The sequence below is a fragment of the Chryseobacterium sp. Leaf404 genome (assembly GCF_001424145.1).
GTDB lineage: Bacteria > Bacteroidota > Bacteroidia > Flavobacteriales > Weeksellaceae > Chryseobacterium.
The window spans coordinates 186,611-300,077 of sequence record NZ_LMQM01000010.1; the positions used below are offsets into that span (position 1 = coordinate 186,611).

General features: G+C 36.6%; 124 protein-coding genes, 2 tRNA genes, 1 other RNA gene and 1 pseudogene (1 of these 128 only partly in view). 81 read left to right on the forward strand and 47 right to left on the reverse strand.

The window, feature by feature from the left end; all coding sequences use genetic code 11:
• The 4 genes from ASG31_RS06560 to ASG31_RS06570 form a co-directional block, all read left to right on the forward strand.
• On the forward strand, positions 1-430 hold the 3' portion of the coding sequence (locus tag ASG31_RS06560; RefSeq protein WP_056029542.1) for a GNAT family N-acetyltransferase. The gene continues 101 nt to the left of window position 1, outside the view; 430 of the gene's 531 nt are visible here — the last part of the coding sequence; its start codon lies off the left edge, out of view; its stop codon occupies positions 428-430.
• Positions 431-597: 167 nt separating this feature from the next.
• Positions 598-966: a cupin domain-containing protein gene (locus ASG31_RS06565; protein ID WP_056029545.1), complete on the forward strand. Its 369-nt coding sequence runs from the start codon at positions 598-600 to the stop codon at positions 964-966.
• A gap of 3 nt (positions 967-969) precedes the next feature.
• Positions 970-1,197, forward strand: coding sequence for a hypothetical protein (locus tag ASG31_RS18455; protein ID WP_131725512.1), 228 nt, complete (start codon positions 970-972; stop codon positions 1,195-1,197).
• Positions 1,198-1,338: 141 nt separating this feature from the next.
• Positions 1,339-1,716 (forward strand): PEGA domain-containing protein, encoded by a 378-nt coding sequence (locus ASG31_RS06570; protein ID WP_056029548.1) that lies wholly within the window; start codon positions 1,339-1,341, stop codon positions 1,714-1,716.
• Positions 1,717-1,757: 41 nt separating this feature from the next.
• Here ASG31_RS06570 and ASG31_RS06575 read toward each other — a convergent pair whose 3' ends face one another.
• Both ASG31_RS06575 and ASG31_RS06580 read right to left on the reverse strand, forming a co-directional pair.
• A complete protein-coding gene (locus tag ASG31_RS06575; RefSeq protein ID WP_185113200.1) occupies positions 1,758-2,501 on the reverse strand; it encodes a dienelactone hydrolase family protein in 744 nt (247 codons plus the stop codon).
• A 215-nt stretch (positions 2,502-2,716) separates the two neighbouring features.
• A complete protein-coding gene (locus ASG31_RS06580; protein WP_056029551.1) occupies positions 2,717-3,136 on the reverse strand; it encodes a type I restriction enzyme HsdR N-terminal domain-containing protein in 420 nt (139 codons plus the stop codon).
• Between the two features lie 7 nt (positions 3,137-3,143).
• Here ASG31_RS06580 and holA point away from each other — a divergent pair, with 7 nt between their 5' ends.
• From holA to ASG31_RS06675, 18 genes are all read left to right on the forward strand, one after another.
• Positions 3,144-4,181 (forward strand): DNA polymerase III subunit delta, encoded by a 1,038-nt coding sequence (holA, locus tag ASG31_RS06585; protein WP_056029554.1) that lies wholly within the window; start codon positions 3,144-3,146, stop codon positions 4,179-4,181.
• Positions 4,182-4,436: 255 nt separating this feature from the next.
• Entirely contained in the window at positions 4,437-4,895 is a 459-nt protein-coding gene (locus ASG31_RS06595) for a hypothetical protein (RefSeq protein ID WP_056029560.1), read from the forward strand.
• Positions 4,868-5,527 carry a hypothetical protein gene (locus ASG31_RS06600; RefSeq protein ID WP_056029563.1) on the forward strand — a complete coding sequence of 220 codons (660 nt, stop codon included), beginning with the start codon at positions 4,868-4,870 and terminating at the stop codon, positions 5,525-5,527. Before ASG31_RS06595 ends, ASG31_RS06600 begins: the two co-directional genes overlap by 28 nt.
• Positions 5,528-5,647: 120 nt before the next feature.
• A complete protein-coding gene (gene trxB / locus ASG31_RS06605) occupies positions 5,648-6,589 on the forward strand; it encodes a thioredoxin-disulfide reductase (RefSeq protein ID WP_056029567.1) in 942 nt (313 codons plus the stop codon).
• Between the two features lie 51 nt (positions 6,590-6,640).
• Positions 6,641-7,009 carry a fluoride efflux transporter CrcB gene (gene crcB, locus ASG31_RS06610; protein ID WP_056029570.1) on the forward strand — a complete coding sequence of 123 codons (369 nt, stop codon included), beginning with the start codon at positions 6,641-6,643 and terminating at the stop codon, positions 7,007-7,009.
• A gap of 141 nt (positions 7,010-7,150) precedes the next feature.
• Positions 7,151-7,221, forward strand: a tRNA-Ser gene (locus tag ASG31_RS06615).
• A gap of 306 nt (positions 7,222-7,527) precedes the next feature.
• Entirely contained in the window at positions 7,528-8,385 is an 858-nt protein-coding gene (hisG, locus tag ASG31_RS06620) for an ATP phosphoribosyltransferase (RefSeq protein ID WP_056029572.1), read from the forward strand.
• A 1-nt stretch (position 8,386) separates the two neighbouring features.
• Positions 8,387-9,679, forward strand: coding sequence for a histidinol dehydrogenase (gene hisD, locus ASG31_RS06625; RefSeq protein ID WP_056029576.1), 1,293 nt, complete (start codon positions 8,387-8,389; stop codon positions 9,677-9,679).
• Positions 9,666-10,697 carry a histidinol-phosphate transaminase gene (hisC, locus tag ASG31_RS06630; protein WP_056031322.1) on the forward strand — a complete coding sequence of 344 codons (1,032 nt, stop codon included), beginning with the start codon at positions 9,666-9,668 and terminating at the stop codon, positions 10,695-10,697. Before hisD ends, hisC begins: the two co-directional genes overlap by 14 nt.
• Positions 10,694-11,788 carry a bifunctional histidinol-phosphatase/imidazoleglycerol-phosphate dehydratase HisB gene (gene hisB, locus ASG31_RS06635; RefSeq protein ID WP_056029579.1) on the forward strand — a complete coding sequence of 365 codons (1,095 nt, stop codon included), beginning with the start codon at positions 10,694-10,696 and terminating at the stop codon, positions 11,786-11,788. The genes hisC and hisB overlap by 4 nt, the downstream gene beginning before the upstream one ends.
• A gap of 1 nt (position 11,789) precedes the next feature.
• Complete coding sequence (hisH, locus tag ASG31_RS06640; protein WP_056029583.1) at positions 11,790-12,368, forward strand: imidazole glycerol phosphate synthase subunit HisH; 579 nt, start codon at positions 11,790-11,792, stop codon at positions 12,366-12,368.
• A 2-nt stretch (positions 12,369-12,370) separates the two neighbouring features.
• A complete protein-coding gene (hisA, locus tag ASG31_RS06645; protein ID WP_056029586.1) occupies positions 12,371-13,093 on the forward strand; it encodes a 1-(5-phosphoribosyl)-5-[(5-phosphoribosylamino)methylideneamino]imidazole-4-carboxamide isomerase in 723 nt (240 codons plus the stop codon).
• A complete protein-coding gene (gene hisF, locus ASG31_RS06650) occupies positions 13,086-13,838 on the forward strand; it encodes an imidazole glycerol phosphate synthase subunit HisF (protein ID WP_056029589.1) in 753 nt (250 codons plus the stop codon). The genes hisA and hisF overlap by 8 nt, the downstream gene beginning before the upstream one ends.
• On the forward strand, positions 13,835-14,422 hold the full coding sequence (hisIE, locus tag ASG31_RS06655) for a bifunctional phosphoribosyl-AMP cyclohydrolase/phosphoribosyl-ATP diphosphatase HisIE (RefSeq protein ID WP_056029592.1): 588 nt from the start codon (positions 13,835-13,837) through the stop codon (positions 14,420-14,422). The genes hisF and hisIE overlap by 4 nt, the downstream gene beginning before the upstream one ends.
• Before the next feature lie 128 nt (positions 14,423-14,550).
• Positions 14,551-15,108 carry a C40 family peptidase gene (locus ASG31_RS06660; RefSeq protein ID WP_056029595.1) on the forward strand — a complete coding sequence of 186 codons (558 nt, stop codon included), beginning with the start codon at positions 14,551-14,553 and terminating at the stop codon, positions 15,106-15,108.
• 105 nt (positions 15,109-15,213) lie between these two features.
• Positions 15,214-16,026 (forward strand): 2,3,4,5-tetrahydropyridine-2,6-dicarboxylate N-succinyltransferase, encoded by an 813-nt coding sequence (locus ASG31_RS06665; protein WP_056029598.1) that lies wholly within the window; start codon positions 15,214-15,216, stop codon positions 16,024-16,026.
• 10 nt (positions 16,027-16,036) lie between these two features.
• Positions 16,037-16,711, forward strand: coding sequence for a glycosyltransferase family 32 protein (locus ASG31_RS06670; RefSeq protein ID WP_056029601.1), 675 nt, complete (start codon positions 16,037-16,039; stop codon positions 16,709-16,711).
• Positions 16,695-17,789: a glycosyltransferase family 4 protein gene (locus ASG31_RS06675; protein ID WP_056029604.1), complete on the forward strand. Its 1,095-nt coding sequence runs from the start codon at positions 16,695-16,697 to the stop codon at positions 17,787-17,789. Before ASG31_RS06670 ends, ASG31_RS06675 begins: the two co-directional genes overlap by 17 nt.
• Before the next feature lie 61 nt (positions 17,790-17,850).
• On the opposite strand, the gene ASG31_RS06680 is transcribed toward ASG31_RS06675, so the two are convergent.
• The 6 genes from ASG31_RS06680 to thrS form a co-directional block, all read right to left on the reverse strand.
• Positions 17,851-18,780 carry a M28 family metallopeptidase gene (locus tag ASG31_RS06680; protein ID WP_056029608.1) on the reverse strand — a complete coding sequence of 310 codons (930 nt, stop codon included), beginning with the start codon at positions 18,778-18,780 and terminating at the stop codon, positions 17,851-17,853.
• Between the two features lie 30 nt (positions 18,781-18,810).
• Entirely contained in the window at positions 18,811-19,971 is a 1,161-nt protein-coding gene (locus ASG31_RS06685; RefSeq protein WP_056031325.1) for a M28 family peptidase, read from the reverse strand.
• A gap of 91 nt (positions 19,972-20,062) precedes the next feature.
• Positions 20,063-20,407: a 50S ribosomal protein L20 gene (gene rplT, locus ASG31_RS06690; protein ID WP_056029615.1), complete on the reverse strand. Its 345-nt coding sequence runs from the start codon at positions 20,405-20,407 to the stop codon at positions 20,063-20,065.
• Positions 20,408-20,526: 119 nt separating this feature from the next.
• Positions 20,527-20,724 (reverse strand): 50S ribosomal protein L35, encoded by a 198-nt coding sequence (gene rpmI / locus ASG31_RS06695; protein WP_027385360.1) that lies wholly within the window; start codon positions 20,722-20,724, stop codon positions 20,527-20,529.
• A 370-nt stretch (positions 20,725-21,094) separates the two neighbouring features.
• Positions 21,095-21,595, reverse strand: a complete 501-nt coding sequence (gene infC / locus ASG31_RS06700; RefSeq protein ID WP_185113201.1) for a translation initiation factor IF-3 — start codon at positions 21,593-21,595, stop codon at positions 21,095-21,097.
• A 169-nt stretch (positions 21,596-21,764) separates the two neighbouring features.
• A complete protein-coding gene (thrS, locus tag ASG31_RS06705; protein ID WP_056029618.1) occupies positions 21,765-23,702 on the reverse strand; it encodes a threonine--tRNA ligase in 1,938 nt (645 codons plus the stop codon).
• Positions 23,703-23,841: 139 nt separating this feature from the next.
• Here thrS and ASG31_RS06710 point away from each other — a divergent pair, with 139 nt between their 5' ends.
• Entirely contained in the window at positions 23,842-24,816 is a 975-nt protein-coding gene (locus tag ASG31_RS06710) for a dipeptidase (RefSeq protein ID WP_056029621.1), read from the forward strand.
• A 15-nt stretch (positions 24,817-24,831) separates the two neighbouring features.
• Here ASG31_RS06710 and ASG31_RS06715 read toward each other — a convergent pair whose 3' ends face one another.
• The 5 genes from ASG31_RS06715 to ASG31_RS06735 form a co-directional block, all read right to left on the reverse strand.
• A complete protein-coding gene (locus ASG31_RS06715; RefSeq protein WP_056029624.1) occupies positions 24,832-25,014 on the reverse strand; it encodes a hypothetical protein in 183 nt (60 codons plus the stop codon).
• A gap of 11 nt (positions 25,015-25,025) precedes the next feature.
• Positions 25,026-25,631 (reverse strand): DUF4230 domain-containing protein, encoded by a 606-nt coding sequence (locus tag ASG31_RS06720; RefSeq protein ID WP_056029627.1) that lies wholly within the window; start codon positions 25,629-25,631, stop codon positions 25,026-25,028.
• Positions 25,628-26,200 carry a thioredoxin family protein gene (locus ASG31_RS06725; RefSeq protein ID WP_056029630.1) on the reverse strand — a complete coding sequence of 191 codons (573 nt, stop codon included), beginning with the start codon at positions 26,198-26,200 and terminating at the stop codon, positions 25,628-25,630. Before ASG31_RS06725 ends, ASG31_RS06720 begins: the two co-directional genes overlap by 4 nt.
• A 1-nt stretch (position 26,201) precedes the next feature.
• On the reverse strand, positions 26,202-26,669 hold the full coding sequence (locus ASG31_RS06730; RefSeq protein WP_056029633.1) for a nucleoside triphosphate pyrophosphohydrolase family protein: 468 nt from the start codon (positions 26,667-26,669) through the stop codon (positions 26,202-26,204).
• Between the two features lie 196 nt (positions 26,670-26,865).
• Entirely contained in the window at positions 26,866-28,005 is a 1,140-nt protein-coding gene (locus ASG31_RS06735) for an acyl-CoA dehydrogenase family protein (protein WP_056029636.1), read from the reverse strand.
• A gap of 187 nt (positions 28,006-28,192) precedes the next feature.
• Between ASG31_RS06735 and ASG31_RS06740 the strand changes: the two genes are divergently transcribed.
• Complete coding sequence (locus tag ASG31_RS06740) at positions 28,193-30,055, forward strand: endonuclease (protein ID WP_056029639.1); 1,863 nt, start codon at positions 28,193-28,195, stop codon at positions 30,053-30,055.
• Here the strand turns inward: ASG31_RS06740 and ASG31_RS06745 are convergent, their stop codons facing one another.
• A complete protein-coding gene (locus tag ASG31_RS06745) occupies positions 30,056-30,253 on the reverse strand; it encodes a hypothetical protein (RefSeq protein ID WP_056029642.1) in 198 nt (65 codons plus the stop codon). It abuts the gene before it with no gap.
• 136 nt (positions 30,254-30,389) lie between these two features.
• Here ASG31_RS06745 and ASG31_RS06750 point away from each other — a divergent pair, with 136 nt between their 5' ends.
• The 17 genes from ASG31_RS06750 (at position 30,390) to ASG31_RS06830 (ending at position 47,947) form a co-directional block, all read left to right on the forward strand.
• Positions 30,390-31,940, forward strand: coding sequence for an aldehyde dehydrogenase family protein (locus ASG31_RS06750; protein ID WP_056031332.1), 1,551 nt, complete (start codon positions 30,390-30,392; stop codon positions 31,938-31,940).
• Positions 31,941-32,001: 61 nt separating this feature from the next.
• Positions 32,002-33,327: an L-lysine 6-transaminase gene (lat, locus tag ASG31_RS06755; RefSeq protein WP_056029645.1), complete on the forward strand. Its 1,326-nt coding sequence runs from the start codon at positions 32,002-32,004 to the stop codon at positions 33,325-33,327.
• Between the two features lie 61 nt (positions 33,328-33,388).
• Positions 33,389-33,619, forward strand: coding sequence for a DUF2007 domain-containing protein (locus ASG31_RS06760; protein ID WP_056029648.1), 231 nt, complete (start codon positions 33,389-33,391; stop codon positions 33,617-33,619).
• A 119-nt stretch (positions 33,620-33,738) separates the two neighbouring features.
• Positions 33,739-34,254: a GNAT family N-acetyltransferase gene (locus tag ASG31_RS06765; protein WP_056029651.1), complete on the forward strand. Its 516-nt coding sequence runs from the start codon at positions 33,739-33,741 to the stop codon at positions 34,252-34,254.
• A gap of 59 nt (positions 34,255-34,313) precedes the next feature.
• Positions 34,314-35,498 carry a PDZ domain-containing protein gene (locus tag ASG31_RS06770; RefSeq protein ID WP_056029654.1) on the forward strand — a complete coding sequence of 395 codons (1,185 nt, stop codon included), beginning with the start codon at positions 34,314-34,316 and terminating at the stop codon, positions 35,496-35,498.
• A 229-nt stretch (positions 35,499-35,727) separates the two neighbouring features.
• On the forward strand, positions 35,728-36,192 hold the full coding sequence (locus tag ASG31_RS06775; RefSeq protein WP_056029657.1) for a GbsR/MarR family transcriptional regulator: 465 nt from the start codon (positions 35,728-35,730) through the stop codon (positions 36,190-36,192).
• Between the two features lie 2 nt (positions 36,193-36,194).
• Positions 36,195-37,379, forward strand: a complete 1,185-nt coding sequence (locus ASG31_RS06780) for an efflux RND transporter periplasmic adaptor subunit (RefSeq protein ID WP_056029660.1) — start codon at positions 36,195-36,197, stop codon at positions 37,377-37,379.
• A complete protein-coding gene (locus ASG31_RS06785) occupies positions 37,379-40,525 on the forward strand; it encodes an efflux RND transporter permease subunit (RefSeq protein WP_056029662.1) in 3,147 nt (1,048 codons plus the stop codon). Before ASG31_RS06780 ends, ASG31_RS06785 begins: the two co-directional genes overlap by 1 nt.
• Positions 40,526-40,545: 20 nt before the next feature.
• A complete protein-coding gene (locus tag ASG31_RS06790) occupies positions 40,546-41,958 on the forward strand; it encodes an efflux transporter outer membrane subunit (RefSeq protein WP_056029665.1) in 1,413 nt (470 codons plus the stop codon).
• Positions 41,959-42,153: 195 nt separating this feature from the next.
• Positions 42,154-42,230 (forward strand) — tRNA-Ala (locus ASG31_RS06795).
• 27 nt (positions 42,231-42,257) lie between these two features.
• Positions 42,258-42,638, forward strand: a complete 381-nt coding sequence (locus tag ASG31_RS06800; RefSeq protein WP_056029669.1) for a hypothetical protein — start codon at positions 42,258-42,260, stop codon at positions 42,636-42,638.
• A gap of 137 nt (positions 42,639-42,775) precedes the next feature.
• The gene (gene uvrA, locus ASG31_RS06805) at positions 42,776-45,604 is read left to right on the forward strand and encodes an excinuclease ABC subunit UvrA (RefSeq protein ID WP_056029672.1); all 2,829 of its coding nucleotides are present in this window, start codon (positions 42,776-42,778) and stop codon (positions 45,602-45,604) included.
• A gap of 40 nt (positions 45,605-45,644) precedes the next feature.
• Positions 45,645-45,827, forward strand: a complete 183-nt coding sequence (locus tag ASG31_RS06810) for a hypothetical protein (protein ID WP_056029675.1) — start codon at positions 45,645-45,647, stop codon at positions 45,825-45,827.
• Positions 45,828-46,057: 230 nt separating this feature from the next.
• A complete protein-coding gene (locus tag ASG31_RS06815) occupies positions 46,058-46,459 on the forward strand; it encodes a hypothetical protein (protein ID WP_056029678.1) in 402 nt (133 codons plus the stop codon).
• A gap of 89 nt (positions 46,460-46,548) precedes the next feature.
• On the forward strand, positions 46,549-47,061 hold the full coding sequence (locus tag ASG31_RS06820) for a DUF421 domain-containing protein (RefSeq protein WP_117585825.1): 513 nt from the start codon (positions 46,549-46,551) through the stop codon (positions 47,059-47,061).
• Positions 47,062-47,556 carry a GNAT family N-acetyltransferase gene (locus ASG31_RS06825; protein WP_056029684.1) on the forward strand — a complete coding sequence of 165 codons (495 nt, stop codon included), beginning with the start codon at positions 47,062-47,064 and terminating at the stop codon, positions 47,554-47,556. It abuts the gene before it with no gap.
• A gap of 106 nt (positions 47,557-47,662) precedes the next feature.
• Positions 47,663-47,947 (forward strand): hypothetical protein, encoded by a 285-nt coding sequence (locus tag ASG31_RS06830; RefSeq protein WP_056029687.1) that lies wholly within the window; start codon positions 47,663-47,665, stop codon positions 47,945-47,947.
• A gap of 75 nt (positions 47,948-48,022) precedes the next feature.
• Here ASG31_RS06830 and ASG31_RS06835 read toward each other — a convergent pair whose 3' ends face one another.
• On the reverse strand, positions 48,023-48,337 hold the full coding sequence (locus ASG31_RS06835) for a DUF4286 family protein (RefSeq protein WP_056029690.1): 315 nt from the start codon (positions 48,335-48,337) through the stop codon (positions 48,023-48,025).
• Positions 48,338-48,484: 147 nt separating this feature from the next.
• Here ASG31_RS06835 and gyrA point away from each other — a divergent pair, with 147 nt between their 5' ends.
• The 6 genes from gyrA (at position 48,485) to ASG31_RS06865 (ending at position 56,079) form a co-directional block, all read left to right on the forward strand.
• A complete protein-coding gene (gene gyrA, locus ASG31_RS06840; protein WP_056029694.1) occupies positions 48,485-51,067 on the forward strand; it encodes a DNA gyrase subunit A in 2,583 nt (860 codons plus the stop codon).
• A gap of 15 nt (positions 51,068-51,082) precedes the next feature.
• On the forward strand, positions 51,083-52,111 hold the full coding sequence (locus ASG31_RS06845) for a tetratricopeptide repeat protein (protein WP_056029697.1): 1,029 nt from the start codon (positions 51,083-51,085) through the stop codon (positions 52,109-52,111).
• Between the two features lie 356 nt (positions 52,112-52,467).
• Positions 52,468-53,304 carry a 1,4-dihydroxy-2-naphthoyl-CoA synthase gene (locus ASG31_RS06850; protein WP_056029701.1) on the forward strand — a complete coding sequence of 279 codons (837 nt, stop codon included), beginning with the start codon at positions 52,468-52,470 and terminating at the stop codon, positions 53,302-53,304.
• A gap of 72 nt (positions 53,305-53,376) precedes the next feature.
• Positions 53,377-54,306: a 1,4-dihydroxy-2-naphthoate octaprenyltransferase gene (gene menA / locus ASG31_RS06855; RefSeq protein ID WP_056029704.1), complete on the forward strand. Its 930-nt coding sequence runs from the start codon at positions 53,377-53,379 to the stop codon at positions 54,304-54,306.
• Positions 54,307-54,318: 12 nt separating this feature from the next.
• Positions 54,319-55,374, forward strand: coding sequence for a bestrophin family protein (locus tag ASG31_RS06860; RefSeq protein WP_056029707.1), 1,056 nt, complete (start codon positions 54,319-54,321; stop codon positions 55,372-55,374).
• 18 nt (positions 55,375-55,392) lie between these two features.
• A complete protein-coding gene (locus ASG31_RS06865; protein WP_056029710.1) occupies positions 55,393-56,079 on the forward strand; it encodes a metal-dependent hydrolase in 687 nt (228 codons plus the stop codon).
• A gap of 69 nt (positions 56,080-56,148) precedes the next feature.
• Here ASG31_RS06865 and ffs read toward each other — a convergent pair.
• An RNA gene (gene ffs, locus ASG31_RS18200) (signal recognition particle sRNA small type) lies at positions 56,149-56,245 on the reverse strand.
• Between the two features lie 131 nt (positions 56,246-56,376).
• On the opposite strand from ffs, the gene ASG31_RS06870 reads away from it, so the two are divergent.
• From ASG31_RS06870 to ASG31_RS06925, 12 genes are all read left to right on the forward strand, one after another.
• Positions 56,377-56,973 (forward strand): DUF4199 domain-containing protein, encoded by a 597-nt coding sequence (locus tag ASG31_RS06870; RefSeq protein WP_056029713.1) that lies wholly within the window; start codon positions 56,377-56,379, stop codon positions 56,971-56,973.
• Between the two features lie 52 nt (positions 56,974-57,025).
• The gene (locus ASG31_RS06875) at positions 57,026-57,283 is read left to right on the forward strand and encodes a DUF6364 family protein (protein WP_082504499.1); all 258 of its coding nucleotides are present in this window, start codon (positions 57,026-57,028) and stop codon (positions 57,281-57,283) included.
• Positions 57,283-57,702, forward strand: a complete 420-nt coding sequence (locus ASG31_RS06880) for a type II toxin-antitoxin system VapC family toxin (protein ID WP_056029716.1) — start codon at positions 57,283-57,285, stop codon at positions 57,700-57,702. Before ASG31_RS06875 ends, ASG31_RS06880 begins: the two co-directional genes overlap by 1 nt.
• A gap of 32 nt (positions 57,703-57,734) precedes the next feature.
• Entirely contained in the window at positions 57,735-58,685 is a 951-nt protein-coding gene (locus ASG31_RS06885; protein ID WP_056031335.1) for a glycosyltransferase family 2 protein, read from the forward strand.
• Position 58,686: 1 nt separating this feature from the next.
• Positions 58,687-59,388, forward strand: coding sequence for a GIN domain-containing protein (locus ASG31_RS06890; protein WP_056029719.1), 702 nt, complete (start codon positions 58,687-58,689; stop codon positions 59,386-59,388).
• 32 nt (positions 59,389-59,420) lie between these two features.
• Positions 59,421-59,762, forward strand: a complete 342-nt coding sequence (locus tag ASG31_RS06895; protein WP_131725513.1) for a hypothetical protein — start codon at positions 59,421-59,423, stop codon at positions 59,760-59,762.
• Between the two features lie 19 nt (positions 59,763-59,781).
• Positions 59,782-61,506: a phospho-sugar mutase gene (locus ASG31_RS06900; RefSeq protein WP_056029725.1), complete on the forward strand. Its 1,725-nt coding sequence runs from the start codon at positions 59,782-59,784 to the stop codon at positions 61,504-61,506.
• Positions 61,507-61,568: 62 nt separating this feature from the next.
• Entirely contained in the window at positions 61,569-62,822 is a 1,254-nt protein-coding gene (locus tag ASG31_RS06905; protein WP_056029728.1) for a pyridoxal phosphate-dependent aminotransferase, read from the forward strand.
• An 88-nt stretch (positions 62,823-62,910) separates the two neighbouring features.
• Positions 62,911-64,251: a serine protease gene (locus ASG31_RS06910; RefSeq protein ID WP_056029731.1), complete on the forward strand. Its 1,341-nt coding sequence runs from the start codon at positions 62,911-62,913 to the stop codon at positions 64,249-64,251.
• Between the two features lie 74 nt (positions 64,252-64,325).
• A complete protein-coding gene (locus ASG31_RS06915; protein ID WP_131725514.1) occupies positions 64,326-65,252 on the forward strand; it encodes a DUF6438 domain-containing protein in 927 nt (308 codons plus the stop codon).
• A 32-nt stretch (positions 65,253-65,284) separates the two neighbouring features.
• A complete protein-coding gene (locus ASG31_RS06920; protein ID WP_056029737.1) occupies positions 65,285-65,806 on the forward strand; it encodes a hypothetical protein in 522 nt (173 codons plus the stop codon).
• Positions 65,807-65,884: 78 nt separating this feature from the next.
• Positions 65,885-68,737: a VIT domain-containing protein gene (locus tag ASG31_RS06925; protein WP_056029740.1), complete on the forward strand. Its 2,853-nt coding sequence runs from the start codon at positions 65,885-65,887 to the stop codon at positions 68,735-68,737.
• 55 nt (positions 68,738-68,792) lie between these two features.
• Here the strand turns inward: ASG31_RS06925 and ASG31_RS06930 are convergent, their stop codons facing one another.
• Positions 68,793-69,443 (reverse strand): NAD(P)H-binding protein, encoded by a 651-nt coding sequence (locus tag ASG31_RS06930; protein ID WP_056029743.1) that lies wholly within the window; start codon positions 69,441-69,443, stop codon positions 68,793-68,795.
• Positions 69,444-69,704: 261 nt separating this feature from the next.
• Here ASG31_RS06930 and ASG31_RS06935 point away from each other — a divergent pair, with 261 nt between their 5' ends.
• A complete protein-coding gene (locus ASG31_RS06935) occupies positions 69,705-70,730 on the forward strand; it encodes a rod shape-determining protein (RefSeq protein WP_056029746.1) in 1,026 nt (341 codons plus the stop codon).
• Between the two features lie 843 nt (positions 70,731-71,573).
• Positions 71,574-72,074 carry a hypothetical protein gene (locus ASG31_RS06940; RefSeq protein ID WP_056029749.1) on the forward strand — a complete coding sequence of 167 codons (501 nt, stop codon included), beginning with the start codon at positions 71,574-71,576 and terminating at the stop codon, positions 72,072-72,074.
• A gap of 39 nt (positions 72,075-72,113) precedes the next feature.
• Here the strand turns inward: ASG31_RS06940 and ASG31_RS06945 are convergent, their stop codons facing one another.
• Positions 72,114-73,145 carry a threonine aldolase family protein gene (locus tag ASG31_RS06945; protein ID WP_056029753.1) on the reverse strand — a complete coding sequence of 344 codons (1,032 nt, stop codon included), beginning with the start codon at positions 73,143-73,145 and terminating at the stop codon, positions 72,114-72,116.
• 80 nt (positions 73,146-73,225) lie between these two features.
• Between ASG31_RS06945 and ASG31_RS06950 the strand changes: the two genes are divergently transcribed.
• Positions 73,226-73,879: a metal-dependent transcriptional regulator gene (locus ASG31_RS06950; protein ID WP_056029756.1), complete on the forward strand. Its 654-nt coding sequence runs from the start codon at positions 73,226-73,228 to the stop codon at positions 73,877-73,879.
• Positions 73,880-73,912: 33 nt separating this feature from the next.
• Here ASG31_RS06950 and ASG31_RS06955 read toward each other — a convergent pair whose 3' ends face one another.
• Genes ASG31_RS06955 through ASG31_RS06965 form a run of 3 tightly spaced genes read right to left on the reverse strand, consistent with a single transcriptional unit; the run spans position 73,913 to position 76,975 of the window.
• Entirely contained in the window at positions 73,913-75,058 is a 1,146-nt protein-coding gene (locus tag ASG31_RS06955) for a hypothetical protein (RefSeq protein ID WP_056029759.1), read from the reverse strand.
• A gap of 5 nt (positions 75,059-75,063) precedes the next feature.
• Positions 75,064-75,975 carry a TssN family type VI secretion system protein gene (locus ASG31_RS06960; RefSeq protein ID WP_056029762.1) on the reverse strand — a complete coding sequence of 304 codons (912 nt, stop codon included), beginning with the start codon at positions 75,973-75,975 and terminating at the stop codon, positions 75,064-75,066.
• Positions 75,976-76,033: 58 nt separating this feature from the next.
• Positions 76,034-76,975, reverse strand: a complete 942-nt coding sequence (locus ASG31_RS06965; protein WP_056029765.1) for a type VI secretion system baseplate subunit TssG — start codon at positions 76,973-76,975, stop codon at positions 76,034-76,036.
• Between the two features lie 172 nt (positions 76,976-77,147).
• Here ASG31_RS06965 and ASG31_RS06970 point away from each other — a divergent pair, with 172 nt between their 5' ends.
• From ASG31_RS06970 to ASG31_RS06985, 4 genes are all read left to right on the forward strand, one after another.
• Positions 77,148-77,939, forward strand: coding sequence for a S1/P1 nuclease (locus tag ASG31_RS06970; RefSeq protein WP_056029768.1), 792 nt, complete (start codon positions 77,148-77,150; stop codon positions 77,937-77,939).
• A gap of 692 nt (positions 77,940-78,631) precedes the next feature.
• On the forward strand, positions 78,632-79,498 hold the full coding sequence (locus ASG31_RS06975; RefSeq protein ID WP_034757900.1) for an RNA polymerase sigma factor RpoD/SigA: 867 nt from the start codon (positions 78,632-78,634) through the stop codon (positions 79,496-79,498).
• 203 nt (positions 79,499-79,701) lie between these two features.
• Positions 79,702-80,295 carry a hypothetical protein gene (locus ASG31_RS06980; protein ID WP_056029771.1) on the forward strand — a complete coding sequence of 198 codons (594 nt, stop codon included), beginning with the start codon at positions 79,702-79,704 and terminating at the stop codon, positions 80,293-80,295.
• A 78-nt stretch (positions 80,296-80,373) separates the two neighbouring features.
• On the forward strand, positions 80,374-81,492 hold the full coding sequence (locus ASG31_RS06985; RefSeq protein ID WP_056029775.1) for an FAD-dependent monooxygenase: 1,119 nt from the start codon (positions 80,374-80,376) through the stop codon (positions 81,490-81,492).
• A 146-nt stretch (positions 81,493-81,638) separates the two neighbouring features.
• Here the strand turns inward: ASG31_RS06985 and ASG31_RS06990 are convergent, their stop codons facing one another.
• Complete coding sequence (locus ASG31_RS06990; protein WP_056029778.1) at positions 81,639-82,697, reverse strand: M28 family metallopeptidase; 1,059 nt, start codon at positions 82,695-82,697, stop codon at positions 81,639-81,641.
• A gap of 79 nt (positions 82,698-82,776) precedes the next feature.
• Between ASG31_RS06990 and ASG31_RS06995 the strand changes: the two genes are divergently transcribed.
• Positions 82,777-83,916 carry an aminotransferase class I/II-fold pyridoxal phosphate-dependent enzyme gene (locus ASG31_RS06995; protein ID WP_056029781.1) on the forward strand — a complete coding sequence of 380 codons (1,140 nt, stop codon included), beginning with the start codon at positions 82,777-82,779 and terminating at the stop codon, positions 83,914-83,916.
• A 7-nt stretch (positions 83,917-83,923) separates the two neighbouring features.
• Here ASG31_RS06995 and ASG31_RS07000 read toward each other — a convergent pair whose 3' ends face one another.
• From ASG31_RS07000 to ASG31_RS07025, 6 genes are all read right to left on the reverse strand, one after another.
• Positions 83,924-84,202: a Txe/YoeB family addiction module toxin gene (locus ASG31_RS07000; RefSeq protein WP_056029783.1), complete on the reverse strand. Its 279-nt coding sequence runs from the start codon at positions 84,200-84,202 to the stop codon at positions 83,924-83,926.
• Positions 84,199-84,417 carry a DUF2683 family protein gene (locus tag ASG31_RS18635; protein ID WP_056029786.1) on the reverse strand — a complete coding sequence of 73 codons (219 nt, stop codon included), beginning with the start codon at positions 84,415-84,417 and terminating at the stop codon, positions 84,199-84,201. Before ASG31_RS18635 ends, ASG31_RS07000 begins: the two co-directional genes overlap by 4 nt.
• 127 nt (positions 84,418-84,544) lie before the next feature.
• Positions 84,545-85,156, reverse strand: coding sequence for an inorganic pyrophosphatase (locus tag ASG31_RS07010; RefSeq protein WP_056029789.1), 612 nt, complete (start codon positions 85,154-85,156; stop codon positions 84,545-84,547).
• Positions 85,157-85,181: 25 nt separating this feature from the next.
• Positions 85,182-85,694, reverse strand: coding sequence for a hypothetical protein (locus tag ASG31_RS07015; RefSeq protein ID WP_056029792.1), 513 nt, complete (start codon positions 85,692-85,694; stop codon positions 85,182-85,184).
• An 84-nt stretch (positions 85,695-85,778) separates the two neighbouring features.
• Entirely contained in the window at positions 85,779-86,372 is a 594-nt protein-coding gene (locus ASG31_RS07020) for a nucleosidase (RefSeq protein WP_056029794.1), read from the reverse strand.
• A 57-nt stretch (positions 86,373-86,429) separates the two neighbouring features.
• Positions 86,430-87,122, reverse strand: a complete 693-nt coding sequence (locus tag ASG31_RS07025) for a DsbA family protein (protein WP_056029797.1) — start codon at positions 87,120-87,122, stop codon at positions 86,430-86,432.
• A 213-nt stretch (positions 87,123-87,335) separates the two neighbouring features.
• Here ASG31_RS07025 and ASG31_RS07030 point away from each other — a divergent pair, with 213 nt between their 5' ends.
• The gene (locus tag ASG31_RS07030) at positions 87,336-88,199 is read left to right on the forward strand and encodes a GLPGLI family protein (RefSeq protein ID WP_082504500.1); all 864 of its coding nucleotides are present in this window, start codon (positions 87,336-87,338) and stop codon (positions 88,197-88,199) included.
• Between the two features lie 430 nt (positions 88,200-88,629).
• Here ASG31_RS07030 and ASG31_RS07035 read toward each other — a convergent pair whose 3' ends face one another.
• From ASG31_RS07035 to ASG31_RS07045, 3 genes are read right to left on the reverse strand one after another with little or no spacing between them, the layout of a single operon-like run.
• On the reverse strand, positions 88,630-89,316 hold the full coding sequence (locus ASG31_RS07035) for a Bax inhibitor-1 family protein (protein ID WP_056029803.1): 687 nt from the start codon (positions 89,314-89,316) through the stop codon (positions 88,630-88,632).
• A 24-nt stretch (positions 89,317-89,340) separates the two neighbouring features.
• On the reverse strand, positions 89,341-89,790 hold the full coding sequence (locus tag ASG31_RS07040; RefSeq protein WP_056029806.1) for a hypothetical protein: 450 nt from the start codon (positions 89,788-89,790) through the stop codon (positions 89,341-89,343).
• 37 nt (positions 89,791-89,827) lie between these two features.
• Positions 89,828-90,862 (reverse strand): acyl-CoA reductase, encoded by a 1,035-nt coding sequence (locus tag ASG31_RS07045; RefSeq protein WP_056029810.1) that lies wholly within the window; start codon positions 90,860-90,862, stop codon positions 89,828-89,830.
• A gap of 57 nt (positions 90,863-90,919) precedes the next feature.
• Between ASG31_RS07045 and ASG31_RS07050 the strand changes: the two genes are divergently transcribed.
• From ASG31_RS07050 to ASG31_RS07070, 5 genes are all read left to right on the forward strand, one after another.
• Entirely contained in the window at positions 90,920-91,270 is a 351-nt protein-coding gene (locus ASG31_RS07050; RefSeq protein ID WP_056029813.1) for a 4Fe-4S dicluster domain-containing protein, read from the forward strand.
• Positions 91,271-91,381: 111 nt separating this feature from the next.
• Positions 91,382-92,446 carry a 3-phosphoserine/phosphohydroxythreonine transaminase gene (gene serC / locus ASG31_RS07055; protein WP_056029816.1) on the forward strand — a complete coding sequence of 355 codons (1,065 nt, stop codon included), beginning with the start codon at positions 91,382-91,384 and terminating at the stop codon, positions 92,444-92,446.
• 109 nt (positions 92,447-92,555) lie between these two features.
• Positions 92,556-93,521: a D-2-hydroxyacid dehydrogenase gene (locus tag ASG31_RS07060; RefSeq protein ID WP_056031338.1), complete on the forward strand. Its 966-nt coding sequence runs from the start codon at positions 92,556-92,558 to the stop codon at positions 93,519-93,521.
• A 3-nt stretch (positions 93,522-93,524) separates the two neighbouring features.
• The gene (locus ASG31_RS07065) at positions 93,525-94,769 is read left to right on the forward strand and encodes a DUF1015 domain-containing protein (protein WP_056029819.1); all 1,245 of its coding nucleotides are present in this window, start codon (positions 93,525-93,527) and stop codon (positions 94,767-94,769) included.
• A 54-nt stretch (positions 94,770-94,823) separates the two neighbouring features.
• On the forward strand, positions 94,824-96,221 hold the full coding sequence (locus ASG31_RS07070; protein ID WP_056029822.1) for a M28 family peptidase: 1,398 nt from the start codon (positions 94,824-94,826) through the stop codon (positions 96,219-96,221).
• Between the two features lie 47 nt (positions 96,222-96,268).
• On the opposite strand, the gene ASG31_RS07075 is transcribed toward ASG31_RS07070, so the two are convergent.
• The 5 genes and pseudogenes from ASG31_RS07075 to ASG31_RS07090 all read right to left on the reverse strand — a co-directional run bounded on the left by ASG31_RS07075 (position 96,269) and on the right by ASG31_RS07090 (position 99,362).
• Positions 96,269-96,526 (reverse strand): hypothetical protein, encoded by a 258-nt coding sequence (locus tag ASG31_RS07075; protein WP_056029825.1) that lies wholly within the window; start codon positions 96,524-96,526, stop codon positions 96,269-96,271.
• 380 nt (positions 96,527-96,906) lie between these two features.
• Positions 96,907-97,611: pseudogene (locus ASG31_RS18870) on the reverse strand (aldose epimerase family protein).
• Between the two features lie 47 nt (positions 97,612-97,658).
• Entirely contained in the window at positions 97,659-97,754 is a 96-nt protein-coding gene (locus tag ASG31_RS19175; protein WP_117585828.1) for a hypothetical protein, read from the reverse strand.
• A 182-nt stretch (positions 97,755-97,936) separates the two neighbouring features.
• The gene (locus tag ASG31_RS07085; RefSeq protein ID WP_056029831.1) at positions 97,937-98,134 is read right to left on the reverse strand and encodes a hypothetical protein; all 198 of its coding nucleotides are present in this window, start codon (positions 98,132-98,134) and stop codon (positions 97,937-97,939) included.
• 67 nt (positions 98,135-98,201) lie between these two features.
• Entirely contained in the window at positions 98,202-99,362 is a 1,161-nt protein-coding gene (locus ASG31_RS07090) for a MalY/PatB family protein (protein WP_056031341.1), read from the reverse strand.
• A 391-nt stretch (positions 99,363-99,753) separates the two neighbouring features.
• Between ASG31_RS07090 and ASG31_RS18725 the strand changes: the two genes are divergently transcribed.
• From ASG31_RS18725 to ASG31_RS07120, 5 genes are all read left to right on the forward strand, one after another.
• Positions 99,754-99,993, forward strand: a complete 240-nt coding sequence (locus ASG31_RS18725; RefSeq protein WP_056029837.1) for a GAF domain-containing protein — start codon at positions 99,754-99,756, stop codon at positions 99,991-99,993.
• Positions 99,994-100,011: 18 nt separating this feature from the next.
• The gene (locus ASG31_RS07105; protein ID WP_056029839.1) at positions 100,012-100,236 is read left to right on the forward strand and encodes a hypothetical protein; all 225 of its coding nucleotides are present in this window, start codon (positions 100,012-100,014) and stop codon (positions 100,234-100,236) included.
• Positions 100,211-100,924, forward strand: a complete 714-nt coding sequence (locus ASG31_RS07110; RefSeq protein WP_056029842.1) for a sensor histidine kinase — start codon at positions 100,211-100,213, stop codon at positions 100,922-100,924. Before ASG31_RS07105 ends, ASG31_RS07110 begins: the two co-directional genes overlap by 26 nt.
• Positions 100,925-101,047: 123 nt before the next feature.
• On the forward strand, positions 101,048-101,410 hold the full coding sequence (locus tag ASG31_RS07115) for a response regulator transcription factor (protein ID WP_056029845.1): 363 nt from the start codon (positions 101,048-101,050) through the stop codon (positions 101,408-101,410).
• Between the two features lie 191 nt (positions 101,411-101,601).
• Entirely contained in the window at positions 101,602-102,198 is a 597-nt protein-coding gene (locus ASG31_RS07120; RefSeq protein ID WP_056029848.1) for a Crp/Fnr family transcriptional regulator, read from the forward strand.
• An 83-nt stretch (positions 102,199-102,281) separates the two neighbouring features.
• Here ASG31_RS07120 and ASG31_RS07125 read toward each other — a convergent pair whose 3' ends face one another.
• The 4 genes from ASG31_RS07125 to ASG31_RS07140 all read right to left on the reverse strand — a co-directional run bounded on the left by ASG31_RS07125 (position 102,282) and on the right by ASG31_RS07140 (position 106,732).
• Positions 102,282-103,448 (reverse strand): zinc-dependent alcohol dehydrogenase, encoded by a 1,167-nt coding sequence (locus ASG31_RS07125; RefSeq protein WP_056031344.1) that lies wholly within the window; start codon positions 103,446-103,448, stop codon positions 102,282-102,284.
• Between the two features lies 1 nt (position 103,449).
• Positions 103,450-105,618 (reverse strand): catalase, encoded by a 2,169-nt coding sequence (locus tag ASG31_RS07130; protein WP_056029851.1) that lies wholly within the window; start codon positions 105,616-105,618, stop codon positions 103,450-103,452.
• A gap of 160 nt (positions 105,619-105,778) precedes the next feature.
• Entirely contained in the window at positions 105,779-106,000 is a 222-nt protein-coding gene (locus ASG31_RS07135) for a hypothetical protein (RefSeq protein WP_056029854.1), read from the reverse strand.
• Between the two features lie 135 nt (positions 106,001-106,135).
• Entirely contained in the window at positions 106,136-106,732 is a 597-nt protein-coding gene (locus ASG31_RS07140) for a Crp/Fnr family transcriptional regulator (RefSeq protein WP_056029857.1), read from the reverse strand.
• 471 nt (positions 106,733-107,203) lie between these two features.
• On the opposite strand from ASG31_RS07140, the gene ASG31_RS07145 reads away from it, so the two are divergent.
• Positions 107,204-107,830, forward strand: a complete 627-nt coding sequence (locus tag ASG31_RS07145) for a ferritin-like domain-containing protein (protein WP_056029860.1) — start codon at positions 107,204-107,206, stop codon at positions 107,828-107,830.
• Between the two features lie 199 nt (positions 107,831-108,029).
• Entirely contained in the window at positions 108,030-109,484 is a 1,455-nt protein-coding gene (gene ccoG, locus ASG31_RS07150; protein WP_056029863.1) for a cytochrome c oxidase accessory protein CcoG, read from the forward strand.
• 75 nt (positions 109,485-109,559) lie between these two features.
• Here the strand turns inward: ccoG and ASG31_RS07155 are convergent, their stop codons facing one another.
• Positions 109,560-110,177 (reverse strand): hypothetical protein, encoded by a 618-nt coding sequence (locus tag ASG31_RS07155; RefSeq protein WP_056029866.1) that lies wholly within the window; start codon positions 110,175-110,177, stop codon positions 109,560-109,562.
• Positions 110,178-110,289: 112 nt separating this feature from the next.
• The gene (locus ASG31_RS07160; protein ID WP_056029868.1) at positions 110,290-110,790 is read right to left on the reverse strand and encodes a CinA family protein; all 501 of its coding nucleotides are present in this window, start codon (positions 110,788-110,790) and stop codon (positions 110,290-110,292) included.
• A gap of 585 nt (positions 110,791-111,375) precedes the next feature.
• Between ASG31_RS07160 and ASG31_RS07165 the strand changes: the two genes are divergently transcribed.
• Positions 111,376-111,789 carry a hypothetical protein gene (locus ASG31_RS07165; protein ID WP_131725515.1) on the forward strand — a complete coding sequence of 138 codons (414 nt, stop codon included), beginning with the start codon at positions 111,376-111,378 and terminating at the stop codon, positions 111,787-111,789.
• Positions 111,790-111,850: 61 nt separating this feature from the next.
• Here ASG31_RS07165 and ASG31_RS07170 read toward each other — a convergent pair whose 3' ends face one another.
• The 5 genes from ASG31_RS07170 to ASG31_RS07190 are packed head-to-tail and all read right to left on the reverse strand — an operon-like array spanning position 111,851 to position 113,461.
• Positions 111,851-112,036, reverse strand: coding sequence for a hypothetical protein (locus ASG31_RS07170; protein WP_056029874.1), 186 nt, complete (start codon positions 112,034-112,036; stop codon positions 111,851-111,853).
• A gap of 42 nt (positions 112,037-112,078) precedes the next feature.
• A complete protein-coding gene (locus tag ASG31_RS07175) occupies positions 112,079-112,507 on the reverse strand; it encodes a hypothetical protein (RefSeq protein ID WP_056029877.1) in 429 nt (142 codons plus the stop codon).
• A gap of 59 nt (positions 112,508-112,566) precedes the next feature.
• The gene (locus ASG31_RS07180) at positions 112,567-112,908 is read right to left on the reverse strand and encodes an RNA polymerase sigma factor (RefSeq protein ID WP_056029880.1); all 342 of its coding nucleotides are present in this window, start codon (positions 112,906-112,908) and stop codon (positions 112,567-112,569) included.
• A gap of 32 nt (positions 112,909-112,940) precedes the next feature.
• The gene (locus tag ASG31_RS07185) at positions 112,941-113,210 is read right to left on the reverse strand and encodes a hypothetical protein (RefSeq protein WP_056029883.1); all 270 of its coding nucleotides are present in this window, start codon (positions 113,208-113,210) and stop codon (positions 112,941-112,943) included.
• A 17-nt stretch (positions 113,211-113,227) separates the two neighbouring features.
• Positions 113,228-113,461 carry a hypothetical protein gene (locus tag ASG31_RS07190; RefSeq protein WP_056029886.1) on the reverse strand — a complete coding sequence of 78 codons (234 nt, stop codon included), beginning with the start codon at positions 113,459-113,461 and terminating at the stop codon, positions 113,228-113,230.
• Between the last annotated feature and the right edge of the window lie 6 nt (positions 113,462-113,467).

The following is a 113,467-nucleotide window of genomic DNA, read 5'->3' on the forward strand; positions in this document are numbered from 1 at the left end:
GAAAGTCTGGGAGCAGCATCCGAATAAAGACCGCTATAAAAGAGAAGTTTTTGAATTTTTTTTTAAAGGTGCAATCGAAAGTAAAGGTGCTTTTAAAATTGTGGAAAAATCAACTGGAGCCGTTTTGGGAAGTACTAGATTTTACGATTATGATGAATCTAAAAACAGTATTTTCATCGGCTACACTTTTTACGGAACCGATTCGTGGGGAAAAGGCATTAACCCGCAGATAAAAAAACTGATGATGGATTACATTTTTCAGTTTGTTGATATAGTATATTTTCATATCGGAAAAGAAAATCTCCGTTCGCAAATTGCTTTGGAAAGATTAGGCGGGAATAAAATTGCTGAAGAAGAAATTGCCTATTTTGGTGAACCGACCCGCACTAATTTTGTTTACGAAATCAAAAAGGAAAATCATTTTAGGTGAAATCACCTCACGCAGATTTTGCTGATGGAGCAGATTCTTTCAGGTTTAAATATTTGTTAATTATAAATTTTTTAAATATTTTCAGATCTAAAACAAAAACCGATCAGTAAAATTTAAAGCAGAATTATTTAAAAATCTTTCGTCAATTTTGTCTTCAAAAATAAACTATGAAAAAATATAAAATCCAGAAATCCCCTTTCGTCGTTCCTACCAATGACGGCAAACTGATAGAAGAACACTGGGGAAATTCCACCCAAACGCCCAACATTTCTATTGCCCACATGGTTGCTCCGCCAAACTGGAGCGAGCCGCATCAAACTCCGGAATTTGATGAATTTACCGTAATTATTTCCGGCAGAAAGAAATTCGAAATCGATGGAGAAGAAGTTATTTTAGAGAAAGGTCAGAGTATTATGATCGAAAAAGGAGCCAGAGTGCGGTACAGCAATCCGTTTGAAGAAATCTGCGAGTACATTGCGGTTTGTCTGCCAGCTTTTTCGATGGAATTGGTCAACAGAGAACAGGAAAATAATTAAAATATGGCGTTACAAATATGTCCGAAATGTAAGGAACAGTCGTTCACAAGGTTTTTAGGCGGGAAATTCCCTCTGCCAACATGGAGCTGTTTTGATTGTGATTACGAAGCAAAAGAAGTGGAGAGCGATAAGCAAACCTGCGAAAACTGCGGAGAGATTGCGAAAATCAGATTAAAAGATAAGGAAAAAGAATACTGCTGGTGTTCCAGTTGTAACACCGTCACTGAATAATTTAAAATATAAAAAACAAGATCAGGTTATTAACCACTGCTTTAAAATGACATTTTGAAAGTATATTTATTAATTTTTGCTTCGATTTAAATCTTAATTTCTTGAATTATTTCATTAAGTTTGCCGCACTAAAATATATACATGAAACAATTTTTATCTTATGGATTACTGTTGGCATTGGCAGTTTCCACAACGTCATGCGCGACTATTCTTACGGGTACAAAAGACAAAATTTCTTTTACTTCTCAACCGGAAGGTGCAAAAGTTTTTCATAAAGGTGTTGAAAAATGTACAACGCCATGTGAAGTGGAAATTCCTAGATCTCTGAGCAAGCAGACTGTCACTTTTGCAAAAGAAGGCTATGTTTCTCAGGAAGTAAAACTGACAAAAAAATTCAATGCCGTATCGTTGGTCAACATTCTTTTAGGCGGAGCAATCGGCGTGGGAATTGATGCAGCAACGGGCTCTTTAACCAAATATTCACCAAAAGCTGTTACCGCAGAGTTGGCGACAAAATAGAAAAAAAGCAGTGTAGATCATTTATACACTGCTTTTTTAAATTATTTCAAAATTTCCCTGAGAAACATCAGCGTATGATTCCAGGCTCTTTTTGCCATCACAGGATTGTAATCTGCCGATTTCGGGTCAGTAAAAGTATGTTTTGAATTGGCGTACGTAATAATCTGCCAGTCTGCCTTGCCTTCTTTCATTTCCTTAACCAAATTGTTATAATCCTCAGGCGTTACACTTTGATCTTCCGCAGGATTTTCCACTAAAATTTTAGTTAAAATCAAATCATTCGGTCTGGACTGATCTTTACCAATACTCCCGTGAATAGAAACTACACCTACAACAGGCATTTTCCCTCTTGCCACTTCCAAAGCTCCGGTTCCTCCAAAACAGTAACCAATGACCGCAATTTTTTCAGGAATGGCACCGTTCTTCTTTAATTCTTCCAAAGCCAAAGAAATTCTCTTCTGATAAGCCTGAAAATCTTTCTTATAAAAACCCGCCGTTTTAGCAGCAGAAGCATTGTCTGTCGGAATATTTCCTTCACCATAAATATCAGCGATAAATGCAATATAGCCCTGTTTTTCCAAATCAGCCGCAGCCGTTTTCGCTTCATCGTCAATGCCTTTCCAGGCGGGAAGAATGAGAACTCCGGGAAGTTTTTTCCCTGCATTTGAAGTAACTAAACCATTGAGTTTTTGTGCACCGTCCTGATAAGAAACTTTCTTAAGATTCTGACTGAAAACTGTTGCTGAAGCAAGCAAAGTTGCTGTAATGAAGATTGATTTAATCATATTTTATAGTATTTGATGTGAAATAAATGTCAAACAATGATACTTATAATTTTTTAACCTAAACACAATCTGCACAAATTATTCCACAAAGATTACAATCTTTAATTAATGTTATTCGTGAAAAATATTTATTGTACCAATGCTAAAAAAAATCGCTTAAAAAAAATTACAGATGTTCTTAAAACTTAGCCTTAAAATTAACCTTAACCTCCTCTTTAAAAATGATATTCCCCATTCTCATAAAAAGCATTAATATGCTGTAAACCATTCGTTAAAATGATTTCTTTTGCGCCGATAATGGAGTTGTATCTTGCGGTCTGTTCGAAGGTTTTCTCGGTCAGTTTGATTTGCGGAGCTTTGCATTCAATCAAAATTTTAGGCTGTGCTTTTTCCGTAATTAAGAGGTCAATTCTCTTGGTCAGACCATTCAGAACAATCTTTTTTTCCGTGATTAAAGCTGAAGTCGAATACGATTTCACCGTAAGATAATAATGAATCCAATGCTGTCGAACCCACTCTTCAGGCGTGAGCAAAAGGTAAGTTTTGCGCACCAAGTCATAGATAAAAAACTTATCTTTGTCTTTCTTGAATTTAAAATCAAAAGTTTCCTGAAAATTCAGTTTTGGAAGTTCCATTTATACGATGAAAGAATTAGATTTAATCCTCAAAAATATTAAAAATAAAGAAGTTTTACCGATTTATTTTTTCCACGGAGAAGAACCTTACTTTATTGATATTGCTGTAAAAGCCCTCGAACACGACTTTCTAAGCGAAGACGAAAAGGCATTCAACCAAACTGTAGTCTACGGAAAAGACACCACATACCCCGAAATTCTTTCTCTTGCCAGACAGTTTCCAATGATGGGCGACAAACAGGTGATCATTGTAAAAGAAGCTCAGGATCTGAGAATGGCAGAGGTGGACACCAATGCTCTGGAAACCTATTTCGAAAATCCCGTGCCATCAACGGTTCTCGTTTTTGCCCACAAACACAAAAAATTAGACAGCCGGAAAAAAGTAACTAAACTTTTGGACAAAGGGAAATTTTTATTCCTCAGTGAGTCGGTCAAAGATTTTAATCTTGCTAAATGGATTGCCGATGAATGCATCAGGCTTAATATAAAAACCGCCCCCAATATTTCTCATCTCCTTGCAGAATATCTCGGAAACGACCTTTCCAGAATCGCCAACGAACTGGGAAAACTCAAAATTATTTTGAAGGAAGGCGAAGTTTTAGACGGTACCATGGTAGAAAACCACATCGGAATTTCAAAGGAATACAATGTTTTCGAACTACAGAAAGCTTTAGGTTCAAAAAATGTTGATGCAGCGATGAAAATCGCTTATTATATGGGCAAGAATCCAAAAAACAACCCGTTTGTAATGATGTTGGCGAGCCTGTACAATTATTTTTCTAATATCATTATTTACAACACGATGATTGGGCAGTCTCCCAATTCTATTGCCTCGCAAATGGGCATTAATCCTTACTTCGTAAAAGATTTTGCCGAAGCTGCAAGATTTTATCCGCTGAAGCACGCGACAAGAGTTATTTCTACCCTAAGGGAATTTGACATGAAAGGAAAAGGTCTGGGAGCCGTAAACATGGATGATGCAGAGCTGATCAAGGAACTGGTGTACAAGATTATTAATATTGACAAAATAAAAACGAAAGTGTAGAGGGCAATTGTGAAATGTGAATTGTCAATTTTCCTATGTAAGTGAATTTTTTTTGGGCGACAAATTGACTGCGTCGAAAGTCAGTTTTGATATTTTTTATTATGGCGACAATTTCCGCCCTCCATTCCCGCTTTTTTGTGCCACCGCATTTTCCCTGGCTTACAAAAAGAGCTCCACTCAGGTCGGGTCGCAAGGTGTTTTTAACAATAACTTTTTAGTTAATATTCACAGTTGTTTCAATACAAAGATTTTAGAATGAAATTTTTTTTTGCAATCATATTCGTTTTACTTTTTCAGTTTTCTTATTCTCAATCCAAAATAAAATCAATATCGCCTTCTGTCAACCGGAAGGATTCTTTTAATATTCAAATTATTGAAACACTAGGGAAGTTTTTAGAAACACAAAGATCAAAATTTTGGCTGGAATCTGATATTAAAATGTTCAAATTTCCCTACCATGAGCTTATTGGTATAGAAAGTGGAAAAATGGGAAGTAATTTTTGTCAACCTTCATTAATGGAAATTATTTCTACTGGCGAAGAAGATAAAAAAATTGTGAAAGTAGCATATATCGGTTACAACGAAGAAACAGAATCAAATCTGATCAAAGCAATTTACAATATGATTGCAGTAAAAATTGAAGGCAAAATTTTCTTCAGTAAATACATTAATTATGTAACAAAAGATTGGCGAATCAAAAAGAGGATAATTTAACGTACTACATTTCGCCTTCGAAAAATTTCAATATAGAGGAAGTTGAAAGACAAAAAGCAGACATCAATCTTCTTTCAGAGTTTTTTGGAGTTGAGAAGTTTCAGATATTTTATTACTCCGCAGTTTCAGCGGAAGAAGTTTTTAAATTAAAAGGATTTGATTATCATCCGATGATGTATACAAGCAACTCTGGCGGATTTGCAGAAGATTACAATATCATCATATCTGGAAATAATTCCGAATATTACACGCATGAAGTGGTTCATCTATATACGTCTAAACTTTTCCCAGTAATAAATTCCTATTTCGATGAAGGAATTGCTACTTACTTTGGCGGAAGCGGAAAATTTGATTACCAATGGCAAAAAGAAAAACTGAAGAAATTCCTCACAGAAAATCCTGATTTTGATGTTTTGAAACATTTAAACGTTTACGAAAGATTATACTTTGAAAAAGAAACTCCGGTTCCTTACGTGGTTTCAGCCGTCTTATGTGAAATGATTATTGCGAAATTTGGTAAAGAAAAACTTTTTTCGGTTTTCAAAAACGGAACTTCGCTGGAGGAAAGTTTTAAAATTTTTAATCTAAACAGGAACAATATCAATTCAGAACTGCGTCAGTTTTTAAAATAAGTCTGTTACAGTTGGTTCATCGACTTTTAACATATTAAATATTGACAACTATCATTAATTTTACTTTAATAAAACATTAAAAATTCCGACCTTAGCACCCTTGAAAATGACAAATAAATTATGGAGCAAAATATTTTAGATTGTGTGATTGTTGGTTCCGGACCTTCTGGTTTTACCGCAGCCATTTATGCAGCAAGAGCAGACCTTAAACCCGAATTGTACACAGGTTTAGAGCCAGGTGGACAGTTAACAACGACTACAGAAGTTGATAACTTCCCAGGTTATCCGGCAGGAATTACTGGCCCTGAAATGATGATGGATTTGCAGAAACAAGCCGAAAGATTCGACACCAAAGTGCATTACGAAATGATTACCAAAGCTGAATTCTCAAATGAAGTTGGTGGTATCCACAAATTATATGCAGGGAATAGGGAAATTTTGGCAAAATCTGTGATTATTTCTACTGGAGCCACAGCAAAATATTTAGGTTTAGACGACGAAAAAAAATACAACGGTGGAGGAGTATCCGCATGTGCAACCTGCGACGGATTTTTCTACAGAGGAAAAGATGTTGTGGTTGTTGGTGCAGGAGATACTGCGGCTGAAGAAGCAACTTACCTTGCTAAACTGGTGAATAAAGTAACCATGTTGGTAAGAAAAGGCGAGTTCAGAGCTTCAAAAGCGATGATTCACAGAGTGGAAAACACACCGAATATCGAAGTGAAATTCCACCACGAATTAATCGGAATTGAAGGTGAAAATAATTTAGTGGAAAGAGCAGTGGTTATCAACAACCAGACTCAGGAAAAATCTACCGTAGATGTTCACGGAATTTTCATCGCCATCGGACACAAACCGAATACAGATATTTTCGTAGGTCAAATCGATTTAGACGAAAACGGATATATCGCAACTGAAAAAGGTTCTACGAGAACAAATCTTCCAGGCGTATTTGCTGCCGGAGACGTTCAGGATCACATCTACAGACAGGCAATTACAGCGGCAGGAAGTGGCTGTATGGCTGCCATGGATGCTGAAAAGTATTTGGCTGAATTGAATTAATTTTAATTACAAAATGCGAAGCGCACCTCATATGTGCGTTTCTTTTTTAATATGAGAAATCTGTTTTTCATCTTTCTTGGTGGCGGAGTTGGGAGCATTGCACGTTATCTGATGTCGTTTTACACCCAAAAACTTTGGACGATTAATTCATTTCCGACGGGAACTTTTGTGGTCAATATTTTGGGCTGTCTGCTGATAGGGTTTCTCAGTTCGTACTTTTTAAAAGTTGATAATTACCTCAAATATCTTTTGATAACAGGATTTTGTGGTGGCTTTACAACATTCTCCGCATTTTCAGTTGAAAATTACTCATTGTGGCAGAGTCAAGATTATTATACTTTAATGATCTATGTTTCATTAAGTGTAATTTTGGGTTTTGGAGCCGTAATTTTAGGAATCAAAGCAGAAACTTTAATTTGAGGCATATTCTCTATTAAACTAATTAATCTGATTTTTAAGGAATTAATAATTAAACTTAAATTTTATTTTAAGAATATTTTGTCAGAATTTAAAAACATCCTATATTTGCACCACTGAAAACGGGATACCGTAGCAGTATTTGGAGAGATGGCAGAGTGGTCGATTGCGATAGTCTTGAAAACTATTCGGGGGTTCGAATCCCTCTCTCTCCGCAGAAAAGCATCGTTTGTACGATGCTTTTTTTTATTGGTCTAAATTATTTTAAAAAATATATTGTAAGTCTGAATTATTAGATTTACATTTGCAGTACAAATTTCAACAATGAAACCGAATTTTTTAACAGTACATCATTATCATCATCTCTGCTAAGACGGAATTGATTGATTATGCAACACTGTTAAAATATCAAATAATACAAACCGTCTGAGTAAACAGACGGTTTTTTGTTTCTAAATTCTTCCCGGAAAATTTATTTCATTTAATCATTTTATTTGCTCAGACCTAACAAAAAAGTTAATATGAGTACATTAAAAATAGCTGTTCAGAAAAGCGGACGGCTGTACGAAGAATCTCTTCAGCTTCTCAAAGATTGCGGAATTTACGTCAATAATGGTAAAGATCAGCTTAAAGTTTTGGTAGATAATTTTCCTTTGGAAATTATGTATTTAAGAAATTCAGATATTCCACAATATCTGGAAGATGGAGTGGTAGACATCGCAATTGTAGGTGAAAATCTGCTGATAGAAAAGCAAAAAAATATTGAAATTGTTCAAAAACTGGGCTTCTCTAAATGCAGAGTTTCTCTGGCAGTTCCCAAAGAGATTGAAAATGATGGCCCCGAGTATTTCGAGGGGAAAAGAATAGCAACATCCTATCCCAACACATTAAAAAGTTTTCTAAAAGAAAAAAATATTTCTGCAGACATCCACATCATTTCGGGTTCAGTAGAAATCGCTCCAAACATCGGTCTTGCAGACGGCATCTGTGATATTGTAAGTTCCGGAAGCACCCTGTTTAAAAATGGTTTGAGAGAAACTGTAACTCTCATCAGGTCTGAAGCGGTTTTGGCGAAAACGAATGCTTTAGAAATGGAAAAAGAGCGTATTTTAGAAAAGCTTCTGTTCAGAATTCAGGCTGTTTTACGGGCAAAAAATTCAAAATACATTTTGATGAACGTTCCTGATGATAAAATTTCTGAAATTTCAAATGTTTTACCTGTTTTGAAAAGTCCTACCGTTATTCCGCTCGCAGAAAATGGCTGGAGCAGCATTCATTCTGTAATTGATGAAGAGCGATTCTGGGAAGTCATCGATGAGCTTAAAATTAAAGGTGCGCAGGATATTTTAATAATTCCAATCGATAAAATGGTGATTTAGTATGATAATTAATCAGTATCCAAAAAAAGAAAACTGGTCAGAATTGGTTGAAAGACAGATTTTACCGAAACAGAAACTGGCAGAAACCATTGCGGAAATCTTCACAGAAGTTGAGAAAAATGGCGATCAGGCTTTAAAGTATTTCAATAAAAAATTCGATGCTGCAGAGTCGGAAAATCTCAGAGTTTCAAATCGTGAAATTGAACTTGCGGAACAGGCAGTCAGCGAAGAATTGAAAACAGCAATAAAGGTTGCAAAAGAAAACATTACAAAGTTTCACGCAATACAAAGTAGTAATATTGAAAAGATTGAGACTACAGAAGGAGTGATTTGCTGGCGCGAAAACAGAGCCATTGAGAAAGTGGGAATTTACATTCCCGGAGGTACCGCGCCGCTATTTTCCACGGTTTTGATGCTGGCAATTCCCGCACAGTTAGCGGGTTGCAGCAAGATTGTTTTATGCACACCGCCAGACAAAAACGATAACGTAAATCCCGCGATTCTCTATACTGCAAAATTATGTGGAATTTCTGAAATTTTTAAAACCGGAGGCGCGCAAGCCATTGCTGCAATGACTTTTGGGACAGAAACGGTTCCTGATGTTTATAAAATTTTCGGTCCTGGAAATCAGTTTGTGGTTGCTGCAAAAGAATATGCCCAAAGTTTTGGAGTTGCCGTTGATATGCCTGCCGGACCAAGTGAAGTTTTAGTCATTGCCGACGAAACTGCTGTTCCTGCCTTTTGTGCCGCAGATTTACTTTCACAGGCTGAGCACGGAAGCGACAGTCAGGCTGTTTTTATTTCAACAAACTTGAAAATTTTCAACGAAACCATGAATGAGGTTCAAAAGCAGATCAAAGAACTTCCACGGAATGAAATGGCTGAAAAAGCACTGGAAAAAAGTCATTTCATTTTGGTTGAAAACATTGACGAGGCATTGGATTTCAGTAATTTATACGCTCCGGAACATTTGATTTTAGCGGTAAAAGATTTTGAAAATTACATTCAGAAAATTCAAAACGCAGGTTCGGTTTTTCTTGGAAATTATTCCTGTGAAAGTGCGGGCGATTATGCGAGCGGAACAAATCATACGCTTCCCACCAATGGTTTTGCCAAAAATTACAGCGGTGTTTCACTAGATAGTTTTGTGAAGAAGATTACATTTCAGAGCCTGTCAGAGAAGGGGCTTCGGAATTTGGGTAAAACAATAGAAATAATGGCGGAGGCAGAAGGTTTATTTGCTCACAAAAACGCAGTTTCCATCAGATTAAAAAATGAAAATGAAGAAATTTAATATCAATCAGTTTGTTCGGAAAAATATTCTCGAATTAAAACCATACGTGAGTTTCAGAGATCAGAATACGTTTGAAAATCCTGTTTTTCTGGATGCTAATGAAAGTCCGTTTGGGGATTATAACCGCTATCCCGATTCTACACAAAGGAAACTCAAACAAAAACTTTCAGAGCTGAAAAATGTTTCTGTAAATCAAGTTGCTGTCGGAAATGGAAGTGATGAACTGATCGATTTAATCACCAGAATATTCTGTGAACCAAAAAAAGATTCTGTTTTAATGATGAATCCGTCTTTTGCAATGTATGGTTTTTACGCATCCATCAATGAAAATAAGGTGGTAAAGCTGAATTTGGATGAAAATTTTGAAATTATAAAAGATGATTTTTTAAGCATCGTAAAAGATAAATCGCTGAAAATTTTCTTTTTATGTTCACCAAACAATCCTACGGGAAATTCCATTGAAGACATTGAATTTTATCTCGAAAATTTTAACGGAATTGTAATAGTAGATGAAGCGTACATCGAATTTTCAGAAAAAAAATCCTGTAGAGAATTATTAGGAAAATATCCCAATCTGATTGTTCTTCAGACCTTTTCAAAAGCCTGGGGAATGGCCGGTGCGAGAGTGGGTATTGCTTATGCTTCAGAGGAAATTATTAAAATCATTAATACGGTGAAATCGCCTTATAATCTCAATTCTTTAAGCTTAAATTTTGTTTTGAAAAATATTGATAAACAGAATGTTTTAGATTTTAACATCAAAAATACTTTAAGCGAAAGAATCAGGTTAGAAAAAAGTTTTGAAGCGGTTAAATGCATTAAAAAAGTTTATAAGAGTGACGCCAATTTCTTCCTGATCGAATTTGATGATGCAGAAAAGGTTTACCGGAAATTATTGGAAAACGAAATTCTGACGAGTAAAAGAGATCCACAAATTCCGAACTGTATCCGCATTAATGTAGGATCGGTGGAAGAAAATTACAGATTAACTGATGTTTTAAAAAATATTGAATCATGAAAAAAGTATTGTTTATAGACCGGGACGGAACATTAATTATGGAGCCACCTTTAGATTTTCAGGTCGATTCTTTAGAAAAACTTGAATTTTATCCGGGAGTATTTCAAAATCTTTCTAAAATCTCAAAAGAACTGGATTTTGAACTGGTAATGGTGACCAATCAGGATGGTTTGGGAACAGACAGTTTCCCGCTGGACACGTTCATAAAACCACAGGAGAAAATGTTGAAAGCATTTGAAAATGAGGGTGTTATTTTCAGCGATATTTTAATTGACAGAAGTTTTGAACACGAAAATTTACCGACCCGAAAACCGGGAACAGGAATGCTCATCAAGTACATTTACGGAAATTACGATCTTGAAAATTCTTTCGTGATTGGTGACAGGCTTACAGATATTCAGCTGGCCAAAAATTTGGGTTCAAAAGCGATTTTCATCAATAAAACCGGGAGTTTCGAGGCAGATTTAAACACTGAAAGCTGGAGTGAAATTTATTCTTACCTAAAACAGATTCCCAGAAAGGCAAAAGTTTCCAGAAAAACCAATGAGACTGAAATTGAAATTGAAATCAATCTGGACGGAAGCGGTAAATCAGAAATTTCCACTGGTCTGCATTTTTTCGATCACATGCTTGAGCAAATTTCAAAACACGGAAATTTAGACCTGAAAATAAAAGTAAACGGAGACCTTCAGGTTGATGAGCATCACACCATTGAAGATACAGGAATTGTCTTTGGTGAAGCGGTTTTGAAAGCATTAGCCAATAAAAAAGGAATAGAAAGATACGGATTTCTTTTACCCATGGACGACTGTCTGGCTCAGGTAGCCATTGATTTGGGAGGAAGATCCTGGCTGGTTTGGGAAGCAGATTTTAAACGTGAAAAGATCGGCGATGTGCCTACAGAAATGTTTTATCACTTTTTTAAATCTTTCACAGATTATTCAAAATCAAATCTGAATATCAAAGTGGAGGGAGAAAACGAACATCACAAGATAGAATCGGTGTTTAAAGCGTTTGCAAAAGTGATTAAAATGGCCGTAAAACAGACAGATCAGAATTTCAGTATTCCATCCACAAAAGGAAGTTTATAAAATGATTGCAATTGTTAAATATAACGGAGGAAATGTAAGTTCAGTGCAGAATGCTTTAGAAAGACTGAATGTGGAATCTGTGGTCACAGACGACTTCAGTGTCATCAGAAAGGCAGAGAAAGTAATATTTCCGGGGGTGGGTGAAGCGTCGTCTGCGATGAAGATTTTGAAGGGAAATGGTTTGGCAGAATTAATTCCGGTTTTAAAACAGCCTGTTTTAGGAATCTGCTTAGGAATGCAACTGATGTGCAAAAATAATGAAGAAGGAGATACCGTAGGGATGGGAATTTTCGATATCGATGTAAAAAAATTTCCGCCGGAAAATCTCGTTCCACACATGGGATGGAATACCGTTTCAGAACTGAAATCGCCTGTTTTTTCTGGTGTTTCCGAAGATAATGATCTGTATTTTGTTCACAGTTTTTATTGTGGAATTTCAGAATACACAACTTCAGTTTGCGATTATATTTTGCCCTTCAGCGCATCTCTGCAGAAAGATAATTTCTACGGAATGCAGTTTCACCCGGAAAAATCAGGTGAACTGGGAAGCAGGCTGTTACATAACTTTTTAAAACTTTAATTATGAAAATTATTCCGGCAATAGACATCATCGACGGGAAGTGCGTGCGGCTTTCTCAGGGAGATTATGCCACAAAGAAAATATACAGCGAAAATCCGGTAGATGTTGCCAAAGAATTTGAAAGTTTTGGGATAAAATATCTTCATTTGGTTGATTTGGACGGAGCCAAATCTAAAAACATAGTCAATCAGAAAGTACTAGAAAGTATAGCAAAAGAAACAGGTTTGAAAATTGATTTCGGTGGCGGTTTGAAAACTTTGGAAGATATTGAAACCGCTTTCAGTGCTGGCGCAAACCAAATTACAATTGGAAGTATCGCTGTAAATGATCCGGGATTTTGCTTTTCCCTGATTGAAAAATACGGTTCAGAAAAAATTATTCTCGGAGCCGACTGTGAAAACAGAAAAATTAAAACCTCAGGTTGGCTCGAAAGCAGTGATAATGACGTCATTGATTTTATTTTGAAATATCAACAGAAAGGAATTAAGAAGGTGATCTGTACAGATATTTCCAAAGACGGAATGTTGCAGGGCGCTTCCACAGAGCTTTACAGCGATATTTTATTAAAAACGGGTATTGAGTTAACAGCAAGTGGCGGCATTTCATGTATGGAAGATGTGGAAAAAATGAAAGAAATTGGCTGTTCCGGAACTATTATCGGAAAAGCCTTTTATGAGGGAAAAATAGAAATGATTCAACTGCAGAAATTTATTGAAAATGCTTAAAAAAAGAATAATTCCCTGTCTTGATATCAAAGACGGAACAACGGTGAAAGGTATCAACTTTCTTGAACTCAGGAATGCTGGAAACCCAGTGCAGCTGGCGAAAAAATATGAGCAGGCAGGCGCTGATGAATTGGTGTTTTTAGACATTACCGCAACGGTAGAAAAAAGAAAAACCTTTGTAAATCTGGTAAAGGATATCGCCAGAGAACTCAGCATTCCATTTACAGTGGGCGGCGGAATTTCAACAGTGGAAGATGTGAGACGGCTTCTGGAAGCTGGAGCAGATAAAATCAGCATCAATTCTTCTGCAGTAAAAAATCCTTTATTAATTTCAGAATTGGCAAAAGAATTTGGAAGTCAATGCATTGTAGTTGCTATCGATACAAAATTTGTCAATCAGGCAGACTGGGTTCATATAAAAGGCGGAAGAGAAATTACCGAACAGAAAACCCTTGGGTGGGCAAAAAAAGCCGAAGAACTGGGAGCCGGCGAAATACTTTTAACCTCGATGGATGGAGATGGAACTAAAAACGGTTTTGATGTAAAAATTACAAAATCAGTTTCAGAAACAGTCAATATTCCGGTGATTGCTTCCGGTGGTGCCGGTAGAACTGAAGATTTTGAAAAGGTTTTCACCGAAACAAAAGCTACGGGTGCTTTGGCTGCAAGCATTTTCCATTTTGGTGAAGTGGAAATTCAGGATTTAAAAAACAGTTTAAAACTTAAAAATATAGAGATAAGATGAAGATCGATTTTAATAAAAATAATGGATTGGTTCCGGTAATCATTCAGGACGACAGAACACTGCAGGTTTTAATGTTAGGTTATATGAATGCCGAAGCTTTGGAAAAAACAGAAAACGAGGGTGTTGTAACTTTTTTCAGCCGGTCAAAAAATAGACTTTGGACGAAAGGTGAAGAATCCGGAAATTTCTTGACAGTAAAAAGTATTGACATAGATTGCGATCAGGACGCAATTCTGATTAAAGTTTTTCCGAAGAATATCGTCTGTCACACAGGAAGTTTCAGTTGTTTTGGTGAAAAAAGCTCTAAAGGTTTTTTATACGAACTGGAATCTGAAATCAACAGGAGAATCAACGAAAAGACAGAAAACTCATACACATACGGATTGTATCAGAAAGGAATAAATAAAATTGCCCAAAAAGTAGGAGAGGAAGCTGTGGAACTCGTGATAGAAGCAAAAGACAGCAATGAAAATCTTTTCAAAAATGAGGCTGCAGATCTGCTCTATCACTTTTTAATATTACTTAAAGCCAAAAATCTAAGTGTAGAAAATATTGAGCAGGTGCTTTCAGCCAGAAAGAAATAAGCTTTTTTTATTTCAGAAAATGAAAATTCTAACGCAGGAAACCGTTTTGCGAAATTGTTTGCAGAAGGTTTTCAGTTTTTTTTCAGCATCTATTTTCACTATATTTGAAACGTATTTATATTCTGAAAATGAACCGATACTTTTCTTTAAAAATTTTATTGCGTTTTTTTGCTGTTTCTGTACTTGTAATTTCCTGTGGAAGTTCTAAATCTGCAGCTGTAAAAGGCAAAAATTCTACAAAATCTACCATAAAAACTGAAAATCTCAGAGCACTGGATTCTGAATTTGACGGCAAGATTTCGTCGTCAGCCAAAAGTATTTTAAAAGACGCAGAACATTATCTCGGATCACCTTACAAATATGGGGGGAACACTTCATCAGGTTTTGACTGTTCAGGTTTAACAGTTAAAGTTTTTGACGAAAACGGGTTAAAACTTCCGAGAAGATCAGCAGATCAGGCAGATTTCGGCAAAAAGATAGATATTAAAAATTCTCAGCCGGGAGATTTACTTTTCTTTGCAACAGCCGGAGGAACCATGGTTTCTCACGTTGGGATTGTGTACAGCATTGAAAAAGACGGTGAAGTGAAATTTATTCACGCTTCTACATCAAAAGGCGTGATTATTTCTTCGCTTAACGAAAAGTACTGGAACAAAGCTTATCTGCATGCGCAGCGTGTTTTGTGATTCTATCATACTTTCAGAAACATTTAGCAAAGATTCAGACTTTAGTTTTAGGCCAAAACTTTCGTATCTTTGGAATTCATTATTTTAACAAAATTCAAATAAAAAATGTCATTACAACAAACTATCGAGAATATCTGGGACAACAGAGAATTATTACAGAATGAAGACAGCCAAAAAGCAATCAGAGAGGTTATTTCTTTGGTAGACAAGGGTGAGCTTCGTACCGCAGAACCTACAAAAAACGGATGGCAGGTAAACGAATGGGTAAAAAAAGCCGTTGTAATGTATTTCCCAATTCAGAAAATGGAAACGATTGAAGTGGGTCCTTTTGAATTTCACGACAAAATGCCTTTGAAAAGAAACTATGCCGAAAAAGGAGTGAGAGTAGTTCCTCATGCCATCGCAAGAGAGGGTGCTTACATTGCGCCAGGTGTGATTTTGATGCCTTCTTACGTAAACATTGGAGCTTATGTTGATTCCGGAACGATGGTGGATACATGGGCGACTGTTGGAAGCTGCGCACAGATTGGTAAAAATGTTCACCTTAGTGGTGGTGTGGGTATCGGTGGTGTGTTGGAACCTCTGCAGGCTGCACCGGTAATTATTGAAGATGACTGTTTTATCGGTTCAAGATGTATTGTGGTAGAAGGCGTTCATGTAGAAAAAGAAGCAGTTTTGGGAGCAAATGTGGTGTTGACAGCTTCCACTAAAATCATCGACGTGACCGGTGAAACTCCAGTTGAAATCAAGGGTAGAGTGCCTGCAAGATCAGTAGTAATCCCTGGAAGTTATACGAAACAGTATCCTGCGGGAGAATATCAGGTTCCATGTGCTTTGATCATTGGGCAGAGAAAAGAATCTACAGACAAAAAAACGTCTCTTAATGATGCTTTGAGAGAAAATAATGTAGCGGTTTAATTATTGTTCAATGGCAATTCCCAAACAGATATTTCAAACTTTTAAGACCAGTAATCTCCCTTGGATTACCAGGTTTTACATCAAAAGGATGCTCAGGAAAAATCCTGAATATGAATATCATTTTTATGATGATGAGAGAATTCAGAAGTTTTTTAAAGATGAGTTTCCACCGGAATATTTAAAAGCCTACAACCGGCTTACCATTGGGGCTGCCAAAGCAGATTTTTTCAGATACGCTGTTTTATACAGAAAAGGCGGAGTTTATCTTGACGTAGACAGTGGAATTAATATTCCTCTGCGAGAGCTGATCCGTGAGGATGATGTTGCTTTGGTTACCGATGAAATTCCGCCCACATATTATGTACAATGGGGTCTGGTGTATGCCGCAGGACACCCGTTTTTACAGCGCACTCTGGAAAATATTTTAGATAATATTAAAAACAATCCGCACCCGCACAACGTTCATAAAACCACAGGGCCTACCGTTTACACGGATTCTGTAAAACAGTGTCTGGCTGAAAATCCGGAAATTCCACACCGTTTTTTAGCACCGCATTATGATAACAAAATGCAGTTTAAATACAGAATGGGAAAATTTTTTCTTTACAGCGACAAATCTGAGCACTGGAAGAAGAAACAGCTGTGCCAGAACATTATAAAACCAGAAGATGAAGATAGCATTTGATGCCAAACGTATTTTTTCCAGCGTTTCCGGATTGGGAAACTATTCCCGCGATTTGGTGAGAATTCTCTCTGATTTTTTTCCTGAAAATCAATATGTTCTGATCAGTAAAAAAACTTCAGAAAAAGGAAAATATTTACTGGAAAGAAAGAATATTTCGCATCTGAAAACTTCTAAAGGAACACTTTCGAGGCAGTTGAAAATGGGAAAAGATGCACAGAATGAGGGTGCACATATTTTTCATGGTCTTTCTGGCGAACTCCCGTTAAGATGGAACAGTAAGCCTATCAAAAAAGTAGTAACAATACACGATCTGATATTTGAACGATATCCAGAGTATTATACCTGGCTTGACCGAAAGATACATTTTTTGAAATTCAAAAAAGCCGCAGAATCTGCAGACAAAATTATTGCGATTTCCGAACAGACCAAACGGGATATTATTCATTATCTGAAAGTTCCGGAGAGCAGGATTGAAGTGATTTATCAGGGTTGCCATCATGCTTTTAAAGAAAGTCATTCTGATGAAATGATTGATCAGGTAAAGACAAAATTTCAGCTTCCTGAAAGATTTTTGTTAAATGTAGGAACAGTAGAACCGCGAAAAAACCTTCTGAATGTTGTAAAAGCGTTGAAAGGGACACAAATTCCACTGGTAGTTGTAGGTACAAAAAAGCCAAAATATTTTAAGCTTCTTGAAAAGGAGATTAAAAAAAGTAAAATTGAAGTTCAGTTTTTAACAGGTGTTTCGATGGACGAACTGGCGGTCATTTACAAAATGGCAGATATTTTTATCTATCCAAGCTACTTTGAAGGATTTGGAATTCCTGTAATTGAAGCTTTATTTTCCAAAACAGTAGTTATTACAAGCAATACAAGCTGTCTTCCTGAAGCTGGCGGCCCGGATTCTGTATATGTAGATCCTAAAAATCATTTGGATATTCAGGCAAAAATAAAATTTCTGTGGGATAATGAATCTGAAAGAAGACGCCGTGCTGAAAAAGGGTTTGAATTCGTTCAGAGATTTAACGATGAACCGATTGCTAAAGAATTAATGAATCTTTATAAATCATTACTTTAATTTTTTCTAAACATAAAAAAACCTCGCTAAACGGCGAGGTTTTCTGTGCTGTCTCACAAAATTACTTTTTGTCTTTATCCACTTTGGAAGCCTCTGCGAAATGCTGCAAAGCTCCCAGAGTAGCCTTTCCGATATTGAAAACATATCTGGTATCCGTATTGGCAAAAGTATCATCAGGAGTATGAGGAAGCTCACTTCTTAAATATTCAAAAAAACCGGTAATCACTTCACCTTTTCTTTCAAAAGAAATATAATCGGTATCTTCGGCAGGGTCTAAAGCGGTTTTGAGAGGGGAATAAAGCGCAACATATTTCTGTAAATTATGGGTAGCTTCAGTTGATGCTTTATTGTTTTTAGACGTTCCACCCTGATCTTCATCACAATATACTGTATCATGGAAAAGTCCTTTTTTTCCGCCTACCTGATCCAGGTTGAAAACGAGTTTGATATCAAACTGTCGCACGTTATCTTTATAAACCACGTGGTCTACATAATGTCTGCTTCCTTTCAATCCCTGTTCTTCACCCGAAAAATGGATGAATTTTATTGAGTAATCCGTTGGTACATCTCTCAAAATTCTTGCAGCTTCCATGATAATGGCAGTTCCGCTTCCGTTATCATTTACGCCCGGACCGTTGATGCTGTCGAAATGCCCGCAGATGATGATATATTTGTCAGGATGCACAGTTCCTATTTTGGTAATAATCAGATTTTTAGACTCAGCTTTTCCTGTTTTAAAAGGATCTTCAGAAATCTGATCTTCTGTAAATCCGTAGGAAATATATTTACTTTTAATCCAGTTGAAAGCGTTTTCATTTTCTTTAGAACCGGTAGTTTTTATTCCCAAACCTTCAAATTCTTTAAGATTGGCAACAATATTTTTTTCTGAAATCATATCAACTCTTGTCTGATACGCAGGAACTGCATTCTGAGCCTGAAATCCCGCTGCTGCAAATGACAGGAGAACGAGGGAATGAATTTTTTTAATCATTTGTTTTGTAAATTCTGAGATTTCAATTTATTATTCAATGATAATTTTCCTGGATGTTGTTCCCCCATTGAAACTGATGGTACAGACGTAATTGCCTGAACTTATTCCTGAAACATTTACTTCATTCTGATTTTCAGATTTTAAAACAGATTTTCCGCTCACATCTGTAATTTCAACTTTAAAGTTTTTTACCGAAGAAGGTGTGTCAATGTATAAAATATCTTTTACCGGATTGGGATATATTTTAATCTGATCTGTATTTTTCTGAGTTTCATTCACAGATAAAGTTGTAGTGGCAACAGCAAAATGCTGCAAAGCTCCTACAGCAGCTTTTCCCACTTTAAAAACATACACGGGATCTACATTCGCAAAAGTGTCATTGGGTGTATGCTGATTTCCGCTTACAGGCGTTTCGTAAAAACCGGTAATGATATCGCCTTTGTTTTCAAAAGGAACATAATCTGATGCAAAAGCATTAGACATATTCACCAGAAGAGGCGAGTAGAGTGTAGTACAGTTGGCCAGTTGCTGGGTCATTGCGAGAGATGCTGCGTTATTGCCGGTCTGTCCGCTCTGGTCGCTCTCACACGTGATTGTTGTATTGGGATTTCCTATTTTACCTCCCACCTGATCGATATTAAAAACCACTTTCAGGGTCAGCTGACGCACGTTGTTATTAAAAACCACATTGTTCACATAATGATTGCTGCCCAAAAGACCTTGCTCTTCCCCGGAGAAGTGAATAAATTTAATCGAATATTCGGTGGGTACATCCTTCAGAATTCTCGCTGCTTCCAGCAGAATAGATGTTCCGCTCCCGTTGTCGCTTACCCCCGGACTGTTGATTGTGTCATAATGTCCGCAGATAATCACGTAAATATTAGGGTAAACTGTACCTGTTTTTGTAACGATTAAATTGTTGGATGTACTGCTTCCTGATGTGAAAGTATCTTCCGTCATATCACTAATTGTGTATCCGTAAGAAAGATACTGGTTTTTCAGCCAGGCCAGTGTATTGTTATTGGCCACAGATCCTGTAGTTTTAACTCCAAAATTAGAGAATGACTGCAGTAGACTGGTGATATTGGTTTGGGTAACCATATTTGCTCTATCCTGGTAGGCCTGTATAAAGGTCTGCCCGGAAGCCAGGCTTACAATTGCTAATGATAATACTGAGAGTGCTTTTTTCACTTTAAATTTTATTACTGTAGACAAATTTAGATAATAAAAAAATCCCAAGCAAAAAACCCGGGATTTTATATTGATAACAAAATAGTTTAAATTATTTTACTTGATCTACAACAGCTTTGAAAGCCTCAGGATGATTCATTGCAAGATCTGCAAGAACTTTTCTGTTTAGCTCGATGTTGTTCTTTTTAAGAGCTCCCATAAACTGAGAGTAAGACATTCCGTGCTCTCTGGCTCCCGCGTTGATACGAGTGATCCAAAGAGATCTGAAGTTTCTTTTCTTCTCTTTTCTACCACGGTAAGCATAAGACATTGCTTTTTCTACCGCGTTTTTAGCTACGGTCCAAACGTTTTTTCTTCTACCGAAAAAACCTTTAGCCAGCTTTAATACTTTTTTTCTGCGAGCTCTTGAAGCTACGGCATTTACTGATCTAGGCATAATGTAATTGTTTTTTTGAATTCAGCGCTGCTTGTTTCATCAGACTTTGGAGCTGCAATTCAGGGTTAAATTGTTGAATTTGTTTGAATTCTTATAAACCGAATTAGGATTTATAAAAACTACTTAATTGCTAATTGACGCTTAACGCTTTTTTCGTCCACTTTCGCTACATAAGAAGTAGTAGTAAGATTTCTCTTCTGCTTCGTTTCTTTCTTAGTCAAAATGTGGCTTTTGTAAGCATTTTTTCTTTTGATCTTACCAGAACCAGTAAGAGCAAAACGCTTCTTAGCACCTGATTTCGTTTTTAATTTTGGCATTGTTCTGCTTTTTTATGTTTTGTCATCAATATCTTTTAATCTACCAATGAATCAGTTTACCAGTTTACCAATATTGTTACATTGATACATTGTTAAATTGTTACATTGATTTTGGACGTGCCCCTCAGTCATTCATTCCGCTTCGCTGCATTCACTCCTTCGGGTCGGGCTATCCATTACAAGTCCTCGCGCCTCTGCATTTCCCGTCGCCTGCTGTGGGCTTTTCATTACTATCCCTCACGCGTTGAAATGGTGTGCAAAATTACGAAAAATAATAATACGAAAAGAGACTTTCAATGAAAATCTCTCCCGTTATGCATAGTTTTAAAATCTGAAAAACAAAAATTCAGACTAAAACTGTAAATTCTGTTTATTTCGCAGGCTTTTTAGGGCTCATCATCATGATCATTCTTTTTCCTTCAAGTTTAGGAAGCTGATCTACTTTTCCCACGTGCTCCAGTTCCTGAGCAAGTTTCAGAAGTAAAATTTCTCCCTGATCTTTAAAGATAATAGAACGGCCTTTAAAAAACACGTAGGTTTTCAGTTTAGAACCTTCCTCTAGAAACTTTTCAGCGTGTTTTTTCTTAAACTCATAATCGTGCTCGTCAGTCTGAGGCCCGAAGCGGATCTCCTTTACAACCACTTTTATCTGCTTAGCTTTCAGTTCCTTTTGTTTTTTCTTTTGCTCATAAAGGAATTTTTTATATTCCAGTATTCTTGCAATAAACGGTTCTGCCTTATCAGAAATTACTACCAAATCCAGATCCTGCTCAGCGGCAATCTGTCTTGCTTTATCGATAGGATAAATTCCCGGCTCTACGTTATCGCCCACCAAACGAAGCTCTCTCACACGAATTTTATCGTTGATCAAGTGTAAGTCCTCCTGTACAGGACGTCTTTGTGGGCCCCTGTTGTTAAATCTTTGTGCTATTGTATTATAATTTTATTGGTTAATTTTCTTTAATGCAATCAGTGATTTCTCTTCCTGACTGCTTTTTCTATTCTGAATTTGCGTTTCGCCGGTAGCCAGCAGCTGAAAGCTATACGCCAAATTCAAATCCTGTCTTTGACTGTTCTTTAAAGTAAGTAACGAAGTTTTCAATGCTCATCGCACCAAGATCACCTTCGCCACGTCTTCTTACAGAAATTGTGCCATCATTCTCCTCATTTTCGCCTACAACAATCATGAATGGGATCTTTTTCAACTCTGCATCACGGATTTTTTTACCCGTTTTTTCGTTTCTGTCGTCAATTAATCCGCTAATATCGTGATTTTCTAAAAGTTGTGAAACTTTTTTCGCATAATCTGTATATTTTTCACTGATCGGAAGGATAATGAACTGATCCGGGGCCAGCCACAACGGGAAATCACCAGCAGTATTCTCAATCAGAATTGCAATAAATCTTTCCAGAGAACCAAACGGCGCCCTGTGAATCATTACCGGTCTGTGCTTTTCGCCATCGCTTCCAGTATACCAAAGATCGAATCTTTCAGGTAAATTGTAATCCACCTGAATGGTTCCCAACTGCCATTTTCTTCCTAATGCATCTTTTACCATAAAATCCAGTTTAGGACCGTAGAAAGCTGCTTCGCCGTATTCAGTTACGGTATTCAGACCTTTTTCTGTAGCAGCAGTTACAATTGCTGTTTCTGCTTTCTCCCAGTTTTCGTCTGTACCGATGTATTTTTCTTTATTTTCAGGATCTCTTAATGAAATCTGAGCCGTAAAATCAGCAAATCCTAATGAACCGAAAACATAAAGAACCAAATCAATCGTTTTCTTAAATTCATCCATCAGCTGATCAGGAGTACAGAACAAATGCGCATCATCCTGAGTAAATCCACGAACTCTCGTTAAGCCGTGAAGTTCTCCACTTTGCTCGTATCTGTAAACAGTACCGAATTCTGCATATCTTTTCGGCAAATCTCTGTAGCTCCATTGTGAGGTTTTGTAAATCTCACAGTGGTGTGGGCAGTTCATTGGTTTCAGCATAAATTCTTCTCCTTCATTCGGAGTTTTGATCGGCTGAAAACTGTCTGCTCCGTATTTGTCCCAGTGACCGGAAGTTACATACAATTCTTTTGATCCGATGTGTGGCGAAATCACAAATTCGTAACCTGCCTTTTTCTGAGCAACAGAAAGGAAATTTTCCAGTTTTTTTCTCAAAGCGGCACCTTTAGGCAACCACAACGGCAAACCCTGACCTACCTTTTCTGAGAAAGCGAAAATCCCTAATTCTTTACCTAATTTTCTGTGATCTCTTCTTTTGGCTTCCTCTAATCTTTCAAGATATTCAGTTAATTCTTTCTGTTTTGGGAAAGAAATACCGTAGACTCTTGTTAACTGAGGATTGTTTTCGTTTCCTCTCCAGTAGGCACCCGCAGCATTTAAAACTTTAAAAGCTTTTACAATTCCTGTATTCGGAATATGACCTCCACGGCAAAGATCTGTGAAGTTGTCATGTGTTACAAAAGTGATTTCTCCATCGTTAAGATTAGAGATCAGTTCAACTTTGTACGGGTTGTCTGCATACGTTTTTAATGCTTCCTCTTTAGAAACTGGGTAAAGAGAGAATGTTGATCCTTTTTTAGCGTTTTCTAAAACTTTCTTTTCAATTTTCTCAAAATCTTTATCCGTCAAAACCTCGTCACCGAAATCTACATCATAATAAAAACCGTTTTCGATGGCAGGACCAATCGTTAACTGAGCATTGGGATAAAAATCAAGGATAGCCTGTGCCAGAAGGTGTGCAGAAGAGTGCCAGAAGGCTTTCTTACCAAGGTCATCGTTCCAGGTCAGAAGCTGTAAAGTAGAATCTGTGGTTATAGGTGTGGTTACTTCTACCTGCGTGCCGTTTACAACTGCGGAAATGGTGTTTCTAGCCAATCCCTCGCTAATAGATTTTGCCACATCCAAAGGAGTCACTTCTCCTTCAAATTCTCTGACGCTCTGGTCTGGAAGTGTAATTTTTATCATTGTTTACTAAGAAATTTTAGGTTGCAAAAATACGTTTTTTTTATTTAAAACCGTACAAAACCCTATATTTGAATTGAGAATTAATGTTGAAACTCAAGAGAAATCAATTTAATTAAATCAAATTTTTAAAACACAAATTATGAATAACTTTAATATCGACCTGCATTGTGACCTTTTATATTATTTATTGAGAGCAGATGCCAGTCCTGACGACAAAGAATTAGGCTGTTCTTTACCATTTCTGAAAGAAGGAAATGTGAGATTGCAGACAATGGCAATTTATGCTCCAACCGCCAAAAACAGCGCAATTTTAGGATTTAATCAAAGTGAAATTTTTAAAAACCTCATCGGAAATTCCAATTTTTTCCATTTTAATCTTAATAATTTTGATGAACTGGAAAATAGAAATAAGGTTGGGATTTTAGCTTCTGTAGAAAATGCATCGTCTTTTTGTGAGGAAGATTGTCATCTGGATGAAGGTTTCGAAAATTTAGAAAAAATCATTCAGAACACAAAAAATCTATTGTATATCGGCTTAACACATCATTCTGATAATCGTTTTGGTGGAGGAAATAATTCTGAAGCTGGAATAAAATCTGACGGAAAAATATTGATTGATTATTTAAGCGAAAAGAAAATTGCAATTGATCTCGCTCATACAAGCGATCAGTTGGCGTATGATATTCTGAATTATATTGACCAGAGAAATTATAAAATTTCATTATTGGCGAGTCATTCAAATTTCAGATCGGTTTACAGAAACAACAGAAATCTACCTGAAGAACTGGTAAGAGAAATTGTTAACAGAAAAGGTTTAATAGGTTTAAATTTTATCAAAGATTATATTGATGTACAGAATCCGGAAAGATTGTACAAACATATTCAATATGGCGTAGATTCAAATGCAACGGATAGTTTAGCTTACGGCGGAGATTTCTTTTACGACAAAAATCATCCGGATAAATCACGTTATCCGTTTTTCTTCAAAGATTTTGAAAATGCGAAGGCTTATAATTCTATCAATAAAAGAATCAGTGAAGAATTTTCGTCTGAAATTATGAGTAAAATAAGTCATGCAAATGCTTTAGATTTCATTAAAAGATTGTGGGCATAAAAAAATACTAAGCTTTCACTTAGTATTATCTGTTTTTCCTGATTTGTTCTTTGAAGACTTCTGTACATCTTCCTTATCTACATCAGGTGGATTTTGCTTATCTGAAGATGCCGGAATATCGCGGAAATCTTCATTCTGTTTTGTGGTTTCTGCAGAATTTGCAGATTCTTTCTTTTTGTGATTTTCGTCTGTACCCATAATATTGAATTTTAAAGTCTGAGATTACCCAGTTTGCCTGTCTTGTCCTCAATCTTATAGTTCAAAGCCTTTGCCAAAACAAAGATATTATTTAGATTTTCCAAAAGCTGAGTTTTGCCTTCATTGCGCAGTTTGGTCTGATCAATTGATTTTATGGCTTCAGCTTTAGCTTTTTGGGTGACACTTTTCACATCTTTTTCAGTGATTCTGTTGACGAAAGAGTCGTCCATCGATTGAATTTCCACGCTTGGTGTAATCCTGATTTCAGGGTCGGGAAGTTCGGTGATAATGACTTTTTTATTGATGGAATCTACCTCCATTTTCATTTTATTGAGATCATAGGAAACTTGAGCATTTGTCCTGGTGTAGGTAATGATGTTGTTACTGGTCATTTCTGCACCTAAAAACGTGTAGCTGTATTTGGTTTTCTGCATTGCCGAAGTGTTCTGTTCCATTACCACCATTTTATTCATTTTGAGAATCTGGTTGGTGATGAGATAATATTCAGAAGTTTCCTTTTTTTCGTTGGGAGCAAAGCAGGATTTAAAACTAAAAAACAGGATTACCATCAAGATAATTCCTGCTAAAAATGCGATGGGTACTTTTAAATTTCTCAAGACTTCGGTTTAAAAATTTCTTTCATGACAGAACTGTCATCTTTCTTTAAAATATCTACCAAATCTCTTTCGATGTATCCTGTGGTAGGCATTTCTACAATTCTACCAATTTCCTTGCCATATTTCTGAACAATAATAGTGGGAACTTTCTGAATATTGAATAAACTTTCGTCTCCCGTAGGTGATTCTTTTTTTCTGTTTACGGCAATAATCGTGAGCTTCCCTTCAGGATACTTCAGTTCGTCCAAAATACTCATGAGTCTGGGAAAATCTCTGTGGCTGTCTTCGCACCAGGTCCCGATAAAAACTACGAGATTATAGCTTGTTAATTTCGCTTTTTTAAGTTCTTTGATGGCGTTTTGGTCTAATGCATATTCGTCCCGCTCTTTCACAAACCAAGTTGAATAAGGCTCTTTTAGAAACTGATCTTTCAGCTGATGTCCCAGAAGCATTTTTCCGTCATCGGTAGTTTCCACTTCTCTGTTCACGACAACTTTTTGCGCGCTCATTTGCTCTACAGCTAAAAGCAGAGCAGAAGCAGCAAGTATTTTTGTAATTAATTTTATCATTTTATTTTTTTAAAATCTGTGATAGGTCAGCAGGAGAGTAGTATTTGTTTTTCAAAACTTTGTGATCTGCTTTTCTGTACACATTGTATTTTTCTCCTGATTTTTCGTAGAACGATTCTACCTCTTTTTCTTTGTAAAAACCAACTGTTTCCTGTGCCTCAGCTTCATTATCGCAAGCTTTAGACATATTTGAACGCTGAACTTCATTGAAAAGTTCCACGAATTTTTCGCCTAAGCCAAATTCCAGAACTGCACCGCTTAAAACGTATTGCAAATCACATAAAGCATCGGCAATTTCTACGATATCATTGTCTGCAATTGCCTGTTTTAGTTCGTTTAATTCTTCCAGTAAAAGTTCAACTCTGAGGTTGCAGCGGTCTGCTGATGGAATTTGTGGTGTATCTAAAATGGGTGCTTTAAATGTTGTATGAAATTCTGCCACTTGATTTAGGCTGTCAATCTTCTCCATGAATATTTTTAAATTTAAAGCAAATATAAAAAAAAGAAAAATGAAAATCCGTAATCATAATTTTTGACACAATGCAGACTCATGAATCTTCATCAAATTAATAATACAGAGAGCGGTTTTGCTTCCGGGGATTTCTTGAAAAAAGAAAACCGCCTTAAAAAAGACGGTCTTCAGCTATATTAATTTAAAACACAAATTATTTTGTAATATCTCTTCCAATCACCAGTCTTTGGATTTCAGAAGTTCCTTCGCCAATAGTACACAATTTAGAATCTCTGTAAAATTTCTCAGCAGGGAAATCTTTAGTATAACCGTAACCACCGAAAATCTGTACGGCGTTGTTTGAAATTCTTACACAAGCCTCAGAAGCATACAGTTTTGCCATTGCACCTTCCTTAGTCATTTTCTGCTTGGCATTTTTCAATGTAGAAGCTCTCTGGATCAAAAGTTCTGCAGCATCAATTTCTGTAGCCATATCTGCCAGCATAAAGTTGATTGCCTGAAAATCTGAAATTGATTTACCAAACTGTTTTCTTTCTTTAGCATATTTCAAAGCGGCTTTGTAAGCACCTCTTGCAGTTCCTAAACTTAAAGCAGCGATTGAAATTCTACCACCATCCAAAATTTTCATGGCCTGTTTGAAACCTTCGCCCACTTCACCTAAACGGTTGGCATCTGAAACACGAACGTTATCGAAAATAAGCTCAGCTGTTTCTGAAGCTCTCATTCCAAGCTTGTTTTCTTTTTTACCTGAAGTAAAACCAGCCATTCCTTTTTCTAAAACGAATGCAGTAGAGTTATTTTTAGCTCCGATTTCTCCTGTTCTTGTCATTACAACAGCAATGTCACCTGAAATTGCGTGTGTGATAAAGTTTTTTGCTCCGTTGATCACCCACTCGTGGCCATCTTTCACAGCAGTTGTAGACATACCTCCGGAATCTGAACCAGTGTTATGCTCAGTCAATCCCCAAGCTCCGATTACTTTACCTGAAGCCAGCTGAGGCAACCATCTTTGTCTTTGTTCTTCATTTCCAAATTCATAGATGTGGTTTGTGCAAAGCGAGTTGTGAGCAGCCACAGAAAGACCGATCGAAGGGTCAACCTGAGAAATTTCGTCAAGGATGGTTACATATTCGTGATATCCAAGACCGGAACCGCCATACTTTTCAGGAATTACAATTCCCATAAAACCCATTTCGCCCAACTGGTGAAATAATTCTTTTGGGAAAGTCTGGCTTTCGTCCCATTCCATAATATTAGGTCTGATGTTTTTCTCAGCAAAGTCTTTCGCCGTTTCGGCTATCATTTTAATGTTATCCATTGTCTCTGTATTCATATCTCAAGAAGTTTGTGCCCAAAGATAATTAATTTGACGTAATAGCAAAATATTTTAATTGCAGATACTGTTTGAATTTTAAATATTTTATAATCAGTGATTTAATGTTTGAATTAATAGTTTTTTAATATTTAACATCATCTACAGAATGTAATAAAATCTTATCTTAGCAACCCAATTTAAAGATATGAAGAAATTTTTATTTTCTGCTGTGTTTTTATCGGCTGTTTTATCTGCTCAGGCTCCGGCAAATTACTATGACGGAACTGCGGGGCTCACGGGCTATGCTTTGAAAACAAAACTTCACGACATTATTGCGGCTAAAAATATCAACTGGAATTACAGTGATTTGCCCAACTATTATAATCAGACGGATTTGGATAAATATTACGACTACGGCCAGGGCAATACAACAATTTTACTGGATATCTATTCGGAAATTCCTTCCGGATCAGATTCTTATGAATATACTTCTGCAAATCTTACCAGTACATCCGGTGCGGAAGGTTTAGGCTATAACAGAGAACATGCAGTTCCACAAAGTACATTCAACAGTAATTATCCGATGTATTCTGATCTGCATTTTGTAATTCCTACGGATGCAAGAATTAATCAGTTAAGAAATAATTATCCTTATGGAATAGGAAATTCTACTAATCATTATAATTTTTCAAATACTTCGAGAATGTCTAACAGTGCAATCCCGAATTATGCTTACACCAACCGTGTTTACGAACCCATCGCTGAATTCAGAGGGGATATCGCAAGAATGCTTTTATATTTTGCTGTAAGATATGAGGATAAGTTGCCCTCATTCAATACTTCAACAAATATAAATCCTGCAATGGACAGATCTGCATTCGACGGAACTGCCGAGCGTGCATTCGAGCCGGGCTATATCGCCATGTTGCTGCAGTGGCATCAGCAGGATCCTGTTTCTCAAAGGGAAATTGACAGAAATAATGCAGTTTTTGCTATTCAGAATAACAGAAATCCTTTTGTTGATAACCCGCAGTGGATTAATGCAATTTGGTTACAGACGCCGGATAATATTGCGCCCCAGACTCCAGTAAATTTGACATCTGCACAAAGCGGTGCTAATTTCACTTCTTTATCGTGGTCGCCAAGTGCGAGTACAGATGTTATTGGCTACAATATTTTTCAAAACGGAACATATCTTACGACAACGAAGTCAAATTCAATTATTATAGATCATCTTACTGCTTCAACAACTTATAATTTTACTGTTAAAGCTTATGATGCAGGATATCTGTTTTCTTCTGACAGCAATTCTGTTTCAGTTTCTACTGTAGCAACAGACTCAAATTCAAAAGATCTTTATATCACAAAATATATTGAAGGAACAGGTGATAATAAAGCAATCGAAATTGTAAATAAAACCGGTCATGAAGTTGATTTGAATAATTACAGCATCCGCGTGCAATATTATAACAGCACAGTACCTGTTTACTATTACGGAAACAGTTACGAACTGGAAGGGAAAATTCCGAATAACGCAAGCTATGTAATTTTAAATCCAAAAGCTTCACTTTCATGCTATACCAATGCCAATGCAGATTTCCTTACCGCGGGAGATGCTATGACTTTTTCCGGAACTCAATATGTGGAATTAAATTATAAATCAACAACTGTAGATGCCGTTGGAAGCAGATTTGTGAGCAATTCTCTTGGCGATGTTTCTTTGTACAGAAAAAATACGGTTACACAACCGAATACAATTTTCACAATTGGTGAATGGGATTCTTATGGTGTGAATTACTGTCAGAATTTAGGTTCTCTGTCGGTTTCTGCTGTGATTGCAGAAAATGAAAGATTTAAAATCTATCCAAATCCGGTTTCAGAGAGCATTTCTGTCACAGGAAATATTGAAAACACAAGAATTGCAAAGATTTTGGATTACTCAGGAAAAGTGATTTACACAGAAAACAATCCGTTTAAAAATAAAAAGAAGATCAATGTGCAGAATCTTCCTTCAGGAAATTACATTCTTGTTTTGGACGGAAGCTCCACTGTGTTTATCAAGAAATAATCAGTTAAATATTCCCGCAAAATAATTGTTAATCACCGTCCAGAAATTTTTACCCAGAAAATAAATCAGGGTAGAGGTGATGATTCCTTTCACGGTGAAGAAAATGATGCCGCCAACGCCGAATTTCTTCACCATTTGTTTCCACCGGGTTTTTTTCTTTTCTTCAGCTCCCTCCGCATTTACCTTATTATTTTCCATCTCTGAATTTCAAATGATTACAGAGCAAATATACGCATGTTTATAATCATTCCAAATAATTTTGATTTTAAATTTTATAAATTTTTCTGATATGGGATATTTTTTTATCTTTAGAAAAACGAAAAGTAAAATTTTTATGTCAAAAAAAGTCAAAGATTTCGGAATTGAAAAGTCATTAAAAAATTTAGGAATCAAAGATGAAAACAAAGGAACTTCTACCGGAGGGAAATTTTTTGCATCAGGAAAAACAATAGAAAGTTATTCTCCGGCAGACGGAAGATTAATAGGAAAAGTAAAATTATCGGGCGAAAAAGATTACGACAAAGTAATGGAATCTGCCCAAAAAGCCTTTCTGGAATTCAGAACAATGCCCGCACCCAAAAGAGGCGAAATCGTACGCCAGCTCGGGCAGAAATTAAGAGATTATAAAGATGACCTCGGCAAACTTGTTTCCTACGAAATGGGAAAATCTCTGCAGGAAGGTCTTGGTGAAGTTCAGGAAATGATTGATATCTGCGACTTTGCAGTAGGTTTATCAAGACAGCTTCACGGCTACACCATGCATTCTGAAAGACCCGGTCACAGAATGTACGAGCAATATCATCCGCTTGGTATCGTAAGCATTATAACAGCATTCAACTTTCCGGTAGCAGTTTGGGCGTGGAACACAGCTTTGGCTTGGATCTGCGGTAACGTTACCATCTGGAAACCATCAGAAAAAACACCACTTTGTGCAATTGCCTGTCAAAATATTATGAATGAAGTTTTAAAGGAAAACAATCTTTCCGAAGGAATTTCAAGCGTAATGGTTGGTGATCATGAGATTGGACAAAAACTAGTGGATGACAAGCGTATTGCTTTGGTTTCATTTACCGGTTCTACAAGAGTCGGAAGAATGGTTTCTTCTAAAGTGGCTGAAAGATTCGGGAAATCAATCCTTGAATTGGGTGGAAATAATGCGATCATCATTTCTAAAGATGCAGATTTGGATATGTCAATCATCGGAGCTGTTTTCGGAGCAGTGGGAACTGCAGGACAGAGATGTACTTCAACAAGAAGACTGATTATTCACGAATCTGTTTATGATGAAGTGAAAAACCGTCTGGCAAAAGCTTACGGACAGTTAAAAATCGGAAATCCTTTAGACGAAAATATGCACGTTGGTCCGCTGATCGACGTTGAAGCAGTAAATCAATATGAAAGAGCAATTGAAAAATGTAAATCTGAAGGCGGAAAATTTGTCATTGAAGGTGGAGTTCTGGAAGGAAAAGATTACGAATCAGGTTGCTATGTGAAACCGTGCATCGCAGAAGTTGAAAATTCTTTCAACATCGTTCAGCACGAGACTTTTGCACCGATTTTATATTTAATTAAATATTCAACTTTGGAAGAAGCGATTGGGATTCAGAATGATGTTCCTCAGGGATTGTCTTCGGCAATTATGACAACAAATTTGAGAGAAGCAGAATTATTCCTTTCCCATGCAGGTTCAGACTGTGGAATTGCCAACGTGAATATCGGAACTTCAGGTGCCGAAATCGGTGGAGCTTTCGGTGGTGAAAAAGAAACCGGCGGAGGTAGAGAATCCGGCTCTGATGTCTGGAAATACTACATGAGAAGACAAACCAACACAATCAATTACACAGCAAGTCTTCCATTGGCTCAGGGAATTAAATTTGATTTATAAATAATTTTAAAGCTGGGTTTTGTAATCATTACTCATTGCTCATTACCAATTAATCATTAATATGGACAATACAATTGAAATTCAAACAAATATAATAAAAGAAACTGTAGGCAAACACGTTTTGGCAGATGGCTTCGACTTTGTAATGGATATTGAAAACTCTCACGGATCATGGATTCATGATTCTGTTTCAGGGAAAAATTTTCTTGATATGTTTTCAATGTTCGGCTCGGCTTCCATCGGTTACAACCATCCTTATTTAGTGGAAAAATCTGAATGGCTGGGAAAAATGGCGGTCAACAAGCCTACCTTGGCAGATGTTTATTCTAAAGAATATGCTCAGTTTCTTGAAACTTTCGAAAGAGTAGTGATGCCTAAAGAACTTCAGTACGCATTCTTTATTGAAGGCGGAGCTATGGGCGTTGAAAATGCTATGAAAGCGTGCTTCGACTGGAAAACGAGAAAAAATTTCGAAAAAGGTTTAGATATTGAAGCAGGAATCTGCATCCATTTCAGACAGGCATTCCACGGAAGAAGTGGCTACACTTTAAGTTTGACCAACACTTCGGATCCTAGAAAATATCAGTATTTCCCAATGTTTGAATGGCCAAGAATTTTAAATCCGAAACTACATTTTCCAATCACCGAAGAAAATTTAGAGGAAACCATTAAAAATGAAAATCTCGCTTTAATTCAGATTACAGAAGCCATTATTTCAAATCCGGATAAAGTGGCGTGTATTATTATTGAACCGATTCAGGCTGAAGGTGGCGACAATCATTTCAGAGATGAGTTCTTTGTAGGTTTAAGAAAAATCTGTGATGAGCATGAAGTTCTTTTAATATTTGACGAAGTTCAGACAGGCATCGGCATCACCGGTAAAATGTGGGCTTTTGAACATTTAAGTGTAAGACCGGACATCATTTCATTCGGTAAAAAAACGCAGGTTTGCGGTGTTTTGGCCAACAAAGAAAAGTTTGATGAAGTTCCAAATAATGTTTTCAGAGAAAGCTCAAGAATCAATTCTACTTTCGGTGGAAATTTAATTGATATGCTCCGTTTCCAGTTGGTTATGGAAGTAATTGAAAAAGAAAATCTTTTGGAAAATGCCAAAAACGTTGGCGAATATCTTTTGGAAGGTTTACAGAAATTAGCGCAGAAATATCCTGAAAAATTATCGAATGCCAGAGGAAAAGGTTTGATGTGTGCGGTAGATTTGCCATCTGGCATGCACAGAGATAAAATCAGAAATGTGCTGTATGATGATGGTTTAATTATACTTTCGTGTGGTGACCAGTCCATCCGTTTCAGACCTCATTTGAATGTAACTAAAGAAGAAATTCAGATTGCATTAGATAAAATCGATCATAATATTAATAAAATTTAAAATGCAAGGATTTGCATTTTTGTAATTTTTTCCCTAATTTTAGATATTCAAAGTCAAAAATATGGAAAGAACAACAAGAGTATCAGTATTTGAAAGCGATAAACCGGCAGAAATTCAGTTAATTAAATCTAAACTTGATGAAGCTGAAATCACCAGTGACACGGAGAATAATTACCTTACTTTTACCACCACGCCCACGGCAACGACGCTGAAAGTAATGGTAGATCTCCAGGATGAGAAAAAAGCTTTTGAAGTGATTGATGCGTACATGCAGCAAAGTCAAAATCAATAAAACAATTTCATAATTTTAAATTTTACTACTTCGGAACCGAAAATTAATTCATATTAGTTTTCGGTTTTTTATGGGTTAACGTCACATTAATCAAAAATTAAAATAACCACATCACGAAAATGGAACCTAAAATCGAAATGAGAGAAGCCCTGATTTCTGAAGCTGGGCAAATCTGGGAAATCATTCAGCAAGCCATTGAAAGGCGGAAACAGGAGGGGAGCAACCAATGGCAAAACGGTTATCCGAACAGAGATACTATAGAATCTGACATCAAAAAACACTTCGGATATGTATTGACCGTGAATGACGAAATTGCCGTCTACACTGCGTTGATTATGAATGATGAACCTGCCTATTCCTCTATAGAAGGTGCCTGGCTGAGCGACGGAGAATTTGTTGTCATCCACCGTGTTGCTGTAGAAGAAAAATTTGCAGGAAAAGGAATGGTGAAAATTCTTTTCGATAAAATTGAAGATTACACACGTTCACAGAATATTCAAAGCATTAAAGTGGATACCAATTTTGATAATCTTGCCATGCTTAAAATACTGGAATCCAAAGGATATTCTTATTGCGGAGAGGTGCTTCTTGCTGGCGGAATGAGAAAAGCTTTTGAGAAATTACTTATCATATAAATTTTTTTCAAAGGTTTGAAAATTTTATATTTTTGTTGGTAAATATTCCAAATATACAAATGATCAAATTATTCATTCTAACATTTTTTTCTTCATTGTTGTTATCTTGTTCAAAGAACATTTATACACAAAAAGAAAAACATATCAAATTTAAAAATACTGGAAGGCATATTAGCATAAGTCTGAAAGTTAATCAATATCAAAAGGGAAATTTTTATTTTGATACAGCTTCTGGTTGGTTTATTATTGACAGTACTTTTTATAAAAAAAAGGGAATGTCATTTAAGCACTTTTCTGAATCTGAAAATGTTGGAACTGGAAATAATCCCGCCAAAATGATCAGAATTTTAGACACTGTTAAGCTTTCGTCTTACAACAATATATTTTTTTCGAAATATAATATGATCCATAATTTGAAAAAATCTGCTGGCAATAATATAGATGGAATAGTAGGTTTTGTGAATTTCGAAAATACACCGTTTGAACTTAATTATGTAACTAAGAAAATTATTTTAAATCCTAAAATAAATGATAGTTATCAAGAGATTACAATTAAATTTGATGGTTATTATATGTATCTTCCAATGGAACTAATTCTGAATAATGGAACAATTATAAAAGGAGATTTTTTAATTGATACAGGTTCTTACAAAACAATTTTAACGAGCGAGTTTTCAGAAAATACAGACTTCATCAATATTAAAAAAGTAAATTATATAAATAATGGTGGAGTTAGTGGAAAACATTTGGGGTATTCACTGTTTACTGCTGCAGTAAAAACCGATAAATTCGAATTAGTAAATCACCAAATAGACGTCAGCAAGGATAGTTTAGGTGCACTTTCAAGAAATAAAAAATACATTGGTGTAATTGGCAACGATTTGTTGAAAAATTTTGATATAATTTTCCATCCATCTCAATCTAAGATTTGGGTTAAGCCTAATAAAAATTTTAACAGATTACCGGCTGATTTATACAAATCTTTTATTTTAATTGAAACAACTAACACAAGAAATGCTTGGCTTGTGGGAAGTATATATGAAGACAGTGATGTTTACAAAAAAGGATTAAGACATAAAGACGAAATAACAGAAATCAATGACACGTCAGTTTCTAGGTTAGAATTAGAAAATTTTAACCAAAAGCTCAAACCTAATCAAAAATTAAAATTAAAAATTAAAAGAGGTAACGAATATTTTGAAATCAACACCTGTTTGGACGTGTTTTTAAAAAGAAATGATTAATAAGATGACTTTAGTTTGACAAATTGAGTTACAGTCTATGGATTTATATCTGCTTTAGGGTAGTTTTTATTGCCGGCGGAATGAGAAAAGCTTTTGAGAAGATTATATTTTAAGGCAAAAGTTAAATTCTGCTCTTATTGATTCTTTCTTAAACAATTGATTAAAAAAGTCTATCATCTTTGTTCGGTTTGTTCCGAACCAATATCTATTTTTGTCGAAAATTAGTAATTTGAATAATCGCACACACTTTGATGAAAAGATTTTTCAGGATGCCGTAAGATTTTACGGTACAGTTTTTAGTATACCACCTTTAGCCTCAAAAATTTACGCATACCTTCTATTTGACTTTCAGAAAAAAGGAGTGACGTTTGATGAGTTTGTAGAGGTTTTCGGTGCAAGCAAAAGTTCGGTTTCTACAAATATCGGTCTTCTTCTCAACGCAGAACTCATTGTAGATATGAATAAAATTGATGAAAGAAAAAGATTTTTCTACATTAATGAAGATTTCAAGAGAATTAGATTCGAAAAAATCGTGCAGAAAATGCAGGATGAACTTAGACTTCTTGATGCACTTGAGCATTTTAACCAAAACAGCAACACCAATTATAAAGAAAATAATCAAAGAATGACAGCCTACAAAGAATTACTGAACTTAAGCATCAATAACATCAAAGAATCTCTTAATAAACTATAAAAATGAACAATAAATTTATACTCCTTTCTTTCGCTGCATTGTCGCTGGCGTCTTGCAAGAAAGAAGAGCCTAAACAGGATACTGCCAAATCCCTTCCGGTGGTGAAAGTTGAAAGCAGAAATATCACGGGTTACCAGACTTTTCCTGCAAGTATTCAAGGAAAAGTGAATAATGATGTAAGAGCCAAAATCCAAGGATACATTACACAGGTTTTGGTAGATGAAGGCCAGTATGTAACTAAAGGTCAGCCTCTTTTCCGATTGGAAGCCAATACTTTAAGCGAAACAGCCGCCGCCGCAAAAGCTGGGGTAGGTGCAGCACAATCCAATATCGCAGCCGCGCAGGCAGCAGTGAGTGCAGCACAGGTTGAGGTGAATAAACTGAAACCACTGGTAGACAAAAAAATCATCAGCAGTGTTCAGCTTCAGACAGCACAGGCAAATCTTGCCCAGGCTCAGGCTCAGGTAAAGCAGGCGATGGCTGCCAGAGAACAGGCGAATGCCAATTACAAAGGCGCAGCTGCTAATGTGGATTACTCAATTATCCGTGCACCAATTTCCGGCGTGGTGGGTAAACTGCCTTTAAGAGTGGGAAGTCTGGTAGGACCTTCTGATCAACAGGCAATCACAACTGTTTCAGATACGTCGCAGATTTATGCTTACTTCTCGATGAATGAAAAAGAATATTTTGATTTCCTTGAAAAATCACCAGGTGCTTCTATGCCAGAGAAGATTAAAAATATCCCGATGGTTGAGCTTGAATTGGCCAACGGAAGTTTATATCCTGAAAAAGGAAGAGTAGAAGCGATTACCGGACAGATTGATCCTACAACGGGAACCATTCAGTTCAGAGTTTCATTTACCAATGCCTCCAAACTTCTGAGCAACGGAAACAGTGGTAAAATAAGACTTCCAAAATATTACAACAACGTTTTGGTGGTGCCTGAAGGTGCTACTTACGAACAGCAGGGCATTGTTTATGTTTACAAAGTAGATAAAGATACTGCAAGAAATGCTGTGGTGAATATCATCGACAGAATCGACAATTTAGCACTGATAAAAGATGGCGTAAAAGTGGGAGATCCCGTAGTGGCAGCCGGTACCGGAACTTTGAAAAACGGAACTCCCGTAAAATCACAGCCTACAACTACCGACGAAATCGTGAAAACTATAAAACCGAAATTCTAATGATAAAGAACTTTATTAACAGACCGGTTTTATCCACTGTAATCTCAATCCTGATCGTTATTCTCGGGGTTTTGGGACTTACAGCACTTCCGGTCACACAGTATCCGGATATTGCACCGGCAACAGTGAGTGTAAGAGCAAACTATACCGGAGCCAACGCTGAAACCGTAATGAAAAGTGTTGTGGTTCCGTTGGAGGAGCAGATCAATGGTGTTGAAGGAATGGATTACATTACTTCCACGGCAGGTAACGATGGTTCGGCACAGATTCAGGTATTTTTTAAGCAGGGAATTGATGCAGATATTGCTGCCGTAAACGTACAAAACCGTGTTGCGAGAGCGTCCCCGCTTCTTCCGAGTGAGGTTACCAGAGCCGGTGTTGTTACCCAGAAACAGCAGACAAGTGCCTTAATGTACCTTTCTTTCTATTCTGAAAACAAAAATATTGATGACGTTTATCTTCAGAATTTCCTGAATATCAACGTGATTCCTGATCTTCAGAGGATTAACGGTGTAGGTGAAGCCAACGTTTTTGGTGGAAAAAACTATTCGATGAGAGTGTGGCTGGATCCTGCAAAATTGGCAGCTTACGGAATCACGCCTGCTGAAGTGACCAATGCCATCAATGACCAAAGTAGGGAAGCTGCTGCAGGATCTTTAGGTCAAAACAGCGGAAGTTCTTTTGAATACATCATTAAATATGTAGGAAAATTCAGCGAAAAAGAGCAGTACGATGATATCATCATCAAATCACTTCCGGACGGACAGAATTTAATGCTGAAAGATGTTGCCAAGGTAGAGCTGGGCGGGCTTTCTTATTCAGGAGTTGGTGAAAACGGGGATTATCCATCAATCAGTATGGGGGTTTTCCAGACACCGGGATCGAACGCTCAGGAAATTATTGAAAATATAAAAAAACAGCTTAAAGAAAACGAAGGTTCATATCCTGAAGGTGTAAAATATACTTTTAACTTTGATACCAACGAATTTTTGGATGCATCGATTGAGAAAGTTATTCATACTTTGATTGAAGCCTTCATTCTTGTATTCATCGTGGTTTATATATTTTTACAGGATTTCAGATCAACTTTGATTCCGGCGATTGCGGTTCCGGTTTCGATTGTGGGAACATTCTTTTTCCTGAATTTATTTGGATATTCATTAAACCTTTTAACGCTTTTTGCCCTTGTATTGGCAATCGGTATTGTGGTCGATGATGCGATTGTCGTCGTCGAAGCCGTTCACGCCAAAATGGAGAACGGTATTTCAGATGCGAAAAAAGCTACCGTTGAGGCGATGGACGAAATTACGGGAGCGATTATCTCTATTACTTTGGTAATGGCTGCGGTATTTATTCCCGTAACATTTATTACAGGTCCTACCGGAGTGTTTTATCAGCAGTTTGGGATTACTTTAATTATTGCGATTATTATTTCTGCTGTAAATGCTTTGACTTTGAGCCCGGTTTTATGTTCATTATTTCTGAAACCTCACGAAGAGCATCACAAAGAATATAAAGATCTGAATTTCATTAAGAAGTTCTTTTATAAATTTAACATTGGTTTTAAAACAGCCACAGACCGTTACGGAAGAGGATTTAATTTCCTGATTAAAAACAAATGGGTGACTTTGGTTATTCTGTTTGTGACAGGAGGAATTATCTACTGGGCCAACGGAAGCATGAAAAAAGGTTTTGTACCTACGGAAGACAGAGGTATTATCTTTACAGACGTTCAGCTGCCACCGGGAGCTTCGATGGAAAGAACTTATACTGTTCTGAAAACTTTACAGAAAGAAGCTTTAAAAATTCCTGGAATTCAGAATGTGACGATTTCCACCGGTAGAGGATTACTTTCAGGAAACGGAAGCAACAATGGTCTTGCCTTCGTTAAACTGAAACCGTTTGATGACAGAAAAGGAGATGGTTTGTCTTCCGAAGAAATTTCAAAAAGATTATTCGGTCTAGCAGGAAAAGTGCCTGATGCGAAAGTAGTATTCTTCCAGCCGCCAAGTGTACCGGGGTTCGGTAACAGTGCAGGTTTTGAGATGGTTCTTTTAGATAAATCAGGAGGCGATTTTGCTCAGTTGGATGCTAAAACAAATGAGTTTATCGGCAACCTGATGCAGAGACCCGAAATTGAATTTGCCCAGACATCATTCAATACAAAATATCCTCAGTATTTAATGGAAATCAATGTTCCGTTAGCCAAACAGAAAGGGGTTTCAGTAAATGATATCTTATCTGCCATGCAGGGTTATATTGGTGGAATCTACGGTGCCGACTTCACGAAATACGGAAAGCAGTTCAGAGTTATGATTCAGGCACTTCCTGAAGACAGAGCCGATGCTGCAAATCTAAATCAGTATTATGTGAAAACAAGTTCAGGGGAAATGTCACCGATCTCACAGTTTGTTACTTTAACTAAAACCTACGGTCCGCAATCTGTCGGTCGATACAACCTCTTTACTTCCGTAAAGATTACAGGAGCCAACAAAGCAGGATTCAGTTCAGGAGATGCGATTACAGCGGTTCAGGCTGTTGCGAAAGAAACTTTAGATCAGAATTATGATGTAGAATTTACGGGTCTTACAAGAGAAGAATTAAGTTCGGGGTCGCAGACTTTATTGATTTTTGCTTTAAGTTTGGTATTCGTTTATTTCATTCTTTCTGCACAGTATGAAAGTTATATTTTACCATTAGTCGTAGTAATTTCACTTCCTCTTGGGGTAATGGGAGCTTATTTCGGACAGAAAATCATGGGTCTTGAAAACAACATTTATTTCCAGATCGCATTGATCATGTTGGTGGGACTTTTGGCGAAAAATGCGATTTTGATTATCGAATTTGCGGTTCAGCGTAGACATCACGGCGAAACGATTGTAGAATCTGCAATTAATGCAGCCAAAGCGAGATTAAGACCAATTTTAATGACCTCATTAGCATTTATCTTCGGTCTTTTACCATTGGTTTTTGCAAGCGGAATTGGTGCTGTTGGTAACAGATCCATCGCAACTGGTGCTTCGATTGGATTATTGATAGGTACTGTTTTAGGAGTATTTGTAATTCCTGTTCTGTACGTGGTTTTCCAGACTTTGCAGGAGAAAATCAAACCGATCAAACCGAAAGATATCAATTTAGCCGAATAAAAATCTTTAAGATTTAAATAATGAAAAATTTATCAATAATAAAAGGAACGGCTTTATCTGTACTTACCGCTGTAGTTCTTACTTCCTGTCACGTCAGAAAAGAGTATGAAAGACCTGAAGCTGCAGTAGATGAAAAACTCTTCCGAACAGATATGCTTCCACAGGACAGCACAAGCACAGCAAATGTTTCATGGAAAGAAATATTTACTGATCCTGTTCTTCAGAAACATATTTCAAAAGCTTTAGAAAATAATTTAGACATAAGAATCGCTCTGCAGAATATTGCTTCTGCAGAAGCGTATCTGAGACAAAGCAAAGCAGCCTATCAACCGACGTTAACTGTGGGTCCGGGTTATACTTTTCAGACTCAGTCACTAAACACCCAGTTTGGGCAGATAATTGGGGAAAGAAGATATGTCAATCAGTTTGATATTACCGGAAGTATCGCCTGGGAAGCTGATTTGTGGGGGAAATTAAAAGCTCAGGAAAAAGCGCAGCTGGAAACTTACCTGGGAAATATTTCAGCGCATCAGGCTGTAAAAAGTGATTTGGTTTCTTCAATTGCTTCTGGTTATTTTCAATTGTTGACGTTAGATAATCAGAAAAAGATTATTAACGAAACTATAAAAATCAGAGAAGATAATCTTGAAACCACCAAAGCTTTGAAAGAAGCAGGAACCTTGACGGAGGTGGCAGTTCAGCAAAGTCAGGCGTTGGTTTACAATGCTCAGTCTCTGTTGATCGATATCGACACGCAGATCCAACAATTGGAAAACACAATAAGTCTTTTGATGGGAGAGCCTTCACAAGCCATCGAAAGATCCACTCTGGAAAGCCAGACACTTCCCGAAAACTTCGCACTGGGTTATCCTGCCAATTTATTGGCAAACCGTCCTGATGTAATGCAGGCAGAATTTAATCTGATGAATGCTTTTGAACTGACAAATTCAGCAAAAGCACAGTTTTATCCGACACTTAAACTTACAGGAAGTGGAGGTTTGCAGTCAGTAGATATTGATCATTTGTTCAGCGTTAATTCACTTTTTGCCAGTTTAATCGGAGGTTTGGCTCAGCCAATTTTGAATAAAAGACAAATTAAAACCAACTACGAAGTAAGTTTGGCCAATAAAGAAACCGCATATTTGAATTTCAGAAAAACCATTCTTACTGCCGGAAAAGAAGTTTCTGATGCGATCAGAGTATTTTCCGTTCAGGATTCTTTTATTGATTTAAAAGAAAAAGAGCTGGAATCATACAGAAAATCTGTTGACTATTCTCAGGAATTGGTCAACTACGGGATGGCAAATTATCTTGAAGTGCTTACAGCCAATGTAAATGCATTAAACGCAGAACTAAATATTTCAAATGCCCAATACAGCAAAATGAAAGCAGCAGTAGACCTTTACAAAGCCTTAGGTGGCGGGTGGAAGTAGTTTTTCTGTTGTCAGATTTTATTTAATCTTGTTTTAAACGCATACTTTTCGGAGTGCGCGTTTTCTTTTTTGATGAATCTTAAGCATTTAGCAATAATTTCAGGTAGATCTTCAATAAAATTTAACAAATTATTTGTATATATGGTTTAATTACTTACTTTTGTACCGCTTCGTGTAAAAAAAACACGGATAACGGGGGAATTAGCTCATCTGGCTAGAGCGTTAGACTGGCAGTCTAAAGGTGACGGGTTCGATCCCCGTATTCTCCACCAAAAAACTTTATCAAACCTTGTAATCTTATGAAGAAATTTTTTTTACTTGTGTTAATGGCTGTAATGTTCATCGGTTGTAATTCTGATGACGAATTAACCCTTATTGATTACGTCGGAACATGGTCTGGTACCTACACCGGAACTAATGATAAAGGAGACTGGAACTTCGTAGTTGCCGATGACGGAAAAGTTACCGGAACGATGCATTCCATCAACAGCAATCAAAACTTTGCCATTATCGGTCGTCTGGACAGATCCGGACAGTTGGTTGCAGAACTGGCTGTACCTGCAAAAGGAAATTTCAACGGCACGCTCACCGTAGAGAAAGCAGGCAGCGGAGCATGGGATATCAGTATTCCGGCACCTGCAAGAAGCGGAAATTGGGAAGGTGTTAAGGATAAAAAATAATTTTTACCGAAATATAAAGGTAAACCACAGTTTTTCAGCTGTGGTTTTTTGTTTTTCAACAGATTTTCTATACATTAAATTGTTTAAAAATCCGTATTTTTGCCACTTGTGATTTTCAGGTAAAGTCACCCCAAATTATGAGCGAATCTAAAGAGTATATAGAAGTTTACGGAGCCAGAGAACACAATCTTAAAAACATTGATGTCAAAATTCCGAGAAACGAATTGGTCGTGATTACCGGGCTTTCCGGCAGCGGAAAATCTTCACTTGCTTTCGATACCATTTTTGCCGAAGGACAGCGCCGCTACATCGAAACATTTTCTGCCTACGCAAGACAGTTTTTAGGTGGATTGGAACGTCCTGACGTCGATAAAATTGAAGGTCTTTCCCCTGTAATTGCAATTGAACAGAAAACAACCAATAAAAATCCGCGTTCAACCGTAGGAACTGTTACAGAACTCTACGATTATCTGCGTCTTCTGTTTGCCAGAGTTTCCGACGCGTATTCACAAACTACAGGTAAAAAATTAGTCAGTTATACCGAAGATCAGATTTTAGAAACCATCAAAGAAAATTACAAAGGCGAAAAAATAATGCTGATGGCGCCGGTGGTTCGTTCCAGAAAAGGGCATTACCACGAGCTTTTCGTGCAGATGGCAAAAAAAGGGTACGGGCAGGCAAGAATTGACGGCGAACTGCAGGATATTGAATATGATTTAAAACTCGACCGTTACAAAACCCACGATATCGACATCGTGGTAGACCGCTGGATTATCGGCGAATCTGCATCCGAAGCAAGGATGGAGAAGTCTTTGAGAACAGCAATGGAAATGGGCGAAGGTCTGATTGGAATTCAAAAACTCGGAACCACAGACATCGAATATTTCTCGAAAAATTTAATGGATGCCGAAACCGGTCATTCACTGGCCTTACCGGAACCGAATACGTTTTCATTCAATTCTCCGAAAGGAAGCTGTCCAAGCTGTAAAGGTTTGGGAACCATTAAGAAAATCAACACAGATTATTTTGTAGAAAACCCGAAATTATCAATCAATCAGGGAGGTTTGTTGCCTCTGGAAGATATTAAATCCAATAAATACATTCTCACACAGATCAAAAATATTCTTGAAATTTTTGGTTTGGGACTTTCGACGCCATTCAAAGATATTCCGGCTGAAGCGCTGGATTATATCTACAACGGTTGTCATAAGGAATTTAATAAAGATTTAAAATACGCTGGAATTACCAAGAAAATCAAAGTCAGTTTTGATGGATTAATTCCTTTTATGGAAGAATTAATTGATGAAAGAGAATCTTACGAAGCGATTTTGCTCGAAAGACATTTCACCACAGAAGAAACCTGTCCTGAATGTAAAGGCGCACGTCTTCAGGCATCAAGTTTAAGCTTCAAAATTGACGGAAAAAACATTGCTGAAATCAACGGTTTAAGTTTATCTGATTTAAAGGATTGGTTGAGAGATGTAAAAGATAAATTTTCAGAGAAAAACGGAATTATCGCTCATGAAATTTTAAAGGAAATAGAAACCAGACTTCAGTTTTTACTGGATGTCGGTTTGGATTATTTAAGCCTCAGCAGAAGTTCAAAAACCCTTTCCGGTGGCGAATCTCAGAGAATCCGACTGGCAACACAGATTGGCTCCCAATTAGTCAACGTTCTTTATATTCTGGATGAACCAAGTATCGGATTACACCAGAGAGACAACGAAAGGCTGATTAATTCATTGAAAAATCTTCGCGACATCGGAAACTCGGTTTTGGTGGTGGAGCACGACAAAGATATGATTATGGAAGCCGATGAAGTTTTGGATATTGGCCCAAGAGCAGGAAAATTCGGAGGCGAAATTCTTTGGCAGGGAAAACCGAAAGACTTACTGAAAGCCGACACCATCACAGCTGATTATATCAACGGTAAGAGAAAAATTGCCATTCCGGAAATCAGAAGGGAAGGAAATGGGAAAAGTATCGTTTTGAAAGGAGCTACAGGAAATAATCTTAAAAATGTAACCCTTGATATTCCGTTAGGAAAACTGGTGGTTGTAACCGGAATTTCGGGAAGCGGAAAGTCGTCGCTGATCAACGGAACTTTGTATCCGATTCTGAACAAACATTTTTACAGAGCCGTTCAGGAGCCTTTGCCATTTAAAAAAATTGAAGGTCTTGACAATATCGATAAAATTGTAGACGTAGACCAGACTCCGATTGGAAGAACGCCGCGTTCAAACCCAGCAACTTACACTGGAATGTTTACCGACATCCGAAATTTATTCTCCGAATTGCCTGAATCTAAAATCCGTGGTTACAAGCCTGGAAGATTTTCTTTCAACGTAAAAGGAGGAAGATGCGAAACCTGTCAGGGAGGCGGTTTAAAAGTGATTGAAATGAATTTCTTACCCGATGTTTACGTTCACTGCGAAACCTGCAACGGAAAACGTTTCAACAGAGAAACACTGGAAGTGCGTTACAAAGGAAAATCAATTTCAGACGTATTGGAAATGACAATCGATGAAGCCGTTGATTTTTTCCAGCCAATTCCAAAGATTTTTGCAAGAGTAAAAACTTTGCAGGATGTAGGTTTGGGTTACATCACGATGGGACAACAGTCGACAACACTTTCCGGTGGGGAAGCACAGCGTATCAAACTCGCAACCGAACTGGCAAAAAGACAAACCGGAAATACTTTATACATTCTCGACGAACCCACAACCGGACTTCATTTTGAAGACGTCAAAATCCTCATGGATGCTATTAATAAACTGGTAGAATTAGGAAATTCATTCATCATCATTGAACATAATATGGATGTGATTAAACTGGCCGATCATATTATCGACGTTGGTCCCGAAGGTGGAAAACATGGTGGAGAAATTATTGCAAAAGGAACTCCGGAAGAGATTATTAAATCTAAAAAATCTTTGACAGGGAAGTATTTGAAGAAGGAGATGTAAGTGGTATCATATTTGTGAGCGTAAGAAAAAACATTGTGTTATGAAATCAATTAAAATTTTTCTTGCAATATTTGTATTTTCATTGGCGTTCGCGTCATGTGAAGTCAGAACAGTAGGAAACGGCCGCGGGCACTTAAAACCAATGCCACCAGGACAGGCCAAAAAGGTTTTTGGGACAAAATCTGCGAAACCCTTTGCACCCGGACAAAATAAACAGAAATAACAGTTAAACTGCAGCGAAAGTTGCAGTTTTTTCCTTTCATAAAGTAAGATTATCAATTTCCAATGTTAATTTTTTAATTATTTTAAAAATTTAAACAACTGAAAATCAATATTTTAATTTCCAATGTTAACCCAATGTTAACTGAATGTAAAATTTGTATGAATTTATTTATATATCTTTGAATTAGAAAATAAGAAACAACAATAATTAACTCTAAAAATCAAAGACATATGAAAAAATTACAGATATTCGCAGCTTCAGTTTTCGTATTTGCATTTGCAGCAATTTTTAATACAGCAAAGGCTCAAATCTCTTCAGATAACACTATTAAAGAAGTTCAGCTGAACAAGGCTGATGCTTTCAATGAAATCAGAAACCAACTGATGGCCAATTTTGATTTTACCAATCAGGATTATCAGCAGGGAATTGTAAATTCTGAAGTGAAATTTGATATTTCCGAAGAAGGTAAAATAGTCAATGTAAAATCTAAAGGAGATTGCAAAGTGGTAAGTAAAGAGATTGAAAAAATCCTTAGCAATCTTCAGTACAGAATAGATTCTTCAAAAATTAACGAAAAAATGCTGGCTTCAAGCTTCGTAATGCCGGTACGAGTAGATATCAACAACAGATAATGACTTATCATATATTTTTTTAAACTGCCTTCCAAAGGCAGTTTTTTTATTGCCGTTAAATGTTTAATTTTGATATCTAAATCTGAATTTTGGAGGAAATTTTGAATGTTGTCTTACGTTCGCTCTGTGTTTACCTTTTTATGGTTATCGCCATTCGTGTGTTTGGTAAAAATCAGTTGTCTCAGCTCAATGCAGGCGATGTGGTTTTGCTTCTTCTCATTTCAAATGCCGTTCAGAATGCAATGGTTGGCCCCGACACTTCTCTGCAGGGTGGTCTTGTGGCGGCACTCGTTCTTTTTGCTGCCAATTTTACCCTGAAAAGAATCATGTTTAAAAATCCTAAATTTAAAAGTTTCCTGGAAGAAGATCCTGTGATTTTGATAAGAGACGGAAAACTGGACGAACCTGCTTTAAACAGAGCAAAAATTACACGGGATGAGCTGGAAGAATCTATCAGAGAGCATGGTGTGGACGGGATAGAAAATGTGAGACTCTCCATTCTCGAAGTGGATGGCAACATCAGTGTTATATCGATGGATAAAACCGGTGAACAGACCCATTACACCAGAATAAAGAGAAAAAATAAAAGAAAATATATTTAAATGTATTACGAATTACGGGAAATGCGTCCTGAAGACAGCAAAAAGGTGTTAGAAATTTTCCAGCAGGGGATTGACGGTGGTATTGCCACATTTGAAACCTCTGTACCTACAGAAGAAGCCTGGGATATGGAGTTCTTCAATACCTGCCGATGGGTTCTGGAGAATGACAGAAGTGAGGTGATTGGATGGTGTGGTTTAAAACCTGTAAGCAAAAGGGATTGCTTTAAAGGAGTAGGTGAGGTAAGTATTTATTTTGACAATCAGTATCAGGGCAAAGGCCTGGGTTCAATGTTGCTGAAAAAACTGATTGTTGACAGTGAAGAACACGGATTTTGGACACTCCAGGCTAATATTTTTCCTGAAAATGAAATCTCCATCAGAGTCCATCAGAAATATGGCTTCCGAATTGTGGGAACCAGAGAGAAATTGGGAAAATTGAATGGTGTCTGGAAGGATGTAGTGATGCTCGAAAGGAGAAGCGAAAGTGTACATTAAATTAAAATATCATAAATACCCTTAAATTTTACTGAATTTTTAATAAAAAGCAATTATTGGCATTCTCATTGTTCGTGTTTCATTAGAATTTTAAAAACAATGGAATATGAAGAGTTGGTTAAAAATTGCCGCGCTGTTTCTGATATTTATTTTGTCAGCCAGCTTTACAACTGTAAATGCGCAGAGGCATCATCACAAAAAAGGAAAACATTATTATAAACCAGCAAAACACCACCACAAAAGAGTTGCTCATTATTATAGAAAACCGGTCAGACACAGGTATTATGCGCCTGTAGGTTATCACAGACCTGTGAGACGCTATTACAGACCACACCACAGGGGAGTGAGACATTATCCTGCAAGACAGACGGTAGTAATTATCAACAGATAAAGTAATTACAACAGATAATAGGTATTGGTTAATATAAAACCCGGTTGTTAACGTAACAACCGGGTTTTCTGTATCTTAAAACTTGCTTTTCAACGGATCGAGGAAAGTATTGAAAATCATAATATCCTGCCCAAAATTCATTTCAATGCGGTCTGCGATATTCTGGAGTTCGCTTTTAATAAAATCTTCACGGAATCCTTCATCATCAAAAATGAGGAGGAGATTAAAATTTTTACCTTCTTCTATGTAATCGCTCTGCACTTCAGAAAGAATATATTTATTAACGTCGAGGAGATTTTCTGTCATTAAAAACAATTCGTCATCAACATATTTTGTCCATTCTTCGAGGTTGTTATTCGGGCAGTGAAAGGTAATACTGAGAACACTCATATTTTATGATTTATTTAATATTTTAGATGCAATTCTCAGGCAAAAATCGGTATTTTTTTCTTAAATTAGCACGTTATAATTTAACCGAAATAAATATTTTTCAGATGTGTGAATAACGCTCTGATTATCATAATAATAAACTTTTATATGCAAAAAGAAGGAGAAAGACTGATTCCTATTAACATCGTTGATGAAATGAAGTCATCTTACATCGACTATTCTATGTCGGTAATTGTTTCCAGAGCACTTCCGGACGTGAGAGATGGCCTTAAACCTGTACACAGAAGGGTATTGTACGGTATGTATGGATTAGGGGTTTTTTCAAACAGAAAATATTTAAAATCTGCCAGAATTGTAGGAGACGTTTTAGGTAAATATCACCCTCACGGTGACTCTTCAGTTTACGATGCCATGGTAAGAATGGCCCAGGACTGGAGCTTGCGTTATCCACAGGTAGACGGGCAGGGTAACTTTGGTTCAATGGATGGAGATCCGCCTGCAGCAATGCGTTACACCGAGGCAAGACTTAAGAAAATTTCAGACGAGATTTTATCTGATCTTGATAAAGAAACAGTAGATTTTCAAAATAACTTTGACGACAGTTTAACTGAGCCAAGTGTAATGCCTTCAAAAATCCCTAACCTACTGGTGAATGGAACTTCAGGTATTGCTGTTGGTATGGCGACAAACATGGCGCCGCATAATTTAACTGAATCGATTAATGCCATCTGCGCTTACATCGATAACAGAGAAATCACTATCGATGAACTGATGCAGCACATCATTGCTCCCGATTTCCCGACAGGTGGTATCATCTACGGTTACGATGGTGTGAGAGACGCTTTCCATACAGGAAGAGGACGTGTAGTTTTGAGAGCTAAAGTAGGTTTTGAAGAAGTTCATAACAGAAATGCGATTATTGTTAGCGAAATTCCTTATCAGGTTAATAAAGCGGAGATGATTGCCAGAACTGCAGAGCTGGTAAAAGACGACAAAATCCCAGGAATCTACGAAATCAGAGATGAATCTGACAGAAGAGGTATGCGTATCGTTTATGAATTAAAGAATGATGCGATTCCGAATGTGGTTTTAAACATGCTTTATAAATATACGTCACTTCAGACGTCTTTCAGTGTCAACAATATTGCATTGGTACACGGAAGACCGGAGCAGCTGAATGTAAAGGATATTATTCACCACTTTGTAGAGCACAGACATGAAATAATCGTAAGAAGAACTCAGTACGAGCTTAGAAAAGCGAAGGAAAGAGCCCATATTCTTGAAGGTTTCATGAAAGTGATCGGAACTCAGGATGCTTTGGATAAAGCCATTTCAATCATTCGTCATTCTGCCAACCCGCAGGCTGCGAAAGAAGGTTTGATGACGGAATTTGAACTTTCAGATATTCAGGCTCAGGCAATTCTAGACTTACGTCTTGCTCGTCTGACAGGAATGGAGCTCGACAAAATCCGTGATGAATATGATGCAATCATGAAAGAAATTGCAAACCTCGAAGATATTCTGGCTAATGAAGGCAGAAGATTCGAGATCATCAAGGAAGAATTGATTGAAGTAAGAGAAAAATACGGTGACGAAAGAAGAACTGAAATCGACTATTCCGGTGGTGAAATGTCTATCGAAGATATCATCCCGAACGAAGAGGTTGTTCTTACCATTTCTCACGCTGGTTATGTGAAGAGAACGCTGCTTTCAGAATATAAAGTTCAGAGCAGAGGAGGCGTTGGTAACAAAGCAGCTACTACAAGAGATTCAGATTTCCTGGAGTACATTGTTTCTGCAACCAACCACCAGTATATGTTATTCTTTACAGAAAAAGGAAGGTGTTACTGGCTGAGAGTTTTTGAAATCCCGGAAGGATCAAAAATATCAAAAGGCAGAGCAGTTCAAAACTTAATTAATATTGAGCCTGATGATAAAATTAAAGCTTACATCAGAACCAATAATTTAAAAGATACAGAATACGTCAACCAAATGAGTGTAGTGATGGTTACTAAAAACGGTACCATCAAGAAAACTTCATTGGAAGCTTATTCAAGACCGAGAGTAAATGGTGTAAATGCTATTGAAATCAGAGATAATGATCAGTTGTTAGGTGCTTATTTAACCAACGGAACATCTCATATAATGATTGCTACCAAGAACGGCAAATGTATCCGTTTCCCTGAAGAAAAAGTAAGAGAAGTTGGAAGAAGTTCGATCGGTGTACGTGGAATTACTTTGGAAGAAAATGACGAAGTAATCGGTATGATCGTTGCCAATGACCTTGAAAACGAAACTGTTTTGGTAGTTTCTGAAAAAGGATACGGAAAAAGAACTGCCGTTTTAGACTACAGAGAAACCAACAGAGGCGGAAAAGGGGTTATTACTTTAAATATCACCGATAAAACAGGAAACCTGATCGCCATCCAGAACGTTACAGACGATGACGGGTTAATGATCATCAACAAATCCGGAGTTGCCATCAGAATGGGAATGGATGAGATGAGAGTGATGGGTAGAAATACACAGGGTGTGAGAATGATTAATCTGAAGAAAAATGACGAAATCGCTGCAATTGCGAAAGTAGCCATGGATAAAGACATTCCTGAAGATGAAGAAGAAGAGGAAGAAGACGGGAATGCAGCTGAAAACCAGGAAAGCACAACAGAAGATTTGCCACAAAACGAAAATGAGGCCAATGAAACTGAGAATTCTGATTCTGAAGAATAAATAAAATAATATAATATGAAAAAGCTGATTTTAGGGATCGCAATCCTGGCATCTTCTCTTTCTTTTGCACAGAAAGAGGATGCAAATGCAAAACTTACAGCAACGCACAAAGCTGCGATGGACGCTTATAATGCGAAAAATTATGCTGTGGCTGCACCAAAATTTGTGGAAGTATACAATCTCTTAAAAACATCCGGTAAGGAAGATAAAAGTTATCTGTACAACGCTGCCATCAGTTATGCTGTGAACAACAATATTCCTGAAGCAACAAAGCTCTACGAAGAATTAATTGCTGGTGGATATACAGGTGTACAGACTTTATATACTGCAAAAGACAAGCAGGGAAATGTACAGCCTTTTGATAAAAGTATGTGGGAAGTTCTAAAGAAAACTTCTAAAGATTATACTGATTACAAAACAGAGCAAACTCCCTCTGTGGAACCGGAACTGTATGAAACTTTAGCTACGTTATATCTGAATTCCAAGGAAAATGATAAAGCAATCGCATTAATCGAAAAAGGATTGCAGAAATTCCCAAATAATGCGAAGCTGAAAGATTTCCAGGGTAGTGCTTACTATGCCTCAGGAAATAACGACAAATTTGCTGATGTAATTAAAGAGCAGCTGTCTAAAGATCCTTCTAATGCAGAAAACTGGTATAATTTGGGTGTCCTTCAGTCTAAAAATCCTGCAACAGCAGATCAGGCTGAAAATTCTTTCAAAAAAGCAATACAGTTGAAGCCAGCCATGTCTAATGCACACATGAATCTGATCTACACCGTAATTGGTGACGAAGATACAGCTGTAAAAAATATCAACGCAGCCAACAAAACCAACAAGGCGGAAGGTACAAAATTAATAGAAGAAAGAAGAGCACGTTTCAACAAAGCTATGCCGTATGCAGAAAACTGGTATCAGCTGGAGCCTGAAAATATAGATGCTGTATCTACGCTGAAAGATATTTACACAGTAACTAAAAACACTGAAAAAGCAGCAGTGATGAAGACGAAGCTTGCAGAATTGGAAGCTAAGCAGAAAAAATAGTTTTAACTGCAATTTGATATTAAATCCCGGTTCAGAAATGTGCCGGGATTTATTATTTTATGAAATTTATTATCCGTCCTTTGAAAATTTGCTCTATTTCTGTAAAAAATTTATAATTTAAAATGTTTTCAATCTGATTCTTTGGAATAAACCCACTTTTCCATACCTTCTTTATAACTCAATTTATTTTTGTATTTACAAAATAATGTACTCTCTTAAGAAAATGGACTGTTCAGTCTGAAAACTTATTTTCATCAAATCGGGCTAAAAAATATCAGCATTTCAAGATGATTATCATCAAAATTCCAGTTAAATTTTCCTCTTAAATCCTTATCTTTGGGCAAAATTATTACAAAATGATCGAGTGGAAAACCGTGAAGGAATACGACGATATTACCTATAAAAAGTGCAACGGCGTAGCCAGAATTGCCTTCAACAGACCGGAAATCAGAAATGCTTTCAGACCTAAAACAACTTCAGAACTGTACGATGCTTTTTATGATGCATCAGAAGATCCTTCGATTGGAGTGGTTTTACTTTCTGGTGAAGGACCAAGTTCTAAAGACGGAGTCTGGGCTTTCTGCAGCGGTGGTGACCAAAAGGCCAGAGGTCAGCAGGGTTACGTTGGCGAAGATGGCAGACACCGTTTGAATATTCTTGAAGTTCAGCGTTTAATCCGTTTTATGCCTAAAGCGGTGATTGCTGTTGTTCCGGGTTGGGCAGTTGGTGGCGGTCATTCACTTCATGTGGTTTGTGATCTCACGTTGGCAAGTAAAGAACATGCTATTTTCAAACAAACCGATGCCGATGTAACGAGTTTTGATGGCGGTTACGGTTCAGCTTACTTAGCGAAAATGGTCGGACAGAAAAAAGCACGTGAAATATTCTTTTTAGGCAGAAATTATTCTGCTCAAGAAGCTTTCGATATGGGTATGGTGAATGCCGTTATCCCTCACGACGAACTTGAAGATACTGCTTACGAGTGGGCTCAGGAAATTCTTGCTAAATCTCCGACATCCATCAGAATGCTGAAATTTGCAATGAACTTAACAGACGACGGAATGGTAGGTCAGCAGATTTTCGCAGGTGAAGCAACGCGTTTGGCATACATGACCGAAGAGGCAAAAGAAGGCCGAAATGCTTTCCTCGAAAAAAGAAAACCGGATTTCGGAAAAGATCAGTGGATCTCTTAATATAAGTAATGAGTGATGGGTAATGTACAATGCAAATATTACTCATTGCTCATTGCTCATTACTCATAAATTATGAAAGATTGGATACAGGCCGCTAGGCTTAGAACTTTACCGCTGTCCCTGAGCGGAATCATTATGGGATCATTCATCGCAAAATGGCGACTTTACAGCGAAGGCGGAACCTGGGACTGGAAAATATTTGCACTGGCAATTTTGGTGACATTGCTGTATCAGATTCTGTCAAACTATGCCAACGATTACGGCGACGGTGTGAAGGGAACTGATGCAACTAGAGCAACAGAAGCCGAAGCAAGAGCAGTGGCATCTGGAAAAATTACGGCAAAACAAATGAAAAATGCCGTGATTTTATTTTCTGTTTTATCACTTGTAGCAACTTTAGCTTTATTATATCTGGCATTTATACCTGAACATATGAATGAATTTTACATATTCATCGGCTTGGGAGTGGCTTGCATTTTAGCTGCTATCGGTTATACAGTTGGCAAAAAACCTTACGGTTACATGGGATTGGGCGATCTTTTTGTGTTCATTTTCTTTGGTTTGGTTTCGGTTTGCGGAAGTTATTTTCTGTTTACCAAAACTTTCAGCTGGGATATTTTACTTCCCGGAGCAGCGATTGGGATGATGAGCATGGCGGTTTTAAATCTCAATAATATGCGAGATATTGAAAGCGACAGATTATCAGGTAAAAACAGTTTTGCTTTGCGAATTGGTTTTAAAAATGCAATGATTTACGAAATTGTACTTCTGCAACTTCCGATAATCTTGATTTTCGTTTTTCTCTGCCTTCAGGGGTTCTTACAGACACAGCAGTACTACGCTTTTATCGTGATGATTTTGCTTTTACCGATGATGAAAGTAAGAAGACAGATAATGGCTGTGAAAACACCGAGAGAACTTGACCCTTTTCTAAAGCAGGTGGGAATTTTAACTTTGATGATGGCAGTTCTAACCGTTTTAGGACTTAATCTATTTAAGTAAAATATTTGAAGAATGTTTACAAAAAAGAGATATACCATAAAGCAAATGGTAACGTGGACAAGGCAGGAAACGTATATTTTCTTACTGATTGCATTTGTAGAAGTAGCTTTATTTGTATTTTTAGATTTGCAATGGCTACAAATTCCTTTTACACCAATTGCCTTAATTGGTACTGCTGTTGCATTTGTGATTGGTTTTCAAAACAACGCTTCTTACGGCAGAATTTGGGAAGCCCGACAAATTTGGGGTGGAATTGTAAACACTTCAAGAACTTTTGGCATTGCCGTGCAGGATATTATTTCAAAAAATGAAACTGACACGAATGATGAGAATTTAAAGGCAATTAAAAAATCTTTAATATACAGACATATTGCCTGGTTGACGGCGTTGCGCTATGCAATGCGGGATGACAGACCTTGGGAATATGTGATGCAGCAGAAAACCAATGTAGAATGGTCTAAAATGATTCACGTGCCTGAAGTGATGACCAAATTAGAAGATGAATTGGATATGTATCTTTCAGAAGAAGATAAAAAATATGTGTTAGCCAAAACAAACAGGCAGAATGCTATTCTTTTTTTACAGTCAAAAGAACTTAAAAAACTTAGGGACGAAAAGCTTCTTACTGAATTTTCTTTCTTAAAAATGGAATCTATTTTGGAAGAATTATTCAATCATCAGGGAAAATCTGAAAGAATTAAAAATTTTCCGTATCCAAGGCAATTTGCTACTCTGATGTACTATTTCACGTGGATTTTTATTTTTCTTTTACCTTTAGGAATTACCTCTCAATTTGGCGATATTGCTTTAAAAATCCAAGATCAGCATGAGTTTTTAAGGACCCACTTCATTTGGTTTGCAGTTCCTTTTTCTGTGGTTGTGATGTGGATTTTCCATACCATGAATAGAATTGGCAGCGTAGGTGAAAATCCGTTTGAAAAATCTGCGAATGATGTTCCTATTTCTACAATTGCCCGTGGAATTGAAATTGATTTAAGAGAAAATTTAGGCGAAAATAAAAATGACATTCCGGGGCAGTTTCCTGTGAATAACAATGTTCAAATGTAATCAATAAAAAATTATAAAATGAAAATACAATTCTTAGGACAAAACTGTTTTTTGTTCACATATAAAGAAAAAAACATCCTGTGCGATCCTTTTTACAATTACGGGAAGGCAGAATCAGGATTTGATATTACCGCTCAGAAAATAGATTATATTTTGCTGACACACGCACACGGAGATCACATTGCCGATGTGGAAGAGGTTTTGGAACATTATCCTGAAGCTGCAATCATTGGAGTTCCGGAAATCTGCGGATATTTCAACAACGCAAAAAATACAATCGACGTCAACCTTGGAGGTTCGGCAAAAATTGATGATTTGAAAATTTCAATGGTTCCGGCTCATCACACAAGTTCGTTTCCTGACGGGAGTTATGGTGGCGTGCCTGTAGGATATATTTTCAGACTTCCTGAAGGTAAAAATGTATATTTGGCCGGAGATACAGGAGTAATGGCAGATATGCAGTTGTTTCCTACACTGTACGGGAACTTAGACCTGTCTATTCTTCCTGTTGGTGGTCATTACACCATGTGTGCAAGAAAAGCAGCTTTTGCAGCAGCAGAACTTTTAAAAACTCCAAAAGTGATTGGCTGTCATTTTGATACTTTCGCTCCGATAGAAATTGATCATCAGGAAGCACAAAAGCATTTTGCAGATAAAAGTGTAGAATTAGTTTTACCGAAATTAGGAGAAACATTCGGGATATAACAAAAAAAAATTAAGAGATTAAGTAATTTAAATAAAATAATCTTAATCTCTTAATTTAAAAAAAATAAAAAATGGCAAGCTACCTAAATCACACCGCTCAACCAATTACCTTTGCTGCGTTCCCACCCTGGAGGATTCTCAGGAGCTGGTTGTTTAGGACTTGCCGTTGCAAATATAGGAATTAATATTAAACCTCAAAACTGTATAACAGAAAAATCGGATGAAAACCTACTAAATTAAGGCTAATCGGCTGAAATTTAAGTTAATAATTTTTCATCTTTTTGTAAATTTTTAAACATGACTAAAAGTCCTACCACCTTCGGAATTATCCTTTTTATTGCTACAATGATTGTCTTTTTTGTAGTTTATCTCTTTTTCTCAGGCATCAGTTATTTTGATATCTCTTTGAAAATGAATGCCTTCGTTTTACCAATTTTGTATGCCGGAACTGCTTTTTGGTCAGTAAAAACTTTTTGGAACAACAACAGATATGTAACTTTTAAAGACGCATTCAAAAGAGCATTTTATCCGATGTTTATCGGTGGGTTTTTATCAGTAATCACTATTTTTCTTTTTTTAAATTTCATTGATAAGGATGCGAAAAAACTTTTAAACTATCAGTACGTTGAAAGACAGAGAACTGAACTGAATACAGAATACACTTCTGCAAAAAAAGTTTTAAAACATCAGAAAGATATTGATGAACTCGAGCAAAAGTATAAAGAAGCTCTTCAGAGAGTAAGTGATGAAGCTGTGAAAGGAAAAGATATGCTTACAGCAAGCCATTTCGCAGGATATTTTGGAGGAATAATGATATTTTACTTAGTTTTGTCTTTGTTTTTCGGAGCGTTTTTCAGAACAAAATCAAAACCTGAAGACGGGGAAGAAGCGTAAAATTTTGCAATTATATTTTACAATACGTATATTTGCTTAAAATACACGTGTAATGACAACTAAATTAACATTAACAATAGAAAAGAGCGTCATCGAAAAGGCAAAGAAGTATGCTAAAGGTACTCAGAGAAGCCTTTCTGAGATGGTTCAGAAATATCTGGAGAGTTTAGGCGAGATCAAAACGGCTAACGAAACAACGCCTAAAATGAAAAAACTTTTAGAAAAAATTCCGGAAAATATACCTCAATATACAGATGAGGAACTGGATGATATCAAACGGGAACATTTAGAAAAGAAACATATTTTATAATGATTTTCTTTTTAGATACTAATGTTCTGGTAGATTTGGTTCAAAAACGCGAACCTCACTTTGCTATCGTTTCTCAAATTTTTAATGTTTCCACAAAGGATGATGTTGAACTTTGTGCCTCATCTCACAGTATTGCAACTTTGCATTATTTATGTAAAAAAAATATGCAGGAAAGTAGTTTGAGGGAACTGATAGATGAAATTTTAAATTTTATCACTATTATTCCTGTTGATGAAGATATTCTAAGAAAATCTTTACGGTCACAACATAAAGATTTCGAAGATGCTATTCAGATTTTCTGTGCGCATCAGGTAAAAAATGTTACGGGAATTGTTACAAGAAATATCAAAGACTTTTCTACATCAGAAATTCCGGTTTTTGCACCTGATGAAGCGTTAGATTATGTCCGAAATAATTAATTTTAAAGCAAATAAGATTCACTTTGAACAATATAAATTTATCTATAGTTATTCCGTTGCTGAACGAAGAAGATTCTTTGGAACAACTTTTTTCAAGAATCGATAAAACGTGCGAAACCAGCAATTTATCCTACGAAGTTTGGTTTGTAGACGACGGAAGTACAGATCTTTCGTGGAGCATTATTGAGAATCTGAAAGTACAGCATCCTCAGATTCACGGAATTAAATTTTCTAAAAACTACGGAAAATCTCAGGCACTTCATGCCGCTTTCGCAAGAACTCACGGTGATGTAATCATTACAATGGATGCCGATTTACAGGATTTCCCAGAAGAAATTCCTGAACTCTACAGAATGGTGACGGAAGAAAATTACGACATCGTTTCCGGCTGGAAGAGAAAGCGTTTCGACAACGTGATGACCAAAAATATCCCTTCAAAACTCTTCAATGCTGCGGCAAGAAAGGTTTCCGGAGTATATCTTCACGATTTCAACTGTGGTTTGAAAGCTTATAAAAAACAGGTGGTGAAATCAATTGATGTGTACGGAGACATGCACCGTTACATTCCGGTTTTGGCTGCCAATGCGGGTTTCAGAAGAATAACAGAGAAAGAAGTTCCGCATCAGGCAAGACCTTACGGAGTTTCAAAATTTGGAACAGAAAGGTTCGTCCGCGGATTCTTAGATCTTGTAACACTTTGGTTTGTAAGCCGTTTCGGCGGAAGGCCAATGCATTTTTTCGGGGCTGTAGGAACAATTATGTTTATCGTAGGTTTCCTCTCTGCATTTTGGCTTGGAGTTTCAAAATTAATAGATGTTGCAAGAGGAATTTACGGTCATTTAATTACCAATAATCCATGGTTTTTCATCGCATTAACGATGATGCTTATGGGAACTTTGCTTTTCATCGCAGGATTTTTAGGCGAAATGATTATCAGGACCAACCGCGAGCATAAGAATTATAATATTGATGAAGTGATTTAATATGAAAAATACTGTTTTCACACTTTGTTTACTGACTTTACTTTCCTGCGGAAAAATCTCCCCAGAAGGCAACATCGAAAATAAGGAAGTAAATGTTGAGGAATTTGTAAATCTTGATATGGAAGGGAAATTCCGTGTTTTTTATGCGAGAGGTAATAAAAATTATGTAGAAATTGAAACCTACCCAAACATTGCAGACAATCTGGATGTGGAAGTAAAAGACAAAACTCTTTTTATTAAAGAAGGCAGAAAAACAAAAGGCGTGGATTTCTACAATGTCATCATTTATTCTAAATACAATCTTGAAAAAGTTTCAATTGCAGATTCTGTCGAGATGAATATTTCAAGTGAAATTAAAACAGACAATTTCAGATTAAACCTTAAAAACCATGCAACTTTCATGGGTTCTGTAAACACAAGAAAGGCAGAGGTGGAGATGCTGAACCGCAGCCGCGCCAATTTTTTAGGCCAAACCAAAGATGCAGTCATCAAAATTTCGGATACAGCAAGCCTTATTGCGCCGTACTGGAGAATTGAAAATTTAAAAATAGATTCCAAAAACGGAAATTACGCCGAGGTCAATGTGAAAGATTCTTTGAAAGGAAATATTCAGAATACTTCAAAATTTGTATATTACAACGATCCAATTCGTGCCTTTAAAGTGGAGAAAACGACAAAGGTGGAGAATAAAAAATTGCAGTAAATCGTAAAAATTCAGATTTTATCAACTTAATTATGAAGAGATTTTTAATTTGTTCGTCACTGACAATGATTATGATAACATCTTGTGTATCAACAAAAGTCAGTTCTGAAACTAACTTTGATTATTCAGTTTTACAGCAGAACACAAATTATATCATAGAAACCAGAGATTATAAAAAGATAAGACAGTTTAAGTTCGTCAGTCAGACAAAGGATTCCATTATTGGAAAACAGAAAGATGATGAAATTAAGCTTAACAAAAATAAAGTATTACAGATAAAAAAACCAAGCACAGGAAAAACTGTAGGGCTGGTTGTAGGAATTTTAGCTGCTGTCGGACTCGCTGGTTTTATTCCTGCAGCAGTAAGTAATTAAATAAACACGAAAATATAATATGTCAGTACTTTCAACCGCAGAAAAAGCCCAACTTTGGCTTAGCGACACATTCGATCAGGAAACAAAAGACGCCGTTCAGGCCTTGATTAACAGCAATTCTCCAGACCTTGAAGACTCTTTCTACCGTGAACTGGAATTCGGTACCGGAGGTATGAGAGGCGTAATGGGTGTTGGAACCAACCGTTTAAATAAATACACCTTAGGTCAAGCTACACAGGGACTTGCGAACTATATGTTAAAGCAGTTTCCAAATGAAGAACTTAGCGTTGCAATCGCTTATGATGTAAGACACAACTCAAAAGAATTCGGAAAACTGGTTGCGGATGTTTTAACGGCAAACGGAATTAAAGTGGTGTTGTTTAAAGATCACAGACCAACGCCGGAATTGTCGTTCACCGTTCGTGACAGAAAATGTACAGGAGGAATTGTTCTTACTGCTTCCCACAATCCACCGGAATACAACGGTTATAAAGTCTATTGGAACGACGGTGCACAAATCGTTCCGCCACACGACGAAGCCATTATCAAGGAAGTGTATTCTGTGAAATTTGAAGAAATTAAATTTAACGGAAATGATGAGCTCATTGAATGGATCGGGGAGGAACAGGACGACGTTTACATCGATGCCTGCATCGAAAATTCAACTTATCAGAATGTTGAAAAAGGAAATCTGAATATCGTCTTCACTTCTATTCATGGTACAACTTACACAACGGTTCCAAAAGCTTTGGAAAAAGCAGGTTTCAAAAAAATAGATTTGGTAAAAGAACAGATGATTCCAAGCGGAAATTTCCCAACGGTAGATTCTCCGAATCCGGAAGAGCCTGCAGCTTTGGAAATGGCCATGGATCTTGCAAAAATTACCAATGCAGATATCGTGATCGGTACAGATCCGGACGGCGACAGATTAGGAATTGCCGTTAGAAATCTTGAAGGTGAAATGCAGCTTCTGAACGGAAATCAATGCAACACCATTCTTACTTATTACATTTTAAATGAGTGGAGAAAACTGGATAAAATCACAGGAAAAGAGTTCATCGGTTCTACAATCGTAACTTCTGATATTTTCTTTGATATCGCTCAGAGATTCGGTGTCGACTGCAAAGTTGGACTTACCGGTTTCAAGTGGATCGGAAAAATGATCCGTGATTTTGAAGGCCAGGAAAAATTCATCTGTGGTGGCGAAGAAAGTTTCGGATTTATGACAGGAGATTTCGTTCGTGATAAAGATTCCTGCGGAAGTATTGTTTTGGCGTGTGAAATTGCAGCATGGTGCAAAGCCAATGGCAGAACGATGTACGAGTATCTGATTGAAATTTATCAGGAATTGGGACTGTATTACGAAGGATTAATTAATATTACCAAAAAAGGAAGAGATGGCGCTGAAGAAATTCAGAATATGATGAAGAATTTCCGTGAAAATCCACCAAAATCTTTAGCCGGATCCTTAGTGAAAGAGGTGAAAGATTTCAAGGAACAGACTAAACTTCTTGTTGCAGCCAATGTGACCAACAAAATGGAAGATATTCCGAAATCAAACGTTTTAATCTATTATACAGAAGACGGAACAAAAGTTTGCGTAAGACCTTCAGGAACTGAACCGAAGATTAAATTCTATGTTTCTGTAAAAGATTCTGTGGCTACTAAAGAAGAGTTTGAAGATAAGATTCAGGCTTTGGAAGCAAAAATTCAGCAGATTAAAACAGATTTGCAGTTGGATTAAACGGAATGTTAATCATTAATATTCTGTCATCAATATTAAAATAAATTTAAATAGAAAGTAAAGTGAAAGTTTCAAAATTAGCGGCGAACCTGATCGGTTCTGAGATTGTAAAAATCGGTAATGAAGTAAATGATTTAAAGGCAAAAGGAGCAGAGATTGCAAATCTTACGATTGGAGATTTGAATTCTGATATCTATCCGATTCCTGCAAAATTAAAGGAAGAAATTCAAAAAGCATATCAGAATAATTTAACCAATTATCCGCCCGCAAACGGACTTTTATCTTTACGAAAACAGGTTTCAAACGACCTTAAAAGCAGATGGAATCTGGATTATGATGCCAACGATATTTTGATCACTGCAGGCTCAAGACCATTGATCTATGCTGTTTACAAAACCATCGTGGACGAAGGCGACAAAGTGGTTTATCCTACACCATCATGGAACAATAATCACTATGCATATCTTACTTCTGCAGATGCTATTGAGGTAAAAACAACGCCTGAAAATAATTTCCTTCCTACAGCTGATGATTTAAGACCTCATTTGTCAGGTGCCGTTATGGTAGCACTTTGTTCACCGTTGAATCCTACGGGAACAATGTTTACAAAAGAACAGCTGACAGAAATCTGCGAACTGATTTTAGAGGAAAATAAAAGCAGAGGCGAAGATGACAAACCATTGTATCTAATGTACGATCAGATCTATTCAAACCTTACTTTTGGTGCAGAACACGTAGATCCGGTTTCACTTTTCCCTGAAATGAGAGAATATACAATTTACATAGAGGGAATTTCAAAATGCCTTGCAGCAACGGGAGTTCGTGTAGGTTGGGGATTTGGTCCGGCTCACATTATCGATAAAATGAAAGCGCTTCTTACCCACGTTGGAGCATGGGCGCCAAAACCAGAGCAGGAAGCCACGGCAAAATATTTTGAGGATACAGCTGATGTCAACGCATTTATCGAAGATTTCAAAGGAAAACTGGAAACGAGTTTAAAAGTTCTTCACGCAGGAATTCAGGATTTGAAAGAAAAAGGTCTTGCGGTAGAGTCTATCGAACCGATGGGAGCTTTGTATCTGACTATTAAATTAGATTACATCGGAAAAACAAAACCTGACGAAACCGTTATTGAAAATTCTTCGGATTTGGTTTTCTATTTAATCAATGAAGCGGGAGTTGCTTTGGTTCCTTTCTCAGCATTTGGTGAGGCAAAATCTGAGCCTTGGTTCAGAGCTTCAGTAGGCGGTTTGGCGACAGAAGAAATTTCTCTGATGATGCCTAAACTTGAAAAAGCGTTAAATAATTTGAAGTAAATTCAAAAAATATTTATAAATTTATCAATGTTGATTCTATTCTTTAGAGTCAACATTTTTTTTATTAAAATTTAAATCAAAATCACAAATGAATAATGATCAGCATGAATCCGGTGAGGATTTTAAGGAAAAAAAACAGCCTGAAAATAATTCTAAAAACGATGAGTTTTCAGAAATATCTGACTTCGAAAACGAAATTCAGGAAGAAAATCAGGAAATTTTAAATGAAGAAACTTCAGAAATTCCTGTTACAGTTGCAACGTCTACAGTTCTTGAAAACAAGAAGAAAAATCCTTACAAAATCGCCTTTTTCAGCCTCGGCGGAATCATCCTTTTGGGTGGAATTTCATTTTTCGGATACAGATTTTATAAAGAAAGTCAGACAGCAGAGCCCATCGTAGAAAATGTCTGTCTGGACAGTGATACAAAAATTTACGATGCCTACAAAGATGCCGTGGTGATGGTAAAACACCGTTATGGCTATTTCGCAAAAATAAAAGGCAGGGAAATTCAGCTCAGTGTGCCTGAAGCAACCGAAGAAACCCTTTACGGAACTGCGTTTTTCGTTGATGAAAATGGGAACATGATTTCCAACAGCCACGTTTTACAACCATGGAACACAGCAGAAAATAAAGAAAGAATTCTTACCAACACCAACAATTTCAAACTGAAAATCGCTTCAATTTTAACTACAGATATTTCTGAAGACGGTTACGAAACTTTCATAGCCTCCAACTGGGGAAATGCTTCGTCAGAATATTATGAAGAGGGCGATGGCGGGGATTTTGATGAAGGTTTTGAGGGTAATTCAGGTGAAGATTTTGTAACATCTACAGACTCTGCACCAGCTGACAGCGTAGAAACTTCAGTGGACATTGCCGCCTCGATTCCTCAGAAAGATTACGTCTCTACCGATGACATTGAAGTGTACATGAAAACTTTGGATATTGCCGTGGCACTGCACGATTCCACAGATGAGTGGTTGCCCTGCACCGTCGAAAAAGTCGCTGATGAAGAAGGTGTGGATCTCGGAATTCTCCAACTTTCAAACAAAACGACGCCGAATACGGTGGTCAATATCGTCAATATTGAAAATTCCATCACCGACGACAGATCTTTGAAACCCGGCGAAAAAGCAGTGATGATCGCTTATCCTTTGGGTGAAGATTTGGCGCAGACCAATTCCGGAGTGAAAGTTCAGCTGTACAATGGTCAAATCAGCAAAGAATCTGATGGCACAAAAATTCAGTACAGCGTCACTTCCACACATGGCGCAAGCGGAGCTCCCGTTTTCAACCATTGCGGACAGTTGATTGCAGTCAATTTCAGTGGAGTAGAACAGGTTCAGGGATATAATTTCGGAATTGTTTCAAAACAGATCCGCTCGGCATTTCCTTTTTTAAGTGTGAAATCTGAAACTGCCCGATAATCATGAGGGTTTACAGAATATTTTTTTTTCCGGCTTTTCTTTTTGTGATAAGTTGTGTTGAAAAAAGTAAGCCATTGCATATAACTGAAATAGACGAATTGCAGTCTGAGAAAGATGTGCAGGTTTTTATCAGAAAGATAGATTCTGCCTACAAAAATTATGAAGTAAAAAAAATTGCTGATTTCACTACAAAGGACATTGTATTTTTTGAAAATAAAAAACTTGCCACAAAATTAAATGTCAGTGAAAGTTTCTATAAAACTGATTTTGACAATAACGGGTACACAGACCTCCTCATTTTGGGGGATAATCATACCTGTTTTGAATCGGCAAATCAATCATGCAGTTACACACCAATTGCACTGATGAATTTTGGAAATAATAATTATGAAATTGTTGGTCTTACGCAAGGATTCAATGATATTATTACTCCTAAAATTAAAAAAATAAACAGCAAAAATCTGCTCCAGATCTACAAACCTGTTGTAAAAGATTGGGAACAAAGGATATTCGAAAAAGAACCTTCTGTACAAATATTGGAATTTAAATTTGATGAATTTATTGAGTATAATTCTAATGATAAAAACTACATCCCAATAAAAAATATTGAGTTTTCTACCTCAGGGTGTTTCGGAACGTGTCCTGTTTTTCAAATGACAATTGATCAAAACCGAAATGCGACATTTATTGCAGAGCATTTTAATTTCACAGATGACATGGAAAACTGGTCTGAAAATATTGAAGGTAAATTTCACACCGTTATTGATAAGAAAAACTATGACAAGCTAATAAGTACTTTGCAGTATATAGATTTCCCTTCGCTAAAAGACAGATATTCTGTCAATTGGACTGACGACCAAACTGTAAATCTTAAAATCACTTATTCAGACAATAAAGTAAAAACGATAGATGATTACGGAGCAATAGGAACTTATGGTTTAAAAAGTGTATACGACCAATTATATAAGTTAAGGAAAAATCAAAAATGGATAAAAGACTAATCACAAATTTTTAATAAAAATAAAAAACAATTATGAAAAAAGTTTTCAGTTTAGCAGCAGCATTTGTATTGACAGTACAATTAAGTGCCCAAACCAATGTTTTCCAAAAAACAACGTGGAAAATTGAATCCATTTCTGCCGATGGTAAAGCCGTTTTAAAAAAAGCAAAGAAGATTAATTTACCTTCTGAGCAAAGTAAATTTCATTTTCTACAATTTGATAATGAAAAATTTGATACTGGCAATCACTGTTTTCACATGGATGGACGGTACAGCATAATTGAACCGGATACCATTGAGTTTTCTGAAGGTGCCGCAGATATGGCTGGTGACTGTAGAGAGCCGAAAAGCCTCACGGGTAACTACACCTTCATTTTTAAAAATGATACTGTAGAACTGACTCCCGCCGAAAAAATCGACTACGATGAACCAATGCCGGAAGTAGCGGACTTCAACGAAAACGAATCTGTGGAAACTGCAGAAAAAGCCGCCAACGACATCCAAAAATCTGCCGACAAATCAAAAAAGAAATCAGCTGGCAAAACCAAAAAGTAAATATTTTTTTTGAGATGAATTTTAATTTTCATTTCATATTTAAAAACATTTGATACATTAAAATTATAAAAACCAAATATGAAAAAAGCGATCAGTTTAATAGCAACACTTGCTTTCACAATGGCATTTGCGCAAATTCCCAGTCTTGAAGTTTCAGGTGAAAAAAAACATCCGGTGATTCTTCAGGATGCAAAATTTGAAACAAAAATCTTAGGAAATCTTGCCACAACGACGGCAACCTACACATTTTACAATCCCAGCAACAGACTTCTGGAGGGAACACTTACTTTTCCGCTTCCGGATGGTGTGAGTGTGAGTGGATATGCCTTGGATATTAATGGAAAACTCAGAAATGCCGTTCCCGTACCGAAAGAAAGAGCAAAAGAAGTTTTCGAAAGCATCGAAAAAAGAAATGTCGATCCAGGAATTATTGAGAAAGTTCAGGGCAATAATTTCAGAACAAGAATTTACCCGTTGCCTCAAAAGGGAAGCAGAACCATTCAGATTACATATCATCAGGAACTGAAAAATACTGCTTCTGAATATCAGTATTTTATGAGTTTTGCAAATGCAGTCAGCATTCCTAAATTTGAAATGAAAGTCTGGATCAATGACGGAGCATCCACCCCAAAAATTATTGAAAATCCCGATGGAAGTTTGTCTTTTCAGAAGCAGGGAAATCAGTGGATTGCAGCAATTACCAAAGAGAAATTCACACCGAATGAAAGTTTGAAAATTAATATTCCGAAAACGAATCAAACTTCGAATGTTCTGTTGCAGAAAGCTTCGGGAGAACAGTCTTATTTTGCAGCAAATGTCAATGTAGATTTTCCCAAAAAAGAAAAGCCAAAATCTCAGAAAATTGCCATTATTTGGGACAATTCTTACAGTGGATCAAAAAGAAACCGTGACAAGGAACTGGATTTTCTGAATGCTTATTTTGCAGATAATAAAAACGTAACTGTTTCTTTAGTAACATTAAATAACACTTTAGATGTAGCACAGGATTTTACCGTTTCTCAGGGAAACTGGGCAGATTTAAAAACAAAAATTTTAAATTTAAAATACGATGGTGGAACTGATTTCGGAGCTTTGAAAGAGGTGAATGGAGTAGAGGAATATCTTTTGTTTTCTGACGGTATTTCTAATTTTGGAGATTTAAATGTTAAATTTAAAAAACCTTTAAACAGTATAACAAGTACGCCAACGTCAGATTTTAATTTACTGAAAATGCTCTCAGCTCAATCAGGCGGGAATTTTATTAATTTAAATGAGACTGATACGCAGTCGGCATTGAAAAAGTTTAAAAAATTGCCTGTCAGGTTTTTAGGGTTTAAAGAAAATCCGAACATTCAGGAAGTTTTTCCGAATGTTGGCTCTGTAGTAAATGAGCCGGTGAATATTTTCGGTATTACATCTGGAAATTTAGGAAAACTGACAGCTATTTTTTCAAACGGAAGTGAAAAATTTGAAGTTCCGGTAGATTTTACCAACGCTTCTCCAACGGAAAACTGGCAAATTGCGCAATTCTGGGCTCAAAGAAAGATTGATGAGTTGGAAATAAATCCATCCAAAAACAGAAACGAAATTAAAAATATCAGCGAGCAGTTTGGTGTTGTAAGCAAAAACACCAGTTTGATTGTTTTAGACGACATCAATGATTATGTCCGTTATAAAATTACGCCACCACAGGAATTAAAAGCAGAATACCAAAAGATTGTTTCTCAAAATAAAGGAAGAATTTTAGAACAGAGAAGAAATCTTTTATCTAAAGCTTTCGACAAAACAAGAGAATTAAAAACATGGTGGAATACGGATTTTGAGCCAACAGAAAAAAAGAAATATCCCAGTATTACAAATCAATCTCAGTCTGAAAGCAGGAGTGTTGCTGAAATAATTCAAGGAAGAGTTGCAGGTGTTGCGGTATCACGATCCTCTGCAAAGATGATGGAAATGTCAGATGAAGCTGTAGAAATAATGAATTCCGGAAGAAAATTAGAAGGCAAAATCACCTTGGTTGACGTAGAAAGCGCCGCAGAATACATGAAAGATTTTCAGAATCTGCAGTCAGCCGAAGTTATTTATCAAAAATATCTTGAGAACAGATCAAAACACGAAAAGCAGGTAACTTATTACTTCGATATTTCAAAACTGCTGTTTAAAAAAGGTGATAAAGTTTTGGCTTTAAAAGTTTTAAGTACACTTGCAGAACTCGATCTTGAAAATGAAGAACTGTACAAAACCATTTCCTACCTTCTGAAACAGCGTGGTCACTACGATAAAGAACTTTGGATCACCCAAAAAATTCTGGAGTGGCGACCTTTTGATGCTCAAAGTCACAGAGATTACGCTTTGGCTTTGGTGGATAACAAAAGACCTCAGGAAGCTTTAAATATTTACAAATCAATTTTATATCAGGAGTTTACCGATGAGATTGCTGATCGTGACAACGGAATTGAGGAAATTTTAATTATGGAAATTAATAACATCCTCAAGCAAAATAAAAATGTGGATGGAAGTAAAGTTGATGACAGATTAAAAGCTGATTTGCCTGTAGACATCCGTGTGGTTATCAACTGGAATAAAGACAATACCGACATTGATCTTTGGGTAACAGATCCGAAAGGAGAAGACTGTTCCTATTCTCACAAATCTACCCAAATTGGTGGCAGGCTGAGCAATGATTTCACGCAAGGTTTTGGTCCTGAACAGTTTTTACTGAAAAAAGCCATCAAAGGAAAATATAAAATCAAAACCAATTTCTTTGGTGAAAGACAGAATGTTTTGTCCGGACCAACCACGATAATGGCTGAAGTATATCTCTATTATTCTGATGGCAGACAGGAAAGAAAAATCGCTGTTTTCCAGAATCAGAAAGAAAATAAACCTGAAAGTGACAGTAAAATCCTGATAGGTGAATTTGAATTTTAGATAAAATTAAAATGCCGGAGAAAATATCTTCGGCATTTTTAAGTATAATATAATTTTATGTTTTATCAGCAAAGGCAAAAATATTTCCCAGTTTGATGCTGGAATATCCGCTGCTTTTTATTTTGGAAGAATTAATCATTGCTTTTGCCAGAATCTGGGTTGGCAGAGGTTTATGACTTTCTAACAGTCCGATTTTATTGGCAAATTTAATTATTCTTCCGCCTAAAACTTCGCCGTTTCGTTCCGAGTCTTTTCTTTCGAGCATTCCAGGTTTAAAAACGGTAATTTTATTGAAATGAAGCTGTTTCACGGCATTTTCAAGCTCGCCCTTCATCCTTGAATAAAATATTTTTGATTTCGGATCTGCGCCGTAAGCTGAAACCAAAACAAAATCTTCCACATTGTTTTCTCTGGCAGATTTGGCAAAATTGTATTGGTAATCGTAATCTACTTTCCATTGGGCTTCTTTGCTGCCAGCAGTTTTAAGAGTAGTTCCGAGGCAGGAAAAAGCGACGTCACCGGTTACCAGATCTTTCCAGCTTTCAGGCTCATCAAAATCCACGGTGTGTACAGTTAATTTATCATTGAAGATTCCCAGAGGTTTTCTCACAAAAATATCAACCGCAGTATAATCCGGATCATTAATAAGTTGCTGTACCAAATCTTTTCCTGTGGCGCCCGTGGCACCTATAACTAATGCTTTCATGTGTTGATAAATTTTGCGATGACCTAATTTAGGAAAAAAGATTCAAAACAGAAGAGAATCTCAGAATTTTTACTGCAATCTGTATTCCGAAATATCAGCTTTGATGTATGATGGAACTGAATTTATTTTATAATTAAAATTTACCCGGAATATCAAAAATTGTGAAAGCTTTTTTAACGTATGTTTAACTACGGGGGGGCTGTCATTAGGTAAGTTAATAAATGTATTAGCCGTACCTTTAACCACTTTAAAAAATGACTGATGGGGATATTTGATATGTTTACGGAAGAGATTGCAATAGATTTGGGAACAGCCAATACGCTGATTATACATAACAATAAAATTGTGGTAGACGAGCCTTCTATTGTGGCAATAGACCGTCTGACGGGAAAAGCAATCGCTGTGGGAACGCAGGCAAAACTGATGCAGGGAAAAACCCATGAAGATATAAAAGTAATACGGCCGCTGAAGGATGGTGTGATTGCAGACTTTCACGCATCTGAGCACATGATAAAAGAATTTATTAAGCTAATTACTCAAATCAAAGGTAAATTAATACAGCCTGCATTAAGAATCGTAATCTGCATACCGTCCGGAATTACGGAAGTGGAAAAAAGAGCAGTGCGGGATTCTGCACAGAAAGTTAATGCAAAAGAGGTCATTTTAATCTACGAACCGATGGCTGCAGCAATAGGAGCGGGGATTGACGTAGAAAGTCCGGAAGGAAATATGATTGTTGACATAGGGGGCGGAACCACCGAAATTGCCGTGATTGCTTTAGGTGGAATTGTAGTTGACAAATCTTTAAAAATAGCCGGTGATGTTTTTACTAATGATATCTCATATTTTATCAGAACCCAGCATAATCTCAATATTGGTGAACGTACAGCGGAAAGAATTAAAATTGAAGTAGGTTCGGCACTGGAAGAACTGGATTTTGATCTGGAAGATATTGCTGTTCAGGGAAGAGATTTGATAACGGGTAAACCAAAAGAAATAATGGTGGGTTATAAAGAAATTTTCAGAGCACTGGATAAATCCATCATGAGAATTGAAGATGCTATTTTAGAAACGCTTTCGATAACGCCTCCGGAACTGGCGACAGATATTTATAAAACCGGAATTTTCCTCGCCGGCGGCGGCGCATTGCTTAACGGACTTGCAGAAAGACTCCACAGGAAGACAGAATTGCCGGTATTTTTAGCAGAAGATCCTTTGAGAGCCGTGGTTAGGGGTACTGGGATTGCACTTAAAAATAATAACAAATTCAGGTTTCTGATGAAATAGTTTATTTTGATTATCAATGTTTTAGCGGTTAATTCTATAATTTATCGCTTATTTTTTTTAAATAAAATTAAAATTGATTTGATTTTTGTTTTGAGTGAAATTAATTTTAAATCTGACGTCTGAGAAATCTTTGTTTTAATGAAACTTTACACGAGATAACCAAATCGACAGCATTTGAATCAAATTAATTGTTCATCTGTGCGCAAAAAAATCTTTAAAGTCAAAACAGTTTGTTGATTACTGAATTCTGAATTATTGATAATTCTTAAATTTTTTTGCTTGTGAAATCTTTGTTTTAATGAAACTTCACCCGAGATAACCAAATCGACAGCATTTGAATCAAATAAGATTTATTTAAAGTGAAATTAATTTTAAATCTGACGCCTGAGAGATTTTTGTTTTAATGAAACTTCACCAGAGATATAGTCAAAACGGTTTGCTGATTACTGAATTCTGAATTATCGGAAATTCTTAAATTGTTTTGCTTGAGAAATACTTGTTTTAATGAAACTTTACACGAGATAACCAAATCGACAGCATTTGAATCAAATTAATTTTTCATTTAAAAAATAATTTAGGTGATTGAATTTTCTGTGACTGAATATTATTTCGCTATTGATAAATCCTTTGGGAAAATTGAATACTTTGAAATATCACGTTAGAGAGCCTGAAAACTCGTTTTTATTTGAGAAAAGAAATTCATTGAAATATAAAAGTTAACATAATATAAATTATAGGATTTTTATTCTTCACAAATTAAGGCTGTAAACATCACTATTTCTGTTGCTGATTTGTAATTTCTTACATAAATTAGCTTTACCAAAATTTAAGAAAATCAAGTCAATGAAAAAATTAATATTTGCAGGAGCTTTAATCACGATTGCTCTGAGCTGCGAAAAAAAAGAAACCCCAAAACAAAGTCCTGTAAAAACAGATTCCGCTGAAACAGTTTCTGAGCCTGTAGATACTTTAGGCACCAAAACTTTCTGCTACATGAAAGTTATTGGCAAAGACACAGTTGTCGCCAGTATAGACGATAATCTGGGAACCCTGATCGGTAAACTGGCTTATAAAAATCACGAAAAAGACAGTTCCAAAGGCGATGTAACCGGTTTCAGATCTGGAGATACGCTGAAGTTAACCTACGAATTTGCCTCTGAAGGAACTACCAGCAAACGCGATATTTACTTTTTACAGAAAGATAATTCACTTTTTGAAGGTTTAGGCGATCAGAAAGATAACGGCGGACAAATGGTTTATTCCAACGAAAAGAAAATTTCGTATCCTGAAGATCAAAAACTTGAATCTGTAGATTGTGAAAAAATAAGTAAACTTCTAAAATAAAAAGCTTCAGCCAATTGATATTTCATTGGCTGAAATTTTTTAAAGCACTTCTTTCAGTTTATCTAAAAATCCGTCGGTGACAGAATCTGTCGTATTCCATGATGTAATGATTCTGATCGCCGATTGAGTTTCGTTTGTTTTCTGCCATACATAAAATTCAAAATTCTCTGAAAGCTTTTCTATCACTGGATTTTCAAGTATTGGAAAAATCTGGTTGGTCGATGTATCGCTTAAAAACTGAATTGCTTTTTCAGTCATCATATTTTTAATTTTCATAGCCTGAGTATTGGCATTTTTGCCTAATTCAAAATATAAATCTTCTTTAAAAAGTTCCAGAAACTGTATTCCCAGAAGCCTTCCTTTAGCCAAAAGTGCTCCTTTCTGTTTAATATTGAATGCGAAATCGGGCTGCAGTTCCGGATTATTAATCACAATACCCTCTCCCAGTAAAGCTCCGTTTTTGGTTCCTCCAATGTAAAAAACATCTGTAAATTGGGCTAAATCCTGAAACTGAATATCATTAAATTCCGAAGTAAGAGCCTGTGCTAGCCTTGCTCCGTCCATAAAAAGATAGAGATTATTTTCTTTACAGAATTTATAGAGCTCCTCCACTTCTTTTCTCTGGTAAATTGTTCCCAGCTCTGTAGAATTTGAAATATAAACGAGTTTGGGCATCACCTGATGAGGAACATTTTGATGGCTTTCCAAAACAGGAATGATGTCTGAAGGGCGAAGTTTCCCATCCTCAGTTTGAATTCCTAAAATTTTATGTCCTGTGGCTTCAATTGCTCCGGTTTCGTTGTTTAAAATATGTCCGCTCATCGCTGAAATTACAGCCTGATATGGTTTTAAAATAGATGATATCACTATTAAATTTGCCTGAGTTCCACCCGAAACAAAGTAAATTTCAGAGTGTGAAGATTTCAGTTTTTCTTTAATGAGTTCTTTTGCTTTTTTAGAATAAATATCTTCGCCATAGCCTGCCTGCTGATCTTCATTGTGAGCAAGCAATGCCTTTAGAATTGCGGGATGAGCGCCCTCAGAGTAATCGTTTTTAAATGAAATTTTCATAGAGTAAATATAAAACTTAATTATAAAATTCACTCACAAAAAATAATTTGTTAGATTTGTATATTAAATCATCTAACATTTTGAAAGCAACTCTTACCGAAGAAAATTATCTGAAAGCTCTTTTCCATACCGTTGATTCTAATAATAAAGTGACCATCAACGAACTGAGCAAGTTTCTGGATGTGAAAATGCCCAGTACCAACAATATGATGAAGAAGTTTGCTGAAAAAAACTGGGTAATTTATGAAACTTATAAACCGCTCACCGTCACCTCTTCGGGAATGCGGGAAGCCGCTTTAGTGGTAAGAAAACACCGTCTAACAGAGATGTTTTTGGTGGAAAAAATGAACTTCGGCTGGGAAAATGTTCATGAGATTGCCGAGCAGCTTGAACATGTACATTCACAGCTGTTTTTTGATAAAATGGATGAAATTTTAAACTTCCCGAAATATGATCCACATGGAGAACCGATTCCTGATAAAAAAGGAAATATCATTGAGCAGGATCTCATACAACTGTCAAACTGTGAAGCAGGCGACAAGGTTGTGTTCACTTCTTTAACACTGTCTGATGATGCTTTTCTGAATTATCTCACCGATAAAAATCTACTCCTAAACACAGAAATTCTAATTCTTAAAATAGAAAATTTCGACAAATCGATGACGATAGAAATCAATGGAGTGAAGGAAATTATCAGTAAAAAAGCAACTGAAAAAATTTTGGTAAAAAAATAAGGACATTTTTCAAATGCCCCTATCCTGTTTTTATTAATCTAAAACACTCCAGCCCCGTTTAGGATTGTTGTTTGAACTGACTTCCTGCTCAGTAACGATAATATTTTCTTTGCGCTGACCGATGTACTCCAGTTCACTCAACTTAGAAAAAATTACATCCAGACTTCTCATCAGCAGTTGAATCTGATGAAGATGTTCTCCTGAATTATGATGGTCATAATTAATTTCTGCCACTGTGGAGAGTTGATTCAAAAGCGTGTGCGGTGCGATTTCGCTCCATTCCAGACTGTAGTTCAGCATTTCTTCCAGTTCTGCAGGAAGAATCATCTGTGTGGAATTGTAGATTTTGAGAGCCAGTTTCGAGAAAACTTCGGTCAGAAAAATCGGAGATTCATAAGGAACCACGTTTCTAAACTGAAAGTATACATCTGCAAATGTATTAACCATTGTTGTACATAGGTTTTTTACGTTAATGGCCAAAGCTGTATTGGCATTTTTATGTGCAGATTTCTGAATGATTTTAAATGAATACTGCTGCAGATTTCCAATATATTTTGCAAAACTGTTGTAATATTCAAGCAATGACGGGTGACTCTGTATTGATGTGCAGGGCGGAATGAAATTACTGTCAACCTGTGCAATATTCCCCATCAGATTAACCTTACCGATGACCAGATAATTTCCCCCTGCGTAACCTTGATTTACAGATTGTAAAGGCAAAAGTTCAATATGATAATTAGGTTGGGAATAAGGATGTCTCGGCGGAATTTCGTCTGCATCAATATCGCCGAAAGGCACTTTATCAAAAGGATTTACCGAAACTAAAATATAAAATTCTCCGTCGGTACTGCTTTCTTCAAAATTAATGAATTTCGCAAGAGATTTTACACTTACTTTTCTGTCTTTCAATTCAATGCGGTAACCTGCGGCAGTTACGGCACTGCAGTTTTTAATGGTCAGCTGTACATCGTTGGTAGCGGTGTTATGCACGTCAAAAACCGTCTTGTCTGTGTATTCATTAGAGATCGGAAGCAATCCATAGTTATAATTGCTGATTTTTATTGAATTTGAATCTCTGATATGATCTAAAAGATGATTATCCTGCTCATGAAGATGTCTCTGCGAAACCTTCATGCCGTCTACCCAATTGATGGCAGGATGTTTAATTGGCTGTATCATTGTGATTAATATTTTGTGTTGTTATTTAGCTTGCCTTCTTCCTGATGCTGTATTACTCTTTTACAGATGATCACATCATTTTCTCTGATGCCGTTTGTGCTGATGTCATTTTCAAAATCAATATATTTTCTGAAACTGAAAAATGATTTTTTAATGTAAAATATCCAGTAGTAAGACTCTTTCGAGGCATTTGTAAGATGTATTACAGATCCGGGATTTTTATGATTGTAATCATCTACAACCCTGTAAAACCAGTCACCAAAATGTATGCCTGTAGGAAGTGTTTTGGCTTTAATTCTGAACCTGTTGCTTTCTTCAAGATTTTTGCTCAATTCTACATTCAGAACCATAAGGCGGTCAAAATCCACGCCGTCAAAATCTGGTAGTTTTTGGTCCGGACTGTAATGCCAGGTTCTGTAAATATCCACCGGAATACTGATCAGCTGTACAAAGCAATAATAAAATACCAGCGGAACAAAAAAAGTAATCAAACTTGTAGCCGCCATTACCGGATATCCCGTGTCTTTACTCACCCATCTGAAAAGCATCACAAAAAGATATCCTCCCGCCAAAGTACACGTTACAGACAGAATACTTTCAAAAAGGATAATAAAGGTATTTGATTTTAAATATTTTCTGAAAAAACGGTGCAGAAGATTCACATGAAGAATCCCCAAAAGGAGATAAAATAATTGTGAAACTAAATATCCGTAAGGATTAAATGTGTTTCCTGCATAGCCTAAAAATCCGGGAAGCGCCAGACAGAGACTGCACAGAAGAATGTAAATAATAACAGTGCGTATTTTTATAGCAGGCTTATTGCGTGTAATAATACCCAGAATAAACATCATGATAACCGCAATGAGCGGCAGAAGAATGTAGCGTAGAAATATACCTTTTACTGAAGAAACATCCATAATTTCCTTTCAAATTAAAGTTTGTGTATTGTTGGTCTTGTAAATATAGTAAATAAATTCAGAGAAATGTAGAATATCCCAGCCTGGTCTGGTTTTCTTCTTCTTCGTCCAGAACAAATGAAAACCGCTCTTTTGCTGTGACAAAATTTTCTTTGATATCTGTATTCAGAGGAAGACAATATTCATAAAAAGCAGTAAGAGTTTTTTTGAAACGGCTGCCTTCCACAAAATCTTTCATTCTGCTGTAAGGAATTGGGCCAATGTTTACTACCCAGTTTCTTTCGCCGTCGAAATGTCTTCCGCTGGGAATATAATCTAAGCCCAAACGGGAATTTCCTAGAAAAACAGAACTGCTCTCCTCCTCTATTTTCTCTAAAATCCTTGCCTTAAAAGTCACTTCAACGGGAATTTCAAGAAAAGCACTCAGACACTGCTCAAAAAGCTTTTTGTCGCCTCTTATTTTATGCAGAAACGGTAGAATGTAGACAAAAATACAGGCAGAATCCCGATCCAGAAGTTTAATAAGCGGCCAAAGCTCGCTGAATGTTTTGATGAGTGAATCTGTCTGGCTTGCAAGATCAAATTCCTGTTCTTTCAGCAATCCTGAAATTTCTGTAAAAAAAACTTCCAGTTCAAATGGGCGGAAAAATTTTCGTGCATCATCTTCAACTTTTTTCTGACGGCGGATTTCTTTCACCACACTGTCTACATTATTTCTTGAGGCGTTGAGGGATGGCGGATGGAAAATTCCTTCAGGTAAATAGTCGTAAATACCTTCTCTGTAGGTTTTTATGTTGTAAATTTCTTCTTCGAAACCAAGAAACTGTTTCGTAATGCTTTTAATATCTTTCAGGTAAGCTCTGTCATTAATGCCCAGACGTTCTACAAAAACCAGGGATAAGGCTTTGTGGTATTTCATCAGATTTACGGCAACGGTTTCAGCCCTGAAGTCGGTCTGCAACTTGTTGTACTGCATGTCTGGAATGCCGTGTTCATACATTTTATAGTTGGGTTTGGTATCGTAAAGATAAGATAAGTTCTAAATTTAAAAAATGTTTAGATTATTTTTTTTCTAAATTTTTTCAAATAATTAATCTTACTGTGAATTTTTATTCATGCGGTGATTATTAATTTGATGAACATTATCTTTGCAGTCTGAAAATAATTAAGAAATGAAAAGTATTTATTCTAAAGTTTTGCTTTTGGCATTCGTTGCAAGTTCGGTCTATTCGTATGCATGGGGATTGACGGGGCACAGAGTGATTGCAGAGATTGCAGAAAACCATCTTTCGGGGAAGGCGAAGAGAGAGCTCAGAAAAATGTTGGGCAAAGAAAGAATGGCGTATTGGGCAAACTGGCCGGATTTTATCAAGTCTGATACCACCGGAGCATGGAAGCAGGCTTCGGCATGGCATTATGTAAACATCGATCCGAAAACAGATTTTACAGCATTTGAAAAAGATCTGAAAGCTCAGGCAGGGGCAAATCTTTATTCTCAGATTAAAGTATTATCAAGCCAGATTAAAGATCAAAAAACGTCTGAAAAAGACAGAAAAATTGCTTTGATCTTTCTGATTCACATGATGGGAGATTTGGCTCAGCCGATGCACACGGGGAGATCTGAAGATTTGGGAGGAAACAAAATCAACGTTACTTATTTTGGAGAAAAATCCAATCTGCATTCTGTTTGGGACGGTAAACTGGTGGATTCTCAAAAATACAGCTACACAGAATACGCCAGACTTCTGGATATTAAAACAAACGATGAAGTAAAAGAGATTCAATCCGGAACATTGGAAAACTGGCTGTACGATTCTCATCAGATTGCCAATAAAATCTATGCTCAAACGCCGAATGATTCTAAACTTTCTTATGATTATCAGTATAAATTTAATGATATTATGGAAAGACAGCTTCTTTACGGAGGGCTGAGACTGGCGAAACTGCTGAATGATCTTTTTTAAAATTGAATTGTCAATTGTCAATGGTAAATTTTGAAAGTCAGTTTTGATTTTCCTTTAAATATGGAGCGGAACTTTGGTTTCGCTTTTTTTTGTTTTTAAACTTTATTACCTATTTTGTCATGTTGAAATTTTTAGGTTCAACTGAGTCAAAGCATTTACATATGTATCTGAAAAATAGTAGAAAGATCCGAGCTTAGGTCCTTTCAGGATGACAAACTGCGTGAATATTTTTTGAATTTTGAATTTTGAAAGGCAATTTAATCTTATCTTAAACATAGAGCGGAACTTTGGTTTCGCTTTTTTTTCCTCAGCTCGAGTGTTTTTCGGAATGAAATGGAGAAAAATGTATCGAGAGCTATGAAGTTTCTTTTTGACATTTATGAAATTTCTTAAAATGTGATCATGTCACTAGCCCCGATGGAAACGGCATCCTTTTGTGATGAGGAACGAAGAGCAAAAGATATAGTGGACAGCGGGAATCAGCTCCTAAAAAAACAAACGAAAAAGCTGAAGCATCTCCTTAATAGCCAACATTCAGGATAATAAGGCTTCGGAATGTGCGAAGTGGAATAATTTACAACTTATTTTGCTACTGAGATTCAATAGTGTAAAATATTTTTGTAACTGGTGTAACCTTTGTAATGTTTTGAGCGTATAATATAATAGCAACTCTATTTTTGAGCATAAAATAAATGAGACAACTAAAAATAACCAAGCAGGTTACCAACAGGGAAACCGCTTCATTAGACAAGTATTTGCAGGAAATTGGTAAAGTGGAACTGATTACAGCAGACGAAGAAGTAGATTTGGCACAAAAAATCCGCGCCGGCGACAGAGTGGCACTGGAAAAACTGATTAAAGCCAACCTTCGTTTCGTAGTTTCTGTATCTAAACAATACCAAAACCAAGGACTCTCTCTTCCCGATCTGATCAACGAAGGGAATTTAGGATTAATGAAAGCTGCAAAAAGATATGACGAGACCAGAGGTTTCAAATTTATCTCTTATGCGGTTTGGTGGATCCGTCAGTCGATTTTACAGGCTTTGGCAGAGCAGTCTAGAATTGTAAGATTGCCATTGAACAAAATCGGTTCGATCAACAAAATCAACAAAGCGTACGCACACCTTGAGCAGGAAAACGAAAGACCACCTTCTCCGGAAGAGCTGGCTGAAGTTTTGGATATGAGCGAGGAAGACATCAAAGAATCAATGAAAAACTCCGGAAGACACCTGTCTATGGATGCACCATTGGTAGAAGGTGAAGATTCTAACTTATACGACGTATTGCGTTCAGGAGAATCACCAAGTCCGGATAAGGATTTGATGCTTGAATCTCTTCAGATCGAAATCGAAAGAGCTTTGAATACTCTGACGCCGAGAGAGGCTGATTTGGTAAGACTGTATTTCGGGTTGAACGGAAAACATCCGATGACTTTGGAAGAAATCGGTGAAACTTTTGATCTTACGAGAGAAAGAGTCCGTCAGATTAAAGAAAAAGCAATCAAAAGACTGAAACACAATACCAGAAGTAAGATTTTGAAGTCTTATTTAGGTAAATAATTTTAGTTTTTATAACTATTAAAGCGGAGTCTGAATTTTTCAGGCTCCGTTTTTTTTGTAACATTTTTTGAAGTTTGTTCAACTAATCTTGATATATTGAAGTCTCGCGCAGATTTGTAGAATTTTGCAGATTTAAATTTTGTAATTTGTTTAATATGAAAGATCTACGAGAAAATTATTAAATGAATCTTAAAATATAAATCATGAAAAAATTACTTGTTTCAACTGCCCTTTTTTTATTAGTAATTTCCTGTTCCGAAAAACCTGAAAATAAACCTTTAGAAAATAATGTTGTAGATAATGTAGAATCATCATCTTCCATTTCTTTGAAACGTTCTCGTGGAAATGGTAATTTGGTTTTGGACATATATTCTGAGTTACTTAAAAATGATAAAAATTTGCAGGAATTAGAGCAGAAAATTGAGAATATTAATAAAGAAACTAACATTGTAATTTCTGAATACGAAAATATAATCAACAAATCTGACAGTTATTATAATGACGCAGAACAGCTTACCAGATCGATTACAGATTCTTTGGTAAAGAAAGAAATTGAGAGAGATATAAAGTTCAGTTCTGAAAGATATGATTTAAAAACAAAGAAAATCAAAGATTTAATTGTACAAATTAATAAGAATACAAGCATTATTCAAGATCAACATACAATTTTTAAAATCAGAAAAACACTTCCGGAAATCGAAAAATATCAAAATGCTCATCCTTTAAAAACGGATAGTTTAGATAATTTTATCAATAAACAAAATCAGTTGCTGAACGAATTGAGAAATTTAAAATAATTTTTTGCCACGAATGCACAAATTTTTATAAATTATTCGTGCATTCGTGGCATCTAAACAAAGAATGAAAATTATTAAATGAATCAGACCTCAATCATCGGAGCCGGAATTGGTGGCCTAACTTTAGGAAATATCTTAAAGCAACACAATCTTGATTTTACCATTTACGAATCAGCTCCTGAAATAAAACCAGTCGGAGCCGGAATTATGATGGCTGTAAATGCGATGCAGATTTTTGAGAAATTAGGTTTAAAAGAAAAAATTGAAAATGCCGGAAACAAAATTCATGGAATTTCGATTACCGATGAAAAGCTAAAAACCATTTCTACCACGAATGTTCTGGCTTTGGAAAAGAAATTTAATTCCTGCAATGTTGCGATTCACAGGGCAGAACTTCAGAATATTTTAGCGGAGAATTTAGGCTTTGAAAATATCAAATTAAATCATTCTTTAAAACAGATCTCAAGCAAAGAAAATTATCACATAGAATTTGAAAACGGAAATAAAATTGAAAGCAAGATCGTTTTCGGAGCAGATGGAATTCATTCAAAAATTCGCAATCAGATTTTCAAAACAGGAAATATCAGAAATGCTGCACAAAAATGTTGGCGCGGATTAACCACTTTTGAACTTCCAGAAAAATACAGTCATCATGCTTTGGAAATCTGGGGAAAAGGAAAACGTTTCGGTTTTGTGAAGCTTTCGGGAAATCTGGTGTATTGGTATACTTTGGTAAATGACAATAAGTTTAAAGTAAACCATAATCTCACTGAAGAATTTAAAGACTTCGATCCGATAGTTTTGCAAATTCTTGAATCAACAAGACCTGAAAATGTAATTCTAAACGACATTATCGACCTCACTCCTATTCCAAAATGGTATGCTGAAAATCTCTGTCTGATTGGCGATGCATCTCACGCCACGACCCCGAATATGGGACAGGGAGCCTGCCAGTCGGTGGAAGATGCTTATGTGATTGGAAAACTTTTAGAAAAAAGTCAAGATTTTAATTTGATTTTTGCTGAATTTCAGAAAATCAGAAGAAAAAAGGTCGATTACATTGTCAAAAACAGCTGGACAATTGGAAAAATTTCGCAGTGGGAGAAAGGTAATTCTCTCCGAAATTTCCTGATGCGTTCTATGCCTGAAAGTTTAAATCAGAAAATGATTGAGAAAATTCTGACATTGGGGCTGTAATTATAAACAAAAAAGTCTGCAAAAATATTTCGCAAACTTTTTTGTTTTGAACTTTCAAGAGATTGTAAATCTCACGCAGATTTGGCAAATTGTGCAGTTTAATTTCAAAAAGAATCTGCGTAGTTTCTCAAATCAACATGAAAATATTATTTTTTATCAACCACAATTCTGTCATTTCTGTTCGCCAGTTCCCAAGCTGTAGCAAAGACAAGCTGAGTTCTTTTTTGCAATAAAGGAAAATCAATCTTTTCAACATCATCGGTTGGTTTGTGATAATCTTCGTGAATTCCATCAAAGAAAAATGCTACCGGAATATTGTTTTTTGCAAAATTATAATGGTCTGATCTGTAATACAATCTTTCTGTATCTGCAGGATCGTCGTATTTGTAATTTAATTCAAGGTTGTTGGTATTTTTATTTGCCGCCTCAGTGATCACTTTCAACTGTGAGCTCAGCATTTCTGAACCTATAACATAAACGTACTGTTTGCCACGATTCTCAGGGTCATCACGACCGATCATGTCAATATTTAAATCTGCAACCGTGTTCGCTAAAGGAAAAACAGGATTGTCTGTATAAAATTCAGATCCGAAAAGTCCGTGCTCCTCTCCTGTCACGTGAAGAAATAAAATAGATCGTTTTGGGCCATGTCCTGCTTTTTTCGCCTCATTAAAGGCTTTTGCAATTTCCATTACGGCAACAGTTCCGCTTCCGTCGTCGTCTGCACCGTTGTACACTACTCCATTTCTGCTTCCAACATGATCATAATGTCCCGAAATCACGATAATTTCTTCAGGTTTTTCACTTCCTTCGATGAAGGCTAAAATATTTTCAGAATCAGGAAGACTTCCGCCACCACGCTTTGCCATGTAGGCTGCAGGAACCTTCTGATAAAATGATCCAAGTGCTTTTGGGAAAGATATTCCGTTTTGCTTATAGAAATTAATCATGTATTCGCCGGCTTTCTTCTGTCCTTTGCTTCCGGTATCACGGCCTTCCATCTCATCCGAAGCAATCACTGTAAGATTTTTTTTAAGGCTTTCTAAACTGATACTCTGATATGCCGTTTTATAAGCTTTGCCTTCTTTTCCACTAGGTGTACTTACAGAAGCAGTTGCGGAATCAGTTTTTACTGCAGTAGAATTTGTACTGCCACAAGAGGAAAGAACAACCGCTGAAAAAAGCGGCAAGAGAATTTTATTCATGTAAAATATTTGTCTAAAATTAAGAAAAATATCTAAAATCTTATACAACTTAAGTTTTTTTATATATTTGATTGAAACTATGGAAACAAATTTACAATTTACTGATTATTCGTTTTTTACGGAGATGTCGCTTCTCGCTAAGCAAAATCAAAGCTACGACCTGTCTTTGGGCTTGCCCGATTTTGAGGTGGATGAAAGACTCAGATTTTATTTAAAAGAATCTGCCGACAGCATTTCACACAGCTATGAATCTCTTGCCGGAAACCCTTTATTGATCGATAAAATTGTTGAATTTAATGCTTCCAGACAAAATCCTGTATTGATTTCGAAAGAGGAAGTGAATATTGTTCCCTGCTCTACTTTTGCCCTGTACACATCCTTAAAGTCAATTTTAAATTTGGGGGACGAAGTTATTATTATTCAGCCTTCTTACTACACTTATGCTCCTTCAATCGTGATTAACGGCGGTGTTCCTGTTTTTTATGAAGTGGAAGATGATTTCAGTATTTCCTGGGAAAAATTAAAGTTTTGCATTAGTGAAAAAACAAAAGCAATTATCGTCAACACACCTCAAAATCCTACCGGAAAAATTTGGGATAAAGAAGATTGGCAAAATCTCTATGACTTAATTAAAGAAAGAAATATTTACGTGATTTCTGAAGAAATTTATGATATTTACTGTTATGATGAGCATTCACACTACAGCGCTTTTTTACATCCGGAATTACGAAAAAGAACTTTCAGCATCTTTTCATTCGGGAAAATGTTTCATTCTACAGGTTGGAAGGTGAGTTATCTTTTGGCTGCGCCAGATTTGTTGCAAGCTTTCAGAAATCATCAGCAATATATTTCTTACAGCACCAATGCGCCCTGTCAGTATGCGATTGCAAAATACCTCGATGTTTTTGATCCTGAAGTTAACCGAAAAATCATGCAGAATAAAAGAGATGTTTTTTGTGAAATGATTGCCGAAACTCCGTTTATTTTAAGTCAGAAATCTCAAGGAGGATTTTTTCAGACTGTTAATTTCAGAAATATTTCCAAAACAATGACTGATGTGGAGTTTTCAAAATGGCTTACGGTGGAGAAAAAAGTTTCATGTTTACCTTTGTCTGCGTTTTACCAGAATAGGCAGGATTCAGATTTTATACGGTTTAGTTTTGTGAAAAAAGATGAGATTATTATTGATGCGATGAAGCATTTAAAATTAAATCTTTAAAAATAATTTATTTATCATCGTAGTGTCCCCAAAGTAAAAGAATGAGAACAACTACCTTCTCATTTTCAATTCTATAAATCAATCTGTGTTTTCCTGAAATTCTTCTGGACCATGTTGCCTTTGAATAATATTTTAGCTTTTCAGGTTTGCCGGTTCCCGACTCGGGGTGTTCTCTTAATTCGTCAAAAATCTTATTAATTTTTAGTAATATTTTTTTATCTCCCGATTTTTTATGTTTTTCAATATCGGAAAATGCCAATTCTGTCAGTTCCAATTCAAAACTCATAGACCTAAAATTTCTTTCTGTTTGTCTTTTGAGAGAATATTGGTTTTTCCTTCGTTTGACTGCTGTATCGACTTATCAATCTTGGTATAGAATTCTTCTTCGGTCATAGTGGTATCGTCCTCTCCTATCTCAAATCTGACTTTTAATTCTTCCAATAAAGATTTTAACAGAGATTTCTGCTTTTCATCCTTTGGGTATACAATTATACTTTCCATTTCATAATTAATTGATTAATACAAATATAAAGGTTTAGAATTAAATATAATTAAGGAATTTTACAGATAATAACTTTCACAAAAAAAGCAGACAAAAATTGCCTGCTTTAATATTTAATATCAGAGATTAACCTGCGTATTTATCATTGTAATCTTCCATTGAAGCGTTTATAACTTCTTTTGCAGCTACAGCTCCGTACACCTTATCAATTCTGCATTTCGCAGGTTCGTTTGGTAAGTTTTTGTAGGTTAAAAAATAGTGCATCAATCTGTTCACTTCAGCTTCCGGAAGTTCAGAAATATCTGTGAAATGACCAAAAGCATGATCTCCCAATAAAACTGCTACAATTTTATCATCAGCTTCGCCGCCGTCGATCATTTTAAAACCACCGATTGGTCTTGCCTCCATCAGAATCCCTCCTGAACTGAAATTGTGAGAACTTAAAACACAAATATCCAAAGGATCGTGATCGCCCATTGTAACGTCTGTAGAACCGCTTTCAACAGCAAGTTTCATTACTCTTTGGTCACAGTACGTCTGTGGAACAAAACCGTAAAGCGCAGGGATGATATTTGAAAATTTCTGAGGTCTGTCTACTTTCATGAAACCTGTTTCTTTGTCGATTTCGTATTTAATAGTATCTGAAGGAACGATTTCTACAAAAACATTTACGGTTTCAGGTGCATTTTCCCCTGCAGAAATTCCATGCCAAGGGTGTGCAGTAAATTTTTGAGTCATTATTATAAATTTATTATTTTTTAGTTTATGCAATAAGTATGATTTCTTTTCTGAGATCTTCGATGGTATCGGCGATGTAGTCGTTATCGCCCATGAAATTCATCAGAAAAACAGTTTTATAGTCGCTTAATGAGGCATTGTTGTTTATGCCGTCGTATGTTTTGTGGAGAAGCTCTATCACAGCATTTTTAGAATCAACAATATTCTTCCATGAATTTTTTGTGATGTAAAGCTGCTGAGAAGCATTATATTCAAATTCTTCTGTGATAGATTTTTCTGTAAGGAAGATAAATTCGTGTATCGCCAAATCTTTATCAAATTTCTGGATGAGATTGGAAGGTTTTATTCTTTCCAGAAAAAGAGTCATTCTTTCGTAAGAATGTGCTTTGTTTTCTGAATTTGATTTTATGCTCAACATCTGTAATTCCTTATTCTTAAGGTTGATGTAAGTGTACACAAACTGCCTCAGCAAAACCAAAAACGGAATGGCTATTATGAGTGCAAAAGCGTATGGTAAATATTCTAAAAGTTCATTCATAATTTGAGGGTACAAAATTACGATATTTTCTCTTAAAAATGAGTAATTGATTTATTTGCCCCGAAAGATCAGTTGAATTAAGATTTAAAGCAGTTCTTCCCTGAATAAAATATTCTTAAAAGCTTCCGCAGCAAGATGTACCTGCACAGCCCAATCGTCGGCGGCATCGCTGTTGGCATCATCAGAAATGTATTTTAGAGATATAAAAGGAATTTTTTCCTGCCACGCAATCAAAGCGAGTGAATAGGCTTCCATATCAATGACGTTGTATTCTGTGTTGATGTGATTGGTCTCAAAACTGTCGCCGGTTCCGCAGATTCCGATTGGAAGATTCTCGATTTCGATACCATTTTCAAGAATTATTGGAATATTGGAAAGCGGTGTTTCAAATTTTTTAAAACCAAGTCCCTGCACATCCATATCGCGCTGGATAAACTTTGTACAGCAAACCACATCTCCTTTTTTAAAACCAAAACCGCCCGCAGAACCGAGATTTACAATCAGTTTCGGTCGTTTTTCGTAGATGGCTTTCGTGAGATTGATGGCAGCTGTCACTTTCCCAATTCCTGTGATGAGTTTTCGGGTATGATTAAACATTTCTTTGGCTTCGAATTCCAGTGCGAAAACAAAAAGTATATCTTCTAAAGGATAATGATGGTTTTTATTAAATTGAATCATGTTAGGTTGAGGCAGAGGCTAAGGTTAAGTAGATGTGAATTTTTTTTAAAAATTTATTCAAATTTCACAGCCGTCTTCTCCACAGGAAGCATCATTATTGTTGCTCAGAGTGACTGTGTTTTCGTTGTAGGCCTGCGTAATTGCTTCCTTAAAAGTTTCGACAGGCTGTGCTCCCGAAACGCCATATTTTTGGTCTATTACAAAAAAGGGAACACCGGAAATCCCGAGTTGGGAAGCTTCGATGATTTCATGTTTTACTTCAAGATCGATTTCTTTGCTGGAAAGCGCCTTAGTAATTTCTTCAGGATTTAAACCTAATTTTTCTCCCAAACCCATCAGTATTTTCTCATTGCCAATATTTTTTGCTTCAAGAAAATGAGCTTTAAATAACTCTTCTTCCATTTCAGCACCTAAATTATTTTTTTTAGCTAAATGAATAAGCTTATGCGCTGGAAAGGTATTGGTAATAATGGCATTTTTAAAATCGAAGTCAATTCCAACAGATTTTCCCATTTCGGTAACCTGAGCGGTCATCTGTTTTGCCTGAGCTTCAGGAAAGCCCTTCTTCTCTCTGAAATATTCTGCAGTTGTATTAGCTACGCCTGTTTCAAGACTTGGATCAAGCTGAAAACTTTTCCATTCTACATCAATTTGATCTTTAAACGGAAGTTCAGCCAAAGCATTTTCAAAATTCTTTTTTCCGATATAGCAAAACGGACACATCACATCTGACCAGATTTCAATCTTCATTTATTTAAATTTTTTAAACGGTAAAGATAAAAATAATGTCGTTGAAAATACTGGCTTTGTAAATGACTTTAATGCTGTTTTGTTAATTTTATACATGTTTTTCTAAATATTTTAACGTAAAGGTTAAAATATGTTATTTTTTCATTATCCCGTGATTTTAATAGAGATTAATTTTTACTTTTATTCCCAGTTAAAGTGATTTAAAAAATATTTATGAAAATAATTTCTACTGCAGTTTTTTGTCTCATGACGGGAATGCTCTCGGCACAGTCTACACAATTTATCTACGAATATAAATTTAAACCAGATTCCCTCAACAGAGAAAAAGTTACCGTTGAAAACATGGTTCTTGAAACGAGAAGTGCCGGTTCCAGATTTTTGAGCCAGAAAAAGATTGCAGAAGATTCTATTTTATATGAAAGTGTAAAGCAGATGAATGGCGGCGGCGGAAAACCTATTGATCTTACACAAATACGGCAGCCTTCTGTAAGAACTGAAATCACAAAAAAATATCCTTCTTATGAGACCGTTTATAAAATTTCGCCAGGTTCTCTACCCCTTGCTGTAACTATTTCTAAAAAACCGGAGTGGCAGATTTCTCATGAGAAATCTGAAGTTTTAGGCTATAAAGTACAGAGAGCGACCACAAAGTTTGCCGGCAGAGAGTGGGTTGCCTGGTTTGCTCCGGAATTGCCTATTCAGGACGGTCCGCAACAGTTTTATGGGCTTCCGGGACTTATTGTAAAAATTAATGATTCTAAAAATGATCACAGCTTTGTTTTAATTGGAACCAAAAAATTTTCTTCGGATGAACCTGAAAAAAAATCAAGAATGGCGGGAAGAGAAATAGAATTAGACGAAGAGAAATTTGAAAAATACTGGCAGGATTACAAAAAAGATCCTGTAAAAGATATGCGGCAAACCATCTTGTCTACCTCTGGTGCTGTGGTTACATCAATGACTTTTAACGGAAAAAGCTATTCGCAGGAAGAGATGATAAGAGATACTGAAAAAGCCAGAAAAGAAAGTCTTAAAAATGAAAACAATTACTTAAACCTTGAATTATATAAACCTTAAAAATCCTTAATTATGATGAATGAAAAACTATTTTTGGGAGGTGTAATGATTACTGTTTCAACTTTAATTTTTGCATAGGAAACAGACAAAAATAAATTTCAGTTTAAAGGCGATTCTGTACATGTCAACACACAGAAAAATCTTATAACTTACAAAGGAAATGTTTCTTTTAAGTCTGAATATTTCATTTGCGAAGCTGAAAAGACCATTTGTGATACTGAAAAAAATGAAATTACCATTTACAAGCCGAAAAATTTAATGTTGATTAAAGTCGAAAAAATAGAAAAGTAGCGGGAGAAAGAGACCTTATTGTCTTTAATACCAAAACCAAAAAACTTACATTTTAAGATAATTTTCTTTATAAATTCCTATTCAAAAAGAAACAGCCACTGAAAATCAGCGGCTGTTTTATTGTTTTTAAAGTTGTTTACTAACTTCTTCTGCTCATCAAAATACTTAAAATATACCAGAACAAAAGCATAATCGAAGCGAAAAGCTGTAAAGCTGCTCCAACGTATTGATCTGTTGCATAAGCATCTTTCAGTTTGCTGGTTTGGTAAAGAATCGTTGCAGAAGCCAGAACCACCATACCCACAGAGAACCATAGACCAAGATTAAAACCGAAAAGCATCCCTCCAACAATCAACCCCAAAGCGATGAATCCTCCGATGGTGATAATATTTCTAAGGAATGAGAAATCTCTTTTTGATGTGAAAGCGATTGCCGAAATTCCTGCAAACATTGCTACTGTAAGTGTTGCAGCCTGAAAAATTACCTCTCCTCCCGTATATAGCATTGCGAGGTAAATCATTGGTAAGAAAATCACTGCTTCAAGAATAACATAAAATGCCAAACCAAAATACTGAGTAGATCTGTTCAGTGAAAGCGACCATTTGGTAGCTAAAAATGAAGCCAGCCAAAATACTCCGATGATTAAAAGCCAGAGATAACGCTGGGCAAACATTGCCAAAATCATCTGTTCCGGAACAACATTCAGCAATACCGTTTCGACACCAATAAATGCTAAAATTGCCAAAGCAACGTGCGTGTAAGTTTTTCGGTAAAAATCGCCTCTCTCGATGTCTGTAGAATGCGATACTAAAACATTCGTGTTCATAATTATATAATATCTGTTTAAATTTTATTGTCTGAATTCAGGTTTTATACCTAAAATTTTTCCGTTCTCTTCGAAGATTGCCGTCACGAGATCTGCCGGCGGTACAGATTTGTCATCTACAAATTTATACTGAATCGCAGGATATGTCTCATTGTTGATAATCGTCTGATAACCGCTTTTGTAAACTTCCATTCTTCTGTCGAAACTAATGCCTCCGGACAGTTTTTTAATATGGTCGTCGGTAACTATTTCCTTCACTTTATCTGAAAGTAAAGACGAAATTTTTGTTTTATCTGAATTTTTCATCGCTGACACAAAGCTTTGAAAATTAGAATCATACAGTTTTATCTTATCTTTTGAAAGTTCAGATTTCAGATCTGTTTTTTTGCTTTCAACCACCCTGATTCCTCCTGTCATCTGGGACAAAAAGAGTTGTGATAAAATCAATGCCGAAAAGAGAATCAGCTTTTTCATATTCTGGATTTTGGTAGGATGAAGATACAAAAAATTATCAGATTACTGAGAGAAATTCCATTGTGTCTACATTATCTGCATACGTGTCTAAACTCGGATTCTGAGCTTCACCAAAAGCAACTGCATTTTCAAAACCTTCAGCTTTAGAAACTACGCATTGAATGCTTTCTTCGTTTTCAGCAATAAAATTTTTCACTTCGTCCGGATTTTCATATCTGCTGAAATGAATCACAGAAAGCGGACTGAATAGCTTTTCATCTTCTTTCAGCATTACAAAATTATTGTCCCAGAATTTATCCTGATTCAGAAGGTAAACCGCCCTGTTGTAATCATAATTGTTGGCGTATTTGTTGTGATTGATGATTTCTTTAAAATCAATAAAACTCTCAAAAATTCTGTCGATTAAAAAATCTTTCGGTACAAAAAGTCGGGTAACATTTCTGCATCCCAAACCAAAATACTGGAAAATATCTTTTGCTAATAGCTTCAATTCTTCCTCGGTTTCATTCCCTGAAATTACGGCAACAGAAGTTCTGTTTTTACGGATAATGGAATGGTGTTTTTTGAAATAATACTCAAGATAACGTGCTGTATTATTGCTTCCTGTAGCAATCACTGCATCAAAATCTTCAAGTCTCTCCACAATTTCATACTGAAGATTCCCATTGGAAATTTCTTTCCATTTTCTAAGCAAAAAAGGAAGCATTGATTTGTCTTTGGAAGATAATTTAATAACAGGAATATGATTGCTCAGAATCACCGAAATTACATCATGAAATCCCACCATCGGAATATTTCCGGCGAGAATAAGCCCTACTCTTTTCTGAATTTTATTTTCAGGATATTTACTCAGCCACTGCTCAATTAGGGAATGATTTAAAACAGAAACCCACTGTTCCAAAGCTAATTTTTGATTTTCCTGAGTAAACCACGGATTTTCAATTTCAGATTTTCGAAGTATTTGCTCGAATTCTAAATCATTTTCATTAAATTTACCAGAATCTTTTGATAAATATGCTTTTATCCAGTCACTTAACTGGATAAGTTCTAAAACTCTCTGCTCAACATTCATAATTCGTTTCGTTTGGGAATATTTCGTAATTTTGTGCAAATTTAAAAAAAATTAGCGATGGCTATTAAAATAACTGATGAATGCATTAATTGCGGAGCCTGCGAACCGGAATGTCCGAACAATGCGATATATGAAGGAGCTGTAGACTGGAAAGCTTCCGAAGGAACAGAGCTTAGCGGAAGAATCACAATGTCTTCTGGTCTTACCATTGATGCAGATGCGCCGCAGGAACCTGTGAGTGACGATGTGTATTTTATTGTAACAGATAAATGTACAGAATGTAAGGGTTTCCACGAAGAACCGCAGTGTGCTGCTGTCTGTCCTGTAGACTGTTGTGTACCGGATGAAGATCACGTAGAAACAGAAGAAGCACTTCTTGACAAAAAAGCTTTCCTTCACGGTGAATAAAATATGCCGTCTCATCTGAAATGAGGCGGTTTTTTTTTATCTTTAAACTTTTAAAAATATAACTCTAATAAATAAACCGCAGCGTAGAAACTGCAAAAAACATTTGAAATTATGGGCAAAAAGCACAACTTCAGCGCAGGACCTTGTATCTTACCTCAGGAAGTCTTTCAGAAATCAGCGGAAGCAATTTTAGATTTTAACGGAATTGGTCTGTCTCTTCTTGAGATTTCCCACAGAAGTAAAGATTTTGTAGCTGTAATGGATGAAGCGCGTGCCATTGTAAAAAGATTAATGAATCTTGGTGATGATTATGAAGTGCTTTATTTGGGTGGCGGTGCGAGCTTACAGTTTGCAATGGTACCTTACAATATTCTGAAGGTTGGTGGTAAAGCTGCTTATCTCGATACGGGAGTTTGGGCTGCCGGAGCCATAAAAGAAGCTAAGAAAGTGGGAGAAGTTGATGTGGTGGGTTCTTCAAAAGAAGACAATTACTCTTACATTCCTAAAGATTACAAAGTAGGTTCAGAATACGATTATTTCCACTGTACATCAAACAATACGATCTATGGAACTCAGATTAAAGAATTTCCTGAAGTGGATACTTTAATGGTTTGCGACATGAGTTCTGATATTTTTTCAAGACAATTGGATTTTTCAAAATTTGATTTAATTTTTGCAGGAGCTCAGAAAAATATGGGCCCGGCCGGTGTTACTTTAGTAGTTATTAAAAAAGAAATCTTAGGCAAAACAGGAAGAGAAAATATGTTCTCAATTCTTGATTATTCTCAGCATATTTCTAAAGAATCGATGTACAATACACCTCCTGTATTTCCAGTTTACGCTACTTTGTTAACGTTACAGCATTTAGAAAACAATGGCGGAATCGCTGCTGCTGAAGAAAGAAATATTGCCAAAGCAAAACTATTGTACGATACTATTGACAATCATCCTTTATTTGAAACGTATTGTCGTGACGAAGACCGTTCTCTGATGAATGTTTCGTTTAAATTAATTGATGATTCTAAGAAAGACGAATTTGATGCAGCATGGAAATCTGCAGGCATCAGCGGGCTAAACGGTCACCGCAGTTTAGGGGGATATCGTGCAAGTATCTACAATGCCTTACCTCTTGAAAGCGTGCAGGTTTTGGTAGATGTGATGAATTCAATAAAATAACTTATATTAGACCACCCAAAATTGATCATAATTTAAGGTAAAATATCAGATATTAGCGGAGGGATTTTCTTCTATAATATCTGATGTTGAATAAAAATAAGAAATGAGCATGAAAATTTTAGCCAACGACGGGATTTCAAAAAGCGGAGAAACTGCTCTCAGGAACGCAGGTTTCGAATTTTTGGAGCATAAAGTTGCCCAGGATCACCTTGCTGATTTTATCAATGAAAACCAGGTAAACGTTCTTCTTGTAAGAAGTGCAACCAAGGTAAGAAAGGATATTATAGATGCATGCCCAAGTCTTAAAATTGTTGGCCGTGGCGGTATTGGGATGGATAATATTGATGTAGAACACGCCATCGAAAAAGGACTTTACGTAATCAATACTCCCACAGCTTCATCAAAATCTGTAGCGGAGCTGGTTTTTGGTCATTTCTTTTCACTTGCAAGGTTTCTTCATGAATCCAACAGGCTGATGCCGTTAGAAGGAGAAACGCATTTTGATGCGATGAAAAAATCTTTCAGTAAAGCTTACGAACTTTCGGGTAAAACTTTGGGAGTTATAGGCTTTGGAAGCATCGGGCAGGAAGTTTTGAAAATGGGAATTTCTTTGGGAATGAAAGTGAAAGTTTTAAGCCGAAAACCTAAAACCGAAGTTTTAAAACTCGATTTTTTCGACGGACAGAGTTTACATTTCGAAATTACATCAACTAACGATACTGATGAGTTTTTGAAAGATGCAGATTTTATAAGTATCAACACTCCAAAAACCACAGAATATATTATTGATGCTCCTCAGTTTGAAAAAATGAAAGACGGTGTATTTATTGTAAATACTGCCAGAGGCGGAGTTCTGAACGAAGCTGCCCTACTCGATTTTATCGAAAGCGGGAAAGTAGCAGGTGCAGCTCTGGACGTATTTGAAAATGAACCAAAACCGGAACTCATTCTGTTAATGAACCCAAATTTATCTTTATCTCCCCACATTGGCGGAAATACGATCGATGCCCAGGAGAAAATAGGAACTGAACTTGCTGAGCAGATCATAAAAATCAACAAAGAAATTATAAAATAAAATATGCCTGTTTTTAGACCATTCCGCGGAATAAGACCTCATAAAGATCATGAGTCTACCTTCCCTACGCATCCTTTAGACAATTTTACCCAGGCTCAGATTACAGAAAAGGCTCAAAAAGAGAATACATATATCAATATGATCAAGCCTTATGTAGTGAGCAAATCTAAAGACGTAGATCGGAATCTGAGGAAAATACGTACAACTTTTGAAGAGCTGCTGGAGGAAAATGTATTGATCCAAGACAGCTCTGCTTTCTATCTTTATGAGCAGATTTATCCAAACAAACAGATCTACAGAGGTTTGATGGGTCTGGCAAGCATCGAAGATTTCTGGAACGGAAAAATCAAAAGACACGAAAGTACCATCCCTCAGAAAAAAGAGAAACTCGCTCACTATTTGGATAAAGTGAATCTTCAGGCAGAACCCGTTTTATTAACCTATCAGTCGAGTCCCAAAATCGAGCTTCTGATGAATCATGAAGAAAAAAATGTCCCTATTTTTAATCATGTAGACACCATAGGAATCAGACATAAAATCTGGAGAATAGACAACCGTCTGAAACTTCAGCAGTTCAAAGAAGTGATTGATCAGATCGATTCTTTCTACATTGCTGACGGTCACCACAGAATTGGATCTACGGCATTGCACGCTCAGCGTTTAAAAGAAAAAAACAAAAGGCACACGGGAACAGAAGCTTATAATTTTGTTTACAGCTTTATCGTTTCTAACCAGTCTATCAAAATTCATGATTACAACCGTATTGTTTCGGATTTGAATGGTTTGTCAACAGAAGAGTTTTTAAGTAAACTTGATAAGTATTTTTTAATTCACGAAAAAGGCGAGACACCGTATTATCCGTCACAGAAATTCCATATTTCTATGTATTTGGACGGGAAATATTATTCTCTCCACGTAAAACATGACCTTCGTTCACAGGAAATGTCTCTTGATAATCTGGATCATCATCTTCTGGATAAATATATTTTCAATGATATTTTAGATATCAAAGATTCAGACAGTTCGGATAAGATTTCTTATGTGAAAGGAACGTCAAATATTCAGGGAATTAATGATTTAAAAGAAAAAGTAGATAAAGGCGAAGGTAAAGTAGGTTTCGGAGTATTTCCGGTAAGTTTTAATGATATGATTAAAATCTCTGATCTGAAACTGAGAATGCCGCCAAAATGCACTTTTATTGAACCAAAATTGGTTACAGCACTGTTAATGTACGATATGAAGCACTAATTTATTTATTTTTTAATTAAATTTATGCACTGAAAGAATTCGTGCAGTTTTAAAATGAAAAAAATTCTCATTATACTTCCACTCTTTTTGAGTGGATTTTTATTTTCGCAGAAGAAACCTGTAAAAAAAACCAAACCGGCTGCTGAAAAGTTTAATTATCATTCTGAATTTAAAAAAATATCAGATGAAATCATGTTGAACGGAACTGCCTACAGCAATCTTGGTGAACTTACCAAAGGCGTTGGCGCAAGGTTCAGCGGAACTGCAGGCTACACGAAAGCCGCAGACTGGGCAGAAAAAAATTTAAAAGAGGCAGGTGCAGAAAAAGTCTGGAGACAGGATGTAAAAGTTCCCGTATGGATTCGTGGCCGTGAATCTCTGCACATTAAAACATCAAACGGTGACTGGAAATCAATCAGAATGCTATCCTTCGGGAATTCTGAAGGAACGGGCGGTAAAGATCTTATTGCCGATCTGCTGATGATCAATGATGTAAAAGAATTAAACAAACTCACTTCTGCAGATGTAAAAGACAAAATTATATTTGTGAACTATCCAATGGATCAAACGTATGTAAATACTGTTGATGCCTACTTGAGTGCAGCTAAAAACAAACTGCTCGCAGCTTCTGTAATTGGTCAGAAAGGTGCAAAAGGTTTAATCATCAGATCTTTAACAACTGCGTTTGACGATGTTCCGCACGCTAAAATGATTGTCTATGAGCCGGATGACAAGGCAAGAATTCCCGCTGTAACCATTGGAGCAAGATCAGCAGATGAGCTTCAGACGCTACTTCTGAAGCAAAATGTAAAAGCCAGACTTAATATGTCTGCACAGTCTAAAGGTGAAACGGTGAATCAGAATATCATTGCAGAAATTCCCGGTAAAAAAGACGGCAAAATAATCTTAATCGGGGCTCAGCTGGATTCCTGGGACTTTGCGGAGGGTGCGCATGATGACGGTTCTGGTGTAGTGCAGTGCATTGAAGTTCTTCGCACTTTTAAGGCTTTAGGGTTGGAAAATAATCACACCATCCGCGTTGTGCTTTATGCAAACAGTGAAAACGGCGGTCAGGGCCGCGATATGTATGCGGCATATGTGAAGAAAAAAGAAGAAAGACATATCTTAGCTTTGGGCTCAGATTCAGGAGGATATTCGCCGCGAGGTTTCAGGCTTGATATGTCGCCCCAGCGAAGAAGACTCATTTTCGAATGGAAAAACTATTTTTTGCCATACGGGGTTTATGATTTTGATCAGACTGAAGCCATCCAGGATGTATTGCCTTTAAAAAAATTAGATATTCCGCTTGCGGAAATGGTGGTTGATACCCAAAGATATTTTGATTATCACCATTCTACAGAAGATACTTTTGATAAAGTCAACAGGCGGGAACTGCTTTTGGGCGCAGTGGTAATGAGTCAGTTGGTCTTTATGATTGATAAAAACTGGTAAAAAAAACGGTACTTTTCGGGTACCGTTTTTTGTTTTATGTGCTTCATTTAAACAAAATCGAAGCATTGGCTGTATTTGCTTTCCGAAATCTGAGTGATGAAGTGACCATATTGGGGAAATTTCACACCTCTCTCTTCTTCTATGCATAATATATTGTTTTCTTCATCGTAGTAAAGAGCAAAGTAGTCAAAACTCCCATTATCAATGGTTTCTAAAAAATTTTGGATTTCTTTAACATTAATACCGTTTACGGAAATGTCACCCAGCAGGTCGCCGGTCTCGGTCAGGAACTCGATCTTTTTCATATTTGTATTTTTTCGCTAAAATTAACAAAAATTTTACAATCAGCAAGAAAAAAATGACATTGTTCGTAACATTAAGTTTTAATGTAAAATCTTAAGATTTAGCCGACTAATGGCGCTGAAAACTGAACATTAGTAATGCTTTAAAAAATAATTTCAACCAAAATAAGAAATAATTAAATATAATATTCGTTATTATAAATCAAAAACAATATATTTTAAATAAAAATTAATATTTAAAGTGAAAATTTTAATTTCACATTATTCAGTTTAAGTTGCAGAAAATTTAAACACTGTTCTGCTGTAAAATTCATCATCTGGTTCTAAAATGTGGAAGGAAATGAATCCCGAATAGGTGAATCTGGAAAATGCTGTGTTTCCAGTCAACGCCCGGTGCGGTAAGAATTGCTGCCGCCGGTTTTGGTTTCAAATTTTCCGTCAAGGTAGTTTCCAGAATAAAACTGAATGCCAGGTTCGGAGGTGAAAATCTCAAGATTTCTGCCGCTTTCACGATGGCTTAGTTTTCCTGCACTCCGAAATCCGGAACCATTTAAAATCCAGCAGTGATCGTATCCTCTACCAAGTTTCAGCTGTTCATCGTCGTTTTCTATATCCCGCCCAATCTTTTTAGCACTGTTAAAATCAAATGGACCTCCTTTTACAGCAGATACTTTTCTGGTAGTAGTAGCAAATTTATCTACCGGCAAAAAATGATCAGCATGAAGGTGTAATTGATAATCTGTGATCTGTGATGAATGTTTTCCGGAAAGATTAAAATAAGAATGCTGAGTGAGGTTGATAATTGTAGGCCTGTCTGTTCTGGCAAAATATTCTACTTCTAAAGCGTTATTGTCTGTAAGGGTGTAAACTACTTTAACGGATAAATTTCCCGGGTATCCTTCCTCCCCGTCTTTGCTCACAAGATGTTAAACCAAAGATTTTTCTTTAATTTCGGCAGTCCAGACTTTATGGGCAAATCCTTCTTCTCCGCCGTGGATATGATTGTTGCCTTCATTTTTTGTCAATTGATATTCATGTCCGTTTATGCTGAAATTTCCATGTGAAATCCGGTTGGCATATCTTCCCACTACCGCGCCGTAGAATAGGTGTTTGAATTAAAATAGTCTTCCGGTACTTAAAAACCCAGAACCACATCATCAAAATTTCCGTGTCTGTCTGGAACGCGAATAGATGTGATAACCGCCCCAAAAGTGATGATCTCTACCTGCATCCCGCCTGCATTCTGAAGGATGAATTTTTCTACGGTCTCATTTTTTAAGTTCTGCCGAATGGCTCTCTGGTTATATTATTCATTCGGTCTACAGTGCTTGATCACTGCAATTTCTGCAAATCTTATGAATAAAACAAATAAGAAATTGTAAGAATAAAAAAAGCTCCGAAATGGAGCCTTTTTTATATATCTTTTGACAGTTTTGAGGTGTCAAAAACTGCGATTTTTTCTGTTGTCTTTTTTTCAATCATTCCATGAGGAGGTCTTGGTCTTTCCGGCCTCTTTGGTGGTTGAGGTCTTGGGGGTCTTGGAGGTGGATGGCATGCGGCCAACAGAAATGCCAGTGTAAAAACTGAATAGATTTTTGTGGAATTTTTCATGTCAAATGATTTTGATGTATTTATCTGTAATCAATCAAAATGCCAAATGCGTCTGAAACCTTCTCTCCTATAAAGAATTTACAAAATTTTCCAGTCTTCCCAGGCCATCCGTAAGAATTTTACGCGGGCAGGCGATATTGATTCTCATAAAACCATCCCCAGCCAGACCGTATCTGCTTCCTGCATTGAGTTTTAATTTCGCTTGATTTATGAGTTTCTCTTCCAGAACTGTCGATTGGAAAATCAGATTTTTGCAGTCCAGCCACATCAGGTAGGTGGATTGTGATTCTGTAACCTTTATCGCCGGGATTTTTACCTGAATATAGTTTTTTGCGAATTGATAATTATCATAAATATACTTTCTGACCTCAGACATCCACTCTTCACCGAAGTGATATGCTGCAACATAAGCTGCTGCGGAAAAAGGATTGATCCACTCTGTTTCCTGCTGTTGAAGGGTTTTTCTTACTTTTTCCAGATACTCTTCGCGATTTGAAATCATATAAGCTGCGGAAAGACCGGAGAGATTAAATGTCTTACAGGGCGAGCCCAAAGTAAACGAAATGAGATTGTAATCTTCAGCAATTGAGGCAAACGGAATATGTTTAAAACCTTCAAAAACCAAATCAGCATGGATTTCATCCGATATCACGATCACATTATTTCTGGAACAGATTTCAGCAATTTTCCTGAGATCCTCTACTTTCCAGACTTTTCCCACAGGATTGTGAGGATTACAAAACAGTAGGAATCTGGTGGAAGAATCTGAAGCTTTTGCCTCAAGGTCATCGAAATCAATGAAGTATGAGCTGTCTCTGTATATTAAATTATTACAGACAAGCCCGGCTCCGCTGTTTTGAACTGTTTCAAAAAAATGATCGTAAACGGGTGGCTGAAGAATTATTTTTTCATCTTCTCTCAGGTATATTCTGATAATCGCCGAAATTCCTAAAAGTACACCTGGGACTGGAAGTATTTTCTCTTCAGAAACGGCAATATCATACTGTTTCTGTAGCCAGCTGGAGGTAATTAATTTAAAATCATCAGAAATAAACTGATAACCCATCATCCCGGAAGCAGCCTTTTCGGAGATGGCATGCTGGATTTCCGGGGCAATTTTAAAATCCATATCTGCCACCCACATTGGAAGGATGTCATCATCAAAAGAATCCCATTTTACCGAGTCTGTATTTCGTCTTTCGATGATTTCGTCAAAATTATAATTCATATTTTTCTGATTTGGATTTAAAGATAAAAAAATCATCACAACAATGATGAATAAAAACTTTAATGATTTTCAGGTGACAGAATAAATATTTCTGCTTCAGGGTATTCTGTACATCAGCACCTGTAGATGTTTTTTCGTCTTTATTTTCTTTTTTTAACCTGCATTTCGCAATTGACGGGGCTTTCATTATTATTTGATAAGCAAAAACCTAACTTTAACCGCAATGATTTCCTGTAATGATTGAAAATACTTTTGGTATCAATATTATTCCCGATAAAGAGGAAGAAAGCTTTGAAGGAATTGCAGAGCTGGCAGCTCAGATTTTTAAGGTACCATAGCTCTTATTTCTCTGGTAGGTGCATAATCTGTATTTTTCAAAGCAAATTTTGGAATGGGAAACGTACAAAAGACCAATCGGGGAAAAAGCTTATGTGCTCTGGCTGTTCTTGATAAAAATGTAACCGTTTTTGAAGATGCTCTCAAAGAATCGTGTTTGCTTTCCAATCCCGATGTTACAGGAGATTTTGGGCTGAGATTTTATGCAGGTGCGCCTTTGATTTCCGATGACGGACATTTGATTGATACGCTCTGTATCATTGATGAAAAATCAAGAACATTTGATGATCATTAAACAAAAATTCTCGAACGATTGTCTACAACCGTGATGGATCAGATCGAACTGAGACTTTCGGCGCTTGAAACCATTGAAAAACTGGCTAAAATTAATGAAGAATCAAAAGATTATTACGAAAATGTAAATCTTGCCAATAAAAAACTGGAACAGAGCGAACTCCGGATGAAATCTTTTATCACCAAAGCACCCATCGCTTTCGGAATTTTAAGCGGTAATGAGCTTGACGGGCGTAACTTCTGACATCACCAAAAGAAAAAACTACGAGACACAGAAAGACGATTTTCTCAGTATCGCAAGTCACGAATTAAAAACTCCTATTAACAGCCTTAAGGCAAGCATTCAGCTGCTTGAAAGTCTCAAGAACAAACCTACTCACGAAAAAATTCCGAAACTGATTAAGCAGTCATCAAAAAGTATTGAGAAACTTACGTTTTTGGTAGATGATCTTCTGAATCTTAACCCTTTAAGCGGTGGAAAGATGGAACTGGTGAAGACAGAATTTACAGTTGCTGCAATGCTCAATTCCTGCTGTGAAGCTATCAGACTTTCCGGCAGTCATCATGTGACCATTAAAGGAGATATTGATGTTTCTGTGGTTGCAGATGAAGACAGCATTAATCAGGTGGTTGTCAACATTCTGAATAATGCGGTGAAATACGCTTCCCAGTCAAAAGAAATCTGCCTGAATATTGAAAAGTATGATCAGTATATTAAAATAGCGCAGGATTTCGTTGATGGGATTGATGAGGAGGTTCAGCCCTATCTTTTTGAAATATATTTCCGTGCAAATCAGGAAGAAAAGCATTACTCTGGCCTTGGTCTCGGGCTTTATATTTCTGCGGAAATTATTTCCCGGCACGGTGGCGAAATTGGCGTGACCATCAAAAAAGGAAACGGCAGCACATTTTGGTTTACCTTACCTCTGTAAATCTTAAAATTTTTTGAGAGTCTTTTTTAAAAAAAATTGAATGAGTGGAAGAAATAATTTGGGCAAAATTTAAAAATTTAATTTTAAAAAATTCCTTGGCTTCGGTTTTGCTTATCCACGGGTATGAAAACTATTTACATTGTTGAAGACGAGACGGGCATCAGAGATGCTTTGCAACTGCTCTTGTCATTTGAAAATTACGAAGTACGCTCTTTTTCTACAATCGAAGCGTTTAACAGCAGAAATCAAGCAGAAATTCCTGATATTTTTATCCTTGACGTGATGATGCCGGATGGTTTGGGAACAGATGTGTGTAATGAGCTGAAAAAAAATCCGTCTACCGCAAACGTGCCAGTGATGATCATGAGTGCTCACGCTAAAAACACCGAAGTAACAAAAAGCTGCAATGCAGACGTTTTTGTGAGTAAACCCTTCGATATTGATGACGTAATTGAGAAAATAGAAAGCTTAATAAGCAAATCTTAGAATTTTTAAACCTATATTTATTTATAGCCGGCAGCTTTCAGTTTGTCGGCATTTCTGTTTTATGTTAAGTTGAAGAAAATCATTACTGAAAAAATATTTTTATGATTTGGGTCATAAAGGTATGTATATTGATGTTTTATCTTTAAATTACTGAGGAAGCAAAGAAGGCTGTTTGTTTAAATTAAAATATTATGTTAATAGAAAAAGAACTATTATTAAAATACGGTGCGGTGGAAGAAGTTTTCAACCGGTCTGATGTAATCTTTGACGAGGGAGACACTCCCAAATATTATTACCAGATTCTCGAAGGAAGAATCAAGCTAAACCACTATAACGATGAAGGAAAAGAGCTTATTTTAGCCATTTTAGACAAGGGTTTAAGCGTCTGCGAGCTTCTTTTATTTATAGATAAAAAATATCCTGTAAATGCAGTCACATTTGAAAGATGTACTGTGCTGAAACTTCCAAAGAAAGATTTTGATCTTTTACTGGACGAAAATCCCAAAGCGGCCAGCGATATCCGGAAATTTTTGGCAGAACGTCTCTATTACAAATACATTATGCTGGAAAATAATTCTGCGCTAAGCCCTGATACAAGAATTACAGGAATGCTGGAGTACCACAAAAGTTTCAGTGATAAAAAAGAAAAATACTCGTACGAAATACCGCTTACAAGACAGCAGATTGGTGCACTCACAGCCCTCAGGGTAGAAACAGTGATCCGGACCGTAAAAAGACTGGAGAAAGAAAACTACCTGAAAATTATCAACAGAAAAATATTTGTTTAGTTCTAAAACTTCATAAAAAAACAACAGCTTCAAAAATGAAGCTGTTGTCTGTAAAAACGAATTTATAAAAAATTGAGTATACTTTAACTCCAGGGATCTAAAATCACCTTTACGCAACCATCTTCTTTTTTATCAAAAATATCATAGCCTTTTGCCACATCATTTAACGACAGACGGTGTGTAATAATATCGTCGAGCCTCACCTGCCCGCTTTCTACATATTTCAGCAATTTATCAATGATAGCGTGTACGGGAGCCTGTCCTGCTCTCAGTAGAATTCCTTTATCAAAAATCTGCCCGAGTCTGAAGTTATCATAATTGACAGCATAAACCCCTAAAACGGAAACGGTTCCGCCTCTTCTTACGCCACTCATGCAGGCTTCCAAAACTTTCATTGAACCTTTTTCAAAATTGATGACAGCCTTTGCTCTGTCCAGTAACGAACGTTCAGGTTCAAAACCTACGGCATCAATACATAAATCTGCACCTCTGCCATTGGTCATTTCTCTTATTTTTTCAACAGTAGATTCTGCATCTTCCCACAAAATGATTTCACAACCGGTGAGTTTTTTAATCTGGTCTAATCTGTACTGTAAGGTATCAATTACGATTACTTTTCCGGCGTTATGCAGAACAGCACTTTTTACAGACATTGATCCTACGGGACCTGCCCCGAAAATCGCTACCGATTCGCCACCCTTCAGATCTCCCCACATCACACCTGTGTAACCAGTAGGGAAAATATCGGTGAGGAACAGTGCCTGCTCATCAGTAAGAATATCAGGTACTTTTCTGGGCCCGAAATTGGCATAGGGAACACGTACATACTGGGCCTGTCCGCCGTTATAACCTCCATAAAGGTCTGTATAACCGAACATTCCACCGCCCTTCTCTGTCAAAATCCCGCCTTCCGGACCGTAGTTTTCTACATTAGAATTTTCGCATCCTGAGGGAAGATCATTTTCACAGAAATAGCAGCATCCGCAGGCAATAGGAAATGGTACCACTACCCTGTCTCCCTGATGCAGATGGGTAATATTTTTACCTTTTTCTACAATTTCTCCCATAAATTCGTGCCCCATCACCATGGGCCTCGGCTGAGGAATTCCTCCCGAATACATGTGTAAATCACTGCCACAGATTGCTGTGGATGTTACTTTGAGAATAATATCATTTTCGTCCTGTATAGTGGGATCTTCTACTGTATCGCAGGTAATTACACCTGGTGAATGAAAAACGGCTGCTTTCATATTAATTATTTTTAGATTGGTTTTCGTTACCGGTAAATCCGTTTCTGTATTTTTCAAATTCCCAAACTCTGTGAGATGCAACAGCTTTAATAAAACTGCTGTCTGAATTGCTGCTGTTTTCCAGAATTACCGCAGGATCTTCAGAATGGAAATCTGCTGCGTCTGTTTTATCAAAAAACAGAGCAGTTTCTTTATCAAAGAAAATTGCCTTACAGTGTCTATATGCTTCGTTCACAAATTCTGTCACACTGTTTTTATAATCCGGATGAAGCCACTTTTGGGTAGATTTTTCACCGGCTGCTACGTAAACAGCATCAAAACATACGCTCATGATGCTTGAGATTGAATGTTTGGGAGTTATTTCTGTACCGTCATTTGCGATGACGCCAGCCATCTCTGGTGCCACAAACTGTACTACAGCTCCCTGATCTTCCAGTTTTGATTTTAATTCTTCAACGCGGTCTGCATTACACCCATCTGCTACCAGAAACGCAATTATTCTGGATTCAACAGAATCTTTAACTGTATTTTTCATGCTCAGTGCGTCAGAAGAATCAAGTGAAGTTTCGCGCTCTTCGCTCTGTAAAGATTCAATATCTGCGTCTGCCGGAATACTGCCGTTGGGCTGTTCCAGAGTTTTCACTTCCACTCCCAGTTTTTCTGCAACCTTCTGAGCCAGTTCTTTGTTGATGAAATTAAGCTGCGAAACCATTCTTTCCCGGATTGCCGGTATGGTTACTTTGGATAATTCAAAAACCAACGCTTTCTGAAGGTGAGTTTTTTCCGGTGTACTCTGGCTGTTGTAAAATAATTTTGCCTGAGAATAATGTTCAACGAAAGATTCACTTCTTGCCCTGATTTTTGTACCGCTAATTCTTTCGCCGTAGGTATCAAAACCGCCTTCAGACAACATAGCCTGGTAAGGGCACCCGCCACCCATAGAATTAGGCTCATAGCTTACTTTTCCTTTGGCAATCTGCTGTCTCATGTGACCGTCCCGCTGATTATTGTGAACGGTAGGAACAGATTTATTGATAGGTATCTCATGAAAATTAGGTGATCCTAATCTTGATAATTGGGTATCTGTGTAAGAAAATAATCTGCCCTGAAGCAAAGGATCATTGGTGAAATCTATACCCGGAATCAAATGCCCGGGATGAAAAGCAATCTGCTCGGTTTCTGCGAAGAAATTGTCTGGATTTCTGTTGAGGGTAAGCGTTCCCATGATTTCTACAGGAACGGTTTCTTCAGGTATTAATTTGGTAGGGTCTAAAAGATCGAAATCAAAATCAAATTCATTCTCTTCCGGAACAATCTGTACTCCCAGATCCCACTCCGGATAAGCACCGTTTTCTATAGCTTCCCAAAGATCTCTTCTGTGAAAATCAGGATCTGCACCAGAAATTTTCTGCGCTTCAGGCCACGCAACGGAATGTACACCCAGTTTTGGTTTTAAATGAAATTTCACAAAAAAGGCAGCACCTTCACTGTTGATAAATCTGAAGGAATGAACGCCAAAACCTTCCATCATTCTGTAACTTCTCGGTAATGCGCGGTCGCTCATCAGCCACATAATCATATGCATACTTTCGGGCATCAGAGATATAAAATCCCAAAAAGTATCATGTGCAGAGGCAGCCTGTGGAATTTCATTGTCCGGTTCGGGTTTTACTGCGTGTACCAGATCAGGAAACTTCATTGCATCCTGTATAAAAAACACGGGAATGTTGTTTCCCACCAGATCATAATTTCCTTCATCTGTATAAAATTTGATTGCAAAACCACGAACATCTCTCGCCAAATCTGTACTTCCTCTGCTTCCTGCAACGGTAGAAAATCTTACAAAAACAGGCGTTTCTTTTTCTAAATCTGTAAACAATTTAGCTTTGGTAAACTGCTCCATGTTTTTTTTCAGTTTAAAAACTCCGTGTGCGCCGGATCCTCTTGCATGTACAATTCTTTCGGGAATTCTTTCATGGTCAAAATGGGTGATTTTTTCCCTTAAAATAAAATCTTCCAGGAGTGTGGCTCCACGCTCGCCATCCTTAAGCGAGTCTTGATTGTTACGGATTTTTAGTCCCTGGTTTGTTGTGAGTTTTTCGCCAGAATTATCTGTTTTAAATAAATTAAGCTGATCCAGCTTATCATTGTTTTCTTTTTCTGTATCCATATTATTTAATTGTGTGAATGTTGTTTTAACTGATAAATTTAATATCGTTATGAATCAATCGGTATCAAAAAACCAATTGATTATTGAAGCTGAAGAGATATTTTGACGCAGAAAGAGCTCTGCATCATCTGTCTGAGAAAGTTGTATAACTGAGTTTATGTTATTTTCTGGCAGGAATCTGTGTGCTGTCGGTTTTTGATTTTGGCAGATTTTGTATGGGTGCGTTTAGTGATGCGGTGTCAGAAGGTGTCTGTTCCATGGATGTGTCGCCAGGTACAGTTGCGGTGGTAGTATCTGCAGTGCTACTGTTCTCAGATTTTTCTTTTGAACAGCCTGTAAGCGTTGCCCCTGCTGCGAGGCAAATCAGGAAAATAGTTTTCATAAAATATAAATTTGATGTTGGTATCACCAAATGTAGCGCGATAAATCAACGATTGCTATGACTCAAGTCATACACTGTGTTTAAATCTGAAATTTTAAGAAATTATTCTATCGATATTGTACAGCTGTTATTCTCCTAAAAACAGATTTTACCGTTAGAAATTCTGACGAAATTCTGCTTTTCCAGCTTTTTCACTGTTCTGATAACTGTTTCCACACGCAAACCGGTGAGAGATGCAAGCTGCTGTCTTGAAAAAGGTACGGTGAATTCATAAGGCTCTGTGATCTGATGGTGAGATTTTAAAAATTCCAGAACCTTCAGAATCCGGTGCGCAGGATTGTTTACAGATAATGTGGTAAGCATTCTGTAGCGGTAAAACATTCTCTCTGAAGTGTAAGACATCACTTTGTTCATCAGAACGGTATCACAATTAAGAATATCTAAAAAAATGTCTTTTCTGACTCTTAAAATCTCAGAATCATTCAAAACTTCCGCATTGATGCAGTAGGGAACATTGTACCACAGAAAAGTTTCGGCAAAGCAGTGCCCGTCAGACGGCAGACTGTGTATAAATTCGCTGCCGTCGTCTTTATAAGAATTAATTTTTACGAGACCGGTTTTTATCTGGTAGTAATATTTCGGTACTGAACCTTCTGAAAAAACGGTGTCGCCGGCTTTATATTTTTGAATTTCTGCTCCATTTTTAAAAAGTAATTCTTCGTCAATAATCATAAATCATGAGTAGTTTAAAAAACCATTGCAAAGTTTCTCAGAAAGAAGAAGTATCTCACTTGCTCTGCAATAAAATCTAATGTAAAAATAGCAGTATAATGCCCATTAATACTATGACTATAGACATAAGAAATTACCAATGAATCTGTATTGCAGATCACGCCGGGAGTTTAAAAACTAAAAAAGAACCGATCTTAAATTTAGTACTACTCAGTTTAAAGACGGTTCCAAAAATGTTAGAAATATTACTTTTAATGATAAAAAACAATCAACTGTCTCTGAATGTAATTTTTAAGTTACAATCCCAAGATAAGTTCGTTTGGAATTTAAACATAATTCATAAGATATCATAAAGATTCCTTCAATCAAATACAGCAATAAATTATTTAGATACCACAATAAATGTTTTTCCCCGTTGATGGTCTGGAAATTGCAAATTTGTGAATATTGAAATCACTTAAAATATAAAATATGGAAACTAAAAAAGCACCTGCTAAAAAAGCACCTGCTAAAAAAAGTCCGGCAAAGAAAATGACGGCAACGGCTACAAAAGCTCAGTCTAAAATTCAGGTAAAAAACAATCCTAAAACTCCCGCAAAAAAAGACGCGGCTAAAAGTCTGAGTGATCTCTTTGAAGATTCTCTCAAAGACATCTACTGGGCAGAAAAAGCACTTTCTAAGGCACTTCCCAAGATGCAGAAAAATGCAACAGACCCAAAACTGAAGCAGGCCTTGGGAGATCATCTTGAGGAAACAAAAGAGCAGATCACCCGTCTTGAAGGGTGCTTTAAAGCACTAAACAAAAAAGCCGAAGCCAAAAAATGTGATGCAATGCAGGGGCTTTTAGATGAAGGTAAAAGCATAATGGAAGAAACAGAACCTGGCGCTGTTCGGGATGCAGGTATCATCGCAGCTTCACAAAAAGTAGAACATTATGAGATTGCTACATACGGAACATTAGCTGCCTATGCAAAAATTCTGAAAGAGAAAGAATGCCTCAAACACTTGCTAAGCACACTTGATGAAGAAAAAAACTGCAATAATCTCCTTACGAAAATTGCAGATACAAATCTCAATTCCAAAGCAATTAAAGCATAAACTTAAAGATCCTGAAAAGGGTCTTTTTTTTTGATGCCTGCAAATATTTTTCATTTAGACCCCAATTTGTGAGTGCGGTCATAAATCAAAATAAATCAATTGCTTACATCGTTAAATTGCTGTTTTTTGGTATTATACTTGTTCGTTTTCAGCACGAACTTTCTAAACAAAATTTCATTATTCTTTTTAAAAAATCATTATGGATTCAGAAGACAACTTAGATGTACGTGGTGGGCAGGGGCAGGTTTTAGATCCTGAAACTTACCGGGATTCTATCGGAACACTGGAACAGTCTGGAAAGAGAAAATGGGTGTTTCCTAAAAAGCCTAAAGGAAAGTTTACCAATTACCGCACAATTGTAGCGTATATTCTGCTGGCATTTTATCTTGCCGTACCCTTTATCAGAATCAATGGCAATCCTTTTTTGCTTTTGAATATTATTGACAGGGAATTTTTTATTTTCGGTCAGCCTTTTTACCTGCAGGATTTTTTCCTTCTTACACTGGGTGCTATTGTAGGTTTAATATGTATCATCATTTTCACGATTGCATTCGGAAGAATATTCTGTGGATGGATTTGTCCGCAGACCATTTTTCTGGAAAGCGTTTTCAGAAAAATTGAATTTGCCATTGAGGGAGACAGAAACAGACAGATGAAACTGGACAGACAGGAATGGGATGCAGAGAAAATAGGAAAAAGAGCCTTAAAATGGAGTGTCTTTTTTATCCTCTCCCTGATCTTTACTCACTTTATGATGATGACGATTGTTGGTTACGAAGAAGTCTTTAAGACTATTGCCGAAGGACCATTAGCTCATCCCACCAATTTTATAGTAATCATTCTCTTCACTGCTGCATTCTACTTCGTCTTTGCATGGTTCCGGGAGCAGGTCTGTACATTGGTGTGCCCTTATGGAAGGTTGCAGGGAGTATTGATTGATAAAGATACCATTAATGTTTTTTACGATTACAAAAGAGGCGAAAACAGGGCAAAATGGAGAAAAGATGAAGACAGGAAAGCCGCCGGAAAAGGTGATTGTATAGACTGCCATCAGTGTGTAGTGGTCTGCCCTACCGGAATTGATATCCGTGACGGACAGCAACTGGAGTGTGTAAACTGTACAGCGTGTATTGATTCCTGTGACGAAGTAATGGTGAAGGTAGGTCTTCCCAAAGGACTCATTAGATATGCTTCTGAAACTGAAATTGAAACCGAAAAGCCCACCAAATTTACCGGAAGAATGAAGATTTTCATTATCCTGCTCATGGCACTGCAGATCTTTTTAGGTTTTCTGCTCTACAGCCGGGGTGATATGGAGGCGAAATTTATAAAACCCGCAGGCAGTACTTATTTTGTAAACAACGGAGTAATTACAAACACCTACAACTATACATTTCTGAACAAGTCCAACGATAAAAAAACGGTAACGGTAAAAGTGATCGAGCCATCTCACGGAGAAGTTATTTTCAGCGGATTAAGTACCATCACAATTCCTAAAGACAAAATTTCAAAAGGAACCATCAGTATCAGGTTTCCAGAAAAAGAGATGAATCTCTCCAAACAGAATATCACCATTGGTGTTTATGATTTGGAGGGAAATCTGATTGATTCTTATGATACCTATTTTGAGGGACCTTTCAAACTTCAGTTTTGATCCAAAAAAAAGGAGCGTGTTTTACAAGACGCTCCTTTCAAATCATATTTTGAAATTAATTTTACTGAGGACTATTCACTCATCAAAGTCAGTCATTCCATTAACAAGACATTCCCACTGAATTTTAGAAAAACCTAAAATGCCGCCTATGGCAATTAAGAAATTTCTCGCAGAATTCAGAATGCCGGATTTGTAATTAGATTTTTCATTTCTGCCGTAAACTCCAGCCAAACTATAGTCTGAACCTTTGGCGATGATAAAAGTAGATGTGGATTCTGCAGAGTAAAAATGTGCAATTTTTTTGCTGTCCGGAGTTTTGGGATCCGGCGCTGGTCTGCATTGCATCAGAAGACGGTCTGGTGATTCAAGATCAAGCCAGTCAATCACTGCCCAGTCAAATGATCTCCCCACCGTGCCGCCGGGACCAGGAATGTCTATCCGTATATAATCTCCCGTCTGTGGCAGCCGCTCAACGGTGTTTCCCCGTAAATCACAGAGTTTAAAATCTGCTGAACTTTCCGGACAAAAGTTTTTCCAGTAATTAATTGCAAAAAATCTTTCTTTAAGATGATGAAACTGTAAATCAATATCTTCATCATATTTAATCTTTCGAACACTTTCTGAATCGTGAAATCCTCCCGTTACCTGCTTCGGAACTCCGGGAATATTTTTAGGCTCATCACTTTTTTTCATATTTTAGATTGGTTTGATTTGTTTTTTCTGAATTACAAGCTTCACTACGCAGAAATTCTTTTCCTCAAACTTTTGGCCTGGGAAAATAATATTCATCGGTTATATAAATGAATTATTTAAGAACTAAATTCTGTGTCAGTCCGCTCTTGAAGCAGCCTAAGATAAAATCTGTGTAGTACAGCTGTGCGGTTACAGATTCAGTTTTATTGTGAAGTTCAAGCTTCTTGGTAAGAATCACCTGGCCTTTGTACACGAAAGAAAAATAAGTGAATATTTTGTAGGAAGAATCTCTGCCCGGACTGCAGTATCCGGTAGTTGCAATGGCCCAGTCGGTATCAAAGAGCTCTGCTACTTTGAGCGCCATCTGCTCAGAAATATTTTCTGAAACGCCTTCACATTCAGAAGTTTCTTTAGCATTAATTTTAAGAATCCGTATTTTATCTGCCATGTTAAATGCCGTGATTCCGCCTTTAAAAAAGAGTGTTGCATTAGACATCTGTGAAAATGCCTGCTGAAGACATCCGGAAGTCACGCTTTCTGCCACAGAAACGGTTTCGCTGGCACCAATCAGAGATTCGCTGATGTAATTTAGAAGATTTGTATTGAGTTGCATGATATTTTATTTTTAAGTGGTGTGGAGTAATTTAATTTTCTTACCTACAGAATGTGTAAAAACTCTTGAAACGAAAATCAGGAATTATGCAGATAAGCCCGGAATCAAAACGAAAAGGTAATGGCAAAAAATAATGAGCCCTACTAAGTGTTGAGATAAAGTTTATAATTCAATGTTCAGGAAATGCTGGCTATCATTCAAAAAGAGAGCATGAAAACTGCTTGAAAAGCGCAAATTTCAGGTTGGGTTTTATTTTCATATTAATTTAATTTGGTGCATGGTAAATGTAACATTTTAATCGTCAATATCTTATGACTGGAAACATAATCCCGGATTAATTTTTAATATTCAACATAAAAACGCTGGTATTTTTGTGAAGTTTTAATCGCAGTTACCTTATTGATGGGGGTATTTTTCAAAAATTTTTTAAGTGTACTATTTCTGAAAATCATCCTGAAAATGAGAAATATTCATTTAAAAAAAATCTGTCTTTTTAATAGAAAGCAGTCTTCACTTGGTCTCATTATTGAATTTAAAATGATGTATTAAATTTTAAATATGACAACCAAATTAAAAAATAATAATATGTTAAAAAAAATGATCGCAGGTTTGGGAGGTGCTGTTGCACTTAACCTTCTGCACGAAGTTGTGAGAAAGACCTGTAAAGACGTTCCACACATCAATGAGCTCGGCGAGGAAGCTCTAAGTAAAATGACTGATGGCACAGCGATGAAAATTACAAACCCAGACCAACTCTACGCCGCTACTCTGGCAGGTGATGTTATCAGCAATTCTGTGTATTATGCTACCACGGCTACCACACACGATTTTGCAAGCGGTCTGCTCGCTGGTGTGGGTGCAATTGCATTGCCTCAGAAATTAGGTTTAGATCCTGATCCCGTTGCCGGCACTACCCGGAAGAAAGTGATGACGGTGGGATATTATCTTTTCGGAGCCATTGTTACGAAACTTATTTATGACCAGATTAAAGAAAAGTAAAACAATAAAAAAAGCATCATCCTGACAGATGGTGCTTTTTTTAAACATATTTCTATGTAGTTTAACTTTCGTCTCTGGTGTTTTTTACGAGACCAATTCCTGCAGAGAAGAAAATTAATCCTATTACACCAATCACACCCATTGTGGTGTACGCCTCACTTTTCTGCAAGAGCAAATACCCTGTGTAAAGTAATCCCGCAATTCCTAATAATGTGAGAATGGTTCCAAATGTTCTTTTAACGTTCATAACAGTTTATTTTAAATGATTGATTTCAAAACTCATTCCATTTCATGCAAAACACTTTGATTTGCATACAGAATTTAAAGTCTGAAGCAGTTTCCTGAATTCCGCAGAATAGTTTAAGCTGGTAGAATCGCCTGTCTGTAAAGGATATTCTTCATATCCAAAGAAATAATAATGTTTCTGTTCATCATTAATTTTCATCTCCAGCTCCCACTCTTTTCCTTCAAAAATTTCGTCGTTGATATAATTTTCTTTCCAGCCGTGGATGCCTATTTCCTCAAAAGTTGAAATGAGTTGTTTCTCACTGTTTTCGGAGATTTTTTTATCGGGATTCTGAAGAATCTCTTTAAAATACCCAAAGTACTCGCTGATGTAAACAAAGCCTTTATCGATGATGAGTTCGGCACTTTTTCCGTTAGAATTTCCTAAAAAGAAACGCAGGAAATCAATCTTTTCTATCGTATTATTGAACATAGTATCTAATGTGATTAAATACTTCGGGTTTAGAACCAGAAGATTTTATTTATATTTTTCTACACTGTATTTTTAATGAATTCTTGATCTGCTGGATCAAATTTGAGCTCCTGTAGATCTGATTTTTTGCCTGAAACTGAAGATTTTCGCAGAGATCTCATCAGAACTGCAACACACCACGATTTCAGCTGAGCCTGATTGCCGCTGAAATTTTCAAGATCTCTCCAGATATTGGTAAACGTTACAATCATCATTTCTTCAGCAAGATCCCTTTCACCAAGACACTGTAATGCCAATCCGTAAAACTGACTGTTGAGTTCCGAATATAGAAAGTCAAAAGTCTCACGATCTTTTTGTTTCAGCAGTGCGCCGCAGTTGATATGTTTTTCTGGTGACGTCATGGTTTTAAAATCAATAGTTGCTTCATCAGGTGTTAATCTGTGTATTTGCTGTCTTTATGAACGCTTATTTTGCCACCGTAAAAATAGATGGCAATTTCTAACGCATTTTCAAAATCGATATCGTGAAATTTCTTTTTCATATCTTTCATATCACGCTGGGAAATCTGGATTTTGAAGGGATTAAACTGCGATTCCGAGATCATTCCTTCAATTATTTTTTTCTTAGGATATTTTACGATAACGTTTTCTATGCTTTCTGCGGGTAGCGTCAGTTCGCTTTTCAGCAGATTATTTACTTCCATGTTGATTTTGTTTTAAATTAATGATCCTCATCTTCTTTTCTGATGCTTACAATCTGATACTCGTCTGCGGATGAAAACTCTTTACATGATTCATCTGTGCAGCGTTCAGGGTTTTTCAGAAAATAATCTATATGATTTACACTTTCTTTGGTATCATCCGGAGTAATAAGGATGTGATACAGTTTTAATACAGATTCATCTGCATTTTTTACCGACTCTTTTTTTTGTTTTAATGCCTCATCAAAAGTCATACTGCT

Coding starts and splice junctions, on each gene's coding strand:
- lat (WP_056029645.1), top strand. CDS start 32,002: ATGGACAATACAATTGAAATTCAAACAAATATAATAAAAGAAACTGTA.
- ASG31_RS06945 (WP_056029753.1), bottom strand. CDS start 73,145: ATGAAAATTTCATTTAAAAACGATTACTCTGAGGGCGCTCATCCCGCA.
- ASG31_RS06680 (WP_056029608.1), bottom strand. CDS start 18,780: ATGATTAAAAAAATTCATTCCCTCGTTCTCCTGTCATTTGCAGCAGCG.
- ASG31_RS07030 (WP_082504500.1), top strand. CDS start 87,336: ATGAAAATAATTTCTACTGCAGTTTTTTGTCTCATGACGGGAATGCTC.
- ASG31_RS18725 (WP_056029837.1), top strand. CDS start 99,754: ATGGGAAACGTACAAAAGACCAATCGGGGAAAAAGCTTATGTGCTCTG.
- ASG31_RS06910 (WP_056029731.1), top strand. CDS start 62,911: ATGAATAATGATCAGCATGAATCCGGTGAGGATTTTAAGGAAAAAAAA.
- ccoG (WP_056029863.1), top strand. CDS start 108,030: ATGGATTCAGAAGACAACTTAGATGTACGTGGTGGGCAGGGGCAGGTT.
- ASG31_RS06780 (WP_056029660.1), top strand. CDS start 36,195: ATGAACAATAAATTTATACTCCTTTCTTTCGCTGCATTGTCGCTGGCG.
- ASG31_RS06750 (WP_056031332.1), top strand. CDS start 30,390: ATGTCAAAAAAAGTCAAAGATTTCGGAATTGAAAAGTCATTAAAAAAT.
- ASG31_RS06765 (WP_056029651.1), top strand. CDS start 33,739: ATGGAACCTAAAATCGAAATGAGAGAAGCCCTGATTTCTGAAGCTGGG.
- ASG31_RS06970 (WP_056029768.1), top strand. CDS start 77,148: ATGAAAAGTATTTATTCTAAAGTTTTGCTTTTGGCATTCGTTGCAAGT.
- ASG31_RS06800 (WP_056029669.1), top strand. CDS start 42,258: ATGAAGAAATTTTTTTTACTTGTGTTAATGGCTGTAATGTTCATCGGT.
- ASG31_RS07040 (WP_056029806.1), bottom strand. CDS start 89,790: ATGAAAAAGCTGATTCTCTTTTCGGCATTGATTTTATCACAACTCTTT.
- rplT (WP_056029615.1), bottom strand. CDS start 20,407: ATGCCTAGATCAGTAAATGCCGTAGCTTCAAGAGCTCGCAGAAAAAAA.
- ASG31_RS06725 (WP_056029630.1), bottom strand. CDS start 26,200: ATGATAAAATTAATTACAAAAATACTTGCTGCTTCTGCTCTGCTTTTA.
- ASG31_RS07125 (WP_056031344.1), bottom strand. CDS start 103,448: ATGAAAGCAGCCGTTTTTCATTCACCAGGTGTAATTACCTGCGATACA.
- ASG31_RS06955 (WP_056029759.1), bottom strand. CDS start 75,058: ATGATACAGCCAATTAAACATCCTGCCATCAATTGGGTAGACGGCATG.
- ASG31_RS06815 (WP_056029678.1), top strand. CDS start 46,058: ATGAAAAAATTACAGATATTCGCAGCTTCAGTTTTCGTATTTGCATTT.
- ASG31_RS06890 (WP_056029719.1), top strand. CDS start 58,687: ATGAAAAATACTGTTTTCACACTTTGTTTACTGACTTTACTTTCCTGC.
- ASG31_RS06835 (WP_056029690.1), bottom strand. CDS start 48,337: ATGAGTGTTCTCAGTATTACCTTTCACTGCCCGAATAACAACCTCGAA.
- ASG31_RS07175 (WP_056029877.1), bottom strand. CDS start 112,507: ATGTTCAATAATACGATAGAAAAGATTGATTTCCTGCGTTTCTTTTTA.
- ASG31_RS06925 (WP_056029740.1), top strand. CDS start 65,885: ATGAAAAAAGCGATCAGTTTAATAGCAACACTTGCTTTCACAATGGCA.
- ASG31_RS06670 (WP_056029601.1), top strand. CDS start 16,037: ATGGCAATTCCCAAACAGATATTTCAAACTTTTAAGACCAGTAATCTC.
- hisG (WP_056029572.1), top strand. CDS start 7,528: ATGAGTACATTAAAAATAGCTGTTCAGAAAAGCGGACGGCTGTACGAA.
- ASG31_RS07190 (WP_056029886.1), bottom strand. CDS start 113,461: ATGACTTTTGATGAGGCATTAAAACAAAAAAAAGAGTCGGTAAAAAAT.
- ASG31_RS06810 (WP_056029675.1), top strand. CDS start 45,645: ATGAAATCAATTAAAATTTTTCTTGCAATATTTGTATTTTCATTGGCG.
- menA (WP_056029704.1), top strand. CDS start 53,377: ATGAAAGATTGGATACAGGCCGCTAGGCTTAGAACTTTACCGCTGTCC.
- ASG31_RS07010 (WP_056029789.1), bottom strand. CDS start 85,156: ATGACTCAAAAATTTACTGCACACCCTTGGCATGGAATTTCTGCAGGG.
- ASG31_RS07110 (WP_056029842.1), top strand. CDS start 100,211: ATGAGCTTGACGGGCGTAACTTCTGACATCACCAAAAGAAAAAACTAC.
- ASG31_RS07070 (WP_056029822.1), top strand. CDS start 94,824: ATGAAAAAAATTCTCATTATACTTCCACTCTTTTTGAGTGGATTTTTA.
- ASG31_RS07170 (WP_056029874.1), bottom strand. CDS start 112,036: ATGAACGTTAAAAGAACATTTGGAACCATTCTCACATTATTAGGAATT.
- ASG31_RS18635 (WP_056029786.1), bottom strand. CDS start 84,417: ATGGAAAGTATAATTGTATACCCAAAGGATGAAAAGCAGAAATCTCTG.
- hisD (WP_056029576.1), top strand. CDS start 8,387: ATGATAATTAATCAGTATCCAAAAAAAGAAAACTGGTCAGAATTGGTT.
- ASG31_RS07025 (WP_056029797.1), bottom strand. CDS start 87,122: ATGAAGATTGAAATCTGGTCAGATGTGATGTGTCCGTTTTGCTATATC.
- serC (WP_056029816.1), top strand. CDS start 91,382: ATGGGCAAAAAGCACAACTTCAGCGCAGGACCTTGTATCTTACCTCAG.
- ASG31_RS06595 (WP_056029560.1), top strand. CDS start 4,437: ATGAAATTTTTTTTTGCAATCATATTCGTTTTACTTTTTCAGTTTTCT.
- ASG31_RS07180 (WP_056029880.1), bottom strand. CDS start 112,908: ATGACGTCACCAGAAAAACATATCAACTGCGGCGCACTGCTGAAACAA.
- ASG31_RS07130 (WP_056029851.1), bottom strand. CDS start 105,618: ATGGATACAGAAAAAGAAAACAATGATAAGCTGGATCAGCTTAATTTA.
- ASG31_RS06825 (WP_056029684.1), top strand. CDS start 47,062: ATGTATTACGAATTACGGGAAATGCGTCCTGAAGACAGCAAAAAGGTG.
- trxB (WP_056029567.1), top strand. CDS start 5,648: ATGGAGCAAAATATTTTAGATTGTGTGATTGTTGGTTCCGGACCTTCT.
- ASG31_RS06735 (WP_056029636.1), bottom strand. CDS start 28,005: ATGAATACAGAGACAATGGATAACATTAAAATGATAGCCGAAACGGCG.
- ASG31_RS07045 (WP_056029810.1), bottom strand. CDS start 90,862: ATGAATGTTGAGCAGAGAGTTTTAGAACTTATCCAGTTAAGTGACTGG.
- ASG31_RS07145 (WP_056029860.1), top strand. CDS start 107,204: ATGGAAACTAAAAAAGCACCTGCTAAAAAAGCACCTGCTAAAAAAAGT.
- ASG31_RS06860 (WP_056029707.1), top strand. CDS start 54,319: ATGTTTACAAAAAAGAGATATACCATAAAGCAAATGGTAACGTGGACA.
- ASG31_RS07050 (WP_056029813.1), top strand. CDS start 90,920: ATGGCTATTAAAATAACTGATGAATGCATTAATTGCGGAGCCTGCGAA.
- ASG31_RS06895 (WP_131725513.1), top strand. CDS start 59,421: ATGAAGAGATTTTTAATTTGTTCGTCACTGACAATGATTATGATAACA.
- ASG31_RS07165 (WP_131725515.1), top strand. CDS start 111,376: ATGTTAAAAAAAATGATCGCAGGTTTGGGAGGTGCTGTTGCACTTAAC.
- ASG31_RS06980 (WP_056029771.1), top strand. CDS start 79,702: ATGAAAAAATTACTTGTTTCAACTGCCCTTTTTTTATTAGTAATTTCC.
- hisF (WP_056029589.1), top strand. CDS start 13,086: ATGCTTAAAAAAAGAATAATTCCCTGTCTTGATATCAAAGACGGAACA.
- crcB (WP_056029570.1), top strand. CDS start 6,641: ATGAGAAATCTGTTTTTCATCTTTCTTGGTGGCGGAGTTGGGAGCATT.
- ASG31_RS07085 (WP_056029831.1), bottom strand. CDS start 98,134: ATGAAAAATTCCACAAAAATCTATTCAGTTTTTACACTGGCATTTCTG.
- rpmI (WP_027385360.1), bottom strand. CDS start 20,724: ATGCCAAAATTAAAAACGAAATCAGGTGCTAAGAAGCGTTTTGCTCTT.
- ASG31_RS06975 (WP_034757900.1), top strand. CDS start 78,632: ATGAGACAACTAAAAATAACCAAGCAGGTTACCAACAGGGAAACCGCT.
- ASG31_RS06565 (WP_056029545.1), top strand. CDS start 598: ATGAAAAAATATAAAATCCAGAAATCCCCTTTCGTCGTTCCTACCAAT.
- ASG31_RS07135 (WP_056029854.1), bottom strand. CDS start 106,000: ATGAAAACTATTTTCCTGATTTGCCTCGCAGCAGGGGCAACGCTTACA.
- ASG31_RS06730 (WP_056029633.1), bottom strand. CDS start 26,669: ATGGAGAAGATTGACAGCCTAAATCAAGTGGCAGAATTTCATACAACA.
- ASG31_RS06580 (WP_056029551.1), bottom strand. CDS start 3,136: ATGGAACTTCCAAAACTGAATTTTCAGGAAACTTTTGATTTTAAATTC.
- ASG31_RS06575 (WP_185113200.1), bottom strand. CDS start 2,501: ATGATTAAATCAATCTTCATTACAGCAACTTTGCTTGCTTCAGCAACA.
- ASG31_RS07020 (WP_056029794.1), bottom strand. CDS start 86,372: ATGATTCAATTTAATAAAAACCATCATTATCCTTTAGAAGATATACTT.
- ASG31_RS07035 (WP_056029803.1), bottom strand. CDS start 89,316: ATGAACACGAATGTTTTAGTATCGCATTCTACAGACATCGAGAGAGGC.
- hisA (WP_056029586.1), top strand. CDS start 12,371: ATGAAAATTATTCCGGCAATAGACATCATCGACGGGAAGTGCGTGCGG.
- ASG31_RS06965 (WP_056029765.1), bottom strand. CDS start 76,975: ATGTATGAACACGGCATTCCAGACATGCAGTACAACAAGTTGCAGACC.
- ASG31_RS06675 (WP_056029604.1), top strand. CDS start 16,695: ATGAAGATAGCATTTGATGCCAAACGTATTTTTTCCAGCGTTTCCGGA.
- holA (WP_056029554.1), top strand. CDS start 3,144: ATGAAAGAATTAGATTTAATCCTCAAAAATATTAAAAATAAAGAAGTT.
- ASG31_RS07075 (WP_056029825.1), bottom strand. CDS start 96,526: ATGAAAAAGATCGAGTTCCTGACCGAGACCGGCGACCTGCTGGGTGAC.
- ASG31_RS06830 (WP_056029687.1), top strand. CDS start 47,663: ATGAAGAGTTGGTTAAAAATTGCCGCGCTGTTTCTGATATTTATTTTG.
- ASG31_RS06880 (WP_056029716.1), top strand. CDS start 57,283: ATGATTTTCTTTTTAGATACTAATGTTCTGGTAGATTTGGTTCAAAAA.
- hisB (WP_056029579.1), top strand. CDS start 10,694: ATGAAAAAAGTATTGTTTATAGACCGGGACGGAACATTAATTATGGAG.
- ASG31_RS06875 (WP_082504499.1), top strand. CDS start 57,026: ATGACAACTAAATTAACATTAACAATAGAAAAGAGCGTCATCGAAAAG.
- ASG31_RS07185 (WP_056029883.1), bottom strand. CDS start 113,210: ATGGAAGTAAATAATCTGCTGAAAAGCGAACTGACGCTACCCGCAGAA.
- ASG31_RS06960 (WP_056029762.1), bottom strand. CDS start 75,975: ATGGATGTTTCTTCAGTAAAAGGTATATTTCTACGCTACATTCTTCTG.
- ASG31_RS06940 (WP_056029749.1), top strand. CDS start 71,574: ATGAAAAAATTAATATTTGCAGGAGCTTTAATCACGATTGCTCTGAGC.
- thrS (WP_056029618.1), bottom strand. CDS start 23,702: ATGATAAAAATTACACTTCCAGACCAGAGCGTCAGAGAATTTGAAGGA.
- hisC (WP_056031322.1), top strand. CDS start 9,666: ATGAAGAAATTTAATATCAATCAGTTTGTTCGGAAAAATATTCTCGAA.
- ASG31_RS06985 (WP_056029775.1), top strand. CDS start 80,374: ATGAATCAGACCTCAATCATCGGAGCCGGAATTGGTGGCCTAACTTTA.
- ASG31_RS06995 (WP_056029781.1), top strand. CDS start 82,777: ATGGAAACAAATTTACAATTTACTGATTATTCGTTTTTTACGGAGATG.
- uvrA (WP_056029672.1), top strand. CDS start 42,776: ATGAGCGAATCTAAAGAGTATATAGAAGTTTACGGAGCCAGAGAACAC.
- ASG31_RS07115 (WP_056029845.1), top strand. CDS start 101,048: ATGAAAACTATTTACATTGTTGAAGACGAGACGGGCATCAGAGATGCT.
- ASG31_RS07060 (WP_056031338.1), top strand. CDS start 92,556: ATGAAAATTTTAGCCAACGACGGGATTTCAAAAAGCGGAGAAACTGCT.
- ASG31_RS06865 (WP_056029710.1), top strand. CDS start 55,393: ATGAAAATACAATTCTTAGGACAAAACTGTTTTTTGTTCACATATAAA.
- hisH (WP_056029583.1), top strand. CDS start 11,790: ATGATTGCAATTGTTAAATATAACGGAGGAAATGTAAGTTCAGTGCAG.
- ASG31_RS06935 (WP_056029746.1), top strand. CDS start 69,705: ATGGGGATATTTGATATGTTTACGGAAGAGATTGCAATAGATTTGGGA.
- ASG31_RS18455 (WP_131725512.1), top strand. CDS start 970: ATGGCGTTACAAATATGTCCGAAATGTAAGGAACAGTCGTTCACAAGG.
- ASG31_RS07120 (WP_056029848.1), top strand. CDS start 101,602: ATGTTAATAGAAAAAGAACTATTATTAAAATACGGTGCGGTGGAAGAA.
- ASG31_RS07160 (WP_056029868.1), bottom strand. CDS start 110,790: ATGCAACTCAATACAAATCTTCTAAATTACATCAGCGAATCTCTGATT.
- ASG31_RS07015 (WP_056029792.1), bottom strand. CDS start 85,694: ATGAATGAACTTTTAGAATATTTACCATACGCTTTTGCACTCATAATA.
- ASG31_RS06665 (WP_056029598.1), top strand. CDS start 15,214: ATGTCATTACAACAAACTATCGAGAATATCTGGGACAACAGAGAATTA.
- ASG31_RS07155 (WP_056029866.1), bottom strand. CDS start 110,177: ATGAAAAAAAGTGATGAGCCTAAAAATATTCCCGGAGTTCCGAAGCAG.
- hisIE (WP_056029592.1), top strand. CDS start 13,835: ATGAAGATCGATTTTAATAAAAATAATGGATTGGTTCCGGTAATCATT.
- ASG31_RS06710 (WP_056029621.1), top strand. CDS start 23,842: ATGAATAACTTTAATATCGACCTGCATTGTGACCTTTTATATTATTTA.
- ASG31_RS06745 (WP_056029642.1), bottom strand. CDS start 30,253: ATGGAAAATAATAAGGTAAATGCGGAGGGAGCTGAAGAAAAGAAAAAA.
- ASG31_RS06660 (WP_056029595.1), top strand. CDS start 14,551: ATGAACCGATACTTTTCTTTAAAAATTTTATTGCGTTTTTTTGCTGTT.
- ASG31_RS06740 (WP_056029639.1), top strand. CDS start 28,193: ATGAAGAAATTTTTATTTTCTGCTGTGTTTTTATCGGCTGTTTTATCT.
- ASG31_RS06845 (WP_056029697.1), top strand. CDS start 51,083: ATGAAAAAGCTGATTTTAGGGATCGCAATCCTGGCATCTTCTCTTTCT.
- ASG31_RS19175 (WP_117585828.1), bottom strand. CDS start 97,754: ATGCAGGTAGAGATCATCACTTTTGGGGCGGTTATCACATCTATTCGC.
- ASG31_RS06785 (WP_056029662.1), top strand. CDS start 37,379: ATGATAAAGAACTTTATTAACAGACCGGTTTTATCCACTGTAATCTCA.
- gyrA (WP_056029694.1), top strand. CDS start 48,485: ATGCAAAAAGAAGGAGAAAGACTGATTCCTATTAACATCGTTGATGAA.
- ASG31_RS07065 (WP_056029819.1), top strand. CDS start 93,525: ATGCCTGTTTTTAGACCATTCCGCGGAATAAGACCTCATAAAGATCAT.
- ASG31_RS06930 (WP_056029743.1), bottom strand. CDS start 69,443: ATGAAAGCATTAGTTATAGGTGCCACGGGCGCCACAGGAAAAGATTTG.
- ASG31_RS06920 (WP_056029737.1), top strand. CDS start 65,285: ATGAAAAAAGTTTTCAGTTTAGCAGCAGCATTTGTATTGACAGTACAA.
- ASG31_RS06850 (WP_056029701.1), top strand. CDS start 52,468: ATGATCGAGTGGAAAACCGTGAAGGAATACGACGATATTACCTATAAA.
- ASG31_RS07000 (WP_056029783.1), bottom strand. CDS start 84,202: ATGAGTTTTGAATTGGAACTGACAGAATTGGCATTTTCCGATATTGAA.
- ASG31_RS06900 (WP_056029725.1), top strand. CDS start 59,782: ATGTCAGTACTTTCAACCGCAGAAAAAGCCCAACTTTGGCTTAGCGAC.
- ASG31_RS06790 (WP_056029665.1), top strand. CDS start 40,546: ATGAAAAATTTATCAATAATAAAAGGAACGGCTTTATCTGTACTTACC.
- ASG31_RS06570 (WP_056029548.1), top strand. CDS start 1,339: ATGAAACAATTTTTATCTTATGGATTACTGTTGGCATTGGCAGTTTCC.
- ASG31_RS06715 (WP_056029624.1), bottom strand. CDS start 25,014: ATGGGTACAGACGAAAATCACAAAAAGAAAGAATCTGCAAATTCTGCA.
- ASG31_RS06760 (WP_056029648.1), top strand. CDS start 33,389: ATGGAAAGAACAACAAGAGTATCAGTATTTGAAAGCGATAAACCGGCA.
- ASG31_RS07140 (WP_056029857.1), bottom strand. CDS start 106,732: ATGATTATTGACGAAGAATTACTTTTTAAAAATGGAGCAGAAATTCAA.
- ASG31_RS06870 (WP_056029713.1), top strand. CDS start 56,377: ATGACTAAAAGTCCTACCACCTTCGGAATTATCCTTTTTATTGCTACA.
- ASG31_RS06770 (WP_056029654.1), top strand. CDS start 34,314: ATGATCAAATTATTCATTCTAACATTTTTTTCTTCATTGTTGTTATCT.
- ASG31_RS07090 (WP_056031341.1), bottom strand. CDS start 99,362: ATGAATTATAATTTTGACGAAATCATCGAAAGACGAAATACAGACTCG.
- ASG31_RS06990 (WP_056029778.1), bottom strand. CDS start 82,697: ATGAATAAAATTCTCTTGCCGCTTTTTTCAGCGGTTGTTCTTTCCTCT.